This window comes from Hamadaea sp. NPDC050747 (genome assembly GCF_040654195.1).
Lineage (GTDB): Bacteria > Actinomycetota > Actinomycetes > Mycobacteriales > Micromonosporaceae > Hamadaea.
Genome location: NZ_JBFAHM010000007.1, coordinates 57672 through 171469, shown reverse-complemented (window position 1 = coordinate 171469; position 113798 = coordinate 57672). Strand labels below are relative to the sequence as shown.

General features: G+C 70.3%; 104 protein-coding genes (2 of these 104 cut by a window edge). 57 read left to right on the top strand and 47 right to left on the bottom strand.

The window, feature by feature from the left end; genetic code table 11:
• A protein-coding gene (locus AB0H43_RS18145; RefSeq protein WP_360000517.1) for an ROK family protein crosses the window boundary here: on the bottom strand, positions 1 to 1137 show its 5' portion. The gene continues 24 nt to the left of window position 1, outside the view; only the first 1137 of its 1161 coding nucleotides appear in the window; it begins with the start codon at positions 1135 to 1137; its stop codon lies off the left edge, out of view.
• Between the two features lie 254 nt (positions 1138 to 1391).
• On the opposite strand from AB0H43_RS18145, the gene AB0H43_RS18140 reads away from it, so the two are divergent.
• The 4 genes from AB0H43_RS18140 (at position 1392) to dxs (ending at position 6462) form a co-directional block, all read left to right on the top strand.
• Complete coding sequence (locus AB0H43_RS18140; protein ID WP_360000516.1) at positions 1392 to 2666, top strand: ABC transporter substrate-binding protein; 1275 nt, start codon at positions 1392 to 1394, stop codon at positions 2664 to 2666.
• Between the two features lie 61 nt (positions 2667 to 2727).
• Positions 2728 to 3630, top strand: a complete 903-nt coding sequence (locus AB0H43_RS18135) for a sugar ABC transporter permease (RefSeq protein WP_360000515.1) — start codon at positions 2728 to 2730, stop codon at positions 3628 to 3630.
• A complete protein-coding gene (locus AB0H43_RS18130; RefSeq protein WP_360000514.1) occupies positions 3627 to 4508 on the top strand; it encodes a carbohydrate ABC transporter permease in 882 nt (293 codons plus the stop codon). Before AB0H43_RS18135 ends, AB0H43_RS18130 begins: the two co-directional genes overlap by 4 nt.
• 70 nt (positions 4509 to 4578) lie before the next feature.
• On the top strand, positions 4579 to 6462 hold the full coding sequence (gene dxs / locus AB0H43_RS18125; protein WP_360000513.1) for a 1-deoxy-D-xylulose-5-phosphate synthase: 1884 nt from the start codon (positions 4579 to 4581) through the stop codon (positions 6460 to 6462).
• Between the two features lie 6 nt (positions 6463 to 6468).
• Here dxs and AB0H43_RS18120 read toward each other — a convergent pair whose 3' ends face one another.
• Positions 6469 to 6927 carry a DUF559 domain-containing protein gene (locus tag AB0H43_RS18120; protein WP_360000512.1) on the bottom strand — a complete coding sequence of 153 codons (459 nt, stop codon included), beginning with the start codon at positions 6925 to 6927 and terminating at the stop codon, positions 6469 to 6471.
• Between the two features lie 75 nt (positions 6928 to 7002).
• Positions 7003 to 7356, bottom strand: coding sequence for a hypothetical protein (locus AB0H43_RS18115; protein WP_360000511.1), 354 nt, complete (start codon positions 7354 to 7356; stop codon positions 7003 to 7005).
• Between the two features lie 205 nt (positions 7357 to 7561).
• On the opposite strand from AB0H43_RS18115, the gene AB0H43_RS18110 reads away from it, so the two are divergent.
• Positions 7562 to 8917, top strand: a complete 1356-nt coding sequence (locus AB0H43_RS18110; protein WP_360000510.1) for a PQQ-binding-like beta-propeller repeat protein — start codon at positions 7562 to 7564, stop codon at positions 8915 to 8917.
• On the top strand, positions 8914 to 10017 hold the full coding sequence (locus AB0H43_RS18105) for a hypothetical protein (protein WP_360000509.1): 1104 nt from the start codon (positions 8914 to 8916) through the stop codon (positions 10015 to 10017). The genes AB0H43_RS18110 and AB0H43_RS18105 overlap by 4 nt, the downstream gene beginning before the upstream one ends.
• A gap of 71 nt (positions 10018 to 10088) precedes the next feature.
• Here the strand turns inward: AB0H43_RS18105 and AB0H43_RS18100 are convergent, their stop codons facing one another.
• Complete coding sequence (locus tag AB0H43_RS18100) at positions 10089 to 11318, bottom strand: C39 family peptidase (protein ID WP_360000508.1); 1230 nt, start codon at positions 11316 to 11318, stop codon at positions 10089 to 10091.
• 237 nt (positions 11319 to 11555) lie between these two features.
• Between AB0H43_RS18100 and AB0H43_RS18095 the strand changes: the two genes are divergently transcribed.
• The 10 genes from AB0H43_RS18095 (at position 11556) to AB0H43_RS18050 (ending at position 20237) form a co-directional block, all read left to right on the top strand.
• Positions 11556 to 12233: a response regulator transcription factor gene (locus tag AB0H43_RS18095; RefSeq protein ID WP_360000507.1), complete on the top strand. Its 678-nt coding sequence runs from the start codon at positions 11556 to 11558 to the stop codon at positions 12231 to 12233.
• Positions 12230 to 13399 (top strand): HAMP domain-containing sensor histidine kinase, encoded by a 1170-nt coding sequence (locus tag AB0H43_RS18090; protein WP_360000506.1) that lies wholly within the window; start codon positions 12230 to 12232, stop codon positions 13397 to 13399. Before AB0H43_RS18095 ends, AB0H43_RS18090 begins: the two co-directional genes overlap by 4 nt.
• Positions 13396 to 13776 (top strand): VOC family protein, encoded by a 381-nt coding sequence (locus AB0H43_RS18085; RefSeq protein ID WP_360000505.1) that lies wholly within the window; start codon positions 13396 to 13398, stop codon positions 13774 to 13776. Before AB0H43_RS18090 ends, AB0H43_RS18085 begins: the two co-directional genes overlap by 4 nt.
• A 225-nt stretch (positions 13777 to 14001) precedes the next feature.
• Complete coding sequence (locus AB0H43_RS18080) at positions 14002 to 14535, top strand: YlcI/YnfO family protein (RefSeq protein ID WP_360000504.1); 534 nt, start codon at positions 14002 to 14004, stop codon at positions 14533 to 14535.
• Between the two features lie 81 nt (positions 14536 to 14616).
• Positions 14617 to 15462, top strand: a complete 846-nt coding sequence (locus AB0H43_RS18075) for a DUF4097 family beta strand repeat-containing protein (RefSeq protein ID WP_360000503.1) — start codon at positions 14617 to 14619, stop codon at positions 15460 to 15462.
• A gap of 27 nt (positions 15463 to 15489) precedes the next feature.
• Positions 15490 to 16251: an ATP-binding cassette domain-containing protein gene (locus tag AB0H43_RS18070; RefSeq protein WP_360000502.1), complete on the top strand. Its 762-nt coding sequence runs from the start codon at positions 15490 to 15492 to the stop codon at positions 16249 to 16251.
• Positions 16251 to 17003, top strand: coding sequence for an ABC transporter permease (locus AB0H43_RS18065; RefSeq protein ID WP_360000501.1), 753 nt, complete (start codon positions 16251 to 16253; stop codon positions 17001 to 17003). Before AB0H43_RS18070 ends, AB0H43_RS18065 begins: the two co-directional genes overlap by 1 nt.
• Before the next feature lie 166 nt (positions 17004 to 17169).
• Entirely contained in the window at positions 17170 to 17700 is a 531-nt protein-coding gene (locus AB0H43_RS18060; RefSeq protein WP_360000500.1) for a PadR family transcriptional regulator, read from the top strand.
• Complete coding sequence (locus AB0H43_RS18055) at positions 17697 to 18458, top strand: ABC transporter ATP-binding protein (RefSeq protein ID WP_360000499.1); 762 nt, start codon at positions 17697 to 17699, stop codon at positions 18456 to 18458. Before AB0H43_RS18060 ends, AB0H43_RS18055 begins: the two co-directional genes overlap by 4 nt.
• 6 nt (positions 18459 to 18464) lie before the next feature.
• On the top strand, positions 18465 to 20237 hold the full coding sequence (locus tag AB0H43_RS18050; protein ID WP_360000498.1) for an FtsX-like permease family protein: 1773 nt from the start codon (positions 18465 to 18467) through the stop codon (positions 20235 to 20237).
• Between the two features lie 83 nt (positions 20238 to 20320).
• Here AB0H43_RS18050 and AB0H43_RS18045 read toward each other — a convergent pair whose 3' ends face one another.
• Both AB0H43_RS18045 and AB0H43_RS18040 read right to left on the bottom strand, forming a co-directional pair.
• Positions 20321 to 21283: a formylglycine-generating enzyme family protein gene (locus tag AB0H43_RS18045; protein ID WP_360000497.1), complete on the bottom strand. Its 963-nt coding sequence runs from the start codon at positions 21281 to 21283 to the stop codon at positions 20321 to 20323.
• A complete protein-coding gene (locus AB0H43_RS18040; RefSeq protein WP_360000496.1) occupies positions 21283 to 21582 on the bottom strand; it encodes a hypothetical protein in 300 nt (99 codons plus the stop codon). Before AB0H43_RS18040 ends, AB0H43_RS18045 begins: the two co-directional genes overlap by 1 nt.
• A gap of 200 nt (positions 21583 to 21782) precedes the next feature.
• Here AB0H43_RS18040 and AB0H43_RS18035 point away from each other — a divergent pair, with 200 nt between their 5' ends.
• From AB0H43_RS18035 to AB0H43_RS18020, 4 genes are all read left to right on the top strand, one after another.
• On the top strand, positions 21783 to 23627 hold the full coding sequence (locus AB0H43_RS18035; RefSeq protein WP_360000495.1) for a glycosyltransferase: 1845 nt from the start codon (positions 21783 to 21785) through the stop codon (positions 23625 to 23627).
• 151 nt (positions 23628 to 23778) lie between these two features.
• Complete coding sequence (locus AB0H43_RS18030; protein WP_360000494.1) at positions 23779 to 24135, top strand: hypothetical protein; 357 nt, start codon at positions 23779 to 23781, stop codon at positions 24133 to 24135.
• A 2-nt stretch (positions 24136 to 24137) separates the two neighbouring features.
• The gene (locus AB0H43_RS18025) at positions 24138 to 24626 is read left to right on the top strand and encodes a DUF1772 domain-containing protein (RefSeq protein ID WP_360000493.1); all 489 of its coding nucleotides are present in this window, start codon (positions 24138 to 24140) and stop codon (positions 24624 to 24626) included.
• Positions 24623 to 25060 carry a MarR family transcriptional regulator gene (locus AB0H43_RS18020; RefSeq protein ID WP_360000492.1) on the top strand — a complete coding sequence of 146 codons (438 nt, stop codon included), beginning with the start codon at positions 24623 to 24625 and terminating at the stop codon, positions 25058 to 25060. Before AB0H43_RS18025 ends, AB0H43_RS18020 begins: the two co-directional genes overlap by 4 nt.
• Here the strand turns inward: AB0H43_RS18020 and AB0H43_RS18015 are convergent.
• From AB0H43_RS18015 to AB0H43_RS18000, 4 genes are all read right to left on the bottom strand, one after another.
• Positions 25053 to 25838 carry a PhzF family phenazine biosynthesis protein gene (locus tag AB0H43_RS18015; RefSeq protein WP_360000491.1) on the bottom strand — a complete coding sequence of 262 codons (786 nt, stop codon included), beginning with the start codon at positions 25836 to 25838 and terminating at the stop codon, positions 25053 to 25055. The genes AB0H43_RS18020 and AB0H43_RS18015 overlap by 8 nt on opposite strands.
• Positions 25839 to 25923: 85 nt before the next feature.
• On the bottom strand, positions 25924 to 28005 hold the full coding sequence (locus AB0H43_RS18010) for a 3-hydroxyacyl-CoA dehydrogenase NAD-binding domain-containing protein (RefSeq protein WP_360000490.1): 2082 nt from the start codon (positions 28003 to 28005) through the stop codon (positions 25924 to 25926).
• Complete coding sequence (locus AB0H43_RS18005) at positions 27984 to 29180, bottom strand: thiolase family protein (RefSeq protein ID WP_360000489.1); 1197 nt, start codon at positions 29178 to 29180, stop codon at positions 27984 to 27986. The genes AB0H43_RS18010 and AB0H43_RS18005 overlap by 22 nt, the downstream gene beginning before the upstream one ends.
• A gap of 68 nt (positions 29181 to 29248) precedes the next feature.
• On the bottom strand, positions 29249 to 30463 hold the full coding sequence (locus tag AB0H43_RS18000; RefSeq protein ID WP_360000873.1) for an HRDC domain-containing protein: 1215 nt from the start codon (positions 30461 to 30463) through the stop codon (positions 29249 to 29251).
• A gap of 496 nt (positions 30464 to 30959) precedes the next feature.
• Between AB0H43_RS18000 and AB0H43_RS17995 the strand changes: the two genes are divergently transcribed.
• Both AB0H43_RS17995 and AB0H43_RS17990 read left to right on the top strand, forming a co-directional pair.
• Positions 30960 to 31973, top strand: a complete 1014-nt coding sequence (locus AB0H43_RS17995) for a trypsin-like peptidase domain-containing protein (protein WP_360000488.1) — start codon at positions 30960 to 30962, stop codon at positions 31971 to 31973.
• A 73-nt stretch (positions 31974 to 32046) separates the two neighbouring features.
• Complete coding sequence (locus tag AB0H43_RS17990; RefSeq protein ID WP_360000487.1) at positions 32047 to 32886, top strand: hypothetical protein; 840 nt, start codon at positions 32047 to 32049, stop codon at positions 32884 to 32886.
• Between the two features lie 56 nt (positions 32887 to 32942).
• Here AB0H43_RS17990 and AB0H43_RS17985 read toward each other — a convergent pair whose 3' ends face one another.
• Positions 32943 to 33554, bottom strand: coding sequence for a DUF3000 domain-containing protein (locus tag AB0H43_RS17985; RefSeq protein WP_360000486.1), 612 nt, complete (start codon positions 33552 to 33554; stop codon positions 32943 to 32945).
• A 137-nt stretch (positions 33555 to 33691) separates the two neighbouring features.
• On the opposite strand from AB0H43_RS17985, the gene hemE reads away from it, so the two are divergent.
• The 3 genes from hemE to hemQ all read left to right on the top strand — a co-directional run bounded on the left by hemE (position 33692) and on the right by hemQ (position 36824).
• Entirely contained in the window at positions 33692 to 34783 is a 1092-nt protein-coding gene (gene hemE / locus AB0H43_RS17980; RefSeq protein WP_360000485.1) for a uroporphyrinogen decarboxylase, read from the top strand.
• On the top strand, positions 34780 to 36087 hold the full coding sequence (gene hemG, locus AB0H43_RS17975; protein WP_360000484.1) for a protoporphyrinogen oxidase: 1308 nt from the start codon (positions 34780 to 34782) through the stop codon (positions 36085 to 36087). The genes hemE and hemG overlap by 4 nt, the downstream gene beginning before the upstream one ends.
• A gap of 95 nt (positions 36088 to 36182) precedes the next feature.
• Positions 36183 to 36824 carry a hydrogen peroxide-dependent heme synthase gene (hemQ, locus tag AB0H43_RS17970; protein ID WP_360000871.1) on the top strand — a complete coding sequence of 214 codons (642 nt, stop codon included), beginning with the start codon at positions 36183 to 36185 and terminating at the stop codon, positions 36822 to 36824.
• On the opposite strand, the gene AB0H43_RS17965 is transcribed toward hemQ, so the two are convergent.
• From AB0H43_RS17965 to AB0H43_RS17950, 4 genes are all read right to left on the bottom strand, one after another.
• Positions 36808 to 39639: an EAL domain-containing protein gene (locus AB0H43_RS17965; protein WP_360000483.1), complete on the bottom strand. Its 2832-nt coding sequence runs from the start codon at positions 39637 to 39639 to the stop codon at positions 36808 to 36810. The two genes, hemQ and AB0H43_RS17965, sit on opposite strands and share 17 nt — an antisense overlap.
• A 63-nt stretch (positions 39640 to 39702) precedes the next feature.
• Positions 39703 to 40143 carry a GNAT family N-acetyltransferase gene (locus AB0H43_RS17960; RefSeq protein ID WP_360000482.1) on the bottom strand — a complete coding sequence of 147 codons (441 nt, stop codon included), beginning with the start codon at positions 40141 to 40143 and terminating at the stop codon, positions 39703 to 39705.
• 28 nt (positions 40144 to 40171) lie between these two features.
• Positions 40172 to 40807: a nucleotidyl transferase AbiEii/AbiGii toxin family protein gene (locus tag AB0H43_RS17955; RefSeq protein WP_360000481.1), complete on the bottom strand. Its 636-nt coding sequence runs from the start codon at positions 40805 to 40807 to the stop codon at positions 40172 to 40174.
• Positions 40808 to 41000: 193 nt separating this feature from the next.
• Positions 41001 to 42716, bottom strand: coding sequence for a VWA domain-containing protein (locus AB0H43_RS17950; protein WP_360000480.1), 1716 nt, complete (start codon positions 42714 to 42716; stop codon positions 41001 to 41003).
• 189 nt (positions 42717 to 42905) lie between these two features.
• On the opposite strand from AB0H43_RS17950, the gene AB0H43_RS17945 reads away from it, so the two are divergent.
• From AB0H43_RS17945 to AB0H43_RS17920, 6 genes are all read left to right on the top strand, one after another.
• The gene (locus AB0H43_RS17945; protein ID WP_360000479.1) at positions 42906 to 43658 is read left to right on the top strand and encodes an ATP-binding cassette domain-containing protein; all 753 of its coding nucleotides are present in this window, start codon (positions 42906 to 42908) and stop codon (positions 43656 to 43658) included.
• Positions 43655 to 45802: a YhgE/Pip domain-containing protein gene (locus AB0H43_RS17940; RefSeq protein WP_360000478.1), complete on the top strand. Its 2148-nt coding sequence runs from the start codon at positions 43655 to 43657 to the stop codon at positions 45800 to 45802. The genes AB0H43_RS17945 and AB0H43_RS17940 overlap by 4 nt, the downstream gene beginning before the upstream one ends.
• 134 nt (positions 45803 to 45936) lie before the next feature.
• Positions 45937 to 46554 carry a TetR/AcrR family transcriptional regulator gene (locus AB0H43_RS17935; RefSeq protein WP_360000477.1) on the top strand — a complete coding sequence of 206 codons (618 nt, stop codon included), beginning with the start codon at positions 45937 to 45939 and terminating at the stop codon, positions 46552 to 46554.
• Positions 46555 to 46637: 83 nt separating this feature from the next.
• Positions 46638 to 47093 (top strand): SRPBCC family protein, encoded by a 456-nt coding sequence (locus AB0H43_RS17930; RefSeq protein ID WP_360000476.1) that lies wholly within the window; start codon positions 46638 to 46640, stop codon positions 47091 to 47093.
• A 199-nt stretch (positions 47094 to 47292) separates the two neighbouring features.
• A complete protein-coding gene (locus tag AB0H43_RS17925) occupies positions 47293 to 48747 on the top strand; it encodes a 3' terminal RNA ribose 2'-O-methyltransferase Hen1 (RefSeq protein WP_360000475.1) in 1455 nt (484 codons plus the stop codon).
• Positions 48744 to 51251 carry a polynucleotide kinase-phosphatase gene (locus tag AB0H43_RS17920; protein WP_360000474.1) on the top strand — a complete coding sequence of 836 codons (2508 nt, stop codon included), beginning with the start codon at positions 48744 to 48746 and terminating at the stop codon, positions 51249 to 51251. The genes AB0H43_RS17925 and AB0H43_RS17920 overlap by 4 nt, the downstream gene beginning before the upstream one ends.
• 95 nt (positions 51252 to 51346) lie before the next feature.
• On the opposite strand, the gene AB0H43_RS17915 is transcribed toward AB0H43_RS17920, so the two are convergent.
• Together AB0H43_RS17915 and AB0H43_RS17910 are read right to left on the bottom strand one after the other, a co-directional pair.
• Positions 51347 to 52276, bottom strand: a complete 930-nt coding sequence (locus AB0H43_RS17915; protein WP_360000473.1) for a zinc-binding dehydrogenase — start codon at positions 52274 to 52276, stop codon at positions 51347 to 51349.
• A gap of 35 nt (positions 52277 to 52311) precedes the next feature.
• Complete coding sequence (locus AB0H43_RS17910) at positions 52312 to 52647, bottom strand: MerR family transcriptional regulator (RefSeq protein WP_360000472.1); 336 nt, start codon at positions 52645 to 52647, stop codon at positions 52312 to 52314.
• A gap of 158 nt (positions 52648 to 52805) precedes the next feature.
• On the opposite strand from AB0H43_RS17910, the gene AB0H43_RS17905 reads away from it, so the two are divergent.
• Positions 52806 to 54860 (top strand): alpha/beta hydrolase-fold protein, encoded by a 2055-nt coding sequence (locus tag AB0H43_RS17905; RefSeq protein ID WP_360000471.1) that lies wholly within the window; start codon positions 52806 to 52808, stop codon positions 54858 to 54860.
• Here the strand turns inward: AB0H43_RS17905 and AB0H43_RS17900 are convergent, their stop codons facing one another.
• Positions 54861 to 55322, bottom strand: coding sequence for a GNAT family N-acetyltransferase (locus tag AB0H43_RS17900; protein ID WP_360000470.1), 462 nt, complete (start codon positions 55320 to 55322; stop codon positions 54861 to 54863).
• A 52-nt stretch (positions 55323 to 55374) separates the two neighbouring features.
• Between AB0H43_RS17900 and AB0H43_RS17895 the strand changes: the two genes are divergently transcribed.
• On the top strand, positions 55375 to 55587 hold the full coding sequence (locus AB0H43_RS17895; protein WP_360000469.1) for a hypothetical protein: 213 nt from the start codon (positions 55375 to 55377) through the stop codon (positions 55585 to 55587).
• Between the two features lie 115 nt (positions 55588 to 55702).
• Here AB0H43_RS17895 and AB0H43_RS17890 read toward each other — a convergent pair whose 3' ends face one another.
• Positions 55703 to 57328: an FAD-dependent oxidoreductase gene (locus tag AB0H43_RS17890; protein WP_360000468.1), complete on the bottom strand. Its 1626-nt coding sequence runs from the start codon at positions 57326 to 57328 to the stop codon at positions 55703 to 55705.
• Positions 57325 to 58764, bottom strand: coding sequence for an MFS transporter (locus tag AB0H43_RS17885; protein WP_360000467.1), 1440 nt, complete (start codon positions 58762 to 58764; stop codon positions 57325 to 57327). Before AB0H43_RS17885 ends, AB0H43_RS17890 begins: the two co-directional genes overlap by 4 nt.
• Positions 58765 to 58854: 90 nt before the next feature.
• On the opposite strand from AB0H43_RS17885, the gene AB0H43_RS17880 reads away from it, so the two are divergent.
• On the top strand, positions 58855 to 59313 hold the full coding sequence (locus AB0H43_RS17880; protein ID WP_360000466.1) for a MarR family transcriptional regulator: 459 nt from the start codon (positions 58855 to 58857) through the stop codon (positions 59311 to 59313).
• Positions 59314 to 59353: 40 nt separating this feature from the next.
• Here AB0H43_RS17880 and AB0H43_RS17875 read toward each other — a convergent pair whose 3' ends face one another.
• From AB0H43_RS17875 to AB0H43_RS17860, 4 genes are all read right to left on the bottom strand, one after another.
• On the bottom strand, positions 59354 to 60343 hold the full coding sequence (locus AB0H43_RS17875; protein WP_360000465.1) for an NAD(P)-dependent alcohol dehydrogenase: 990 nt from the start codon (positions 60341 to 60343) through the stop codon (positions 59354 to 59356).
• 86 nt (positions 60344 to 60429) lie between these two features.
• A complete protein-coding gene (locus AB0H43_RS17870) occupies positions 60430 to 61095 on the bottom strand; it encodes a TetR/AcrR family transcriptional regulator (RefSeq protein ID WP_360000464.1) in 666 nt (221 codons plus the stop codon).
• A 163-nt stretch (positions 61096 to 61258) separates the two neighbouring features.
• Positions 61259 to 61687 carry an OsmC family protein gene (locus tag AB0H43_RS17865; RefSeq protein ID WP_253756477.1) on the bottom strand — a complete coding sequence of 143 codons (429 nt, stop codon included), beginning with the start codon at positions 61685 to 61687 and terminating at the stop codon, positions 61259 to 61261.
• 45 nt (positions 61688 to 61732) lie between these two features.
• Complete coding sequence (locus tag AB0H43_RS17860; RefSeq protein WP_360000463.1) at positions 61733 to 62941, bottom strand: hypothetical protein; 1209 nt, start codon at positions 62939 to 62941, stop codon at positions 61733 to 61735.
• A gap of 77 nt (positions 62942 to 63018) precedes the next feature.
• On the opposite strand from AB0H43_RS17860, the gene AB0H43_RS17855 reads away from it, so the two are divergent.
• Both AB0H43_RS17855 and AB0H43_RS17850 read left to right on the top strand, forming a co-directional pair.
• Positions 63019 to 64134, top strand: coding sequence for an RNA polymerase sigma factor (locus tag AB0H43_RS17855; RefSeq protein ID WP_360000462.1), 1116 nt, complete (start codon positions 63019 to 63021; stop codon positions 64132 to 64134).
• 129 nt (positions 64135 to 64263) lie between these two features.
• Positions 64264 to 66036 (top strand): glycoside hydrolase family 3 protein, encoded by a 1773-nt coding sequence (locus AB0H43_RS17850; protein WP_360000461.1) that lies wholly within the window; start codon positions 64264 to 64266, stop codon positions 66034 to 66036.
• A gap of 79 nt (positions 66037 to 66115) precedes the next feature.
• Here AB0H43_RS17850 and AB0H43_RS17845 read toward each other — a convergent pair whose 3' ends face one another.
• The 3 genes from AB0H43_RS17845 to AB0H43_RS17835 form a co-directional block, all read right to left on the bottom strand.
• Positions 66116 to 67132: a terpene synthase family protein gene (locus AB0H43_RS17845; protein ID WP_360000460.1), complete on the bottom strand. Its 1017-nt coding sequence runs from the start codon at positions 67130 to 67132 to the stop codon at positions 66116 to 66118.
• A complete protein-coding gene (locus AB0H43_RS17840; protein ID WP_360000459.1) occupies positions 67129 to 67674 on the bottom strand; it encodes an EF-hand domain-containing protein in 546 nt (181 codons plus the stop codon). The genes AB0H43_RS17845 and AB0H43_RS17840 overlap by 4 nt, the downstream gene beginning before the upstream one ends.
• A 213-nt stretch (positions 67675 to 67887) precedes the next feature.
• Positions 67888 to 69360 (bottom strand): PQQ-binding-like beta-propeller repeat protein, encoded by a 1473-nt coding sequence (locus AB0H43_RS17835; protein ID WP_360000458.1) that lies wholly within the window; start codon positions 69358 to 69360, stop codon positions 67888 to 67890.
• A gap of 172 nt (positions 69361 to 69532) precedes the next feature.
• On the opposite strand from AB0H43_RS17835, the gene AB0H43_RS17830 reads away from it, so the two are divergent.
• Complete coding sequence (locus tag AB0H43_RS17830) at positions 69533 to 69721, top strand: hypothetical protein (protein WP_253756464.1); 189 nt, start codon at positions 69533 to 69535, stop codon at positions 69719 to 69721.
• A 3-nt stretch (positions 69722 to 69724) separates the two neighbouring features.
• Here AB0H43_RS17830 and AB0H43_RS17825 read toward each other — a convergent pair whose 3' ends face one another.
• Positions 69725 to 70783 carry a 3-deoxy-7-phosphoheptulonate synthase gene (locus AB0H43_RS17825; protein ID WP_360000457.1) on the bottom strand — a complete coding sequence of 353 codons (1059 nt, stop codon included), beginning with the start codon at positions 70781 to 70783 and terminating at the stop codon, positions 69725 to 69727.
• 227 nt (positions 70784 to 71010) lie between these two features.
• Between AB0H43_RS17825 and AB0H43_RS17820 the strand changes: the two genes are divergently transcribed.
• On the top strand, positions 71011 to 71838 hold the full coding sequence (locus tag AB0H43_RS17820) for an endonuclease/exonuclease/phosphatase family protein (RefSeq protein WP_360000456.1): 828 nt from the start codon (positions 71011 to 71013) through the stop codon (positions 71836 to 71838).
• Here AB0H43_RS17820 and mscL read toward each other — a convergent pair.
• Together mscL and AB0H43_RS17810 are read right to left on the bottom strand one after the other, a co-directional pair.
• Positions 71818 to 72291: a large conductance mechanosensitive channel protein MscL gene (mscL, locus tag AB0H43_RS17815; RefSeq protein WP_360000455.1), complete on the bottom strand. Its 474-nt coding sequence runs from the start codon at positions 72289 to 72291 to the stop codon at positions 71818 to 71820. The genes AB0H43_RS17820 and mscL overlap by 21 nt on opposite strands.
• A 9-nt stretch (positions 72292 to 72300) precedes the next feature.
• A complete protein-coding gene (locus AB0H43_RS17810) occupies positions 72301 to 72747 on the bottom strand; it encodes a hypothetical protein (RefSeq protein ID WP_360000454.1) in 447 nt (148 codons plus the stop codon).
• A 52-nt stretch (positions 72748 to 72799) separates the two neighbouring features.
• Here AB0H43_RS17810 and AB0H43_RS17805 point away from each other — a divergent pair, with 52 nt between their 5' ends.
• Together AB0H43_RS17805 and AB0H43_RS17800 are read left to right on the top strand one after the other, a co-directional pair.
• Positions 72800 to 73900 (top strand): winged helix DNA-binding domain-containing protein, encoded by a 1101-nt coding sequence (locus AB0H43_RS17805; RefSeq protein ID WP_360000453.1) that lies wholly within the window; start codon positions 72800 to 72802, stop codon positions 73898 to 73900.
• A 54-nt stretch (positions 73901 to 73954) separates the two neighbouring features.
• On the top strand, positions 73955 to 74413 hold the full coding sequence (locus AB0H43_RS17800) for a DUF4442 domain-containing protein (RefSeq protein WP_360000452.1): 459 nt from the start codon (positions 73955 to 73957) through the stop codon (positions 74411 to 74413).
• A gap of 138 nt (positions 74414 to 74551) precedes the next feature.
• Here the strand turns inward: AB0H43_RS17800 and AB0H43_RS17795 are convergent, their stop codons facing one another.
• Positions 74552 to 75241, bottom strand: a complete 690-nt coding sequence (locus AB0H43_RS17795) for a TetR/AcrR family transcriptional regulator C-terminal domain-containing protein (RefSeq protein WP_360000451.1) — start codon at positions 75239 to 75241, stop codon at positions 74552 to 74554.
• Positions 75242 to 75331: 90 nt separating this feature from the next.
• On the opposite strand from AB0H43_RS17795, the gene AB0H43_RS17790 reads away from it, so the two are divergent.
• The gene (locus AB0H43_RS17790; RefSeq protein WP_360000450.1) at positions 75332 to 76516 is read left to right on the top strand and encodes an FAD-dependent monooxygenase; all 1185 of its coding nucleotides are present in this window, start codon (positions 75332 to 75334) and stop codon (positions 76514 to 76516) included.
• A 53-nt stretch (positions 76517 to 76569) separates the two neighbouring features.
• A complete protein-coding gene (locus tag AB0H43_RS17785; protein ID WP_360000449.1) occupies positions 76570 to 77028 on the top strand; it encodes an Hsp20/alpha crystallin family protein in 459 nt (152 codons plus the stop codon).
• A gap of 6 nt (positions 77029 to 77034) precedes the next feature.
• On the opposite strand, the gene AB0H43_RS17780 is transcribed toward AB0H43_RS17785, so the two are convergent.
• Positions 77035 to 78540: a SigE family RNA polymerase sigma factor gene (locus AB0H43_RS17780; protein ID WP_360000448.1), complete on the bottom strand. Its 1506-nt coding sequence runs from the start codon at positions 78538 to 78540 to the stop codon at positions 77035 to 77037.
• Between the two features lie 84 nt (positions 78541 to 78624).
• On the opposite strand from AB0H43_RS17780, the gene AB0H43_RS17775 reads away from it, so the two are divergent.
• Together AB0H43_RS17775 and AB0H43_RS17770 are read left to right on the top strand one after the other, a co-directional pair.
• Complete coding sequence (locus AB0H43_RS17775) at positions 78625 to 79539, top strand: aminoglycoside phosphotransferase family protein (protein WP_360000447.1); 915 nt, start codon at positions 78625 to 78627, stop codon at positions 79537 to 79539.
• Positions 79540 to 79546: 7 nt separating this feature from the next.
• On the top strand, positions 79547 to 80521 hold the full coding sequence (locus tag AB0H43_RS17770; RefSeq protein ID WP_360000446.1) for a hypothetical protein: 975 nt from the start codon (positions 79547 to 79549) through the stop codon (positions 80519 to 80521).
• 109 nt (positions 80522 to 80630) lie between these two features.
• On the opposite strand, the gene msrB is transcribed toward AB0H43_RS17770, so the two are convergent.
• Positions 80631 to 81032 (bottom strand): peptide-methionine (R)-S-oxide reductase MsrB, encoded by a 402-nt coding sequence (gene msrB / locus AB0H43_RS17765; protein WP_360000445.1) that lies wholly within the window; start codon positions 81030 to 81032, stop codon positions 80631 to 80633.
• Between the two features lie 29 nt (positions 81033 to 81061).
• Here msrB and ligD point away from each other — a divergent pair, with 29 nt between their 5' ends.
• Both ligD and AB0H43_RS17755 read left to right on the top strand, forming a co-directional pair.
• Positions 81062 to 82069 carry a non-homologous end-joining DNA ligase gene (ligD, locus tag AB0H43_RS17760; RefSeq protein ID WP_360000444.1) on the top strand — a complete coding sequence of 336 codons (1008 nt, stop codon included), beginning with the start codon at positions 81062 to 81064 and terminating at the stop codon, positions 82067 to 82069.
• 113 nt (positions 82070 to 82182) lie between these two features.
• Positions 82183 to 83115: a sulfotransferase gene (locus AB0H43_RS17755; RefSeq protein ID WP_360000443.1), complete on the top strand. Its 933-nt coding sequence runs from the start codon at positions 82183 to 82185 to the stop codon at positions 83113 to 83115.
• A gap of 93 nt (positions 83116 to 83208) precedes the next feature.
• Here the strand turns inward: AB0H43_RS17755 and AB0H43_RS17750 are convergent, their stop codons facing one another.
• Entirely contained in the window at positions 83209 to 84711 is a 1503-nt protein-coding gene (locus AB0H43_RS17750; protein ID WP_360000442.1) for an alpha/beta hydrolase, read from the bottom strand.
• A 39-nt stretch (positions 84712 to 84750) separates the two neighbouring features.
• Positions 84751 to 85818 (bottom strand): ATP-dependent DNA ligase, encoded by a 1068-nt coding sequence (locus AB0H43_RS17745; RefSeq protein ID WP_360000441.1) that lies wholly within the window; start codon positions 85816 to 85818, stop codon positions 84751 to 84753.
• An 83-nt stretch (positions 85819 to 85901) separates the two neighbouring features.
• Here AB0H43_RS17745 and AB0H43_RS17740 point away from each other — a divergent pair, with 83 nt between their 5' ends.
• Positions 85902 to 86432 (top strand): hypothetical protein, encoded by a 531-nt coding sequence (locus AB0H43_RS17740; protein WP_360000440.1) that lies wholly within the window; start codon positions 85902 to 85904, stop codon positions 86430 to 86432.
• 6 nt (positions 86433 to 86438) lie between these two features.
• On the opposite strand, the gene AB0H43_RS17735 is transcribed toward AB0H43_RS17740, so the two are convergent.
• Positions 86439 to 86876 (bottom strand): hypothetical protein, encoded by a 438-nt coding sequence (locus AB0H43_RS17735; RefSeq protein WP_360000439.1) that lies wholly within the window; start codon positions 86874 to 86876, stop codon positions 86439 to 86441.
• A 136-nt stretch (positions 86877 to 87012) separates the two neighbouring features.
• On the opposite strand from AB0H43_RS17735, the gene AB0H43_RS17730 reads away from it, so the two are divergent.
• Positions 87013 to 88269, top strand: coding sequence for an ATP-grasp domain-containing protein (locus AB0H43_RS17730; RefSeq protein ID WP_360000438.1), 1257 nt, complete (start codon positions 87013 to 87015; stop codon positions 88267 to 88269).
• Entirely contained in the window at positions 88269 to 89492 is a 1224-nt protein-coding gene (locus AB0H43_RS17725) for an MFS transporter (protein WP_360000437.1), read from the top strand. Before AB0H43_RS17730 ends, AB0H43_RS17725 begins: the two co-directional genes overlap by 1 nt.
• A 93-nt stretch (positions 89493 to 89585) precedes the next feature.
• On the opposite strand, the gene AB0H43_RS17720 is transcribed toward AB0H43_RS17725, so the two are convergent.
• The 9 genes from AB0H43_RS17720 to AB0H43_RS17680 all read right to left on the bottom strand — a co-directional run bounded on the left by AB0H43_RS17720 (position 89586) and on the right by AB0H43_RS17680 (position 101304).
• Positions 89586 to 90455: a DNA-3-methyladenine glycosylase 2 family protein gene (locus tag AB0H43_RS17720; protein ID WP_360000869.1), complete on the bottom strand. Its 870-nt coding sequence runs from the start codon at positions 90453 to 90455 to the stop codon at positions 89586 to 89588.
• A 112-nt stretch (positions 90456 to 90567) separates the two neighbouring features.
• Positions 90568 to 91512: a hypothetical protein gene (locus AB0H43_RS17715; protein WP_360000436.1), complete on the bottom strand. Its 945-nt coding sequence runs from the start codon at positions 91510 to 91512 to the stop codon at positions 90568 to 90570.
• 10 nt (positions 91513 to 91522) lie between these two features.
• A complete protein-coding gene (locus AB0H43_RS17710; protein WP_360000435.1) occupies positions 91523 to 94039 on the bottom strand; it encodes an SMC family ATPase in 2517 nt (838 codons plus the stop codon).
• A complete protein-coding gene (locus tag AB0H43_RS17705; protein ID WP_360000434.1) occupies positions 94040 to 95179 on the bottom strand; it encodes an exonuclease SbcCD subunit D in 1140 nt (379 codons plus the stop codon).
• Between the two features lie 19 nt (positions 95180 to 95198).
• On the bottom strand, positions 95199 to 96968 hold the full coding sequence (locus AB0H43_RS17700) for an ATP-binding protein (protein WP_360000433.1): 1770 nt from the start codon (positions 96966 to 96968) through the stop codon (positions 95199 to 95201).
• A gap of 95 nt (positions 96969 to 97063) precedes the next feature.
• Complete coding sequence (locus AB0H43_RS17695) at positions 97064 to 98062, bottom strand: hypothetical protein (RefSeq protein WP_360000432.1); 999 nt, start codon at positions 98060 to 98062, stop codon at positions 97064 to 97066.
• Positions 98055 to 98729: a dihydrofolate reductase family protein gene (locus AB0H43_RS17690; RefSeq protein WP_360000431.1), complete on the bottom strand. Its 675-nt coding sequence runs from the start codon at positions 98727 to 98729 to the stop codon at positions 98055 to 98057. The genes AB0H43_RS17695 and AB0H43_RS17690 overlap by 8 nt, the downstream gene beginning before the upstream one ends.
• 16 nt (positions 98730 to 98745) lie before the next feature.
• Positions 98746 to 99765, bottom strand: a complete 1020-nt coding sequence (locus AB0H43_RS17685; protein WP_360000430.1) for an NAD-binding protein — start codon at positions 99763 to 99765, stop codon at positions 98746 to 98748.
• 36 nt (positions 99766 to 99801) lie between these two features.
• Positions 99802 to 101304, bottom strand: coding sequence for a SigE family RNA polymerase sigma factor (locus AB0H43_RS17680; RefSeq protein WP_360000429.1), 1503 nt, complete (start codon positions 101302 to 101304; stop codon positions 99802 to 99804).
• A gap of 318 nt (positions 101305 to 101622) precedes the next feature.
• On the opposite strand from AB0H43_RS17680, the gene AB0H43_RS17675 reads away from it, so the two are divergent.
• The 7 genes from AB0H43_RS17675 (at position 101623) to AB0H43_RS17645 (ending at position 109626) form a co-directional block, all read left to right on the top strand.
• Entirely contained in the window at positions 101623 to 102927 is a 1305-nt protein-coding gene (locus AB0H43_RS17675; RefSeq protein WP_360000428.1) for an extracellular solute-binding protein, read from the top strand.
• 69 nt (positions 102928 to 102996) lie between these two features.
• The gene (locus AB0H43_RS17670) at positions 102997 to 104010 is read left to right on the top strand and encodes a sugar ABC transporter permease (protein WP_360000427.1); all 1014 of its coding nucleotides are present in this window, start codon (positions 102997 to 102999) and stop codon (positions 104008 to 104010) included.
• The gene (locus AB0H43_RS17665; RefSeq protein ID WP_360000426.1) at positions 104007 to 104900 is read left to right on the top strand and encodes a carbohydrate ABC transporter permease; all 894 of its coding nucleotides are present in this window, start codon (positions 104007 to 104009) and stop codon (positions 104898 to 104900) included. Before AB0H43_RS17670 ends, AB0H43_RS17665 begins: the two co-directional genes overlap by 4 nt.
• Complete coding sequence (locus AB0H43_RS17660; protein ID WP_360000425.1) at positions 104897 to 106294, top strand: GH1 family beta-glucosidase; 1398 nt, start codon at positions 104897 to 104899, stop codon at positions 106292 to 106294. The genes AB0H43_RS17665 and AB0H43_RS17660 overlap by 4 nt, the downstream gene beginning before the upstream one ends.
• Before the next feature lie 11 nt (positions 106295 to 106305).
• Positions 106306 to 107334, top strand: a complete 1029-nt coding sequence (locus AB0H43_RS17655; RefSeq protein WP_360000424.1) for a LacI family DNA-binding transcriptional regulator — start codon at positions 106306 to 106308, stop codon at positions 107332 to 107334.
• Between the two features lie 200 nt (positions 107335 to 107534).
• Positions 107535 to 108347, top strand: a complete 813-nt coding sequence (locus AB0H43_RS17650; RefSeq protein ID WP_360000423.1) for an amino acid-binding protein — start codon at positions 107535 to 107537, stop codon at positions 108345 to 108347.
• A 241-nt stretch (positions 108348 to 108588) separates the two neighbouring features.
• Entirely contained in the window at positions 108589 to 109626 is a 1038-nt protein-coding gene (locus AB0H43_RS17645; protein WP_360000422.1) for a GNAT family N-acetyltransferase, read from the top strand.
• 93 nt (positions 109627 to 109719) lie between these two features.
• Here AB0H43_RS17645 and AB0H43_RS17640 read toward each other — a convergent pair whose 3' ends face one another.
• Entirely contained in the window at positions 109720 to 111705 is a 1986-nt protein-coding gene (locus tag AB0H43_RS17640; protein WP_360000421.1) for an SPFH domain-containing protein, read from the bottom strand.
• A gap of 121 nt (positions 111706 to 111826) precedes the next feature.
• On the opposite strand from AB0H43_RS17640, the gene AB0H43_RS17635 reads away from it, so the two are divergent.
• The gene (locus AB0H43_RS17635) at positions 111827 to 113071 is read left to right on the top strand and encodes a glycosyltransferase (RefSeq protein WP_360000420.1); all 1245 of its coding nucleotides are present in this window, start codon (positions 111827 to 111829) and stop codon (positions 113069 to 113071) included.
• An 82-nt stretch (positions 113072 to 113153) separates the two neighbouring features.
• Here AB0H43_RS17635 and AB0H43_RS17630 read toward each other — a convergent pair whose 3' ends face one another.
• On the bottom strand, positions 113154 to 113798 hold the 3' portion of the coding sequence (locus tag AB0H43_RS17630; protein WP_360000419.1) for a hypothetical protein. It continues 300 nt past the right edge of the window; only the last 645 of its 945 coding nucleotides appear in the window; the start codon falls outside the window, past its right edge — the gene reads right to left on this strand; it ends in the stop codon at positions 113154 to 113156.

The following is a 113798-nucleotide window of genomic DNA, read 5'->3' as shown; positions in this document are numbered from 1 at the left end:
GCCGAGCGCCAGCGCGACCCCGCCGAGGGCGGAGGCCTGCGCACCGAGCTGGGTGGGCACGACCTCTGCCGCCGCGGCCGCCGCGGCCATGGCGGTCTCGGCGAGCCCGCCGCGCAGGGGATCGAGCAGCAGCTCGGTGGCGGCGCCGAGTTCCCCGCCGAGGACGATGCGCTCGGGGTTGATCAGGTTGAGCAGGCCGCCGAGGGCGAAGCCGAGCTGGCGACCGGCGTCGGCGAGCAGACGGCGGCAACCCGGGTCGCCCAGCGTCGCCAGGTCGACGAGTTCGACCAGGCTGTCCAGGTGGGGATGGGTGATGCGGGCGTGCCGGAGCAGTGCACGCCCACCCGCCGAGAGTTCGACGCAGCCGCGGTTGCCGCAGCGGCAGACCGGGCCACGCGCGTCGAGGGTGATGTGACCCAGTTCCCCGGCGGTCCCGGCGGAGCCCCGATAGAGCCGTCCGTCGAGGACGATCCCCGCGCCGATGCCGGTCGCGACCTTCACATAGACCAGGTCGGCGCTCTGCTGGCCCGCACCCCAGACGTACTCGCCGAGCGCGCCCAGGTTGGCGTCGTTGTCGACGCGTACGGGCAGGTGCAGGCGTCCGGCCAGCTCCTCCTCGGGCAGCAGGTCGGCCCAGGCCGGCAGCAGGGCGGGCGACCCGATCCGTCCCGTACGCGTCAACGGCGCGGGAATGCCGAGGCCGACGCCGACCACTTCGGACCGGTCGGCGCCCACCGCGTCGAGCGCGGCGTCGACCTGTCGCGTCGCCGCGTCCAGCGCAGCCTCCGGATAGTCGTCGGCGTCGAGATCCAGGACAGCGGGGTAGTCGACCAGGACGCGGTGCCCCAGATCGGCGACCGCGACCCGGACGTGTCTTCGTCCGATGTCGACGCCGACGGCTAAGCCGGCTCCCCGGGCCAGGCGGAACACCGTTGCCGGTCGTCCCCCGGCCGGCCCCGTCTGAGCGGCCTCCTCGGTCAGCAGACCGGCGGTGGTCAGGTCGGCCAGCGCCGCCGAGACCGTCGGGCGGGAGAGCCCGGTCAGCGCGATCAGCTCCGCCCGCGTACGCGGTCCGCGTGACCGCAGCACGGTGGCGACACGGCGGGCGGTCGAGCCGAGGTGGGCCGGCAGGGTCACGAGAAGCAGGGTGCCCCGGGCGCAGCAGTTCTGTCAAATATTCGCATAACTTCGTTGCCGGACCTGGCAATACTCCCGGGTGGAGCCCGGTTTGAGCGCTCTCCGAGACGATTGTTGCGATCAGATCACAGAGGTAATGCGAGTGATTGACGGAACTATCTCAATGGAGTCATCGTTGCGTCGCAACACCTTCGCCGGCGTACCCCGCCGGCCGACGCAACGACTCACATGGACGTGATCCGATGGAGGGTGTCATGCAAGTCAACCGTAGGCAGCTTCTCGGCGCCGGTATCGGCGCATCCGCACTGCTCGCCCTCCCCGCCTGCTCCAGCAGTGGAGACTCCGGCTCGGGCGGCGGTGAGAAGAAGGTCGAGGTCTTCTCCTGGTGGTCCGGACCGGGCGAGGGCGAGGGCCTGGCCGCGCTGATCGAGGACTTCAAGAAGAACAACGCGGGCGTCGAGTTCGTCAACGCCGCCGTCGCCGGTGGCTCGGGCACCCAGGCCCGTCAGGTGCTCACCTCGCGGCTGCTGGCCAACCAGCCGCCGGACAGCTACCAGTTGCACGCCGGGCAGGAGGCGGCCAGCGACATCAAGGCCGGCAAGCTCGAGGCGATCGACTACCTCTACGACGCCAACGGCTGGCGGGACAAGTTCCCCAAGGGGCTGACCGAGAAGCTGACCATCGACGGCAAGATCTACGCCGTCCCCGTCAACATCCACCGGTCCAACCTGCTCTTCTTCAACCCGAAGAAGCTGGCCGAGTGGGGCCTCAGCGCGCCCGGCAAGACCTGGTCCGAGCTGCTCGCCCAGGGAAACACGCTCAAGGGCAAGAACGTCAAGCTGCTCAGCGTCGGCACCACCTGGACGCAGATGCACCTGCTGGAGAACGTGCTGCTCGGCGAGCTGGGCACCGACAAGTACAACGGGCTGTGGACCGGCCAGACGGACTGGAACGGCGCCGACGTCGTCGCCGCGCTCGACACGTTCAAGCAGCTGCTCGCGTTGTCCGTCGTCGGCACCGACGACTGGCAGCCGACCATCGACAAGGTGGTCGCCGGGACGGCCGCCTTCAACGTGATGGGCGACTGGGCCGCCGGATACCTCCAGGGAGCCAAGGCACTGAAGTACAAGACCGACTACGACGTGGTCGCCTCGCCCGGCTCCGCCGGGGTCTACAACTTCCTCGCCGACTCGTTCACCCTGCCCAAGGGCGCACCGCACAAGGCGTACGCCGAGGCGTGGCTGAAGGAGTGCGCGTCCAAGGAAGGCCAGGACCTCTTCAACCCGAAGAAGGGCTCGGTGCCCGCGCGCCTGGACTCCGACAAGTCGAAGTACACCGACTACCTCGGCTGGGCGCTCGGCGAATGGCAGAACTCGTCCACCGTGGTCGTCGGCTCGCTGGTGCACGGCGTCGTCGCCAACAACGCGTGGAAGGCCGAGATCGAGAAGGCCTACGGCGTCTTCTTCCAGGACAAGGACTCGAAGAAGTTCGCCGGCGCGGTCGCGGCCGCGTACGCCGCCAACAAGTAAGCGCTGTCAGCGAGGGCCCGGTCGGCCGACCGGGCCCTCGGTCGGCGAGGGGAGGAGTGACGTGCGCGGACGCACACGGCGCAGCATCGGCAAGTGGCTGCCGGGCCTGATCCTGGTCTCGCCGTCACTGATCGCGCTGGGCATCTTCGTCTACGGGTTCATCGGCTGGAACGCCCGCTACTCGTTCACCGACTGGAAGGGGCTGACCCCCAGCGACACCTTCGTCGGCTTCGACAACTACCGCGAGCTGTTCGCCGACGAGACGTTCCGCAACGATTCCCGGAACCTGATCATCTTCACCCTGGTCTTCATGCTCGGCTCGTTGCTGCTCGGCCTGTTCATGGCGCTGCTGCTGGACAAGGGCGTGTGGGGTGAGGGCTTCCTGCGTGCGGTGTTCCTCTTCCCGATGGCGATCTCCTTCATCGCGACCGGGATCATCTGGCGCTGGCTGCTCAACAGCGACTCCGGCGAGGGCACCACCGGGATCAACAAACTCTTCGACGTGGTGGGCCTGGACTTCCTCCACAGCGAGTGGCACAAGAGCGACTCGATCTTCGCCGTCGCCTCGATCGCCCTGCCGGCCGGCTGGGCCTTGTCCGGCTACGTCATGGCGTTGTTCCTCGCCGGGCTGCGCGGCATCCCGGAGGAACTGCGGGAGGCGGCCCGCGTCGACGGCGCGAGCGAACTTCGCGTCTACTGGCACGTCGTACGCCCGCTGCTGCTGCCGGTGCTGATGAGCGCGGTCGTCATCCTCGCCCACATCTCGCTGAAGACCTTCGACCTGATCTACGCGATCGACCCGGGCGGCCCGCGTACCGAGACACCCGCCCTCTACATGTGGCTCACCTCGTTCCGTGGTGGCTTCTTCGCCCGCGGCGCCTCGATCGCGACCATGTTGTTCGCCGCGATCGCGCTGGTGGTCGTCCCGTACATCTGGTACTCGATGCGGCAGGAGCGCCGATGACCGCCCAAGCCCCGACCGTCCCGCAGACGCAGACGCCTGAGACGCTCCCGGCGCGGTCCGCCAAGGCCTTCCGCTGGGGCCGGTTCCTGCGCCAGCTGATCCTCTTCGCGCTGGCCTGCGTGTTTCTGATGCCGGTGTACGCCCTCCTGGTGACGGCGCTCAAAGACCCGGCGCACGTGGACGTCGTGAAGATGTGGAGCCTGCCGGACAGCCTGTCGTTCGACTCCTTCAAGACGGTCTGGCCGCAACTGCTGCCGGGCTTCCGCAACAGCCTGATCCTGACCGTCCCGGCCAGCCTGATCTCCTCGCTGCTCGGCGCGATGAACGGGTTCGTCCTGGCCAAGTGGCGGTTCCCGGGGGCCGACATCGTCTTCCCGATCATTCTGTTCGGCATGTTCATCCCGTACCAGGCGATCATCATCCCGATGTTCCAGGTGCTCAAGGACGTCGGCCTGTGGGGCGGCCTCGACGGGCTGATCCTCGTCCACATCATCTATGGACTGCCGATCACGACGCTGATCTTCCGGAGCTACTTCTCCGGCCTGCCCGATGAGCTGATCGACGCGGCCCAGGTGGACGGGGCCGGCATGCTGCGTACCTTCTTCTTCATCGCGCTGCCGATCGCGCCGCCCGCGTTCGCGGTCTCGATGATCTGGCAGTTCACCTCGGCCTGGAACGACTTCCTGTTCGGCCTGATCCTCACCCGGACGGAGTACTGGCCGATCACGGTCGCCCTGAACAACATCGCCGGCGGCCAGACCGTGCCGTTCAACCAGGCCATGGCCAGCGCGTTCCTCGCGAGCATTCCGACACTTCTGGTGTACGCCCTTCTGGGTAGGTTCTTCATGCGAGGTTTGATGGCCGGAGCGCTGAAGTAGTGATCTTGTGCCGAACCGCAACCCTGTCTAACGTCCTGCTCTCTGGGATGCTCCGATAGACTTCAGCACCATGAGCAGTGACATCCTCGCCACCATCGCGTCGCCGGCGGACCTCAAAGGGATGAGCTACGAGGAGCTGTCGCTGCTCAGTGGGGAGATCCGGGAGTTCCTGATCACCAAGGTCGCCAAGACCGGCGGTCACCTGGGCCCCAACCTGGGCGTGGTCGAGCTGACGCTGGCCCTGCACCGGGTCTTCGACTCCCCCCAGGACAAGTTCGTCTTCGACACCGGCCACCAGTCATACGTGCACAAGATCGTCACCGGGCGGCAGGACGGCTTCGACCGGCTCAAGCAGCGGGGCGGGCTGACCGGCTATCCGAGCCAGGGCGAGAGCGAACACGACCTGGTGGAGAACTGTCACGCCTCCACCGCGCTGAGCTACGCCGACGGCCTCGCGAAGGCGTTCGCCCTCCAGGGTGAGGACCGTCACGTTGTGGCGATCGTCGGTGACGGGGCTCTCACCGGCGGCATGTGCTGGGAAGCCTTGAACAACATCGCCCACGCCAAGAACCGCGTGGTCATCGTCGTCAACGACAACGGCCGCTCCTACGCGCCGACCATCGGCGGGCTCGCCGACCACCTCGCGACCCTGCGGCTCAACCCGGGCTACGAGAAGGTGCTCGACCTGGTCAAGGATTCCCTGGAGCGGACGCCGCTGGTCGGCCGCCCGCTCTACGAGGCGCTCCACGCGATCAAGAAGGGCATCAAGGACGCGGTCGCCCCGCAGGCGATGTTCGAGGATCTCGGCATCAAGTACATCGGGCCGGTCGACGGCCACGACCAGGCTGCCGTCGAGAGCGCCCTGGAGCGGGCGAAGAAGTTCAACGGACCGATCATCGTCCACGCGGTCACCCGCAAGGGCAACGGCTACCAGCCCGCCCTCGACGACGAGGCCGACAACTTCCACGCGCCGGGCGCGTTCGACCCGCTGACCGGCAAGTCGCTGGCCGCACCGAGCTTGAAGTGGACGCACGTGTTCGGCGAGGAACTCGTCGAGATCGCGGCCGAGCGCTCCGACATCGTCGGCATCACCGCCGCCATGCCCGAGTCGACCGGCATCGACCGGCTCGCCGCGAAGTACCCCGAGCGGGCGTACGACGTCGGCATCGCCGAGCAGCACGCCACCACGTCGGCGGCGGGCCTCGCCCTGGCCGGCCTCCACCCCGTCGTCGCGGTGTACGCCACCTTCCTCAACCGGGCGTTCGACCAGGTCCTGCTCGACGTCGCGTTGCACAAGCTGCCGGTGACCTTCGTCCTCGACCGCGCCGGGATCACCGGACCGGACGGGCCGAGCCACTACGGCATCTGGGACATGTCCGTCTTCGGCGTCGTACCGGGCCTGCGCATCGCCGCCCCCCGCGACGCCGCGACGCTGCGGGAAGAGCTGCGCGAGGCGGTCGCGGTCGACGACGGCCCGACGATCGTGCGCTTCCCGACCGGCTCGGTCCCGGCGGCGCTGCCCGCCCTGCGCCGGGTCGGCCCGGTCGACGTGCTCTCCGAAGCCGACCGCAAGGACGTCCTGCTCATCGGCGTCGGGTCGTTCGCGCATACCGGGGTGGCGATCGCCTCGCTGCTCGCCGAGCAGGGCATCGGGGTTACCGTCGTCGACCCGCGCTGGGTCCGCCCGGCCCCGGCCGAACTCGTCGACATCGCCCGCCGGCACCGCCTCGTCGTGACCGTCGAGGACGGCGTACGCGACGGTGGCGTCGGCGACGCGGTCAGCAAGCTGCTGCGCGACCACGAGGTCGACGTCCCGCTGCGCGACCTGGGCGTCGAAGCGCGCTGGATTCCGCACGGCACCCGCAACGAGATCCTCGCCGAGTTGGGCCTCACCGCGCCGGAGATCGCGACCAAGGTCGCCACCTGGTACGCGGCCGTCACCACCACCGCCTGATCTCGGTCAGCGGCGAAGCCGCAAGATGCGGCTGAGCTCGAGCCGGACGGTGTCCGGTTCGCCGACGAGCCGCCGATACGAATAGCGCACGACCATGATCCCTTCCGTGGCGAGCGCGGCGTCGCGGCGGAGATCACGTTCTCGTTGCCGGGGTGAGCCGTGCCAGGCGGCCCCATCCAGCTCGACGTCGACACGTTCTCGCTCGGCGAAGAGATCCAGCAGGTAGGTGCGGCCGCCGGCGGTGATCGGCGCCTGCCGGGCGAACTCCGGAAGGCCTTCGCCCGAAAAGACGTGTTCCACTCCGAAGACCTCAAGGTAGCTGCGACATCCGGCGACCATCAGGTCGATCAGCCGGACGAGGCGGCTTCGGCCGGGCAGGCGGGGGACTCGACTCACCGCCGCGGCCAGGCGCAATGGGATGGTCAGCCGGTCGCCGATGGCGTCGGCGACAACACCGGTACGCATCGGGTCCGGCAGGAGCGGCCAGGCTGCGACCAGCGACTGCTCCAGCGTGGTGATCGGCAGGTCGGCACGCCGAACCTATGGCGGTGTCTCGGCACAGGTGTGGACGGTCAGACCGGGAGCGGACCGGAGTCGCCGGCCTCTCGGCACTGTGACGTGCACCGTCCCGTCCGGCTCATCGGCGAGGAGGCCCCAGACGACCAGGGCCGAGGTATGGCTGAGCAGGGCGCCCTCGCCGCAATGCAGCAGAGCGGCCCGCCGATGGTCGAAGACGTCGAGATCGGCCCGCCGGTAGACGCCCGGCCAGACCCTGATCAATTCGCCATTGCGTACGCCGTTGCCGATGGCCCACCGCGGAACCCGGTCGGGCAGGTCGGTCCTGAGCACCAGCCCGCCGTTGCGGTCGAGTTCGGCCCGGAGCTCTGGATGCATCGGCCCATCGTGGTCGTCTGCGGCTGGGCCGTCATGCGAGTCCTCGCGGCGGCTGTGGACCGCTAAGGAGTGTGGACAAGTGCCCTGGGTTTGCGCCGAAAGGTCGCCTGACAAGATCATGTGCCGAGCATTTGCGGTAACCGGCCGTTTCGCGCATACCCAAGGCGCATGATCTCTGAATCGGGCGGAGAATCGCATACCGGGGGTGCCCTGGGCGACGACAACGGCGGAAGCGGGCAGCAACCGGGTGGCGGGGCGGACGCGTTCCTATGGCGTGACGCTGATAGACCTCGGTGAGCCGAGCCGCTACGACCCTGGCAAGCCGCCTCCGCTGCGGCGGCTGCTCGAGCGGTGGGAGCCGGCGTACGCCCGCCGGGTGGCGTCGGCGCTGCTGACGATGGTGCTGGCCGGGGCGTTGGCGGGGACCGCGCCGGGCGCCGAGCCGTTGCCGGAGCTGCATCGGGTGGGCCGGTTCGTCGCCTCCCCGTCGGTGTTCGCCACCGCCGACGTGGTGCTGAACGCGACGCCCAACGGGCAGACCATGATCGCGTCGGGGTTGGACGGGTCGGGGGAGAAGTGGCGGCGGAGCATCGGCAATGTCGGGCCGATCCGGGTCGTCGCCAGTGCGGGGAGCGTCGTCGTGCTGGCGGGTGGGCTCATGGCGGTCGACGAGGAGGCCAGCTTCTACTGGGAGTCCGTCGTCGCGGTCGATGTGCGTACGGGGGAGGACGTCTGGCAGCGGGAGGAGGCGCCGGTCTTCGGCGGGACCGATCTGGTGGTCGTACGCGCTCGGTCGGGGGCGCTGGCCGGCGTGGCCATCGAGTCCGGGCGCGAAGTGTGGCGTACTGACCTGCCGGACGGCGCTCAGGTCGTCGCGGTCGAGGGGGCGGCCGACGACGAACTGGTCGCCCTCCGTCCGGGTGGGACGATCGAGGTGATCACGACGGCTACCGGCGCGGTCACGAAGACGTGGCGGGTGGCTCGGCCGGCCAAGGGGCTGACGCTGGCCTGGCGGGACCTCGTTGTGCTCCAGGGCAGTGCCGAGAGCAGCCCGGCGGGCACCTCCGAGAGCGGCGCCGGGAGTGGTACCGGCACGTTCACGACCGCCAGGGGCAGCCGCATCGAGGTGTTCCGCCGCGGCCAGGCCGGACCCCTGTGGCATCTGGACTTCCCGACGACCGATTTCTTCGTCTACCCGTGCGCCGATCGCTGGTTCTGCGTACCGGCCGGTCGGATCGATCCTTACACCGACGCGGTGGCCGCACCACTCGTGGTGGAGGAACCCGACCTGAGGCAAACCCGATGGGAGCCGCTCGGGGAGTACGCCGGTCACCGACTGGTCTGGCTCGACCCGGTGTGGGCGGCGGATTCGCAGATGTGGCTGGGCGTCGTGCGGCCGGGCGAGCAGGTCCATCCGCTGATGCCCCTCGGCGGGCGCGCCAACAGTTGTATCTTGATCGGCAACTGGCTGTACTGCGACGGTTCGGCCGTGGTCGACGCCGTCTCGGTGCGGTTGTCCGATCTGGACGGATTGCTGGCGGAGGTGGGAGGTCCGGCGTGACGCTGATCGATCTGGGCGAGACCCGCGACGAGCCCGAGTGGGAACCGCCCGTCCCGGGCTGGCGGCAGTGGCGCCGGGAGATCCTGGCGGTGCTGATCGGGATCGCCGCGTTGCTGCTGCCCCAGGCGTCGGTGCCGGCGACCGCGGCCGCGCCGCCGATCATCCTCGAACCGCTGGCCGGGGTGGTCGACGACGTGCACATCGTCGGGGACGTGGCGCTCGGCGTACTGTCCGAGACGGCCGAGATCGCGGCTGTCTCCCTCGACACCGGCGAGCTGCTGTGGCGCCGCCCCGGGGTGGAGGTCTACGCGACCGATCCGGCCACCGGCCGCGTCGCGCTGGTCGGTCCCGTCGGTGAGCGTATCCCTGAGATCGAGGTTGTGACGGCGCGGACCGGGCAGCTGGTCGAGGCCTGGCCCGACGCGCCGCCCGTTTACTCCCACGGCCGCCGGGTGATCGCCCGGTCCGCGATGCCCACGGCCGTGGAGGAGCGTGCGGTGAGCGTGATCGACGGGCTCCTGCAGACGGTACGCGGAAAGCCGGGAGACTACAGCGTCACGTTCTGGCGGCCGGACGGCGACGGTGTGGTTCCCGTGTGGACGGAGCAGATGACCGCGAGCCCCATGCGTGCCTTCTTCCCCTGCGGCGGCCTGGTGTGCACGTCCGATCGGGGCGGCCTGAGCGGCCACGACCCGAAGACGGGCAGGCTGGTGTGGGCGGCCGGGCGGTTCACCCTCACCGACGAGACCGACGACCTGCTGATCGGGCGGCTCTCCGACGCGCTGGGCCGGGAACAGAACGTGGCTCTGGATCCCCGTACGGGTGTCGTGGTGGCCCGGCTCGGCCGCTGGCACATCGCGGGGACCGTCCTCGGCCGCACCGCCGCCTACCTGCCTGGATCGGCCGGGCGGGCGTGGCTGGGGACGATCGACCTGACCGCCGCTCAGCCCGCCGTACGCGCCCGCGCCAACTTGAGCGCGCCGGTCGACCGTTGCGTCGCCGCCGGTACGCGGCTCGTCTGCTTCAGCGGAGTGGCGGGCCAGCCCCCGTTCGCCCTGGCCCTGTTCCCGCCTTCTTCCGATTTCTCCGCGCGATCATGAACCAACGGCCATGATCGCGCGGCGTGTCGCGTTCGTAGCGCCCTGATCGACTCCCCGAACCGGTGATCAACTCACCAGTTCGCTTGCGCGGGCGGCGTCGGCAGCGATCGTCCGGGCGGCGTGATCACGTAGACCACTCCGCGGGACGTGGTCTGCCAGGCGGCCTCCCACTCGGCCCGGCCCACCGTCTTCACCACGACGGCGTCGCTCGCCGACGCGGGGTCGTTGACGATGGGGTCGCCGTTCGCGGCGAAGCCCGACAGCACCATGAGGTGGCCGTTCGTGCCGTAGGTCAGGCCGGGGATCTCGCCCTTCTTGAACGACAGCGACGTCACCAGCGGCAGGCCCGCCGCGATGAACAATTCGGCCTCGTTGAGCGAGCGCAGCCGGGTGATGAACCCGGTGAGCCCGTAGCGGCCGGCGTACGCGGGGTTGAAGGGCCAGTTGCCGCAGCCCGAGTACGCGTAGTCGTAGGTGCCCCGGGCGGCGTGGTCCACCCAAGGGTCCTGGTAGGACGGATCCACCCAGGCGTAGTCGGCCGCCGGGGGCAGGCTGTTCCAGAAGCCCATGATCATGGAGACCGAGGTCGGGCTGCACCAGGCCTGGCCGCCGTTGTCGTACTCGGGGTACTGCCCGGAGTGGATGCTCTGGGAGTAGCCGGGAACCGTCAGCAGCACACCTTGCGCGGCCTTCGGCGTCGAAACGGTCCACTTCTTCGGCACGGCGGGCAGGTGCGAGGCCATCGCGCCGAAGCTCGTCAGCACCGGGTTGTCGGTGCTGCCGGGCACGCGCAGCAGGGTCACCCGCAGCTGCCAGCTCGACAGCTCGTGGCCGGCGGCGGCCGAGAAGGTGTCCGTGTAGACGGTGCCGTCGGTGTCGCCCTGGCCGGTCACGGAGGTCCGGTGGAAGTCGACGTTGTCGGCGGCCCACCGGCCCAGCACGTACCACTTGGTGGTGTTGCCCAGCGCGGTCACGCCGCGTACCTCGATCTGGACCCAGCTACCGCCGGGGGTGGTCGCGGTCCACGAGGCGATCAGCTCCTGGGCGGTGAAACCCGGGGCCACGAAGGCCGAGGTCCACGTCGCGAAGTCATAGGTCCGCGCCGTCCCACTCACGACATCCGTGTACGCCGTCTGCCCGGCCGCCGAGGCGAAGGTGAGGTGTCCTCCGCTCGCCGCCGTCCCGGCGAAGGTGCCAGTGGCGTAGTCGGCGTCGGAGGCCCACCGACGGAAGACGATGTCCTGATTGGGGTAGAGCTGGTCTTTCACCTTGTCTCCGGCCTGCGCGGGGGCCGCCAGCATAGCCGGGACACTCGCGGCGGCCGTTACGGCAGCCGCACGAAGTACACTGCGTCTCTTCATCGAGGAGCTCCTTCGAGCAGGGGGTATGCGAAGGACTGTCGCCCGACAGCGTGGCGGACGGCCGGTCTGGCCGCAATACCTCGGCGGTTAAGAATTTTCTCAACCGGGTGGACCTCGGTGAAGACGTATCAGTCGGTGTCACGGCTGGAGTGGCACGAACCGGGGAGGATTCGGGCTATGCGCGTACTCGTGATTGAGGACGAGCAGCACCTGGCCGACGCCATCGCGCGAGGCCTGCGCCGCCACGGCATGGCGGTGGACGTGGCCTACGACGGCGACGCGGGCCACGAGGCGGCCTTCGTCACGCGGTACGACGTGGTCGTGCTGGACCGCGACCTGCCTGGGGTCCACGGCGACCAGATCTGCGCGGACCTGGTGGCGTCGGGGACGCTGACCCGGGTGCTGATGCTGACGGCGAGCGGCGCGGTGGCCGACCGGGTCGAGGGGCTCAGCCTCGGCGCGGACGACTACCTCCCCAAGCCCTTCGACTTCAGTGAACTTGTGGCGCGGGTGCAGGCGCTCGGCCGGCGGGCCACGCCGGTCACGCCGCCGATCTTGCATGTGGCCGATGTCACGCTCGACCCGGCCAAGCGCATCGCGACCCGGGCCGGTCAGCAGCTGGACCTCACGAACAAGGAGTTCGGCCTGCTGGAGGCGCTGATGCGGGCCGACGGCGCCGTCGTCAGCACAGAGGAACTCCTCGAACGCGTCTGGGACGCCAACGCCGACCCGTTCACCACCATCGTGCGGGTCACCATGCGTACGCTGCGCCGCAAGCTCGGCGACCCGGCCTTGATCGAGACGTTGGTCGGCGCGGGTTACCGGATCACGGCCGAGCCCACGGACCAGTCGTGAAGCGACGCCTGCCGCGGCCGACCCTGCGCCTGCGGCTCACCCTGCTCAACGGACTCCTCCTGGTCGGCGCGGGTGCGCTGCTCATCGCGCTGGCCTTCCTGCTCGCCAGCGAGGCGCTCCAGCCGGCCGAGCACCTCGACCCGTCCTCCCGGGTCGTCCTGGCCGACGGCCGCCAGCTGCCCGTGGAGGAATGGGAACGGCAGCTGCGCCGCGACGTCGGCGCGGAACTGCTGGAGAAAGGCCTGCTGGCCTTGGTCGCGATCAGCGTCGTCGGGGTCGTCGGCGGGTACGCCGTCGTCGGCCGCGCCCTGCGTCCACTCCAGCAGGTCACCGCGACCGCACGCCGCCTCGGCGGGCAGAACCTCGACCAGCGCATCCGATACGAAGGCGCCGACGACGAGGTGGCCGAACTCGCCGGGACGTTCGACGCCATGCTCGACCGGCTCAAGGTGGCCTTCGACTCGCAGCGCCGCTTCGTCGCCAATGCCTCCCACGAGCTGCGTACGCCGCTCGCGGTGATGAAGACCGAGATCGACGTGACGCTGTCCGACCCGAAGGCCGACCTGGCCGAGCTGCGCCGGATGGGCACCGTCGTCAAGGACGCCTCCGAACGGGCGAACGCCCTCGTGGACGCGCTGCTGGTGCTGGCCCGGTCGGAGGCGCAGACCGCCTTGGCGCGCAAACAGGCGGCGGATCTGGCCGACGGCGTACCGGGGGCGCTGGACGCGATGTCCCGCGAGATCCGGCGGCTGCACCTCGACGTCGCCCTCGATCTGGCGCCCGCGCCCGTCGTCGGCGACCCGAGCCTGCTCGAACGCCTGGCGGGCAACCTCATCGAGAACGCCTGCCGGTACAACCACCGCGACGGGCGGATCTGGGTGCGTACCGGGAGTGGCGGGGGGACCAGCCAGCTCATCGTCGGCAACACCGGCTTCGAGGTCGATCAGGCTGACGTCGAAGGGCTCTTCGAGCCGTTCCGCCGGGGCGGCCGGGAGCGTACCGGGGCGCGGGGTTCCGGCCTCGGCTTGTCGATCGTCCGTGCGGTATGCCACGCCCACGGCGGCAGTGTGCACGCTGTCGCGCTGCCGGGTGGCGGGCTGGAGGTCACCGTCGCGGTTCCCAGCGCTGTTCTCGGTGCCGCTGAGGGATTACCATCTGGCCCGTGACTGCCTTGATTCGGCATATCACCGTGGACTGCGCGGACCCCTATACGCTGGCCGGGTTCTGGAGCGAGGTCACCGGCTACCCACGGCACCCCTCCGACGAGCCGGGTGCCGACCAGGCGTTGCTCGTGGCGCCGGACGGGGAAGGTCCCGGGGTGCTGTTCTCCCGCGTCCCGGAGGGCAAGAGCGGCAAGAACCGCGTGCACCTCGATCTGCAGCCGACCGACTGCAAGCGGGACGAGCAGGTCGACCACCTGCTGACGCTCGGCGCCACCATGGTCAGCGACCAGCGCAACGCCGACGGGACGGGCTGGGTCGTGCTCGCCGATCCAGAGGGCAACGAGTTCTGCGTCGAGCGGTCGCTCTCCGAGCGCGCCTAGCCGAGCTCCTTCCCTCCGTCCGCGAGGTCGGCGGCCTCCCGCGCCAAAGGCGCTGGATCAGGGTTCCGGGTCGAATCTTGACTCAAAATTCGACCGCGAACCCTGATCCAACGGTCTTGCACCACGACAGCCGCGATGCCACGGTGATGCCATGCTGAGCCACTTTGGCATCAACTTGAGCCAAGATGGCTTGCGGTGGTGCCATGCGTGTGCCATAGTGGTGCCATGGACTTGACCACGTATGTGAACAACCTCGGCCGCGAGTTCGCGACTCTCGCCGAAAGCGGCGGCGACGAGGCGCGTGCGCTGGTCGAACGGCTCACCGGCTCGATCGAGTCGGCGATCCGGATGACGCTCCTGGAGACCCTGTCGGCCGCCGCCGACGACATCACCCGGGACCTGGCTCCGGGCTCGGTCGAGCTGCGCCTGCGAGGACGCGACCCGGAGTTCGTCGTGACCCTGCCGCCGGCCGAGATGTCTGCCGTGCCGTCCGAGGCCGCCACGTCGGCGACCGACCGCGCGGCCGACGGCGATCCGCTGTTCGCCGAGGACGGCCCGTCGGCCCGCATCAACGTACGCCTGCCGGAGCAGCTCAAGGCGGCGATCGAGGAGGCCGCCGCGAAGGAGGGCCGCTCCGTCAACGCCTGGCTGGTGCGGTCGGCCGCGGCCGCTCTGCAGCGACCGGAGCGCGAGCAGCGCCCGGATCCGCTCGGCGCGGGCGGGCGGTCCAAGCAGAGCTTCACCGGCTGGGTGCGCTAGCCGCACCGTCCACCGACGACTTTCGCCACCACGTCCCCGGCCTGCGGGGACAGTTCACCGACCCGTGATGAGGGGACCACCATGCCAACTTTCGAGACGCCCGAATCGATCACCGTCACCGTCGACCTCGGCTTCGGCCACGTGCGGATCACCGCCAGCGACCGCACCGACACCGTCGTCGAGGTACGCCCCAGCGACGAGACCGACGAGTCCGACGTGAAGGCCGCCCAGCAGATCCGGGTGGACTACAGCAACGGTCAGCTCCGCGTGACGGGCCCGAAGCGGAAGCTCGACTTCTCCCGCAAGACCCGGTCCGTCGACGTGGCCATCGACGTGCCCACGGGCTCGCACCTCGTCGCCGACCTGCAGGCGGGCGACGTCCGCGGCATCGGCCGGATCGGGGAGTGCCGGGTCAAGACCGGGGCGGGCGACACCTGGCTGGAGCTGACCGGTCCGCTCCACCTGAGCACCGGCGCCGGTCAGGTCACCGTCGACGGAGTCACCGGGGCCGCGGAGATCTCCACCGGCAGCGGCAAGGTCCAGGTCGGCCTGATCGACGGCGGCGCGGCGATCAAGAACTCCAACGGCGACACCACCATCGACGCGGTGACCGGTGAGCTGCGCGTACGTGCGGCCAACGGCAGCATCTCCGTGGAGAAGGCCGGCGCCGGGGTCGACGCCAAGACGTCCAACGGCAACATTCGCCTCGGCGAGGTCGTCCGCGGCTCGGTGGTCCTCGGGACCGCCATGGGCAGCCTGGACATCGGCATCGCCGACGGCACCGCCGCCTGGCTGGAGGTGAACACCTCGTTCGGGCACGTACGCAACCTGATGAGCGACACCGCCACCAAGCCCGAGGACGCCGCCCAGACCGTCGAGGTACGCGGCCGCACCTCCTACGGCGACATCACCGTCCACCGTTCCTGAACCCCGGATCCGAGAAGGGACCACCCCATGAGTGACAAGGCGATTCAGGTGGAGGGCTTGCAGAAGTCCTTCACGGGAGTCGAGGTGTTGAAGGGCGTCGACTTCGACGTGCGGCGGGGCGAGATCTTCGCCCTGCTCGGCTCCAACGGCGCCGGCAAGACCACCACCATCAAGGCGTGCGCGACGCTGCTCAAGGCCGACGCCGGCACCATCCGCGTGGCCGGGTTCGACGTGGCCCGGCAGCCGGACAAGGTTCGGGAGGCCATCAGCCTGACGGGCCAGTTCGCGGCGGTCGACGCGATGCTCACCGGGCGCGAGAACCTGGTGCTGATCGCCAAGCTCCGGGCGGTCGCCAACCCGAAGAAGGTCGCGGCCGAGCTGCTCGACCGGTTCGGGCTGGTGGACGCGGCCGACCGCCGGGCCGGCACCTACTCCGGTGGCATGACGCGCCGGCTCGATATCGCGATGAGCCTGGTCGGAGCCCCGGCCGTGATCTTCCTGGACGAGCCGACCACCGGCCTCGACCCGGAGGGCCGGATCGAGGTGTGGAAGACCGTGAAGGAGCTGGCCAAGAGCGGTACGACGATCCTGCTGACCACTCAGTACCTGGAGGAGGCCGAGCAGCTCGCCGATCGGATCGCGATCCTGCACGGTGGGCGGATCATCGCCAACGGGACGCTGGAGCAGCTCAAGCAGCTCTTCCCGCCCGCGACAGTCGAGTACGTCGAGAAGCAGCCATCCCTCGAGGAGATCTTCCTCGCCATCGTCGGTGAGAGGACGGGTCGGTAATGAAGGCACTACGGGACACCGGCGTACTGTTCGGGCGGTCCATGCGCCACATCGGTCGCAGCCCGGACACCATCATCACGGTGCTGATCACGCCGGTCATGCTCATGCTGTTGTTCGTCTACGTCTTCGGCGGCGCGATCCAGACCGGCACCGACAATTACGTCAACTACCTGCTGCCCGGCATCCTGCTGATCGCCATCGCCAGCGGCATCTCGTACACCGCGTTCCGGTTGTTCTCCGACGTGCAGACGGGTCTGTTCACGCGGTTCACCTCGATGCCGATCGGCCGTTCGTCCCTGCTGTGGGGGCATGTGCTGACCTCGATGGTGTCCAACGCCATCTCGATCGTCGTCATCATCGGGATCGGCCTGCTCATGGGCTTCCGCTCCAGCGCCGGAGTGCTGGCCTGGCTCGCGGTGGCGGGCATCCTCGCCCTGTTCACCCTGGCGCTGACCTGGCTGGCCGTCATCCCCGGGCTGACGGCGAAGTCCATCGACGGCGCGAGCGCGTTCGCGTACCCGCTGATCTTCCTACCCTTCATCAGCTCCGCGTTCGTCCCGACCGACACCATGCCCACCCCGGTACGCGTCTTCGCGGAGAACCAGCCCGTCACGTCGATCGTCGAGACGCTGCAGTCGCTGCTGCACGACCAGCCGGTCGGCAACGACATCTGGGTCGCGCTGGCCTGGTGCGTCGGCATCGCCGCCGTCGCCTACTTCTTCGCCATGCGGGCGTACCGGCGAGTCCGCTGACCGGACCGGTCCCAGCCCCCAGCACAGTGGCCGTTCGCCGGAAGGCGGGCGGCCATTGTGCGTCGGGAGGGGGTTGCCGACTCTTTAGATAACCGCTATACATTGGCGGTCCGGAAACGCGCTCCTGGAGCGTCGGAAACGCGGGCGGGCGGAGAGGAGGCGGGCAGTGCAGGACGTCGTGCTGGCGCTGCTGGTCAAGGAACCCTCGCACGGCTACGACCTGCGCCGGCGGCTGGCGTCCGCGCTGGGGCCGCTGGGCGAGACGCTCAACGCCGGGCAGATCTACGTGACACTCACGCGGCTGGAACGGGCCGGGCTCGTGCGGCAGGAACGCGAGGACGTGCCGACGCGGGGACCACGGCGCAAGGTGTACGCGTTGACGCCGTCCGGGCGTGACCGGGTCGGCGAGTGGCTGGCTGAACCGGCCGGCGCCAAACCGGACGTCGCGGAGTTCCACCTGAAGCTGGTGGCCGCGGCGGTGTCCGGGCTGGCCGACCCCCGCGTGCTCGTGGCGGCGCAGCGGCGGGACCTGATGCGCGGCCTCGGGCAGGCGCAGCGGGCCGCGCTCGACCACGACGCGGATTCCGAGCCCTGGCTGCTGCTGGAGGGCGTCGCGCTGCGGATGCAGGCCGATCTGCGCTGGCTGGACGAATGCGAACGGGTGTGGTCGGCCCGGGTCGGAAAGGCGGAAGGATGACGGAGTACGGGGCGACGCCGATGCTGCGCGCGGTCGGTCTGTCGAAGGTGTACGGGGAAGACGAGAGCCTGGTCCGTGCGGTCGACGAGGTCGACCTGGAGGTCCCGGCCGGGCAGACGCTGGCCGTGATCGGGGCGAGTGGGTGCGGCAAGTCCACGCTGCTGCAGCTGCTCGGCGGGCTGGACCGGCCGAGCGACGGCGAGGTGTGGCTCGGCGGCCGGCGGATCGACCACTTCGGCGAGCGGGCGCTGGCCCGGCTGCGCCGCACGGCGATCGGGTTCGTCTTCCAGGCATACCACTTGATGGACGAGCTGACGGCGGCGGAGAACGTCCAACTCCCGGCCTTGCTGGCCGGGGTCTCCCCGCGGACGGCCCGGCGACGGGCGGCCGCCCTGCTCGATCGGGTCGGACTCGCCGACCGGGCACGCCGGCTGCCGTCCGAGTTGTCCGGCGGACAGCGGCAGCGGGTGGCGATCGCCCGTGCCCTGGTGAACGAGCCGATGGTGGTCTTCGCCGACGAGCCGACCGGAAACCTCGACAGCGCCGCGACGCACGAGATCCTCCGGCTCTTCGCCGGGCTCCGGGCCCAGGGGCAGACCCTCGTCCTGGTCACCCACGACGAACGGGTGGCGGCGACCGCCGACCGAGTCGTCTCCATGCGCGACGGCATGGTCACCAGCGACACCGGACACCCGGCCGGCTCCGGGAGGCCGTCCGGCGGCGTACGCCTCGGCACGCTGCTGAGCTGGGAGGGCTGACCTCCGATGGGACATCTGCTGGTGATCTGGCGGCTCGCCGTACGCGATCTGCGCCGTCATCCGATCGAGGCGCTGATCCCGTTGATCGCCGTCACCGTCGCGATCGCCACGCTCGCGGTGGGGCTGGCGCTGACCTCTTCGACGGAGACGGCGTACGTCGCCACGAAGGAGGCCACCGCCGGACCCGACGTCACCGCCACGCTGGTGCAGGACCCGGGACTCACCGAGAAGCTCGCGCACGCTCCTGGCGTGGTCGCATACGCCGGTCCCTTCTTCGCCTTCTCGACGACGATCCGCGTACGCGGCTATCAGGTGCGTTCCGCCGTGGAGGGACGTGAGACGACGACGGCGGCGGTCGATCAGCCGCTCGTCACCGACGGTTCCTGGGTGCGCGACGGTGGTGCGGTGATCGAGCGCGGCTTCGCCCGGGCGCTGGGCGTACGCGTCGGCGACGTGCTGACGGTCAACGGGCGCGATCTGACCGTGGTCGGCGTCGCCGTCAGCACGGCGAGCGGCGTCTACCCGGGGACGGACAACGCCCAGGGGCGGGGGCCGACGGACCGGGGCGGCAAAGTATGGCTGACCGCGGCCGACGCCCGGGCGACGGCGGACGGTGCGGTCGGCGTCCGTCTCCTGTACCTCCGGCTGGCCGATCCGGCTGCGACGGAGAAGTTCGTGAAATCCGTCTCCAGGACCGACTTCCGGGGCGACACCTGGACTCATTACGCCACGTGGCAGCAGGTCGTCGAGGAGGACGAGCGGATGGTGCGGTTCCTCGTGCCGACGCTCGTGGTGGGCGGCTGGCTGATCGCCGTCGCCGCTGCCGTCGGGCTCGCCGCGTTCGTCGCACTGCGGGCCTCCCGTTACAACCGCCGTGCGGGGCTGCTCAAGGCGGTCGGAGCGACTCCGGGCACGATCGCGGCCGTGCTGCTCGCGCAGTACCTGGCGCTGACGGCGGTCGCGACCGTCCTCGGGTTGGCCGTCGGCGCCGTCGTCGCGCCGGGACTGACCGATCCCAGTTCCGGCCTGCTGACCGGGGTCAGCCCGCCCACGTCCGGCACGATCATCGCCGCGGCCGTGCTCGCGATCCTCGTCGCGGTGGCCGGGACGGTCGGTCCGGTCGTCCGGGCCACGCGGCGAAGCACCGTCGACGCCCTGGTCGACGCCGCCGCGCCACCCTCCCAGACCTTCGGCCTCACCGGCGTGCTGGCCTATCTGCCCACGTCGCTGCTTCTCGGCGCGCAACTGCTCGCCCGTCGTCCCGGCCGGGCGGTGTCGGCCTGCTTCGGGGCGGCGGCGACGGCCGCGATGGTCACCGCGCTGGTGATCTTCCGATCCGAGCCGATCAGGCCGCTGAGCTTCGGCGTGTCGACGCTCGACGACGTGCGGGCCATCGAGCTCAGTCAGGTGCTGCTCGGCGTGACGCTGGCCCTGGGGGCGCTGTCCGTCCTGAACACCCTGGTGCTCGGGTGGAGCACGGCGAATCAGGCGCGACGCACCCTCACCATCGCCCGCACGCTGGGCGCCACGCCCGGTCAGGTCGTCACGGCGCTCTGCTTCGTCCAGGTGCTCGCCGCGCTGCCCGGCCTCGCGCTCGGCATCCCGACCGGACTCTTCCTCTACTGGATGGTCAGCGTCGACATGCCCGCGCCGCCGGCGACGTCGCTGGTCCTCGCCGCGCTGGCCATGCTCGTGGGGATCGCGGCGACCGCCGCGCTGCCCGCCTGGGTGCATACCCGCCGGTCCGCGGGCAGCCTGCTCAAGGCCGAGGCCGCGTAGCCGCGGCCACCGTCGGCGCGACCCGGCCGTCGAGCACGGTGACGGTGAAGGTGCGCTGCCGGGGCATGTCGAGCGTCGATGTGTCATTCGAGGTCGGCGGCGCAGCGGAAGCCGAGATGGCAGGTGCTGGTGTCGACGGTCTGGGGCAGCCGCGCGGCCGGGCGGTAGCGGCGGCAGTAGGACGGCGCGCAGAGGTAGGAGCCGCCCTTCATCACCTTGCGCGGGCGGCGTTCACCAAGAGGCGTGGCCGGGTCGACGCTCAGCGCTTCCTTTCCGCCGGTCGGGTTGTGGCGGGGTGCGGGCGTGCCGCAACAGGACGGCGTGGCGGCCGGTTTGTGTGCCGACCACCAGTCGGACGTCCATTCCCACACGTTGCCGATCATGTCCGCGAGCCCGTAGTCGTTCGCGGCGAACGAACCCACCGGCGAGGTCCAGTACCAGCCGTCGGCCTCGTCGTTGACGTGCGGGAACGCGCCCTGCCACACGTTCGCGAGATGGCGGCCGCCCGGAGTCAGCTCGTCACCCCAGGCGTATTCGCGGCCGTCGTGACCGCCGCGAGCGGCGAACTCCCACTCCGCCTCGGTCGGCAGGCGCTTGCCCGCCCAGCTTGCGTACGCCACCGCGTCGGCGTAGGCGAGGTGGACCACCGGATGATCGTCCAGACCGGACAGATCCGACTCCAGGCCCCGGGGATGCCGCCAGTCCGCGCCCGGCACGTGCGACCACCACTGGTACGCGTCGCGCAGGTCGACCGGGTGCGACGGCGGGGTGAAGACCGCCGACGCGGGGACGAGCAGAGCCGGGTCCGTCCCCGGATAGTCGGCCGGATCGGGTGCGCGCTCCGCCAGCGTCACGTGCCCGGTCGCGGCGACGAACTCGGCGTACTGGCTGTTGGTGACCGGATGCGGATCGAGAAGGAACGGGCTCACCTCGACCGGATGCGCCGGGGCCTCCTCCGGATAGTGCCGGTCGGAGCCCATGGTGAACCGGCCGCCCGGGATCAGCGCCTGCCCCGGCGACCGGCGTACATCGTCCAGCTGGGTCATCAGTCTCGGGCCATCGCCGCCGCGGAATGCTTCTCGACGTCCACGTACTCCTTCTTCGACGCCCCCATCGTCCACGCGTCGACCGGCACGTTGTGGTTCTTGCCCCCGGCGAGGCGTTGCATGGTCGGCATCTGGATCCGGCCGCCATAGGGCGACCACGCCGCACACCCGGTGTCGTCGTACAGGACCACCAGCACGTTCGGCGCGCCCTGGGGAGGCTTGTCCGGGAGGAAGGCGTCCCAGTCCGGGATCGAGTCGCGGATGTCGAGTGCGATCCGGCCGTTGAACCCTTTCGCCATGGGCGTCCCCCGAGTGTCAAAACCACACTTTCTTCGCAATGTAGTGAAAGAGCTGGTGAGGATGGCCTCATATCGCCAGATCCCTGGACGTCGATGCGTTGATCCGCAGCCTGGGGCGGCCTTCGGCAGTTGAGGGAGTAGACCAGGTCGGCCACGCGGCGTGGGCCGGCGGGGAACGACCCAGGAGTAGCGGCGCGCCAATGATCGTCACGTTGGTCATCGACACGTTCAACATCAACAACAACGGGACGACCATGTCGGCGACCCGATTCGCCGCCGCGCTCCTCGAGCGCGGCCACACGGTACGCGTGGTGACCTGCGGCGATCCCGACGATCCGGCCGAAGCGGGTGATCCGGCGCTCGCCGGCCTGGAGATCTTCGCCGTCCCCGAACTCGTGGTGCCGATCGCGAGCCGCCTGGCCCATCAGCAGAACACCCTGTTCGCCAAGCCGGATCGCGAGGTGCTCACCACGGCGATCAAAGGCGCGGACGTCGTCCACATCTACCAGCCGTGGCCGCTGGGCCGGGCCGCCGAGCGGATCGCCCGGGAGCTGGGCGTACCGGCCATCGCCGGGTTCCACATCCAGCCGGAGAACGTCACTTACAACATCGGGCTGGGCTGGTTCCGGCCGGCCGCGCATCTCGTGTATCTCCTGCTGCGCCTCACCTTCTACGGGCGCTTCGCCGACATCCACTGCCCGTCGACCTTCATCGCCGCCCAGTTACGCCGCCACGGGTACCGGGCACGGCTCCACGTGATCTCCAACGGCGTGGATGCGGCGTTCCGGCCAGGGTCTTCTGTTGAGGGCGGCGTCGAGCCGGGGGACGGCTTCTCGGAGCCGTTCCGGATCCTGATGGTGGGCCGGTTCTCCCCGGAGAAGCGGCAGGACGTGCTGATCCGGGCGATCAGGCGAGCCCGGCACGCCGACCGTGTCCAGGTGTGCTTCGCCGGGCACGGGCCGACCGAGAAGCGGCTGCGCCGCCTGGCCGCCAAACTCCCGATCCCGGCCCGGTTCGGCTACTACGCCCAGGACGAGCTGATCGGCCTCATCCGAACCTGCGACCTCTACGTCCACGCCTCCGACGTCGAGATCGAGGGACTGTCCTGCATGGAGGCGTTCTCCTGCGGGCTCGTCCCGGTCATCTCCGACAGCCCTCGCAGTGCGACCGGCCAGTTCGCGCTCAGTCCGGAGAACCTCTTCCGCTCCGGCGACCCGGCCTCGCTCGCCGACCGGATCGACTACTGGATCGAGCATTCGGCCGCTCGCGCCGCGGCGTCGACGGCGTACGCCCAGCTCGGCGACCTCTACGAGGTAGACCGCAGCGTCAAGGCGATCGAGCGGGTGTACGTGAAAGCCGGCGACGCCCCGGAAACCCCGGCTGGGTACGCCCACTGGCCGTACCGGCTGGCATCGTTCGCGTTCTACTACGCGATCGCCATCCCCGCCCTGTTCGTGTGGACGCGCCTGCTCCTCGGCGTACGCACCGAACGCAAGAGCCGCCGGGCGCCGTCCGGCGGGGCGGTGACGGTCTGCAACCACGTGCACTTCCTCGACAGCGCCCTGGTCGCGATCGCCCTGTTTCCCCGTCGACCCGTGGTCACCTCGGCCCCCGTCAACCTCCAGAATCGCTGGTACGGCGGCCTCGTCCGGCTGCTCGGCGGCATCGCCGTGCCCACCGAGCTGTCGAGACTACCGCTCTTCTTCGCTGAGCTGGAACTCCTCGTCGCCCGAGGCCGCGTCGTGCACTTCTTCCCGGAAGGGGAGCTCGAGCCCTACGACACGACCCTGCGCGCCTTCAAACGAGGCGCGTTCCACCTCGCCGCCCAGGCGCGCGTACCAGTCGTGCCGTTGTCGATCCGCTTCACCGAGCCGACCGGACTGGGGCGCGTGTTCCGTCGCAAGCCCACGATGGTGGTGGTGCGGGGCGAGCCCATCGCCCCCATGGAGACCGATCCGCACAATGACGAGGCGATCCGCCTCGACTTGGCCCGTCGCCAGATGACCGATCTCATCACCCACCCCGTGCGTGCGCGCACTCCATGAGGACTCGCCGGAAAGCGCGAAGCCGAGGTCCTGAAGCGAATCGGCCGCCGGCCCCGGTGCGCTCGTGGCCTTGCCGAGCGGGGTTGACGGCGCGCCCAAAATCATTCATGCTCTAAATCATTCAGCAACAGAATGATTCTGGAGATGTGTGATGACTGGGATTCTGATCCTGAACGCCCTTCTGGTCCTGGGCTCCGGGCTGTCGGGCGTGCTCGGGGTGGTCCGTCCGAGCCTCGCGATCGGTCCAGCTGAGGCGGTGACGCCCGGGGTGATGTTCTTCGCCCAGGCGTACGCCGTCCGCGCGGTTCCGCTGAGTGCGGTGGCGCTGGTCCTCTTCGCGATGCGACCAGAGGGCGTGGCGTTGACCGCGCTGTTGGTGTTGCTGGGGCTCGTGCAGGCGGGCGACGGCGTCATCGGATTCCGGCGGCGCATCCGGGGCATGACCGTCGCGTCATCGGTCGGCGCGCTGGTGCACTTGGCTTCCGCGGTCTACCTGGCGGTGGCGTGATCATGCGGACGCGTACCTGGGTTCTCGGGCTCACCACGATCCTGTCCGGCCTGTACGCCGGGTTCTGCGTCGCGTACGCACTGACGGTGATGCCTGGGCTGGCCGAGACCGACGACGAGACCTTCGTCGTGACGATGCGTGCGGTAAACGCGGCCACGCCGAGTGTCCCGTTCGCGCTGATCTTCGGCGGGCCGGTGGTGCTCGGCGTCGTCGCCCTGGTCCTGCATCGCCGGCAGCGGCGTACCGCGATCCTGCTGGCTGCCGCGCTCGCTTGCGCGCTGGGGACTGCGGCGGTGACCTTGCTGGGCAACGTCCCTCTGAACGGTCAGCTGGCCAGGGCAGGCGATCCGGCCGTGCTGCGGCAGACGTTCGAGAGCTCGTGGGTGACCTTCCACCTGCTCCGGACCGTGCTGGCGATCGGCGCGTCGGGGCTGGTCGCGGTGGCGTCCGCCGGAGCACGCGAGCGTTCGGCCCTAGCATTACCGGCGTGAGCGACATCGGAATGCCGGCGACCGTGACCTTCCGGCTCGGCACGCTGGGCGCGCTGGTCACGGAACGGTTCACGGCGAGGCTCGCCGACCTGGACCTCAAGCCCAAGCACGTCGGCGTGCTGACCGCGCTCGCCGCCGGTCCGCCCGCCAGTCAGCAGGAGCTGGCGGGCCTGATGGGCGTCGCGCCGAGCCTGCTGGTCGCGCTCGCCGATCACCTGGAGGCGATCGGGGCGATCGCGCGGACGAGGGATGCCGGGGACCGGCGCCGGATGGTGCTCACGCTGACCGCTCGGGGGCGCAAGCTGCTCGCGAAGTGCGGCGCTCTCGCGCAGGACTTCGACGCCGAGCTGACCGGTTCGCTCACGGCCGACCAGCGCGGCCAGCTGGCCGATCTGCTCGGCGTCCTGGCCGCGGAGAACGGCCTGCCTACCTGACGGCCGCCGCGCCGCCCACTCGCACCCGCGGTCCGGTCTCGCTCCGCTGCGCGACAGCTTTGATGGCGGCTGGTACGCCGAGAGCATCGCCCATGTCCACGGTGAGCGAGACGTCGCCGTCCTGGGCCAGGTACGCCGCCAGGCAACTGGTGCTGTTGGCGTTGGCGATGTCCTCCGGTACGCCGATGGACGGGGCGAACATCCGAGCCGCGGCCCGTCCGCCCGCCGGAACGCTGTATACGTAGCAGCCGAGCAGTCCTAAGCGGTCACACTCGGTCCGCAGCCGATCGAGGTCGGGGGTCAGCCCGGCGAGGGTGGCCGGGTCGGCGACCGGGACGAGCAGCCGCGCCCGTCCGACGGACGCCACGCACAGTCCGGCCACCGGAGCAGCGCCCAGCGCTTCGAGTACGCCGTCGCACTCGCCCGAGGCCGGTTCCCGCACCTCGACCGGGCCGGCGTCGAACCAGTACGCGTCGTCCGTGGCGTACCCGGTGAAGGCGCGTTCGCGCGTACGCAGCCGGAAGTCCCGCCGGCCGAACCGGTCGGCCAGGTACGCCATCGCCGCGACCGTCCCGTGCCCGCACGACGGCAATTCGCCCGTGCTGGTGAAGAACCGCAGGGACACCTCGGTCTCGCCGACGTCGACGAAGACGGCGTGCGACGTTCCGCTGTGGACGGGGAGAGTGCGGCGCTCCTCGTCGGACAGGCCCGTCTCGGCCAGCACGACGGTGGGTGAGCCGCCCCGGCCGTCCCGAAGGCACGCGTCCACGGTCGTCATGAGATCGACTCTACGGCGGTCGTTCCCGGCGCAGGAAAGTGCCGCGCGGCTCACGGGGAGCCGCGCGGCGGAAGGGGGATGGGGCTTATGCGGGAAGGGTCGCCACTCCGGCCGGAGCGAACCGGCGGCCGGTGACCTTCTCGGAGACGCCGGTCCGGTCCAGGTACGGCGTGATGCCGCCGAGCCAGAACGGCCAGCCGCCACCGAGGATCAGGCAGAGGTCGATGTCGGCCGAGTCGGCCACGACGCCCTCGTCCAGCATGATCCGGATCTCCTCGGCGAGGGCGGCGAGCGCGCGCTCGCGTACCTCTTCGGCGGTGAGCGGAGTCTGGCCGCCCGCCAGCAGCTCGACCACGGCCGGATTGATCTCGTCGTCGACGAGCAGCGGCTGCCCGGCGGCCACGATCTTCTCCATGCTGGGGGAGACCTTGAACCGGTCCGGGTAGGCCCCGTGCATCGTCTTGCCGACGTGCGCGGCGACGGCCGGGCCGACCAGCTGCAGCAGCTCCAGCGGTCGCATCGGCAGGCCGAGCGGGTCGAGCGCGGTGTTCGCCACGTCGAGCGGCGTACCCAGGTCGATGGCGTTGTAGATCTCGCCGAAGAACCGGGTCAGGATGCGGTTGAAGACGAACGCGGGCGCGTCCTTCACCAGGACGCACGACTTCTTGAGCTGCTTGCCGAGCGCGAACGCGGTCGCCAGGGTGACGTCGTTCGTGTGCTCGGCCCGGACGATCTCCAGCAGCGGCATCACCGCGACCGGGTTGAAGAAGTGGAAGCCGACCAGCCGCTCCGGGTGCTTCAGGTCGGCGCCCATCGCGCTGACCGACAGCGAGGAGGTGTTGGTCGCGAGGATCGTCTCCGGCGAGACGATCTCCTCGATCTCGGCCCAGACCTTCTTCTTGACGCCGAGCTCCTCGAAGACGGCCTCGATGACGAAGTCGGCGTCGGAGAACCCGGCCGCCTTGTCCACGGTGCCCGTGACCAGCGTCCGCAGCTTGGCCGCCTTCAGCTCGGTGAGCCGCCCCTTGGCCACCGACTTGGCGATCTCGGCCTGGACGTAGGCCAGACCCTTGTCCACCCGCTCCTGGTCGAGGTCGGTGATCACCACCGGCACCTCGAGCCGGCGGGCGAACAGCAGCGCCAGCTGCGACGCCATCAGGCCCGCGCCGACCACGCCGACCTTGGTGACGTCCCGGGCGAGCGAGCGATCCGGAGCGCCGGCGGGGCGCTTGGCCCGCCGCTGCACCAGGTCGAACGAGTAGATGCCGGCCCGCAGCTCGTCGGACATGATCAGGTCGGTGGCCGCCTCGCGCTCCGCGGCCAGGCCCGCCTCGGTCACGCCGTCCTTGGCCAGCGCCAGCAGGTCCAGCGCCTTGGTCGCCGCCGGCGACGCGCCGTGGATCTTCTTGTCCAATTCGGTACGCGCGAAGTAGACGACCGCGTCCCACATGTCCCGGTCGATCTCCGGACGCTCGACCGTCGTCTGTCCAGTGACGACGGACGCCGCCCACAGCAGCGACCGCTCCAGGAAGTCGGCCGGTTCGAAGAGGGCGTCGGCGATGCCCAGCTCGACCGCCTGCTTCGGGCGGAGCTGCTTGTTCATCATGAGCGGGTTCTGCACGATCACCTGAGCCGCGCCGACGACGCCGATCAGGTTCGGCAGCAGCTGGGAGCCGCCCCAGCCGGGGATCAGGCCCAGGCTGACCTCGGGCAGCGACAGCGCCGCCGCGCCGGCCGACAGGGTCCGGTACTGGCAGTGCAGGGCCAGCTCCAGACCACCGCCCATCGCGGCTCCGTTGACGAACGCGAAGGTCGGCACCGGCGCGGTACGCAGTTTCGCGTACACCTGGTGGCCGAGGGCCTCGATCTCGGCGGCCTGGGACCGTTCGGTGACGAACGGGATGCCGGTGATGTCGGCGCCGACGCAGAAGATGTACGGCTTGCCGGTGACCGCGAGGAACGCGGGATCGGCGGCGAGCGCCTCGTCGATGGCGGTGCTCAGGCTCGCCAGCCCACCGGGTCCCATGGTGTTGGGCTTGGTGTGGTCGAAGCCGTTGTCGAGCGTGATGATCGCGGCCGGCTTGGCCAGCCCCGGTACGGCGGTGAGCCGAAGCTTCGCGTGGGTGACGACCTCGTTGGGAAAGGTCACTTCGACTCTCCGTTCCACTGCGGGTTTTCCCAGATGACCGTGCCGCCCATGCCGATGCCGATGCACATGGCGGTGATGCCGTAGCGGACCTCGGGGTGCTCGGCGAACTGGCGGGCCAGCTGCGTCATGAGGCGTACGCCGCTGGACGCGAGCGGGTGCCCGACCGCGATGGAGCCACCCCACGGATTGACCCGAGGATCGTCGTCTTTGATCCCGAAGTGATCGAGGAAGGCCAGGACCTGCACGGCGAACGCCTCGTTCAGCTCGAACAGGCCGATGTCGTCGATGGTGAGCCCGGCGACCTTGAGCGCCTTCTCGGTGGACGGGATCGGGCCGTAGCCCATGACCTCCGGCTCCACGCCGACGAAGCCATAACTGACCAGCTTCATCGCGACCGGCAGGCCGAGTTCCTCGGCCGCTTCGGCGGAGGCGAGCAGGCAGGCGGTCGCGCCGTCGTTCAGGCCGGCGGCGTTGCCCGCGGTGACCCGGCCGTGCGGGCGGAACGGGGTCTTCAGGGTTGCGAGCTTCTCCAGGCTGGTCTGCCGGGGCGCTTCGTCCACAGTCGACAGGCCCCAGGCGCCGTTCTCGTCGCGGACGGCGATCGGCACCAGGTCGGGCTGCAGCTTGCCCGCGGCGTACGCGGCGGCCGTCTTCTCCTGCGAGCGCAGGCCGAACCGGTCTGCGCGCTCCTTGGTGACCTCGGGGAGACGGTCGTGCAGGTTCTCCGCCGTCGATCCCATGACGAGGGCGGACTGGTCGACGACCTTCTCGGCCAGGAAGCGCGGGTTGGGGTCGACGCCTTCGCCCATCGGGTGGCGGCCCATGTGCTCCACGCCGCCCGCGATCGCGACGTCGATGGCGCCCATCGCGATACTGCCCGCGACGGTGGTCACCGCGGTCATCGCGCCCGCGCACATCCGGTCGATCGAGTAGCCGGGCGTGGTCTTGGGCAGGCCGGCCAGCAGGGAGGCGGTCCGGCCGAGGGTCAGGCCCTGGTCGCCGATCTGGGTGGTCGCGGCGACGGCCACCTCCTCGACGCGCTCGGGCGGCAGCTGCGGATTGCGGGCGAGCAGTTCACGGATGCATCGGATGACGAGGTCGTCGGCGCGAGTCTGCGCGTAGACACCCCCGGCCTTGCCGAACGGAGTGCGTACGCCGTCGACGAAGACGACATCGCGGACGTTGCGGGGCACAGCGCCTCCTAGGAGTGGTTGGACACTCCCGATGTTACCCGCGAGTAGTTACCGCCCGGTAGGTCGGGTCACTGTGAGGTTTCCGCGTCGCCCGCACCCTCATCGGCCGGGGCGAGCGCCTTGGCCAGCTCGTCCGCCAGCAACTCGCGCTGCCAGGGCCGGGCGCCGAACTTCGCCAGCAGCTCGGCCACCGTGCTCAGATCCGCGGGCGGCTCCCAGGCGAGGCGGCGCACGTACTCCGGAGTGATCAGGTTCTCCGGCGGCATCGACAGCTCACCGGCGATGTGGGCCACAACCTCGCGGGCGCGGACCAGCCGGGCGGCCGCCGCCGGATCCCGCTCGGCCCACCGGTGCGGTGGCGGCGGGCCCTCGTACGGTGGCGTCGTCGGCAACGCCGAGTCGGGCAGCCCCCGCGCCTCGGACAGCGCGTCCAGCCAGGTCCCGGCCAGCCGCCGGGTCGACCGCCCGCCGAAACCGGGCAGCAGCAACAGCTCCCGCTCGGACTTCGGGTCCATCTCGGCCGCCGCGACGATCGACGAGTCGGGCAGAACCCGGCCCGGCGCGGTGTCCCGGCGCTGGGCGATCTGGTCGCGGGCGTACCAGAGGGCCCGGACCCGGGCCTGGGCCCGGGCGCCCCGCACGCGATGCATCCCGGAGGTACGCCGCCAGGGGTCGGTTCGCGGCTTCGGCGGCTGCGCCCCGCTCACCACGAGGGCGGCGAACTCCTGGTCGGCGTACTCGGTCTTGCCCTGATCGGCCAGGACGGTGACGAGCGCGTCGCGCAACTCGACCAGCAGCTCGACGTCGAGCGCGGCATAGGTCAGCCACGACTCGGGCAGCGGCCGGCTGGACCAGTCCGCGGCCGAGTGATGCTTCTCCAGGGTGAAACCGAGCAGATTCTCGGTCAGTGCGGCCAGGCCGACCCGCTCGAATCCGGCCAGCCGGGCGGCCAGTTCGGTGTCGAACAGCTTGCGCGGCCGTAAGCCCAGCTCGGCCAGGCAGGGGAGATCCTGGCTGGCGGCGTGCAACACCCACTCGGCGTCGGCGAGCGCGGCGTCCAAAGCGGACAGATCGCCCAACGGGACGGGGTCGATCAGCGTGGTGCCCGCACCCTGCCGGCGTAGCTGCACCAGGTAGGCGCGCTGGCTGTAGCGGTAGCCGGAGGCCCGCTCGGCGTCGATCGCCACCGGTCCGGTCCCGGCCGCGAACCTCGCGATCACCTGCTCCAGCTCGGCGGGGCTGGTCACGGGCTGCGGAGTCCCCTCGGCGGGCTCGGTCAGCAGCTTGGGTGGAACCCCTTCCGGGGCCGCTGCGTCGTTGGAGTTGCCGCCGCCGTCGCGCGCGCGGACTCGACGCCGCAGCACGGTTTCGTCGTCGGTCACATGAACAACCTACGGGTACGCCCTGCGGTGGTGGGTCAGCCCCTGCGGCGCGTCGAGCCGACGAGTTGCGAACCTCACTCGGAACGCGGCCGATGCCGGGCTTGAAAGGGGAAGACAGAATGGCCGGTAACCGGTACCTTCTGCGGGTCGGTGATCACGAATGGGGAGGCTCTCGACAATGACGACGGGCTCGGATCCGACGCAACCACAGGCTCCTTATGCGCCGCCTGGCCCTTATCCACCGAAGGTGGAGCCAGTATTGCAGCCACCGAAGGTGGAGCCAGTATTGCAGCCACCGAAGGTGGAACCGGCATCGCAGTCGCCTCAGGTCGGTCAGCCTCCTCAGGCAGGCCAGTCGCCCGTTCCGAACCAGCGTCCGGCGTACGCGCCGCCGCCGGTGACCGGTACCGGTTACCAAGCCCCGGCTCCGCAGCCGATGGCGCCGGCCCAGCCGGTGCAGCCGACCCAGCCGATCGCCCAGCCGCCGGTCGGCCAGCCGGCCGTGCTGCAGCCCAACGTGACGCAGCCCACGGTGACCCAGCGTCCGGCGTATGCGCCGCCCGTTCCGCCGTCGTCCGTTCCGGCCACCGCCCCGATGTCCGGTTTCCCGGCCGGGCCGATTCCGCCGGTGGGCGCGCCCCCGACCCCGGTACGCCGCGTCAGCTGGCCCGGCCTGGTCGCGCTGATCCTCGTCGTGCTGCTCCTCGGCGTCACCGCGTTCCAGGCGTTGCAGCTGAACAGCCTCGGTGACGAGCTGGACCGTACGCGTGCCCAGGCCGCCGCCGACGTGTCGGCCGCCGACAAGCGGGTCGACGCGGTGGAAAGCCAGCTGGCGACGCAGTTCAACGCCGAGAAGATCGCCGCGAAGACGCTGCCCAGCGTGTTCCGCGTGCGTACGCCGGAAAGCATCGGCTCGGCGTTCGCGGTCGGCTCCGCCGCCTCCGACGGCGGCACCAACCTGCTGACCAACTTCCACGTGATCGAGGACGTCTGGAACGACGGCACCAAGAAGGTCAAGATCGAGCACGCCGACCAGTTGTACGACGCGACCGTCGTGGCCGGGGACAAGAAGGCCGACATCGCGCAGTTGCACACGACGGCGAAGATCGACGGTCTGAAGGTCGCCGCGACCGAGTCCAAGTCGGGTCAGGAGATCCTGGTCGTCGGCTCGCCGCTGGGCCTGAAGGACACCGTCACCAGCGGTGTCGTCAGCGCCTTCCGGGAGGAGACCACCCAGCACGGGCCGTACATCCAGTTCGACGCGCCGATCAACCCCGGCAACTCGGGCGGCCCGGTCATCAACGCGAGCTACGAGGTCATCGGGATCGCCTCGGCGAAGTTCACCGATGCCGAGGGGCTCGGGCTGGCGATCCCGATCAAGATCGCCTGCGACAAGTTCAAGATCTGCTAGCCCGCCGACGAGGCGGCGACGCAAGCTACGGCGACGGCCATCAGCCGACGCCACCCCACACGGAGGAACCCCCATGACCCATCCCGAGCCGGAGTCTTCGCAGTCTCCGTTCGCTCAGCCGCCGGCCTCGCCGGACCCGACCCAGCCGGTGTCGCCGGCCCAGCCGGTCGTCCCGGCGCAGCCGGCCGCTGAGGCCACCGCCCCGCTGACCCCGTGGACCCCGCCGAGCCAGCCCGCTCAGCCCGCGTACCCCGCTCCGGCTCCGGCGCAGCAGCCGACCGTGGCGTACCCGCCGGTGCAGCAGCCTTCGGCGCCGCCCGCGTACCAGCAGGGTGCCGTGCAGCCGCCCGCGCAGCCCGCGTACCAGCAGGGTGCCGCGGCCGTGCCGCCCACGCAGCCGGTGACGCCGCCCCCCGGCTACCCGACCAGCGCGGTCCCGGCGCAGCCGGTGTCCGCGGGCCCTGCCTACCCGACGTCGGCGTACCCCGCGGCCGGTGCGCCGTACTCGGCGGTGCCCGCCGGCCCGGCCGCGCCGAAGAAGGGCCCGGCGGTCCTCGTTCTGTCCATCCTGGTCGGCGTGCTGGTGCTGGCGCTCGGCACGGTGACGACGCTCTACCTCGTCAAGGCGAGCGACGCCTCGAAGCAGGAGAAGGCCGCCGCCGCGCAGGCCGCGACGGACGCGAAGAACCTCGAGGACGTCAAGGCTCAGCTGACCACGACCAAGGCTGAGGCCGAGAAGCTGAAGCAGGATCTCGAGGGCGCGAAGAACGCCAACGCCGAGAAGCTGAAGCTGCTCTCCGCCTGCGTCGACGCGGTGGACAAGATGATGTCCTCGACCACTCAGGCCGCGTTCAACAAGGCCTTCCCCGCGATGCGGGCGGCCTGCGAGGCCGCGCAGATCGCCACGAGCTGACTTTCCTTGCACGAACGGCGGCCGGGGTTCCCACGGGGATCCCGGCCGCTGCCGTTTCAGCTTTCCTTGCGGCGGGTGGGCAGTGCGGTCACACCCTCGGGCGGCAGCCCGGCGGTCGAGGCCAGCAGCGTGCACCAGGCCAGCATGTGATCGGCCAGATTCGCGCCCAGCGGCGTCCACGACGCGCGGATCTCCAGGTCGGCGGCGGTCGGCGAGCCGGGCGGCTCCTCGCTCTCGGCTACCCGGGCGAGGTCGCCGAACCGCGTCGACAGCGTCTGCGTGACCGTCCCGGCGATCGCGGTGTAGCCCTCCTCCCGGCCCGGCCCGGTGTGCGCGTCCAGCGCGTCCACCAGCCACGACCAGCCGACCTGCGGCAACAGCGGGTCGGCGGCGTACTCGGGTTCGAGTTCGGCGGTCACATAGGTGACCAGCCGCATCGTCCCGTGCCAGGCCTCGTGACCGGCCGGATCGTGCAGCAGGATCAACCGCCCCGTCGCGACCTCCTCGCCGTCGCGGAGCACGGTGGCACCCAGAGCGTGGGCGTACGGCGCGAGCCGGGTCGGCGCACCGACCTCTTCCAGGGAGATCTCCCGGCGGATCGGGGCGGATCGCAGTGCTTCGACCGCCCGGGTGAAGACGTCCGGTGGCGTGCGAAGCGTGGTCGGCATAGCGCAACCCTAGGGCGCATCGGCTTCCGCCGCGTGGTGCGGCACGCCGTGCGCTGTCACACGCTCAGAGTGGCGTACTCCTCAGCGGCGCGCCCCCACCGCTCGACGGCGGGGAGAAACGTGGCACGATCTGTGGAATGACCAGCATTGCAGCTGACCCGGCCGACTCCGTCTTCGTCCGCGCCTGCCTCGGCGAGCCGGTCGAGCACACCCCGGTCTGGTTCATGCGGCAGGCGGGGCGTTCGCTGCCCGAGTATCGCGAATTGCGGGCCGAGGCGGGCCTGTCGATGTTGGAGGCGTGCCGCCGACCGGATCTGGTCACCGAGATCACCCTCCAGCCGGTACGCCGCCACGGAGTCGACGCGGCGGTGTTCTACAGCGACATCGTGGTGCCCGTCGCGGCAGCCGGGGTCGGCGTGGAGATCGTCGCCGGGACCGGTCCCGTGGTCGCCGATCCCATCCGGTCCACCGCCGACCTCGCTCGGATCGGGCGGGCCGAGCCGGCCGATCTCTCCTTTGTGGAGGAAGCCGTCCGGATGCTGATCCCGCGGCTGGAAGGCACCCCGCTGATCGGCTTCGCCGGGGCGCCGTTCACGCTGGCCAGCTACCTGATCGAGGGCGGGCCCTCGAAGACGCACGCCAAGACCAAGGCGCTGATGCACGGCGACCCGCACCTGTGGCACGGTCTGGCCGAGCGGCTCGCCCAGATCACCTCGACGTTCCTGCGGGTGCAGATCGACGCGGGAGCCAGTGCGGTCCAGCTCTTCGACTCGTGGGCGGGCGCTCTCAGCGAGGCCGACTACCGGCGTTTCGTGCTGCCGCACTCGGCGGCGGTCCTCCAGGACATCGGCCCGGTCGTGCCCCGGATTCACTTCGGCGTCGGCACGGCTCACCTGCTCACGGCGATGGCCGAGGCGGGCGCGGACGTCGTCGGGGTCGACTGGCGTACGCCGCTCGACCAGGCCGCCGCCCTCGTGAACGTCGCGGATCTGCGACTGGACGGCGGTGAGCCGGGTCCGGCCCGAACCCGGGCGGTGCAGGGCAACCTCGACCCGGCGTTGCTGGGCGCGCCGTGGGAGGTCGTCGACCACGAGGTACGCCGAGTGCTCGCCGAAGGTGAGGCGGCCACCGGGCACGTCTTCAATCTCGGGCACGGCGTACCGCCGGAGGCCGATCCGGGGGTGCTGACCCGGATCGTCGAACTCGTCCACAAGATCAGCGTGCGATGAGCAGCCGCCACGTCGTTGTCGTCGGCGGCGGGATCGCCGGGCTGACCGCCGCGCTGCGGCTCGCCGAGTCCGGCGTACGCGTGACGGTGGTCGAGGCGACCGCCCGGCTGGGCGGCAAGATCCAGACGGCCGGCGACGGGATCGAGACCGGCGCCGAGCAGTTCTTGATGCGTACGCCGGACGGCGGTCCCAGTGGGGCCGCCCGGTTGGTCGCCGACTTGGGCCTGAGCGACCGGTTGGTGCATCCGGCGCTGGGCGCGGCGGGCCTGTGGGTCGGCGGCCGGTTGCAGTCCATGCCGCCGGGGACGCTGATGGGCGTACCGGGGTTCTCGGCCGCGCTGGACGGTGTCGCGACGCTGGCCGACGACGACCGTGATCTCGGCGTACCGGTGCTGGCCGGGCAGGACGTGGCCGTCGGCGAGCTGGTGCGGTCCCGGCTCGGCGGCGAGGTGGTGGAGCACCTGGTCGACCCGCTGCTCGGCGGGGTGTACGCCGGTCGCGCCGACCTGCTGTCGCTGCGGGCCACCATCCCGAACCTGTACGCGGCGCTGCAGACCGCGCACACCTTGCGTGACGGCGTCGCGGCCTCGCTGGTGAAGCGGTCGGCGGGCGGCCCGGTGTTCGGCACCCTCCGAGGTGGACTGTCGTTGCTGGTGGAGGCGCTGTCGCAGCGGCTGCTCGACCTCGGCGTCGTCGTCCACTATGGAAGCCCGTTGCGGTCGCTCGACGAGCTGGACGCCGACGCGTACGTGCTGGCCTGCCCGGCCAAGCCGGCTGCGGCGTTGCTGCCGGCGGAGGTGGCCGAGCGGGTGAGCGCACTCGACTACGCGAGCGTCGGGCTCGTCACCCTGCGGCTGCCCGGCGCGGAGCTGCCCGAACTCACCGGATTCCTCGTCCCGGCCGACCAGGGACTGTCGATCAAGGCCGCCACCTTCTTCTCCCGCAAGTGGGAGCACCTGTCGGGCGAGCCGGAGGCGGCGGTCCGGGTCTCCGTCGGCCGCTACGGCGACATCGGCGCGCTCGCGCTGACCGACGAGGCCCTCGGTGACGCGGTCCAGGCAGACCTGGCCAAGGTGCTCGGCCCATTGCCGGCTGCCTCGGCGGTACGCGTGACGCGCTGGGGCGGTGCGTTGCCCCAGTACGCCCCCGGCCACGTCGACCGGGTCGCCGAAGCCCGCTCGTTGCTCGCCGCCGGGCCGAAGCCCGTCGTCCTGGCCGGAGCCGCCTTCGACGGCGTCGGCATCCCCATCTGCATAGCCTCCGGCGAGAAAGCCGCCGCCGATCTGGGAGAATTCGTATCGTGACCGAGCAGACCACCCAAGAGGTCGTTGTTACCGAAGAGCCGGCGCAGTCCAATGCCGCCCGTCTGCGCGAGCTGAACGCCACCATCCGTTACACGATGTGGTCGGTCTTCCGGGCCACCAGCCCGCTGCCGACCCTGCGTGACGATCTGATCTCCGAGGTCACCGGCCTGTTCGACCGGCTCGCCGAGAAGGACGTCACGATTCGGGGCACCTACGACGTCTCCGGCCTGCGGGCCGACGCGGATCTGATGATCTGGTGGCACTCGTCGTCGGCCGACGCCCTGCAGGAGGCGTACTCGCTGTTCCGCCGGACGGCGGTCGGGCGGAACCTGACCGGGGTCTGGTCCCAGGCGGCGCTGCACCGCCCGGCCGAGTTCAACCGCAGTCACGTCCCGGCCTTCCTGGCGGGCGAGGAGCCGCGGAACTACATCTGCGTCTACCCGTTCGTGCGGTCGTACGAGTGGTACCTGCTGCCGGACGAGGAACGGCGCGAGATGCTGGCCGAGCACGGCCGGATGGCGCGCGGTTACCCGGATGTGCGGGCCAACACGGTCGCCTCGTTCGCGCTGGGCGACTACGAGTGGATGCTCGCCTTCGAGGGCGACGAGCTCTACCGCATCGTCGACCTGATGCGTGACCTGCGCGCGTCGCGGGCACGGCGGCACGTCCGCGAGGAGGTCCCGTTCTACACGGGCCGGCGTCGCGAGATCGCCGACATCATCACGAACCTGCCCTGACGGCGGGCGACCGCAGCCACCGGACGACCTCCTCGGCCGGCATCGGTTCGGCGAACAGGAAGCCCTGCCCATAGGGGCAGCCGGCGTCCAGCAGGACCGCCCGCGCGTGTTCGGTCTCGACGCCTTCGGCGATCTGGTCCACCCCGATGTAGCGGAGCGTCGACGACACGCCCTCGATGAGGCGGGTGGCTCGGGGCGTCAGGTCGCTCAGCATGCTGCGGTCGATCTTCACGATGTCGACGCTGTCCTGGCGTAGGTAGCCGAGTGAGGCGTATCCGGTGCCGTAGTCGTCGATCGCGATGCGTACGCCCAGCGCGTGCAACTCGTCCAGGTAGGCCCACGGCCGCTCGTCGTCGTTCTCGATGAGGATGTTCTCGGTGACCTCGAGGACGAGCAGGCCGGGGTCGACCCGGCTGCTCTTCAGCGCCCGGCGCACGATCGTCGGAAAATCGGTCCGCCGCAGCTGACGGGCGGACACGTTGACGCTGACATAGCAGGGATCCCGGTCCGGCAGCTGGAACAGCGGCAGGTCGGCCAGCGCCCGGTCGAGGATCCACTCGCCCAGCTGACCGATGAGCCCGATGGTCTCGGCCGCCGCGACGATCTGCGGCGGCGGCATGTGGTGGCCGTCGTCCTGGAGGCGGAGCAGCGCTTCCACCCCGACGGTCTCACCCGCGGCGAGATCCACGATCGGCTGGTAGACGAGGGTCAGCTCGCCGGAGGCCATGGCGGTGCGCAACCGCCGCCCGACCTCGGCGTGGTTACGAGCCGGGATGCTCATCTCCCCGTCGTACTGACGCCAGCGGCCCTTGCCGCCCGACTTGGCAGCGTACAGCGCCATGTCGGCCTGGCGCATCAGCAGACTGTCGTCCCCGCTCTCGCCGGCGTACGCCAGCCCGACGCTCGCCCGGCACTCCAGCGCCATGTCGTCGACCTCGACCGGCTCGGCCAGCAGGTCGGACAGGCGCTGGGCGACGTCCCGGGCGACGCCGACGTCGGAGCAGTCGCCGAGCACCACACCGAACTCGTCACCCCCGATACGCGCGGCCAGGTCGGCCGGGCCGATGACGGAATCGATCCGCCGGGCGCAGGTCACGAGGAGGTAGTCGCCGACGGGGTGGCCGTACATGTCGTTGACCAGCTTGAAGTCGTCGATGTCCAGGAGAATGACGGCGGCGCCGGGCCTGCGTACCGCCTCGGCGAGGGCGTGCCGGAACAGCCGGGGATTGGCCAGTCCGGTGATCACGTCGTGGCTGGCCTGATGCGCGAGGTCGCGCCGCAGATCGCGTTCGGCGGTGACGTCGCGCAACGTGGTGACGACGCCGCACACAGTGGGATCCTCGGCGAGATCGCGCCGGTCCACCAGGACCGCCAGACTGCGGTCGGACCGGCGTACCTCGCCCTCTTCCGCCTCCACCGTGTCGGGCCAACTGCCGCCGTCGGAACGCACGACGAGATCGTCGAGGCCGCGGCCAACCACTTCGAAACCGAACAGGGCCTGGGCCGACGGAGTGGCGTACTCGATGATGCCGTCCCGGCTGATCAGCGTGACGTCGGTGCTGGTCTGCACGAGCGTGCGGAAGTATTGCTCGCGCTGCTCGGCGGCCAGCTTCTCCATGGTGCGGATGCGGCTGAACGCGGACGCGGCCTGATCCGTGAGCGCCTGAAGGGTGAGCGACAGCTCGTCCAGCCGCGCGGACGGGCCGTCGAAGACCATCAGACCCAGAGCGCAGGGCGGTTCGCCGCCCTGCAGGGTCAGCGTCACGCTGTCGGGGAACGGCGCGCCGGGCTCGCGGATCCGCGCGGTCGCGGTCGGGACCAACTGCCGGAGCGCGGCGTTCACCCCCGCCTCGATCTGCGGGCGGTCGGTGGCGAGCATCAGCGCCCGCGACGCCATCCGCAGGCTGCGCTCGCGCAGGGCCTTGTGCTGGTACGCCCGGGCGGACAGGAAGATCCGCGTGATCATGACAAGGCCGATCGCCGCGGCCGTGATCGCGATGGCGAACCCGGTCGTGACCGGGCCGGAGGTGGCCGCCACGAGCAGCATCGTCGGCGCCACGAGGAGTCCGATCGCCACCATCACCAGCCGCGCGCCGAGCTGATGACGGGCGTGCGTACGCGAGGCGACCTGGGCCATCGACGGCATCAACGCCGCCCCGCCGCTGACGGCGAAGAAGATCGGGAAGCCGAGATCGGCCAGCCCACCGGGCGTGAAGGTGCCTGAGATGATCTCAGTGCCGTAGACGTAGTCGGCGATCAGGAAGGAGATCAGCCCCACGCCGAGGACCCGGAGCGCCGGATTGGCTCGCCAGGCCACCGCCACGAGGGCGGCGCTGGCGAGGACGGCAGCATATCCAACGTTTCCGGCAATCACGATTAACTTGGCATACCCAGTCAGGTGCAGGCTCAACACGGCCGGGCGTACCAAGGTGATCCACACGACCAGCGTCGCGGCGAGCCCGACCGCGATCGTGTCGAGGATGAGCATCAGATCAGTCGAGAGCGTACGCGGACGGCCCATCAGGATCAGGCCCAGCGCGAGCGGCACATAAGCGGACACGAACAACAGCTCGGGCAGTCCAGGGAAGCTGCGCGCGGATCCCATGATGGCGTAGACCGCCTCGCCGAACGTGATCAGCAGAATGCCGGCGGCGAGCAGGACCCAGGCGAGCCAGCGATCGGTCCGATGACGGCAGACGCCGACGAAGATCGCCCCCGCGCCGCCGAGGCCGATGGCGACGAGTGCGGTGCCCCGAAACGGAGGTATGAGATAGTACGCGACGATCAGCCCGATCATCACGGTCGGATAGAGCACCTTCGTCCAGCGTTCGATCTTCAGACGCTAACCTGACGCCCGAGAGCGCGGCGGAGAATCGGTCTAACGTGCTGAGCGTCGCATCGGCGTATGCGGAATGCCGTCCTCGACGAACTCCGGGCCGGCGGCGGCGTACCCGAAGCGTTCGTAGAACCGGGTGAGGTGGGACTGCGCGTCCAAGACGCTCGGCCGGTCGCCGACGATCGCCAACGCCCGCTCCATGAGCCGCCCGCCCAAGCCGCCGCCGCGCGCCTTCGGCGACGTGACGACCCGGCCGATCCGCAGCTCGTCGCCATCATCGAGGATCCGCAGGTAGCCGAGGATCTCGCCGGCCTCGTCGGCGGCCCACACATGGACCGTCCCCGGTTCGGGATCGCGCCCGTCCACCTCGGGATAGGGACACTCCTGCTCGACCACGAAGACGTCGACCCGCAGCTTCAGCAGGCGATAGAGGGTGGCCGTATCCAGCTCGGCGAACCGGGCGGACCGGAAGATCGTCTCCACGTCGCCATGGTAATCGCGACGCCAGTCGTCAATCGCGAGGCCAGTCGGCGAAGGCTGCGCGTACGGCGAGCGGGTCGGCTCCGTAGCGACGGATCCGCTCGTCCGGACAGCAGTCGAGTTGGCGTACGCACGCCGCGTAGTCGTCGGCGGTGAGCGCCGGATCGACCGCGGTCACCAGCGCCAGCAGCTGATCTCGGTCGAACCGTCGCAGGAACGCCGCGACGTCGATGAAGTCCCGGACCTCGGCCCGGTTGACCATGGCGGCCACCTTGATGGCGGCGAGATCCTCCAACGGGGTCACCGGCCCCGCGCCCAAGTCGACCGGCGGCAACGACCGCGGCTGTACGCCCAGCGACACCGGCATGGAGGCGCCGTCGTGACCGCTGACGGTCAGCTCGATGAGGATGTCGGCCAGGTCATCGAACAGGTCGGTCTCGTCACCGACCTCCCACACGGAGAACCCGGCCTCGGCCAGCGCGTCCATCACCGCCTCGGCCGCCGGGCGCACCGACGAGTCGTCCACGGTGAACAGGTCCACGCCTTCGCTCGGCCGCTCGGTGACTCCGTACGCCAGCAGCGCCCGACCGCCGCCGAGCGCGAACCCCCAGGGTGCGGCGGTGGTGAGGGCGATCCGCTCGATCGCCGCCTGCTCGGCGGGGGTCATGCACGTCTTCCGAACACGTGTTCCATTATGTGCTCGGGCAGACGCCGCCTCAACCCCCAGCAGATCAGGGTTCTCGGTCGAATCTTGGCCCAAGATTCGACCGAGAACCCTGATCCAGCCCTAAAAGGCGGAGCGCCAGAATGCGGAGCGCCGAAAGGCGGGGCGCCGAAAGGCGGAGCGCCGAAGGGGCGGGTCAGTGGAGGCCGGCGGCTCGCAGCGAGATGGCCTGCAGGAAGATCTCGCCGATCTTCGCGGGGTCCTTGGCGGTGAACACGCCACCGCCGGTCACGTCGGTGACCTGCTTCAGCGGCGCGGCGTTCACCGACGGCCCGATGCCGATGATGATCACCTGGATGGGCCGCTTCGGGTCGGCCAGCTGCTTGAGCTTGGCCAGCAGGTCGGCGTGGGAGATGCCGTTGGCGTCGTCGTTGTCGCCGTCGGTCATCATCACGATCGAGTTCACCCGGCCGGGGTCCCAGTCGTGCTGCACCGTCTGGTACGCCGCGAGCAGGGTGTCGTAAAGGCCGGTGTCGCCGGTCTGCTTGGGCTGGATCGCCTCCAGCTTGGCCAGGAGCGACGTACGCTGCGTCGACAGCGGCCCGATCGGGATGAGCTGCCGGTAGTCCTTGGTGCCTTCCAGCTCGGTGGAGAAGGTCCAGAGCCCGACCGCCCACGAGTCGTCGAAGAGCCCGAGGCCCCGCCGGGCGGCTTCCAGGGTGACCTGTTCCCGGGTGGCGTTGCCCGCCGTCGGTACGCGCTCCAGCATCGAGCCGGAGACGTCGATGACGGCCAGCATCCGGGCCGGCAGGGTGACGGCGATCCAGGTGGACAGCGCCTTGTCGACCCCGGCCGCGACGGCGGCTCGCTGGGTCGCACTCGGCGGCGGCGTGACCTGCGGCGTCGGTGCGCCCTGCGGCAGGGTCAGCCCGGCGCTCGGCGTACCGTCCGGCAGGCGCAGCCCGGCACCGGCGAGCTTCGCCCGGAAGGTGTCCGACTGGAGGGCGTCGCGGATCTGCCCGGCGACCTGCTTGCGACCCGCGTCGGCGCCGGGCAGGACGGTGAGCGGATAGTCCAGCGCCAACGGCGCGGGGTCGAGGTAGAGCGCGGCGAGCTTCACCGGCGGCTTGGCCGCGTTGTACGCCAGCACGGCCTGCTCGGACATCGGAGCGGCGGACAGTCCGGAGGCGAGGGCGGCCGGCTCGGCCGACCGGGGGAACCGGGCGAGCACGTCCGACCGCAACGCCGACCGGCCGGCCGACAGCGCCCGGAGGGCTGCCGTCGTGGCGGTCTGCCCGCCCGCCGAGGTCGACGCCGCTTGACCGAGCGCCAGCAGACCGGACAGGGCGGCCGCGTCGCGGGCCGGTTCGGAGGTGCCGACGTGCAGCTTCGTGTCGGTCGTCATCTTCTGGAGCAGGGCCTGCCAGGTCAGCTTGGCGGTCGGCCAGCCCAGCGTCTTGGCGGTCGGCTCCGGCATGGCGATCACGACGGGGCTACGCGCGATCGACACCGTGTCGGTCGCGGCGAGCGTGGGCGACGCGTTGGAGAGCCGGGCCAGCCAGGTCGAGGAGTCCGGGATCCAGATGTCGGGCGCCTTGGCGTCGCCGTCGGGCTGCCCCACGCCGGCCAGCGTGACGTTGCGCTGGCCCGCGATGATCGCCGAGACCTCGGCCGGGTCGGTCGACGTCACCTCGGCCGACAGGCACAGGCCGCCGACCGTCTGGCGGACGATGTCGGCGATCTCCGGCGCTGCGGCGATCCGGATCGGCGTACCGGCGGGGTTGCAGTCGCTCGGGTCGTCACCGGTGAGCCGGACGGCGCCGTACGCACCGACGGCGACCACGGCGAGGACCGCCGTCACGAGGGCGACGGCGCGGACGGGGCGTCGAGGTGGACGGTGTCGGCCTGGCACCGAACCAGTGTTGATGGCGAAAAGGCCTGCTGCCATAGCCGTTCGGTCGAAAGTTACCGGTCGGAAACATCGGTCTGCGGCCATGTTTACCAGCAGCAACGGCCTGATTACCCGGTCAGGCTGGCGAATCGGGCGACCGTGCTGTAAGTTTCTGTACCGACCAGTCAGTTTAGTTTTTCTGGAGCGGCAGTGCCTTCTGCGGAGGTCCTCGACGACGCGGCGCCGAGCGATGAGGGACGCATCGACGCCGACCACGAGATGCCGCTCGGCGAGGAAGACGAGACTGAAGAGCCCGCGGTGCCCGCCCCGGTCCTGGCGGCCCGCGGGCTCGGTCATCAGACCCGTGGACTCGGTCGGCAGCAGTCCGGGCTCGGTCGCCAGACCCGTCGGGAGACTGTGTTCCAGCCGTTCGACCTGGAGGTCTTTCCGGGCGAGCTGATCGTGCTCACCGGGGCGCCCGGCAGCGGCCGGACGGCCGCCCTGCTTTCCCTGACGGGGAACTTCCGGCACAACCAGGGCGTCGTGGAGCGAGCGCAGACCGCGCTCGGTCTCGTCCGGGGCGTACACGAGCCGGAGCCGATGCTGACCGCCCGGGAACACCTCGACGAACGCCTCCGGCTGCTGCGCCCGGTCGGAATGCCGACCCGGGTCCGCCGCGAGCGGCACCGGGCCGCGCTGGCGGAGGCCGAACGTCGCCTGCCGTTCGACGCGACCGCCAAGGCCCGGGACCTGAGCCCGCTCGACCGTCACCGGCTCATGATCGAGCTGGCCCGGCTCGCCGATCCGGCCGTGCTCGCCGTCGACGACGCCGACGTCCAGCTCACCCTCGACGAACAGCGCGACCTCGCCGACGCCCTGCGGGCCACCAGGCTGGCCGCCGTCCTCACGGCGCGCGAAGCGACCGCGTACGCCCCTGATCGGATCGTGGAGATCACTCGATGAGTCCCGCTCGCTCCGAGCTGCGCCGCTTCGGCCGGCACCGGCTGACCCGCGCCGCGCTCGCGGTCCTGACCGTCGTCCCGCTGCTGTACGGCGCGCTCTACCTCGCCGCGTTCTGGGACCCCTACGGCAACCTCAAGCACATCCCGGTCGCGCTCGTCCAGGCCGACCGGCCCGCCACGACCAGCGACGGCGAGGTCGTCCACGCCGGGCGGGACCTCGCCGACGAACTGATCGACCGGCAGGTCTTCGGCTGGGTCCCGACCGGCCGGGCCGACGCCGAGCGCGGTCTGGCCAGCGGCGAGTACCACCTGATCCTGGAGATCCCGGCCGACTTCTCCCAGGAGCTCGCCGACGCGCCCGACCCGGGGCGTACCGCACGGGCGGGCCGCCTGCAGGTCACCAGTGACGACAGCACGAACTACCTTTCCGGGCTGCTGGCCCGCAGCGCGTTCAGCGAGATCCGGGCGGCCGCGGCGAGCAGCGCGGCCGCGAAGTACTTCGACCGGATGCTGCTGGGCTTCACCGACCTCAAGGCGCGGACCGCCGAGGCCGCCGACGGCGCGGCCCAGCTCGCCGACGGTGCGGACGACGCCAGCACCGGTGCCGACAAGATCGCGACCGGTGCCGGGCAGGCCGAGGACGGCGCGGGACGACTGGCCGACGGCACGGCCACCGCCGCCGCCGGGTCGGCTCAGCTGGCGTCCGGTTTGGACACTCTGGCGGCCGGCTCCGACCAGCTCGCCGACGGGACGGCGCGCGCGGCGGCGGGCGGTCGCCAGCTCGCCGCGTTCGTGGACAAGGCGGCCAACGCCGCCGAACCGGTGCTCCGCGAGCACGCCGACGACATCGCAGCCGCGGCGACGGCCATCGCGACCGGGGCCGACGTCATCGCCGATCACCTCGACGAGATACCGGCGATCGCCGACCGCGCCGTTGGGCGTACCGCCGAGGTCGAACAGAAACTCGACGCGCTGGCCGCGGCGAACCCCGAGCTGGCCGACGACGCGGCTTTCCGGGTCGCCCGCCAAGCCGCCGCCGAGGCCGCACAGACCGCCCGTGACCTGCGCGATCAGCTCGCGACCGCGGACCTCGACCAGCTCGCGGACCAGTTGCGCGCCGTCGCCACGCAGGCGCGCGCGGTGGCGCAGGCCGCGCCCACGCTCGCCGATCGCGTCGCCGCCGCCCGGACCCAGGTGGACCAGCTCGCCGCCGGCCTCACCACGCTCGCGGAGGGCGCTTCTCACCTGCAGACGGGTACGCACACCGCGGCGACCAGCGCTCACCAGTTGTCGGGCGGGCTTTACCGGCTCTCGTCGGGCGCCCGGCAACTGGACGGCGGCCTGGCCGACCTCTCGACGGGTACGCGCAGCCTGGCCACCGGGCTGGCAACGCTGGACGCGGGGGCCGGGCGACTGGCGACCGGGCTCGCCGACGGCGCGACCCGGATCCCCGGCTACGACGCCGACGACCGGGCCGCCCGAGCGGGCGTGCTCGGCGATCCGGTGGCGCTGCAGCGGGAGACCCAGCACGCGGCCGCCACCTATGGCGTCGGGTTCGCGCCGTACTTCCTGGCCCTGGCGCTGTGGGTCGGCGCGATGCTCACCTACATGCTGCTGCGGCCGGTGACCCGGCGGCACGTGGTCTCCGGCGCTCCCGCCTGGCGCGTGGCGCTGGCCGGATACGTCCCGGCGGCGATCGTCGGTACCGCCCAGGCGGTTGTGCTCTACCTGGTCCTCCGGTACGCCCTCGGCCTCGTCCCAGTCCACCCCGCCGGCACGGTGGGCCTGCTCGTCGCGACCTCGCTGACCTTCACCGCGATCCTGCAGATGCTGGGCGCGGTCCTAGGCACGCCCGGCCGTCTCGTCGCACTCGCCCTGCTCATGCTGCAACTGACCTCATCCGGCGGCACCTATCCGGTGCAGACCTCACCGGGGTTCTTCCAGGCGCTGCACCCGTGGCTGCCCATGACCTACGTCATCAGTGCGCTCCGACGGCTGACCGTCGGCGGCTCGCTCACCGCCGTCTGGGTCGCGCTTGGTGTGCTGGCCTCGTTCGGGCTGGTGTGCTTCGCGCTGACCGCGTACGCCGCCCGCCGTTCGCGCCGCCTCACCCTCAACACCCTCCACCCCGTCCTCACCCTCTAACCCCACCCCGTTGTTTCCGCGCGATCATGAACTAACGGTCGTGATCAACCGGCGTGTCGTGTCCGTAGCACCCTGATCGACTCCGTGAGCGGGTGATCAACTTCAACGGGATGCGGGCGTGTGAGACTGGGGACGTGGAACGGCGTACCCTCAGCAACTCCGTCGACGGGCGGACCCGGCGACGCGACGCGACCCGGCTGAAGATCTTCGAGGCCGCCGTCGGGCTCATCGCCGAACAAGGCTTCACGGCGACGACGGTCGACGAGATCGCCGAGCGGGCCGGGGTCGCCAAGGGCACGGTGTTCTACAACTTCACGTCGAAGACGGCGCTCTATGAGGAGCTGCTGCGGTACGGCGTAGGACTGCTCGCGGAGGAGTCGCGTACCGCGATCGAAGGGCTGCCGCCGCGCGAGGCGATCACCGCACTCATCGGCGCGCAGCTGTCCTACATCCAGCGCTATCGAGCGTTCGCGCAACTGCTGCTGGCCGAGATGTGGCGGACCAACCGCGAATGGCAGCAGACCATCCTCCTCGTACGCGAACAAGCCATCAGCGTCATCGCCGAGGTGCTCGAAGCCGGGGTGGCGTCAGGGGACTTCCCGCCCGAACTGGATCCCCGGATCTCGGCGTCCGCCCTGTTCGGGGCCGGGCTCGTCGTCGCGCTCGATTGGCTGATCTTCTCGCCGGAGCGTCCGGTCGAGGAGGTTCAGGCCGGTCTCGTCGCGGTTCTGCGCAGCCGCCCGTCCCTCTAGCCGGGCGCGCCGCACCGTTCGGCCGATCCTGGTGGTCGGGAACCCGCGCATCCTAAGGAGACCGTGACTACGGGGGAGGCTGGATGCCCGAGTTCCCCTTCGGCTCGCTCGTGCCGTTTCCGCGCGACGAGGTCTTCGAATATCTGGCCGATCCCCGGAACTGGCCGCTGTTGCAGCCGGAGATCGAGGCGGTCGACGACCTCGACGGCTGGGACAAGCCGGGTGGGCGATGCGTACTGCGGCTGCGGGGCGGCCGGACGCAGCGCCATGAGCTGCTCGACTTCGACCAGCCTCGGCTGCTGCGGGAGGTCGCCCGGTCCGACGGGCTGCCCGAGATCGAGCACGAGCGGGTCTTCGCCGACCTCGCCGACGGCACCTGGCTGCAGAACTATGCCCGGTACGATCCGCGCCCCGGGATCGCCGGATTGTTCGACCGGACGGTGCTTGCCTGGGTGCTGCGCCGGCGCTATCAGCGACTGTGGGCGGCCGCCGCGCAGCGCCTGACGGATTCGCTGGCCGCCCGCCAGCGCCGGGGATGATCGCTGCCGACCCGGATACCCGCGCTGGATCAGGGTTTCCGGTCGAATCATGACCCAAGATTCGACCGGAAACCCTGATCCAGCGCGGAGGGGCGAGCGCGGAGGGGGCGAGTGCGGAGGGGGCGAGTGCGGAGGGGCGAGCGCCCGGGGCCAGATGAAACCGCTTGAGCTCGGACGGAAATAGCCGCACCATGGCCCGGTGCTGCTGACGATCACGATGACGGGAACCCCGGCGACTCCGGGGACCGATCTCGGCTACCTCCTGGTCAAGCACCCGGATCGGGTGCATCGGTTCGATCTGCCGTGGGGCGAGGCGACGGTCTTGTTTCCGGAGGCCATGCCGCAGCGTTGCACGGCGGCCCTGCTCCTGGAGGTAGACCCGCAGGCGCTGGCGGAGACCCGGAAGGACGCGGCGGGGCAGCTCAACCGATACGTCAACGACCGGGCGTACGCGGCGTCCAGCCTGCTCGTCGCGGCGATGAATCGGGCTTTCCGGTCGGCCATGCGGGGCAGCACGAAGGACCGCCCGGAGCTGGCGGCGACCCCGGTCGACCTGGAGATCCGGGTGCCGGTGCTGCGCTGCAAGGGCGGTCCGGACGTCGCCGAGCGCCTGTTCGCGCCGCTGGGTTGGACCGTCGAAGCCACCTCCATCCCGCTGGACGAGCAGCTGCCCGAGTGGGGCGCGAGCCGCTACGCCGATCTACGCCTGACCGGCCGCGTACGCCTCGCGGACGCGCTCAACCACCTCTACGTGCTGCTGCCCGTGCTGGACGACGCCAAGCATTACTGGGTCGCGCCGGACGAGATCGAGAAGCTGTTGCGCGCCGGGGACGGTTGGCTGGCCGGGCACCCCGAACGCGGCCTGATCACTCGGCGCTACCTCGCGCACAGCCGCGCGTTGAGCGAACGCGCGCTCCATCAGCTCGCGATCGACGAACCCGATTCGGTCGAGCCGGAGAAGGCGGAGGTGGAGGAGAAGCGCAAGCCGCTCAACGCCCAGCGGCGGGCCGCGGTGCTGGCCGCGCTCGCGGAGACGGGCGCGACGAAGGTGCTCGACCTGGGCTGCGGTCCCGGCGCGCTCATCGGCGATCTGTTGCGGGACCGGCGGTACACGCAGATCGTCGGGGCCGATGTGTCTCCGGCGGTCCTCGACATCGCCGCCCGCCGCATTCGGCTCGATCGGCTGCCGGACCGGCAGAAGGCCCGGATCAAGCTGATCCAGTCGGCGCTGACCTACCGCGACGACCGGCTGCGCGGCTACGACGCGGCCGTGCTCATGGAGGTCATCGAGCACGTGGACGAGGCCCGGCTGCCCGCGCTGGAGGATGCGGTGTTCGCGCACGCCGAGCCTGGCGCGGTCGTCGTGACCACGCCCAACGTCGAGTACAACGTGCGCTACGAGTCGCTGCCCGAGGGCCGGCACCGGCACGGCGACCACCGCTTCGAGTGGACCCGAAAGCAGTTCGTGGCCTGGGCCAGTGGTGTTTCGGAGCGCCACGGCTACCGCGTGGAGTTCCGCGGCGTCGGCGACGACGACCTCGAAGTCGGCACCCCCACCCAACTCGCCCTGTTCACGAAGGAGACGACGTCGGCTAACGCTCGATCGGGCGCCAGCCCGGAGGACGAACGCTCAGCGGGAAAGGCTCAGCTGTGACTACATTGGACATTCCCGAGCTGGCGCTCGTGGTCCTGGTCGGCGTGACCGGCTCCGGCAAGTCCACCTTCGCCCGCCGTCACTTCCGGCCCACGCAGGTGCTCTCCAGTGACGCGTTCCGCGGCCTGCTCGCCGACGACGAGAACGACCAGACCGTCACCAAGGACGCCTTCGAGGCGCTGCACTACATCGCGGGCAAGCGGCTGCGCGGCGGCCGGCTGACCGTCGTCGACGCGACGAACGTGCAGAACCACGCCCGCGCCGAGCTGGTCAAGCTCGCCCGCGAGCACGACGTGCTCCCGGTCGCGATCGTCCTCGACACTCCCGAACCCACCTGCTGGGAGCGCACGCAGGACCGGCCCGACCGCACCTTCGGCCGCGAGGTGGTCCGCCGCCAGCATCGCGACCTGCGGCGCTCGCTGGGCACTCTCGGCCGGGAAGGGTTCCGCAAGATCCATGTCGTACGCCCAGAGCAGGCCGAAAGCATCGAACTGCGCTACGACAAGCTGTTCAACGATCGCCGGGAGCTGACCGGACCCTTCGACGTCATCGGCGACGTGCACGGCTGCTTCGCGGAGCTGCTGGCGTTGCTGACCGAACTGGGCTACACCGTCGAACGGGACGAGCACGGGCGGGCGGTGAACGCCGTCCACCCCGCTGGGCGTATCACCCTGTTCGTGGGCGACCTGGTGGACCGCGGCCCGGACTCGCCCGCGGTCCTGCGCCTGGTGATGGGCATGGTCGCGGCCGGGACCGCTCTGTGCGTCGCGGGCAACCACGAGGCCAAGCTGCTGAAGAAGCTGCAGGGCCGCAACGTCCAGGTACGCCACGGCCTCGCGGAGACGCTGGAGCAGCTGGAGCGGGATCCCGTCGACGGCCTGGAGCCTTTCCTGAGCGGCCTGATCAGCCACTACGTCCTCGATGAGGGGCGGCTCGTGATCGCGCACGCCGGGCTGAAGGAGGAGTACCACGGCCGGGCCTCGGGCCGGGTCCGGAGCTTCGCCATGTTCGGCGACACGACGGGCGAGACCGACGAGTACGGCCTGCCCGTGCGGTACCCCTGGGCGCAGGAGTACCGCGGCAAGGCCATGGTCGTGTATGGACACACGCCGACGGTCGAGCCGGAGTGGGTCAACAACACCATCTGCCTCGACACGGGCTGCGTGTTCGGCGGCAAGCTGACTGCGCTGCGCTACCCGGAGCGGCAACTCGTGACCGTGCCCGCGGTACGCGAGCACTACGCGCCGGCCCGGCCGCTCGCTCCGGCCGCGCCGGTCGTCAGCCGTGCCCTGGACCTGAAGTCCGTCACGGGCCGGCGCCACATCGAGACCGGGCACGGGACGGTGACCGTACGCGCGGAGCACTCGGCCGCAGCGTTGGAGGTGATGAGCCGGTTCGCCGTCGACCCGGGCTGGCTGGTGTGGCTGCCGCCGACGATGGCGCCCGCCTCGACGTCCACAATCGACGGATACCTGGAGCACCCGGCCGCCGCGCTGGCGGACTACGCCGCTGCCGGGGTGGGCCAGGTCGTGTGCGAGGAGAAGCACATGGGCTCCCGCGCGGTCGTCCTCGTGGGCAGGTCGGCCACCGCCCCGTCGCGCTTTCCCGATGACGGTGCTTCCGGCGCGATCTACACGCGTACCGGGCGGTCGTTCTTCGGCCCCGAGCTGACCGAGCGCCTGCTGGCCTCCGTACGAAGTGCGATCGAGTCGGCCGGGCTCTGGGACGAGCTGGGCACCGACTGGTTGCTGCTCGACTGCGAACTGCTGCCCTGGTCGGCCAAGGCGGACACGCTGATCCAGCAGTACGCCGCCGTCGGCGCGGCCGGTCGCGCCGTGCTGCCCGCCGCGCTGTCCGTCCTGTCGTCGGCGGCGTCCCGAGGCCTCGACGTCTTCGCACAGCAGACGCGCCTGGCAGCCGGCCTGTCTCATGTGGAGGCGTTCACCTCGGCCTACCGGGCCTACGTACGCCCGACGTCGGGCCTCGATGGAGTCACGCTGGCTCCGTTCGCGGTCCTGGGGCCGGGGTTCTACGACCGCGACCACGGCTGGCACCTGTCCATCGCCGATCGCCTCGTGGCGGCCGACCCGGTGACGTTCACCCCGACCCGCCGCATCGTCGCCGACCCGTCGTCGCCGACGGACGTGGCCGCCGTGACCGACTGGTGGCTCTCACTGACCGAATCGGGTGGCGAAGGCATGGTCGTCAAGCCGTACGCCGGTCTCACCGTTGCCGGTGAACGGGGTCTGCTGCAGCCCGGCCTCAAGTGCCGAGGCCGGGAGTACCTGCGAATCATCTACGGACCCGGATACACCGCGCCGGCGCAGCTGGACCGGCTCCGCCAGCGCGCGCTCGGCCGCAAGCGCGGCCTCGCCCTGCGCGAGCACGCCCTCGGGCTCGCCGCGCTCGCCGCCGTCGCCTCGGACGGGCCGCTGTGGCGGGTGCACGAACTCGTCTTCGCCATCCTGGCCAGCGAATCCGAACCCGTCGACCCCCGCCTCTAACCGCCCTACGGTGGGCGCTGGATCAGGGTTCTCGGTCGAATCTTGCCCCAAGATTCGACCGAGAACCCTGATCTGCTTGGGCGTCTCCGGTTTCGTCAGGGGCGGAGGGCGAGTTTGCCCACTGTGGACCTAGATGCCAGGGCGGCCAGTGCGGCCGGGCCGTCGGCTAGGGCGTACATGGTCGGGGTGCCGGGCGGGATGACACCGGCGGCGATGAGTGCGGTCAGCTCGTCGAGCAGCTCGGCGAACAGGTCGGGTGCCTCGGCCATGAGTACGCCGAGGTGCAGCCCGATGAGCTGTACCGGTCGAAAGTTCAGCGCCCGGTTGGTGACCGTGGCGTCGCCGCCCGCCACGCCGTAGACGATCACGCGACCGGTGATCGGGCGGGCGGCGGCGAGGCTGCGGGCGAAGTCCGGTCCGCCGACGGATTCGAGGATCACGTCGATTCGCCGGTCCGGTACCGTCGCGAAGACCTCGTGCGCGCCCGCTGTGCGTACCAGCTGATGTTTGGCCGGTGAGGCGGTCGCGAGCACGGTGGCGCCGAAGTGGCGGGCGAGCCGGACGGCGGCCTGGCCGACCCCGCCCGCCGCGGCCTGGACCAGAACGGTCTCGCCGGTGGCGACGCGGCCGAGCCGGAGCGCGGCGAGGGCGGTGGCCCAGTTGAGCATCAACCCGAGTGACTGCTCTCCGGACCAGCCGCGGGGGAGCGGCATGGCCGCCGCCGCGGGGAGGACGAGGTACTCCGCGAACGCGCCGGGACCGAGGCCGAGGACCTGCTCGCCGACGGCGAAGGCGGTCACGCCGGGGCCGAGCGCGACGACCTCACCGGCGGCCTCGAAACCCGCGACGTAAGGCGCCGTCGGACCGTCCACATAGGTGCCGTAGGTCTGCATGACGTCGGCGAAGTTGATCCCGGCGGCGGAGACCCGGACGAGGATCTCGCCCGGGCCGGGAGTCGGCCGCGCGATGTCGACGAGACGCAGGTCGGCCGGGCCGTGCAGGGAGGTCTGCTGAAGTGCTCGCATGCCCCGACGGTAAAACCCTGACACTTACCGCAAGGTCAAGCGACCGTGGCCAAGTACGCCGCCAGCGCGTCCCGATTGCGGGACAACACATCGATGCGGTGGTCGAGCTGGGCCTTCTGCCGGGCGAGCCGATCGAGCACCTGCGCCGGGAGAGCGGAGGCGCCGAGATGGGGCAGGACGTCGCGGATGATGCGCGTCGGCAGGCCCGCCTCGATCAGCCCATGGACCTGGCGTACGCGGTCGACCGTGGGCGTGCAGTAGTCGCGATAGCCGTTCCCGCAGCGGCCGGGTTCGATCAGGCCCTCGGCCTCGTAGTGCCGCAGGGAACGAACGCTGACTCCGGTCTGCCGGGCCACCTCGCCGATCTTCACCGGCCCACGGTAGCTCGCTGCGGCTCACCGACCCTTGGGCCGGTGGGCGGAAGCGGGCGACCTTGACAGCGATGATCACGAGGACGACACTCCCCGGAAACGATTACGCACCCCATCTCCCTGCGTTGTAAACGTTTCCGAACCCCTGAGGAGCCAGAGTGAAGCGTTTCCTCATCCCCGTCCTGTCCGTCCTCGTGCTGCTGATCGGGGGCGTGGGCACCGCCGAGGCGGGGCGTACGCGTCCCGGCACGCTCGTGACCGGCAGCGCCCCGAGCGCAGCGTTGGGCGAGGACATCCACTACACGGCCTATCTCCCGGACGGGTACGCGTCCGGGACGGACCGTTATCCGGTGCTCTACCTGCTGCACGGCCGGGGCGACACGATGGCGGCGTGGACCACCGTCAAGTCCACGTTGGACGACCTGATCCAGGCCGAGAAGATCCCGCCGCTGATCGCGATCCTGCCCGACGCGCCGTGGAGTGACCGGGGCAGCTGGTACGTCGATTCCCAGTACCAGAGCGGCAAGGCCGTCGAGACCGCCCTGACCGACGATCTCGTGCAGAACGTCGACGCGACCTACCGGACCGCCCCGATCAGGCAGGCGAGACTGGTCGGGGGGTACTCGATGGGCGGTGCGGGTGCGCTGCGCATCGCGCTCGCGCACCCCGACCTGTTCAGCGCCGCGATCGTGCTGAGCCCGGCGGTCTACACCCCGTTGCCGCCCGCCGACTCGTCGGCTCGCGACTATGGGGCGTACGGGGTCGGGGATCAGCTCTTCGACGACCAGCGCTACCAGGAGTTGAACTACCCGGCGCTGCTCGCCCGGACCAGCCCCGATCTGCCCGTACAGCTGTTCATCGCGGTCGGCGACGACGAGTGGGCCAACCCGGACCCGGCCGACGCGCGGCACGACCTCGACTTCGAGTCCGAGGCGCTCTACAACGCCGCCCGGCGCGCGCCCGGCGTCAGCGCGCAGATGCGCATTCTCGACGGCGGTCACGACTGGAGCGTGTGGGCGCCCGCGTTCGCCCAGGCCATCCAGTACCTCGGCCCCACGCTGAGCACCGTCCCGCCGCAGCCGCTGCCCACGCCGCTGCTGGGCACGGCCGGCACCGACTGGGCGGGCGGCATCGCGAGCGCCGGTGGTGACGCGTACACGGTCGGCTTCGCGGCGAGCGCCAGTGTGGACGGTCAGGCGTACCACGGGAAGCTCGACGCGGTCGTGACCCGGCCGGGAACCTGGACCACCGAGTTCGGCACCGCGGCGGACGAGCGGCTCTACGGCGTGGTGGCGCAGCCGGACGGCGGCGTGCTGGTTGCCGGGTACACCAAGGGCGATCTGGACGGACAGCACGCCGGGAACGCTGCCGACGACGCGTTCGTGGCCAGTCTCGACGCTTCGGGAACGGTCCGCTGGATCACCCAATTCGGGGCCGCGGGGGTCGCCGACCGCGCTTACGGCCTGGCCGCGAGCCCAGACGGTGGCGCGTACGTCACGGGTTACACCAAGGGCGCGCTCGACGGCGCCAACGCGGGCGACAAGGACACGTTCCTGGCCGGCGTGAGTCCCTCTGGTCAGCTTCAATGGGTACGCCAACTGGGCGGGACCGCTGAGGACAAGGCGTTCGCAGTGACCGCTGGTACCTCAGACGTCTACGTCACGGGAACCGCCGGTTCGCCGCTCCCCGGCGCCACCGGGCTGGGCGGCTACGACGGCTTCGTCGCGCGGTACACCGACTCGGGCACGCTGAGCTGGGTGAAGGCGGTCGGCGGCAGCGGCGACGACCGGCTCGACGGCGTCACGGTCAGCGGCGGGTACGCCGTCGCGACCGGAACGGCGAACGGCGACCTGATCGCAGTGTCGTTCAGCAGCAACGGTTCCGAACGTTGGACGACCACTGTAGACAGCGGAGCCGCCGACGGTGGCGTGGCCGTCGTCGCGCGCTCGGACGGCGGCGTGGACCTCGTCGGATACACCCGGGGCCGGGTGACCGTCGCGGCGGGCGGCGCCGACGTGCTGCGCGTACGCCTCTCGGCGAAGGGGGCGGTGCTGGCCAAGAGCCAGTTCGGCTCGCCTCGGGACGAGGTCGTCGACGCCTTCGCGGAGCCCAACCTCTTCGCGGCGGCAGCGCCGGACGGTCGCGTCCTGGTCGCCGGACTCACGTTCGCCTCGTCCAGCTCCGGCGACGTCTTCGCCACCTTCGCCCCATGATCAACGCTGGGGGAGGGCGAGCTTGTAGCCGACGTGGCTCTGCGTGAACCCGAGCTGGTCGTAGAAGCGGTGCGCGTCGGTCCGCGACTTGTCGCTGGTCAACTGCACCATCGCGCAGTTCTCCGTTCGGGCGGTCTCGATCGCCCAGCGGATGAGCTGCTTGCCGAGCCCGCCGCCGCGCCGGTCGGAGCGGACGCGTACCGCTTCGATCAGCGCGCGGCGGGCTCCCTTGCGCCCGATGCCGGGGATGATCGTGAGCTGCATCGTCGCGATCACCTCACCGTCCAGTTCCCCGACGACGAGCCGCTGATGGGGATCGGCGTCGATCTCGGCGAAGGCGGTGGCGTACGCCGGGTCGTCGGGCGCGCCCTCCCGGGTCGCTCCCAAGTGGTCGTCGGCCAGCATGGCCACGATGGCGGGCAGGTCGGCGAGGGTGGCACGGCGTACCGCAAGATCAGTCACAGGTTGGACGATATCGGTACGCCATCTTGATCGTGTTTTCTACGCTGGCGTCATGAACCGCATCACCCGCCTGTGGGCCGCGCTGGTCGCCGGCCTGTTCACCGTGCTGGCCCTGCCCGGGGTCGCCTTCGCCGCCGAGGACGAGTACCTGCGTCGCCGTCCGGGTGGCTTCGGCTTCTGGGGCTGCAGCGCCGTCTGCTGCATCGTCGTGGTCGGCGGCATCGTCGCCGCGATCTACCTGATCACCCGCAACCGTCGTAAGTAGCGCACGGCGAAGAAGGTGGCGCGGCGGCAGGCGGGCCGACGCGCCACCGCGTTTGCCGAGTCACTTGCCGTCGCCGTCGCGGGGCGGCCGGCGTGCGTCGGCATTCGCGCTCGGCTCAGTGGGCCGCCGCGTGCTGGGCCGCCCGGTAACCGAACACCATGGCGGGCGCGATGGTGGACCCCGGTCCCGGGTAGGTGCGCCCCATGACGGACGCGGTGGTGTTGCCGGCGGCGTACAAGCCGGAGATGACCGAGCCGTCCGCGCGCAGCACCCGGGCGTCGGCGTCGGTGAGCAGACCGCCCTTGGTCCCGAGATCGCCGGGGTAGATGCGGACCGCGCGGAAGGGGCCCTTCTCCAGCGGGCCGAGGTTCGGATTGGGCTTGACCCGGGGGTCGCCGTAGTAGTTGTCGTAGGCCGTCCGCCCGCGACCGAAGTCCCCGTCCACCCCGGTACGCGCGAACCCGTTGAACCGGGCGATCGCCTGGGCCAGCCGCGTCGGGTCCATGCCGAGCCGGACGGCCAGCTCGGCCGGGGTGTCCGCCTCGAAGAGGAGACCGGCCGCCTGCCACTCCTTCTTCTTGCCCAGGTACGCCGAGTTCAGGTATCGCCGGGCGTGCCGCGCGTCGCTGATCATCCACATCGGGCCGGCGACCGGATGGGCCAGCATGTCGTGACCGAAGTCGATGTAGGAGGCGGACTCGTTCGTGAAGCGCTCGCCGTTGGCGTCGACCACGATGCTGAACGGCAGTGACCGCTCCGCGACGAGGAAGGCGGCCTTGCCGTCCGGGCCGACGAAGGAGCCGCCCCACCAGGCGTCGTCCATCAGCTCCAGTACGCCACCGGCGCGAGCACCGATCTCGATCGCCGTGCCCTGGTCGCCTTCGGGAGCCGAGGAGTGTCCCTCGACCCGGTGATACTTCCGCCGCCACTCCTGATTGTTCGCGAACCCGCCCGCGGCCAGCACGACGCCCTTCTGCGCCCGGATGCGTACTCGCTCGCCGTCTTTCTCGACGATCGCGCCCGTGACGGCGCCGTCCTCGACGACGAGGTCCACCAGCGGCGTCGACGTCCAGACCTGCGTTCCCTGCGTACGCACGATGTGCATGAGGGAGCCCGCGAGGGCGCCGCCGATGCCCACCGGGCGCTTGCCCGTGGCGTACTGGCCGAGAGTGCGGAACACGAACCGGGCGCCCCGGACGAATCCGCTGACCGTCGACCACGCCCGAGACAGCAGCCACACGTCGTCGGTCGCGAGCGGGGCGGGCACCCCGTCCTTGACCCGGGAATCCGCGTACGCCGCCCCGAGCAGCTTGGAGTTGAACGCCTTGACCTCGATCGACCGGCCGATCTTGCCGCCGGGCCGGTCGGGGTAGTAGTCCGGGTAGTCCTTGGCCCGCTTCCACCGCACGCCCAGCCGGGCGAGGAAGGCCACCATCTCCGGTCCGGTCTCGACGAACGCGCGACGGCGTTCGGGCGACGATGCCGGCCCGGCGTACTCGATGACGTCGGTGAGATAGGTGAGCGCCTCCGTGGGCGAGTCGCGGACCCCGGCCCGGAGCATGAGCGGGTTGGCCGGCACCCAGAGCCCACCTCCGGAGACGGCGGTCGTGCCGCCCCACTTGGCGGTGCTCTCCACGATCAGCACGTCGAGCCCTCGGTTGGCAGCGGCGATCGCGGCGGTCATCCCGGCCGCGCCCGACCCGGCGACCAGCAGGTCCACGGTGTCGTCCCAAGTGGTCATCTCAGGCCTCCGGCCGGCTCCAACGCGAGCTCGCTCTCGTCCGGCTCGACGATCAGGCTCTTCGACCGGGTGGGGATGACGGCGGCGACAGCGGCGGCCGCCAGCGCGACACCCGCGCCGATCAGCAGGCCGGTCCGGAAGCCGGATTCGGACGGCAGCACGTAGGGGCCGAACGCCGTCGTCATGTGGGCCAGCACGACCCCGGTGACCGCGGCGGAGACCGACGAGCCGATCGAGCGCATCAGCGTGTTGAAGCTCGTCGCCGCGGCGGTCTCGGTGTGCGGGACGGCACCCATGATCAGCGCCGGCATCGCCCCGTACGCCAGCCCGACTCCGGTGCTGCAGACGATCGTCACGACGAGCAGGCCCCAGGTCGAGCCGAGCAGGATCATCGAGGAGGCGTACCCGATCGCGATGATCAGACTGCCCACGGAGAGGGTGACCTTCGGACCGCGCGCGGCGGTCAACTTGGCGCCCAAGGGGGACAGCGCCATCATCATCAACCCGGCCGGAGCGGTCCACAGACCCATCGCCAGCATCGACTGGCCGAGGCCGTATCCAGTCTCGGACGGCAACTGGAGCAGCTGCGGGATGATCAGCGACTGCGCGTACATGGCGAAGCCGACCAGGATCGACGCGGCGTTGGTGACGAGGACCTGCGGACGGGCGGTGACCCGGAGGTCGACCAGCGGCTCGCGCGTCCGCAGCTCCCACCAGCCCCAGGCGAGCAGGACGACGACCGCGGCGGCGAACAGGCCGAGGGTGGTGGCGCTGGTCCAGCCCCAGTCGGAGCCCTTGGAGACCGCGAGCAACAGGCTGATCAGCCCGACGCCCAGACCGATCGCGCCCGGCAGGTCGAACGGCGCGGGGTCCCGCTCGCGGGCGCCGGCCGGCACGAACAACGCGATGAGTACGCCGACGAGCAGGCTCAGCCCGGCGGCGGTCCAGAAGAGTACGCGCCAGGTGCTGTTCTCCGCGATCGCCGCAGACAGGGGCAACCCGAGGGCGCCGCCGACGCCCATCGAGGCGCTCATCAACGCGATCGAGCCGCCGAGCTTCTCGGGGGCGACGACGTCCCGCAGCAGGCTGATGCCGAGCGGCACGATCCCCATGCCGAGTCCCTGCAGGCCACGGCCGACGATCATCGGGGCCACCGAGGAGGACAGGGCGGCGACGACCGATCCGAGGACCAGGGGAAGCGCCGAGATGAGCAGCATGCGTCGCTTGCCGTACATGTCGCCGAGCTTGCCGGCGACCGGCGTGGCGACCGCGGCCGAGAGCAGGGTGGCGGTGATGACCCACGACGCGTTGGACGAGGAGGTGTGCAGCAGCGTCGGCAGCTCGCCGATCAGTGGCACCACCAGCGTCTGCATCAGGGCGGCGACGATGCCGGCCACCGCGAGGACGGCGACCACAGGTCCGGAACGGGATTTCATTGTGTGTACGCTACACACGATGTGTACTATGCATAAGGAGTGTATGAGGCACATCACTTAAGCTGGTGCGGGCCAAAGGAGTGGGGGCGTATGCGCAAGCCGACAGACCTCGTCGAGATGGAGACCATGCTGCTGGCCCGGCACGTCCACCTACGCCGCCGCAGCAGCGGAACCCAGCTGGACCGGAGCGCGTACGTCCTGCTCAGCCGCCTCCATATCGAGGGGCCGATGTCGATCGGTCAGCTGAGCGAGGCGTTCAGCCTCGACGCCTCCACCCTCAATCGGCAGACCGCGGCGATGATGCGCGAAGGACTGATCGAACGCATCCCCGACCCGGACGGCGGCATCGCCCGGAAATTCCAGATCACGCCGGAGGGCGTACGCAAGATGCAGGCCGACCGCGCGTTCGGCGTGGCCGGCCTGGATCGGGTGCTGGAGGACTGGACGGCGGAGGAGGTCGCCGACTTCGTCGCGATGCTCAAGCGGTTCAACACCGACATCGAGCGGCTCGACGGCCGGCCGTGGCCGCGTCCGGCCACGGAAGCCTGACGGCTCACGGGATGCTGACTGCTCACGGAAGCCTGACGGCTCACGGGATGGTGACGACGACCTTGCCCGAGGCATGCCCGGCTTCGACGTAGCGCATCGCGGTGGGTAGCTCGGCGAAGTCGTACTGCCGGTCGATCACCGGCTTGAGATCGCCGTCGTCGGCAAGACGGCCCAGATTCGCCAGGTTTTGCGCGCTTGCCGCGCCGATCGTCGTGTCGGTGCCCACGATGCGCTGCGAACCGAACCGGCCGACCAGCTCGCCGGCGATCCGGTGGTCCATTGGCCGGAACCAGCGACCGGCCTTCCCGCCGATGATCACATAGGACCCCTGCGGCTGGAGGATGCGCTTCGCCGCGCCGATGCGGGGGCTGCCCGCGATGTCGATGAGTACGTCGAAGTCCCTCGCCACCTTGGTGAAGTCCTCGGCCGTGTAGTCGATGACGGCCTCCGCGCCGAGGCCCTTGACCAGGTCGGCGTTGCGGCTACCGCACACGCCGGTCACCTCCGCGCCCAGCGTCCGGGCCAGTTGCACGGCGAACGTGCCCACGCCGCTGGAGGCTCCGTTCACCAGCACCCGCTGGCCGCTGCTCACCTTCGCGTCGTCGCGTACGGCTTGGAGGGCGGTCGCGCCGGCCATCGGGACCGCGGCGGCCTCCTCGAAGGACAGACTGCTCGGCTTCAGCGCCAGCAACTCCTCCGGTACGCACGCGTACTCCGCGTACGCCCCGTGCTTGACCAGTGCGTACACCTCGTCGCCGGGGTGGAACGCGGTGACGCCGGAGCCGACGCCCTCGACGACGCCGGCCAGGTCGCAGCCGAGGATCGAGTGGTTCGGGCGGCGCTTGCCGAACCCGCCGGGGACGAAGCGGGCCGCGATCGGCTCGCCCCGCATGTGGTGCCAGTCGTAGGGGTTGATGGATGTCGCGCGGACGCGGACGAGAACCTCGCCGGGACCCGGTTCAGCCTTGAGAACCTCGCTGAGCAGCAGATTCTCCGGCGGTCCGTACGCGTGAAGCAGGTACGCCTTCATCGAGAACTCCTGACCTTACGTTGTAAGTCTTACGTTGTAAGGTAGCCTTACGCCGTAAGGGCGGTCAAGGGGTCAGGAAGCGAAAATCAGCGAAGCCGGTCGAGACCGTCGAGGACGATGTCGAGCCCGAACTCGAATTCCGCCTGGTCGTCGCACCAGCCGAGGGTGGAGTCGGGGTCGTCGTGTGCGATCTCGGACAGCATGCCCACCAGATTGGGCAGTCGGGCCGCCATGGCGGCCATGATCGGATCGGGCTCGCCCGTCGCCGGCCCGTTCCCGGGCGTGAACAACTCCTGGGTGAACCCCACCGCCCGGCTGCCGAGGGCGTGCAGCGCGTGATGCGTCTGGTCGTTGGTGAACCCGCCGTCGCGCATGATCCCGACGAGCGCATCCATGTGCAGCAGGATCTCCGGGCTGGCGTTCGTCCGGGACTCGATCACCGCCGGCGCCCACGGGTGGCGCAACAACACCTCACGTGCGGCGAGAATGCGTACGCGGGCCGCCTTCTTCCAGTCGTCGCCCTGACTCGGCAGCTTGACGCGGGCGGCGGCCTCGTTGATCTCCGCCCCGATCACGTCGACGATCCCGTCGAGGACCTGCTCCTTGTTGGCGACGTGGTGGTAGAGCGACATCGCCTCGGCGCCCAGCTCCTCGGCCAGGCGGCGCATCGTCACGGCGGAGATTCCGCCGGAGTCGGCGAGGTCGACCGCGGCTCGCAGGACCCGGTCCCGGCTCAGGGCAGGTCTCGACACGCGGCCATCTTACAAGGTAAGGCGGATCGATCATGCTCTTAGGGAGGTGATCAGGGAGCTACGGACGCGACACGCCGGTCGATCACGACCGCGAGTTCATGATCGCGCGGAAAGGCAGGGGCGAGGGGACGGCCGGGAAGGGCCGCCCCCGAGCGAGAAGGAGCTAGCTGAGCTTGGCGTTCAGGGAGATCGCCGCGCCCGGCGACAGCAGCCGCGAGATCGGGCAGTTCTCCTTGGCACCGATGGCCAGCGACTGGAACTGAGCATCGTCGATGCCGGGGACGACACCGACCGTGTCGAGGTCGATCCGGGTCACGGTCATCCCCGCGTCGGTCTTGTCGAGGTGCACGTTGGCCGTGGTCTCGACCGAGCTGGGCGGGAAGCCCGCGTCCGACAGCGCCTTGCTGAACGCCATCGAGAAGCAGCCGGCGTGCGCGGCGGCGATGAGTTCTTCGGGGTTGGTCCCCTCGCCCTCCTCGAAGCGCGACTTGAACGAGTAGTTCCCCTCGAAGCCGCCCTTGCCGGTGCGGATCGTGCCGGAACCTTCGGTGAGCGTGCCCTGCCAGCGGGCCGATGATGAGCGGATAGGCATAGTGACGACCCTACTGCGGGACGCTGGAGAACAATGCGGTAACCGTCACGCCACACGGACCAGCCCGGTGACACCGGCGAGTGCGGCGTCGCCCGATGTCGTTCCGCGCCAGGTCACACCGCCTTCGCGGGCGGCGTACACCCGCTGGAGGTCGCGTGAGACGGCGAGGCCCCGCACTGGTGCCGTCGCCCAGTGCTCGATCGCCTTTCCCGCAAGGTCGAGCACCTGAACTCCGTGGTCACCGCCCAGATACAGGTGTTCGTCCGAGGCGGCGGCATACGCCGGTCCGGTGTCGGAGCCGACCTTGACGACGTTGAGCACTTTCAGAGTTTCGGTGGAGATCCGGGCGAGGGCACCGGCCGCGAGGTCCACGACGAACAGCAGCGAACCGTCGGCGCTCAACGCGATCGAATAGGCGCCGCTCGGCGAGTGCCCGAACGGATCGGGCAGGTCGACGCAGTAGGCCCAGTTCTGTTCGGTCTCGAGGGTGTGGACGAACGCGTGCACGTTGCCGGGCCGCCCCGACACCAGGTCCCGGGTGTGCTGATGCCCCGGTTGGTGGGTGTAGAGGGTGTAGAGGACCCGTCCGGTCGGCGACGCGACGGCGGTTCGTCCTTCGCCGCGCATCTCCTCTTCGGCGCCCGCCGGGACCGGCACCTTGTCGCGCGTCCACAACCGTTCGAGGCTCTGCGTGCCCAGGTCGAGGCGGCGTACTCGGTAGTGGTCCGGCGCGGTGGCGGGCAGCCACTCCAGGACGAACAGGCCCAGCCGGTCGGCGGTGAACGCGTCCGGCTCGATCACGCCCGGCACGGTGATCTCGTGGAGGATCCGCTTCGAGTCCGCGATCACGATCGTGGTCTTCTCGCGCGCCTGCGGCCGCAGCGGGTCGGCCTCGGGCGCGGCCAACGCGACCATCGACCCGTCCGCGTGCACCACTCGTGGCGTCCAGCGGCCGTCCACCGGATAACCGCCGAGGCGCGTACCGGCCAAGGTGGTCGTGAAGTCCAGCTGCGTCGTCTTGTCCGCCGCGGTGGCCAGGCACAGCGTCGAACCGGTCGCCGACAGGGCGCCGGCCCGGCCCGGGGTCAGGCCGCCGTCGCGGGCCACGGCCAGGCCGTCGCGAGTCCTCACGACAAGCACATCTGGTACGCGTACCGCAGCCGGACTTGCTTCGTCGGTCGCTTCGCAGGCAGCCGTCGCGGCAGCGGCCGCCGCCGCCCCCGCGAGCATGAGCAGATTCCGTCGTGTCGTCATGTCCTGCCGACACCGGTGGAACCATCCGGGTTCCCGCGGTGTCTTGTCATGTGTCGAAAGGCGTCATCCTGGAGTCCATGGAATCCGAAGCCGTCACTGAGGCCGCGCTCGTGGAGCGGGCCGCGGCCGGCGACCAGCAGGCGTACGCGGAGCTGGTCGCCCGGACGAGCGCGCTCGCCCGGCGGACGGCCACCCTGCTCGGGGCGGGTGACGACGCCGAGGACGTGGTGCAGGAGGCCTACGTCAAGGCGTACCGGCGCCTGGGGACCTTCCGCGGCGACTCGTCGTTCCGGTCGTGGCTGCTGACGATCGTCGCGAACGAGACCCGGAATCTGCACCGCACCCGCCAGCGCCGGGCCGGTCTGCTGGAACGGGCGGCGGCCGCCGAAGGACTGCCGATCGAACGCGACGACGCCGTCGACGGCGCGCTGTCGGCCGAACGGCGTGAGGAGCTGGTCTCGGCGCTCAAACAGCTCAGCCCCGCCGACCGGGACGTGCTGGTCTACCGCTACCTGCTGGACATGTCCGAGGCGGAGACGGCCGACCTGCTCGACCGGCCGAAGGGCACGGTGAAGTCCCGGGCCAGCCGGGCGCTGGCCAAGCTGCGTACGCAGTTGATCGTCGCCGTCCTCGTGATCGCCACGGTGCTGACGGTCGTTTTCGTCCCGCCCGTACGCACGGCCGTCGCCGACGTGGTGACCACGATCCTGCGGCTCGGCGGCGTCGAGGTACGCCACGGCGAACCGGCGCCGAGCATTGCCCCGACTCCGAGTCCCTTGCCGAACCTGACCAGCGGCGATCTGGCGCAGGCCCGCGCGCGGGCGGCCTTCCCGATCGGCGTACCGGCGGCACTCGGCGACCCGCAGCGGGTGGAGCTGGCCGATCCCGGCCCGGACGGGCATCCCCGCGTGGTGACGTTGATCTACCCCGGCGTACGCCTCGACGAAGTCGACGGCACCCTGGAACTGGCGTTCACGAAGACCGCCGACGGCGTCGAATGGGTCGGCGGCGACCTCATCTGGCTGGCCGAGCCGCATCCACTGGTCTACGTGGACCGCTGGGGCAGGCAGCAGACGGAGACCACCCGGCTGTCCGGGCCGTGTCTCGTCTGGCAGCGTGGCTCGGTCACCTACCGGCTCGAAGGCGTGACCGCGAAGGAGGAGGCCGTGCGGATCGCCCGATCCGTGTCATGACGTGCCTCATCCAGCGCAGGAGATCGCCCGATTGACACTGATCGAAGTCGCGCGTACACGTAGGTCATGCCCACTGTCTTCCGTTCCCGCGCGTCCCTGCTCTTTGTTCCGGTCTTAGTTTTAGCCGGGATGACCCTGCCTGGCAGCGTCCAAGCTGCCGGGCTGCCGTACCAGGACCCGTCGTTGCCCGTCGCGACGCGCGTCGCCGATCTGCTGTCGCGGATGACGCTCGACGAGAAGATCGGCCAGATGACCCAGGCCGAGCGCGGCAGCGCGACCGCCACCGACGTCACCACCTACCGCCTCGGGTCGATCCTGTCCGGCGGCGGCTCGGCCCCGACCCCGAACACCGCCACGAGCTGGGCCGACATGTACGACTCGTTCCAGGCCGGGGCCTTGGCGACGCCGTTGCAGATCCCGATGATCTATGGCGTCGACGCCGTGCACGGCCACAACAACGTGGTCGGTGCGACGATCTTCCCGCACAACATCGGGCTCGGCGCGACCCGCGATCCCGCACTGGTCCAGCAGATCGGGCAGGCCGTCGCCGAGGAGGTCAGCGGCACCGGCATCGACTGGGACTTCGCGCCCTGCCTGTGCGTCGCCCGCAACGACCGCTGGGGGCGTACCTACGAGTCGTTCGGCGAGGTGCCCTCGATCGCCTCCTCGCTGTCGACGATCATCACGGGCCTGCAGGGCACGTCGCTCAACGGCCCGTCGTCGGTCCTCGCCACCGCCAAGCACTATGTGGGCGACGGAGGCACTGAGGGCGGCGACGACCAGGGCAACACCGTGCTCTCCGAGGCCGACCTCCGGGCGATTCACCTCCCGCCGTTCCAGGCGGCGGTGCAGCGCGGCGTCGGCTCGGTGATGATCTCCTACAGCAGCTGGAACGGGGTCAAGCTGCACGGCAACAAATACCTGATCACCGACGTGCTCAAGGGCGAGCTCGGGTTCTCCGGCTTCGTCGTCTCCGACTGGAACGGCATCGACCAGATCGACGGCGCGAGCGGTTTCACCGCCGCCGAGGTGACCGCCGCGATCAACGCCGGAATCGACATGGTCATGGTTCCGACCGCCTGGAAGAACTTCATCACGACGCTGCGCGCCGAGGTCGCCAACGGGCACGTGCCGATGAGCCGGATCGACGACGCGAACCGACGCATCCTCACGAAGAAATTCGAGCTGGGGCTGTTCGAGAAGCCCTACACCGACCGGTCGTTCACGCCGACCGTCGGCAGCGCCGCGCACCGTGCCCTGGCCCGGCAAGCCGTACGCCAGTCGCAGGTGCTGCTCAAGAACGCCGGCAACGTCCTGCCGCTCGCCAAGGACAACAACAAGATCTTCGTGGCCGGCAAGAGCGCCGACAACATCGGCAACCAATGCGGTGGCTGGACGATCTCGTGGCAGGGATCGTCGGGGAACATCACGCCCGGAACCTCCATCCTGCAAGGCATCCGGGCCGCGGCCGGGCCGGGGACCACGGTCACGTACAGCCAGCGCGGCACGGGGATCGACAGCAGCTACAAGGTCGCCGTCGCCGTCGTCGGCGAGACCCCGTACGCCGAGGGCCAGGGCGACCGCACCGGCAGCATGAGCCTCGACCGGGACGACCTGCGCGTCATCAACACGTTGCGGGGCAAGGGCGTACCGGTCGTGGTCGTCCTCGTCTCCGGCCGTCCGCTCGACGTCGCGGCCGAGCTGCCGAACTGGAACGCGCTGCTGGCGGCGTGGCTGCCGGGCACCGAGGGAGCGGGGGTGGCCGACGTCCTCTTCGGCGATTACAAGCCCACCGGGAAACTGCCCTCGACCTGGATGGCGAGCGTCTCCCAGCAGCCGATCAACGACGGCGACGGCAAGACCCCGCTGTTCCCGCTCGGCTACGGCCTCACCTACCCGTAGCGGAGCCGTTCACCGCTGGATCAGGGTTCGCGGTCGAATCTTGAGGCAAGATTCGACCCGGAACCCTGATCCAGCGCGATCAAGGGCGCGCGTAGCGGGCGGATTCGAGGAGCCATTCGAGATGGCCGCGCGGCGCACCCAGCAGCACCATCGCGACTTTGCTGGCATCCCGCGCGGCCGCCTTGCTCAGCTCCAGCCGGGTGAACTCGGCCGGGAGCGCCCGGGCGGCGGCGGTCAGATCGTCGATCCGTCCGGCGATCCGATCCAGCACCTCGTCCGCGGCCGCCGCCAACGAGACTCCGCGATCGTGCGCCAGGACGAGCACGTAGTTGTGCACGTCGCCGTGCGCGCTTTCCTTGGCCGCCGAGGCGATGTCATTGCACCACGCCGTGATGTCGTTGCACGCCGACAACAGTTCGCGCCACGCCGCCGACGTACGCAGATCGCCCGGCAGTTCCGCGCCCAGCACGGGTTCCGGGAGGTCGAAGAGGAACGAACCGTTGGCCTGGCGGCGCAGGTGTGCGTACTCGCTGGGTGAGGGCAGACGTCGTGCGGACCGGAAGCGCGCCTCGTAGCGGCACGCCGCACGGTGCTCGGCGAGATGGACCCGGAACATGGCCCGCCAGCTCGCACCCGAACGTGGCGCGGTGCGTGCCCACAGGTCGCGGAAGGCGCGCACGACCGGGTGGGCGTCGAGCGGCGGCATGGTGTCGCACGAGCTGAGGACGGCGTCGTAGAGCCGGTCGACGGCCCCCTCGTCCCACCCGAGCGGACCGTCGTCGCGCAGGTCGTCGAAGACGAACAGCCAGACCAGCCACTGTCCGAAGAGGATCACCTCGGGCGTCTTGGTCTCGGGGAAGGCGCGGGACGCCATCTCCCCGAACCGCGCGGCCCGGAGCCGAGCCGGATAGAGCTCGGGAAAGCTGCGCAGCGCCCACTCCTGCACGGCCAGCTCGATGACGGCCTCGTCGCGGTGATGCCGGCACGGCGCGGCCAGGGCCGGCACCCGCTCGATCAGCGGCAGCAGATCGGCGGCGCCGGGCATCCCGGCCGCGCGCGAGGGCGCGGCCGGGACGCTCGTGACGCCGGCGGTCACAGCGGACCGAACAGGTGGTTGCCCGCCAGCTTGGGGTCGCCGCCGGTGTAGTACTCGTACGCCGCCTGGACCAGCTCGTCGACGGAGAGGCTGCCGTTGGCGTCGGAGTCGAGCCGCTCGAACGCCGCGATCGCGTCCCCGTCGCCGGTGCCGAACGCGGACTGGAGCACCTGGAACTCCGCCAGAGTGATGGCGCCGTCGGAGTTGGTGTCGCAGAGCGCCGCGATCGCCACGGCGGCCGGGCGGAACGTCTTGTCGAACTTCTGCCCGTCGATGTACGCCGTGATCATCGCCGTGCGGAACTCGGCGGGGGAGATCGACCCCGACTCGTCGGAGTCGGCGTGCTCGACGATCTCGGACCACAGCTCGTCGAACCGGTCGATGAGCTGCTTGCCCTTGGTCGACGTCGGCGACTCGCCGAAGCCGAGCAGCACCCGGGAACCGAGGCCGAGCAGGTCGTCCCGTTCGATCTCGCCGGAGTGGTTGGCGTCGATGTGGTCGAAAGCCCGGTCGAGCTTTTCGATCTGCAGGTCGTTGGCCATGAAGCTGCTGCTCCCTCCGCGCCCCGGAATGGGCCGCCGAGATCCTTCCTACCTGACCAAACCCGACCTTCCCTCACATATCGACCCTTTTCCACCCCGTCCTTTCCGCGCGATCATGAACCTTCGTTCGTGATCTTGGTGGAATCGTGTGGGTGGGCGGGTGGTGGTGTCGCGTCCCCAGCGGACTGATCGACTCCGGGAGTGGGTGATCGACTACTTCGTGCCGAGGGCCACGATGCCGCCGGCTCGCGTACCGAAGTAGAGGCGGCCGTTCCAGGCGGCGGGGGTGGACTCGATGCAGCCGCCGATCTTCATCGACCAGAGCGGTTTCGGCTGCGCGTTCGTGTCCGCCACGTCGTACGCACGCATGACGCCCGTGCAGTCGCCGATGTAGAGCACGTCGTCGACCACTACCGGTGACTGCCAGGTCTCCCCGCCCGGTACGCGGAACTTCCAGCGGATCGCCCCGGTCGCCCGGTCGATGCCGAGCACGTCGCCGGGGTGGGTGTCGAAGATGACGATGTCCTTGTAGAGCGCGGGCGAACCCCAGATCCCGGACTTCGGCGGGCGCTGGTCCTTCTGGCTCCAGACCAGCGGATTGTCCTTCTTCCGCGGATCGAGCTTCATCATCTGGCCGACCTGACGGGCGCGGGCGTTGTTCCGCTCGAACTCCGAGCCGACGTAGAGGAAGCCGTCGGCGTCCACGGTGATCGACGCGTCGGTGTCGTCGCCGGTCCAGAACCGGAAGACCCGGGTGGGCTTCTTGCCGGTCTTCAGTCCGCTGATGTCCCAGCCCTGGACCAGGCCGCCGGAGTTGGCGAAGTACACCGTGTCCTGGTAGATCGCGACGGAGTTCTCGATCGACACCATGCCGTCGCCGATCGCCCTGAGCAGGTCGGAGTCCCAGCCGGGGGCGTTGAAGACCAGCTTCGGGTTGACCGTCACCTTGCCGTTCTTGTCGTAGCCCCGGTTGAGCTTCACGATGTGGAACTGGCTGTTCTCGCCGCCCTCGAACAGGTAGTCGTCGATGATCAGCCCGGCGCCGTCCCAGTCGTCGTTCCACTTGGTCGGCGACACCGCGTGGGCCGAGAGCTTCCACAGCTCGACCGGCTTTCCGCGGTCGATCGCGATGATGTGGTAGTAGTTGTCGCGCGACCCCGAGTAGACCAGCGGGTATCCGTCTGGGTCGATGGTCACCGAGCCCTTGATGATGTCCCCGGTGGGGAAGTCGGGAATGATCCGCTCACCGGTGTCGGCGTCGAGGAAGTGGACCTTCGCGTCGTACGCCCCGAAGACGACCCAGGTGCGGCCGTCGCGCTCGAAGACGGCGGGCTGGCCGGTCCAGCCGGAACCGCACCAGATCCGGGTGCCCTTCTCGTCCGTGGACGGGTGGCACAGGCTGCCCGACTTCGGGAAGCGCCACAACTGCGACGGCTTGGTCCGCAGCGCCGGTCCGGTGCCGAAGTAGGACCGGGTGGGGTTGCCGCGGAAGGTCAGCAGCCCGTTCACCTTTGTGCCGTAGGGCTTGCCCACGCCGGCCGGATCGGAGAAACCGGCGTACTTCGCGGGAGCGGGCGAGCCGCTCGCCTCGGGGGACGCGCTCGCCCCCGGCAGTACGCGTACCTCGTCCGGTTTGCCGCAGGCCGCCGCGGAGATCAGGCACAGCGCGGCCACCAGCGCGGTCATGGTTCTTGAGAGCCCCCCAGTCACGGGCACAGTGTGCTGAGCTTGTCACCCTCCGGACATCCTCCGACCGGCCGACCGTGCATAACATGTCGGATACGTCAGGTGCGGCCCTGATCGGGATCGGTCCGTGTGCCGGATGGCCGAGGTCGCTCGCAGGGGTGACGATGGAGCCATGGAGCCCGAGTCGATCACCCCCATGACGGACGACGAGGCCGAGCTGTTCCGGTTCATCCGCTACGGGCAGCTGCCCGATCGCGTCCCGCCCAGCCGGATGGTGGAGTCCGTGGAGACCTCCGCGCCGCAGGAGGACCCGGTCCCGTACACCGATCCCGGATCCCCCTACTACCACGGCAATGCCTGACGTTCAGGCGGCTGCCCGTCGCGCCACCACGGCGCGGGCCAGCGTGGCCAGCGCCTCCTCGGTCGCGGCCCAGCTCATGCAGGCGTCGGTGACGCTCTGGCCGTAGGTCAGCGGCCGCCCGGATTCGAGGTCCTGACGGCCGCCGACCAGGAAGCTCTCCAGCATCACGCCGCCGATGCCGCTCTGCCCGGCCGCGATCTGGTCGGCGATCTCGACCGCCACGCCCGACTGGCGTACGTGGTCCTTGTTGCTGTTGCCGTGGCTGGCGTCGATCACGAGACGGTGCTTCAGGCCGGCCTTCTCCAGCGCGATCAGTGTCGCCGCCACCGGGCCGGGCAGGTGGTTCGGCCCGGTCTTGCCGCCGCGCAGGATCACGTGGCAGTCCTCGTTGCCGGTGGTGGTCACGACGCTGGCCCGGCCGTCGGCGTCCACGCCGAAGAAAACGTGGCTGCTGCGGCCCACGTGGCAGGCGTCGATCGAGACGCCGACACTGCCGTCGGTCGCGTTCTTGAAGCCGACCGGCATCGACAGGCCCGACGCGAGCTGCCGGTGCACCTGGCTCTCGGTGGTACGCGCGCCGATGGCGCCCCAGGTGACCGCGTCGGCGATGTACTGCGGGCTGATCGGGTCGAGGAATTCGCAGCCGACGGGGACGCCGAGATCGAGGATGTCCAGCAGCAGTTCCCGGGCCATGCGCAGACCCCGGCGTACGTCGTAGGTGCCGTCCAGGCCGGGGTCGTTGATGAGACCCTTCCACCCGAGCGTGGTCCGCGGCTTCTCGAAGTACACCCGCATCACGATGCGCAGGTCGCGAGCGTGCTGCTCGGCCGCGGCAGCCAGGCGGCGGGCGTAGTCCAGGGCAGCCTTCGGGTCGTGCACCGAACATGGGCCGACCACGACGACCAGGCGATCGTCCTTGCCGGTCAGGACGTCCCGGACTTCTTGTCTTGTGCGTTCGACGAGATCCGCGCGTACGCCCCCGAGCGGGAACTCGGCGAGCAGCGCCGACGGCGGCTCCAGCGGCTCGAACGCGGCGACGTGCAGGTCGTTGGTGATGGTCATCTCGATACTCCCGCCTGATGGGGGACGGGGCCCGGTCCAACCAGTGCCAGAGCCCGTCCTGGAATGACGAAAGGCGAAGACCGGGAGGTCTCCGCCTTACTGGCTCTGGGTGGTGGTCGGTCAGCGCATAAGACCGCCGGCTCCACCCAGAGCCAGCGTAAAGCGCCAATACCGACGTGCCACGTCCGGAAGCATACCCGACCCTCTCCGGGGGTACACCAGTCCTCGTGGACGTGTTCCGCGTCGCGACCCTCAATCTGTTCGGCCGCCACGCCGGCTGGCCGCGCCGGCGCGACGTCCTGCGGGCGGAGTTCCTCCGCCTGAGCCCGGACCTGGTCGCCTTGCAGGAGACGGTGGAGATCGACGGCTACGACCAGGCGGCGGACGTCCTCGGTGAGGGATATCACCACGTACGCCAGCCCGGCGCGACCGCCGACGGCTGCGGAGCGGGGCTGGCGAGCCGCTGGCCGATCGACGCGACGTACCACGTCGACCTGCACGTCACCGATCGCGTGGATCCCGCCGTCGGCTGGATCGGCGCGGTCACGGTGATCGAGGTGGCTGCGCCGGAGCCGATCGGCCCGCTGTTCTTCGTCCACCACAAGCCGAGCTGGGAGTTCGGCCTCGAACGGGAACGGGAGCTGCAGGCCGTGACGGCCGCGCGGGCGATCGAGGACCTGGCGGCGGAACGGGCTGAGGCGCCCCGGCACGTCATCCTCGTCGGCGACTTCGACGCGACGCCGGACTCGGCAAGCGTACGCTTCTGGACCGGCCGCCAGTCCCTCGACGGGACGAGCGTGTGCTATCGGGACGCCTGGGAGTCGCTGCACCCGGTCGACCCGGGATACACCTTCACCCCGCGCAATCGGCTGGTCCTCGCCGGGGACATGGCTCAGCCACTACCCCGGCGGATCGACTACATCATGGTCCGATGTGGACGTCATGGCCCCACGCTGACCGTCGCGGCGTGCTCGCTGTTCGCCCTCGGCGACTCCGGCGGGCCCGGCAGCGACCACTACGGCGTGGTCGCCGAGTTAGCGGTCCGTGAAGGCTGAGGAATCCGTGCTCGGCTCGGGCTTGCGCGGCGACGGCGTACGGTTCGCGGCGACCAGGGCGTCCCGGATCTCGCGCAGCAGCTGGATCTCCTCGCTCGGCAGAGCCGGCGCCGCCTCCTTGCCGTTCTTCTTGAAGCGCTCCGCGAACTTGTTCATCGGCAGGACGACGAGGAAGTAGACGACCGCGGCGGTCAGCAGGAACGCGATGATCGCGCTGACGAACTGGCCGTAGGGGATGCCGTTGTCCAGGCCGGTCTTGGGGTTCGTGCCCGGCAGCGGGATCATGCCGCTCAGCTTGGAGTCGTCACCCGCGCCGACCATGTTGATCAATGGGGTGAGGAACGTGTCGGTGAACGAGGTGACGAGCGTGGCGAACGCCGCCCCGATGACGACGCCGACCGCGAGGTCGACGACGTTGCCGCGCATGATGAAGTCTCGGAAGCCCTTGAGCATTTCGCCACCCTAACGGTCGGACTCCGCGTCTCCCGTGTTCGCCGCGAGCCTTCTGTGCAGAAGCTCACGCAGGGAGATCGATTCGCCGTCCTTGGCGCCCCGGCCGATGACCAGCATCGGATCGCTCGGCGCGGGCCGCGCGCCGATTAGCCGTGAGCGCAGCGACGCCGGCACGCCGAGGACGTAGAACTCGCCGTCGACCCCGACCGCGAGAGAGTGATTCGGATGGATGTACCAGCCGTGCAGCCCGGTCCGGTAGTGGGACCGCCCGTTGAACGCGAAGGCCATGAGCCGTTCGGGCGGCAGCATCCGCCGTCGCGCCTCCTCGACGAAGTCGGCGACGAGCTTGCGGGCCTGGTTCGTCTCGATCTCACGGGCACGCGCCACCGCGGCGGCGTGCTTGGCCACGGCGTCGTCGCGCCGGCGCCGCCACTCGTCGTCCTCCCGCGCCGTCATGGCTCGCAACGATAGCTCGCCGAATGTCGGGGGCGGCTGGTAGATCTGGTTCGTGCCCGCTGTGCTCTCTCTGCGCGATCTCAACCGCGCGACCCTTGACCGCCAGCTCCTGCTCCGTCGCTCACGCCGGCCGGTGGTCGAGGCCGTCGAGCACTTGTGCGGCTTGCAGGCCCAGACCACGCACAGCTGGTACGCCGGACTGTGGGGCCGGTTGGCGGAGTTCGATCCGCAGCAGGTCGTCACCCTGATGGAGGACCGGGTGCTGGTCCGGATCGCCGCGATGCGGTCGACGATCCATCTCGTCACCGCCGACGACGCCCTGACGGTGCGGCCGCTGGTGCAGACGGTCGGCGAGCGCAGTTTCGCGTCCAACTGGGGCAAGCAGCTGCCGGGAGTCGATCTGGCGGAGGTCGTCGCGGCGGGGGTGAGCCTGCTCGAGGAGAAGCCGATGACCTTCAACGATCTCGGCAAGCGCCTGGCGGAGAAGTGGCCCGATCGCGACGGTCAGTCGATGGCACAAGCCGTCCGCACCTACGCCGCGCTCGTCCAGCCGCCGCCGCGCGGGCTCTGGGGGCGCAGTGGCTTGGCCGTGCACGTCCCCGCCGTGCAATACCTGGGCCGTCCGCTGGCGACCGACCCGTCGATCGACGAGCTGATCGTGCGTTATCTGACCGCGTTCGGCCCCGCCTCCGTGCAGGACGCCCAGACGTGGTCCGGGCTCACCCGGCTCGGCGAGGTGTTCGAGCGGTTGCGGCCGAGGCTTGTCGCATACGCGGATGAGCAGGGCCGGGAGCTGTTCGACGTCCCGGAGGCGCCTCGGCCGGAGGCCGATGCCGAGGCGCCCGTCCGGTTCCTCTACGACTTCGACAACATCCTCTTGTCGTACGCCGACCGCACCCGCGTCCTGGATCCGGCGTACCGGAAGTTGTTGTGGCCGCTGAGCAATATGGCCCTGGGCAGCGTTCTGGTCGACGGGTTCGTGCGGGCGAGCTGGCGGCCCGAGAAGAGCAAGGGCAAGGCGCATGTGACCGTCACGTCGTTCCAGCCGTTCCCGGTTCGGCAGCGGTCGGCGATCGAGGCGGAAGGCCGGCGGTTGCTCGAGTTCCTGGTGCCGGGGGCCGACCATGACGTCCGATTCACGACGGCCGACTGAATGGGGACGCCGACCGGGTAGCGCGCATCGGTTACCCGCGAGTAACTTGGCGGCATGACCCTTGACGTGGCCGCCCTCGCCGACGGCATGACGCAGTCGGTGCCGCTCGTGAAGACCCTTGGCATCACGTTCGCCTCCGTCTCGCCGGACGGCACCGAAGTGGTCGCCGACCTACCGGACCGCCCGGACCTGCACAACCATGTCGGCGGCCCGCACGCCGGAGCGATGTTCTCCATCGGCGAGACCGCTTCGGGCGGTGTCGTGCTGGCCGCGTTCGGCGCACAGCTCAGCGACGCCGTTCCGTTGGCGGTCACCGCCCAGATCGCCTATCGCAAGCTCGCCGTCGGCGACGTACGCGCAACCGCTCGTCTGACGCGTCCGGTCGCCGACGTCGTCGCCGAACTGGCCGCCGGCACTCGCCCGGAGTTCGACGTGGCGATCGCGATCACCCGTGGCGACGGCGCGGTGGCCGCCGAGATGACGGTGACCTGGACGCTGCGGCCCAACAGCTGACTGCGTGATCATTGCGTCAGCCATGCTGTTTACTCGGGCATTTCGCGGCGCGAAACCGCATGGCTGACGCAATGATCACGCGCGGAAGGGTGCGCGGGGAGGTGTGCGGAAGGCGTGCGCGGGGAGGGTGTGCGGCGGTTAGGGGCGGGAGTCGATCAGGACGCCGATGCCATCCAGGATGCGGGCGAGCCCGAAGTCCAGCGCATGGTCCTGACCCCCGTCGGTCACCGTTGACGTCAACGCCGCGTTGACGGCCGGGAATCGGTCGCCGTGCTCGCGCATGATCTCGAGGAGCACCGCGCCGAGCTGGCGTTCGGGATCGCCGGTCGGCGTGGCGGACAGCTGGGTGGCGATCATGCGTACGTGGCCGGAGATCACCACGACGGCGTCCATGCGCTCCCAGCCCCGGAGGCCCGTTCCGTCCAATGCGGATAGAGCCGCCTCCATCCAGGCGACCTCGTTCGGACCGAGGATCCGAGGGCCAGTCGTCGCCTCGATGGCCCAGGGGTGCCGGGCGAAGCCGGGCAGTAAAGCCCGTGCCCAGGACTCCAGCCGTTCGCGCCAGCCGTTGCCGGCCAACGACGGTGGCCCGCCGATCGCCAGGTCCGCCATGAGGGCGACGAGTTCGGCCTTGCCGGGCACGTACCGGTAGAGCGACATCTTCGTGTAGCCGAGGTCGGCCGCCACCCGTTGCATCGACACGGCGGCCAGCCCTTCGGCGTCGGCGATCTCGATCCCCGTACGCGCGATCTGCTCGGTCGTCAGCGCCGGCCGGGGACCCCGCTTCGGCTGTGGGCGCGCATTCCAGAGCAGTTCCAGACCATCCACCGCCGGACCTCTTCGAAATCAGGGTTGCGAAAACAGTGTCCAGCGTACACACTAATAACTGTTTCCAGCAGACACTGTTTTGGGGGAGTCATGAAGATCCTGATCTCCGGCGCGAGCATCGCCGGTCCTGCCCTGGCGCTGTGGCTGGCGCGCTACGGGTTCGAGCCGACCGTCGTCGAGATCGCCCCGAGCCTGCGCGGCGGCGGTCAGGCGGTCGACTTCCGCGGCGAGGCCCACTTCACCGTCTTGGAGCGGATGGGCGTGCTCGACGATCTCCGCGCCCGGCGTACGCACGGCAGCCCGATGACCTTCGTCGACGAGCGCGGCCGGGCCCGGCTGCACCTGCCGAGCGACTTCGCCGCGGGGGAGTTGGAGGTGCTCCGAGAGGACATCGCCCGGGTCTACTACGACCACGGCGTGCGAGCCGGCGCCCGATACGTCTTCGGCGATTCGATCACCGACCTGCACCAGCGGAACGACGCGGTGGACGTCACCTTCGCCTCTGGCCGGCAAGAGCAGTACGACCTGGTCATCGGGGCCGACGGCGTGCACTCCAACGTGCGGCGGCTGGCGTTCCCGGCCGGCGAGTACGAGTCGTACCTCGGCTACTACGTGGCCACCTGGGAGCTGCCGAACTATCTCGGGCTGCCCCCGGGATCGCTCAACTACAACGTGCCGGGGCGGCTCGTCTCGGTCGGGCGGGCGTACCGGGACGCGGCTCGGGCGGGCGCGTTCCTCATGTTCAAGTCGGATCCGATCGCGTACGACCGGCACGACGTCGAGCAGCAGAAGGAGATCCTCCGCCGGGCGTTCGGCGACCTCGCCTGGGAGACGCCACGGCTGCTGGCCTCCCTGGCCGACGCCAAGGAGCTGTACTTCGACTCGATCAGCCGAGTCGACATCGAGCCCTGGTCGACCGGACGCGTCGGGTTGGTCGGCGACGCCGCCTGCGGCGCCACCATCGGCGGGATGGGCACCGGCACGGGCACGGTGGCGGCGTACGTGCTGGCAGGGGAGTTGGCCCAAGCCGGGGGCGACCATCGGACCGCCTTCGAGCGTTATGAGCGCCTCGTCCGCCCGTACGCCCAAGGCACCCAGGTGGGCGGCGACCGCACCGGCAAGTTCCTCGCCCCGGCGACCACCTTCGGGCGGATGGCCCGGGACGGCCTGCTCAGCCGGAAGTTCCTGCTCAACGCGATGCTGAAGGTGGGTCAGGAGGTCAGCAGCAAGATCGAGCTGCCCTCTTACGTGACCCCAGTCACAGCCAGGAATTGAGTCGAGGCGACTCAAGTTGTGCGGGATAGCCACCCAGACTTGAGGAGACACCGATGAGCACGCTTTCGCTGTGGACCCGCCGGGACCCGTTCGCCGAGTTCGACCAGATCGTTCGCCGCACCTTCGGCCCGACCGTGCGGACCAGCGGTTTCACCCCGGCCGCTGAGATCGACCGCGACGGTGACGACGCGGTCGTCCGCCTGGAGCTGCCCGGTCTCGACGTCGCCAAGGACGTCGTCGTCGAGATCGAGCGCGGCCACCTCGTGGTACGCGGCGAGCGCCGGGACGAACGGGCCGAGGCGAAGGACGGCCGGACCCTGCGAGAGGTCCGCTACGGCAGCTTCCGCCGCTCGTTCGCGCTTCCCGCGCACGTTACGTCGGAGGCGATCACCGCCGAGTACGACGCCGGCATCCTGACCATCACGGTCGCGGGCGCGTACGCAGGGGCCGCCGCGAAGCGCATCGAGGTCACGTCGACCGCCGACACTCCGGCGATCGAGTCCGCCAACTAGGGCCCCCTAGTAGCAGAGGGCCTCGGAGGGCCCGTCCGCGTCAGCGGATGGGCCCTCCGGGCTGTAGGGATAGAACTGCCAGTCGCCCGTGAAGAACTGCGGCTCCACCGTCACCGTGATCGGCTGACCGTCGGTGAGGGTGAGTCCCGCCCTGCGAAGATCCGCCGGGGTGAAATTCCGGCTGTTCTGGGTCAGCACATAACTCCACCAAGACAGTGAGCCGATCGGAACGCCGTCGACGAAGATGGTGAGAACTCCCGGAGTCTGCGATCGGCCTCGTACGCAGAGTTGCCCGTTCCAGTTCAGGCGGACGGCATACCGATGGGCCGCCGAAAGGGGGACGTCGGTGGGACCGAGCGGAGGCATGGGCTGGGTCGGCATGGGCGTGAGCTGTCGCGGCCGAGGCGGGAGCGGGTAGCGCTGGAACGGCACAGCTTCGCTCACGGCGACTGCCACCATGCCCGACGCTGGTGGTTGGATGTCCGGTCCCCATGGGGCGTCACCCTTGTCGTCCGTGACCGCGACCTTCGCGGAGAGGGACAGGGTGGCGATCACCTCGTCACCGAGGGCCAACCCGCGTTCGGCCCAGAAGTCGGCTTCCAGATGAAAGCGGCCACCGGGGGGCTTCAGCGACCTTGCTCGGTCGCAGCTGATGCGGCCGGTATCGCGCCCGCCGATCGTCACCGTCGCGAAGACCACGGTCCCCGCGGTCTGATGGACGCAGTCGAGCTGAAGCCCGTAGCTCAGCGACTCCAGCCGCCAGCGCAGGGTCACCTGCGAGGCTTCCGAGAACGGCACGACCCGGCTGGCCACCGTGTGGTAGCCGGACTGGTATTCGGGAAAGAAGCTGACCTTCCGCACGGTCGGGGGGATCGACCGGTGGAACGCCGCCGGGGCGAGGGCGTACCCGAGGATCAGGGCGACCACGACGAGGCAGGCGGCACCGATCGTGACCAACCGGGCACGGCGGCGCTGCGCGATCCGCTCCCGGACGGCAACGACCCGTTCGGTTCCGATCGGCATCACCTCGGGCAGCTCGCTCAGCGTCGGGTCCAAGCGCAGCCGGGCCAGCGCTCGCGAGGAGTGCGTCTTGACCGCGCCCGGTGTGATGCCGAGGACTTCGGCGGTCTGCGCTTCGCTCAAGTCTTCGAGGAAGCGCAGCGCGACGACGGCCCGCTGCTGGCGCGGTAGGCGCAGCAACGCCTGGTGTACTTGGTCGCGATCCTCCACCGACGACTGCGCGCCGGCCGCGACCTGTTCGGGCAGCGTCTCGGTCGGCAACTCGCCGCGCCATCGCCGGCTCCACCAGCTGTTGAAGGTGTTGACGAGCACCCGCCGGACGTAGGGCTCCGGATCTCCCTGCACGCGCCGCCACGCCGACCACGATCGGGCCAGTGCCGTCTGGAGGAGATCTTCGGCGTGGGCGTGGTCGCCGGTCAGGGCGTAAGCCAGCCGCAGCAAGTGGTGGGAGCGTGTGCGTACGAACTCCTCGAACTCCACACCGTCCGCCATGGAACCCTCCCCGCGTGATCGTCACGAGAAGGTACCGGCTGGCCGTGCCCTTCGGTTGACAGAGTTTTCCATTAGCCTCGCGGTGTGCCGATCATCGTTCCCGAGCAGCTCGTCGCGAATTTGCCGAAGTACTACGGTGACCGCGGCCGCGCCTGGGTCGCCGACGCGCCACAGGTCGTCGCCGATCATCTCGCCAACTGGGGGCTCACCGTGGACGGCCCGGTCATGAACGGGGTGGTCGCCCTGGTCGTGCCGGTGCGGACCGCCGACGGGCCGGCCGTGCTCAAGCTTCAGATCGACGACCCCGACCATCCAGGCGAGGCGGCGGCGCTGCGGACCTGGGACGGCGACGGCGCGGTGCGCCTGCTCCGCGAGGATCCGGCCGCGGGCACGTTGCTGTTGGAGCGCCTCGACTCCCGGCATGATCTGGTCGGCGTCCGCGACGACGTCCAGGCCGTGCAGATCACCGCCCAGCTACTTGTACGCCTTAATGCGTACAAGTCCCCGGAAGGTGTCCGGAGCCTGCGTGAGATAGCCGCGGGCATGTTGGAGTTCGCGCCCGAGGCCGCCCGCCGGCTGGTCAATCCCGACGACCGCCGGTTGCTCCTGGAGTGGGCCGGGGCCGTGCGCGAGGTGGCGGGTGAGTGCGGCGATCAGCTGTTGCACTGGGATCTGCATTTCGAGAACGTGCTCGCCGCGGACCGCGAGGATTGGCTCGCGATCGACCCGAAGCCGTTGTCCGGCGATCCGGCGTTCGAATTGCTTCCGGCATTGCACAATCGGTGGCCCGAGGTGCTCGCGGCCAACGATCCGCACCGGGCGGTACGCCGCCGGTTCGACGCGATGGTGGAGGTCATGGGGCTGGACCGGCAGCGGGCGGTGCACTGGACCCTGGGCCGGACCCTGCAGAATTCACTGTGGACGATCGAGGACGGCGAGCACGCCCTGGAGGCGTCGCAGATTCTGGTGGCCGAGGCGATCTCGCATCGACCTCTATAGTGGACGCATGACGGTCCTCGCCCCTCCGGTCGCCCCCGAGGCCCCACGTCCCCGCCGTGGTGCGGGACTGCTCGCGCACCTCGGCTGGGAGGCGATTCTGCTCCTGCTCGCGATCGTGGGCGTCGCCTACCTCGTCGTGCAGGAGGGCGTCGACGTCATCGGCCGCAACGTCTGGCTGAACTTCGCCGCGACCGGCCTGCTGGCCGCCGCGCTGGCCGTCTCCGTACGCCTGCGCTCGGTGAACCTGGCCGTCGCGGCCCAGGCGATGCTGGCCGGGATCGTCTACGCCAAGCTCGTCCAGGAGGACTGGCCGGACCTCGCCGCCGGAGCCGTGGCCGTCGTCGCCGTGCTGATTCTGGGCCTGATCCTCGGTGGGATCACCGGTCTCACCGGCGCACCCGGCTGGGCCGTCTCGCTCGGCGGGCTCGGGATCGCCGAGGCGGTGTCGTTCGCGCTGTCCGACGCACAGGGCCTCATCGTCCCGGGGGCCGGGCGCCCCGAGGTGTGGATGATCGCGATCTGGGCCGCAGTATTCGTCCTCGGCTCGGTCATGGGTGCGGTCGTCTTCCTCGCCACCGGGCTGCCTCGGGCCGCCGCCTCGTTCGGCCCCCGCGTCCTGCAGGCGATCGGCAGCTTCGGCCTGTCCAGCCTGATCGCGGGCATCGGCGGCGTGATGTTCATCAGCTACCTGGGCTTCGCCTCACCCGCCGGTGACGGCGGCCGGCTGCTCGTCGCGGCGGCGGTCGTCCTCCTCGGCGGGATCAGCGCGTCGACCGGCCGCGGCGGCATCCTCGGCGTCGTCCTCGCGACCCTGGTGCTCGTGCTGGGCAACACGATCCTGATCCTGGCCGGGGCCAAGTCGTGGATGGCCTACTACCTGCCCGCTTCGGTGGCGATCCTGATCGGCGTGGTCGTCGGCGCCCTGCTGGACAAGGTCGCCGCTCCGCGTCCTTCCGCGCCCGCCCCCACGCGCCTCGCGTGATCGCGCGCTTCGCCGCCTCGTGCGCGTCGCCGCTTCGCGTGATCATTGCGTCAGCCAAGTGGTTTCGCGCGGTGAAATGCCCGAGTTAACAGCATGGCTGACGCAATGATCACGAGGTGGCGTCGGCCGGCTCCAGGGTCAGGCTGATCGAGTTGATGCAGTAGCGCTGGTCGGTCGGCGTCGGGTAGCCCTCGCCCTCGAAGACGTGCCCGAGGTGAGAGTCGCAGTTCGCGCAGCGCACCTCGACGCGGACCATGCCGAACGAGCGGTCTTCCTTCAGGGTGACCGCGGCGTCCTTCGGGTCGTAGAAGGACGGCCAGCCGCAGTGGCTGTCGAACTTCGTGTCGCTGCTGAACAGCTCGGCTCCGCAGGCGCGGCAGCGGTAGACGCCCTTGGTCTTGGTGTCGACGTATTCGCCGGTGAAGGCGGGCTCGGTGCCGGCCTCGCGGAGCACGCGATACTCCGCCGGGCTCAGCCGGACACGCCACTCGTCCTCCGAGATCTTCTCCATGCCTTCACGGTACGGGGTAGCGTCGCCGTATGCCCAAGGCCGAGGCGCAGACGTATGAGGTCGGTAAGCGATCCGTAAGACTCAGCAGCCCTGACAAGATCGTTTTTCCGCGAGCGGGCTACACCAAGCGGGACGTCTTCGAGTACTACCTGGCCGTGGGGGAGGCGATGCTGCGTGCGGTCGGCGACCGGCCGACGACGCTGCAACGGTTCCCCGACGGGATCGACGGCGAGGCGTTCTATCAGAAGCGCGTACCGGAACGGGGTGCGCCCGACTGGCTGACGACCGCCCAGATCACCTTCCCGAGCGGCCGCAAGGCGATCGAGCTGTGCCCGACCGAGGTCGCGCACCTCGTGTGGGCGGCCCAGATGGGCACGATCGTCTTCCACCCCTGGCCGGTCCGCTCCGAGCGCCCGGATCACCCGGACGAGCTGCGGATCGACCTCGATCCCCAGCCGGGGACGGACTTCTCCGACGCTGTCGAGGTCGCCTTCCTGGCCCGGGAGTTGTTCGCCGAGGCCGGGCTGACGGCGTACCCGAAGACTTCCGGCGGGCGCGGCATCCACTTGTTCGTCCGCGTACGCCCGGAGTGGGACTTCATCGAGGCGCGGCATGCCGCCATCGCCTTCGGCCGGGAGTTGGAGCGGCGGCATCCCGAGCGCGTGACGATGGCGTGGTGGAAGGAGGAGCGCGGCGAGCGCATCTTCATCGACTTCAACCAGATGTGCCGCGACCGGACCATCGCCGCGGCGTACTCGTTGCGGGCGAACGAACGAGCCACCGCGAGCGCCCCGGTGACCTGGGACGAGCTGCGCGACGTCGATCCCAACGACTTCGATCTGCGGACGGTGCCGAAGCGGCTGGCCGAGTCGGGCGATCCGTGGGCCGAGCGTGACGGCGAGGTCTTCGGGCTGGAAAAGCTCATGGAATGGTGGGCCGCCGATCCCGTGGAACAGCCGTATCCGCCGGATTACCCGAAGATGCCGGGGGAGCCGATGCGCGTGCAACCCAGTCGGGCGCGTACGCCCGCCGAGTGAGTTTTGAACTTTTTGTGAACGGTGATCGGGCGCGCTTCCAGTGAGCGGCGAGGCTTGTCGCCGACAATTCGGAGGCAATGACCGATAATGGTACGGAACGTCCGATCTTTGTGATGGGGTGCCCCCGCTCGGGCACCACCATGCTGCAGCTCATGCTGCACCGGCATCCCCGGATCGCGATTCCGCCGGAGAACCGCTTCGTGCTGCCCGGGTACCTGGCCCGGCGTACCTTCGGCGACCTGCGTCGCACGGCGAATCGGGCCCGGCTCGCGAGCTGGATCGTCGACCGGCCGCAGTCCAAGTTCGGTGATCTGCGGCTCGACACCGAAGACATCCGGGCTCGGCTCATCGACGGGCCGGGCGACCTCGGCGCGCTCTTCGCGATCGTGCTTCAGGCGTACGCGGAACGGTTCGGCAAGCCGCGCTGGGGGGACAAGCGGCCGGCGTACTTGAACAACGTGGACATGATCCGGCGACTGTTCCCGACGGCTCAACTGGTCACGATCGTCCGCGACGGCCGGGACTGTTGTGCCTCCCTCAAGGAGATGCCCTGGCAGAGGCGCAAGGACATCGCGTCGCTGGCCGCCCAGTGGGCGTACGCGGTCGACTGCGCCCGGCGAGCGGCCCGTGCCCTGCCGGCGGACTCCTACTACGAACTGCGCTACGAAGACCTCGTCGCAGATCCGGACGGGACGCTCCGGGATCTGTGCGGTTTCCTCGGCGAGCAGTTCGACCCCGCGATGACGCAGCCGTCGGAGATCGCCGCCGACGCCGTGCCCGCCGGGAAACGGTGGCATTCGCGTACGCGCCAGCCGGTGGGCCGGGCCCGCGCCGGGTCCTGGCGGACCCGGCTCACGGCCGACGAGATCGCGCTCTGCGAGACGGTGCTCCGAAGCCGGTTGACCGCGTTGGGCTACGAGCCGTCCGACTGCCCGTCTCCGCGCCTGGGCCAGCGTCTGCGGTACGCCGTCGCCGACTCCGAACGACGGGCGCGGCTGGTCCGGCAGCGCGTCCGCACCTTGACGAGCCGGCTCACGCCTCGATGATTTGACTTGGGGAGTTGATCACGGGCCTAGGGACGCCGACACGCCGTCGAGCACGACCGTAAGTTCATGATCAACCAGAAAGACAAGGGTGGGTTAGGCGGGGCAGGTTTTGCCTTCGGCGGGGACGGTCAGGTCGATGAGGTAAGCGTTGACCGCCGACGAGATGCACGACGTCTCCGGGTACGCCGTGTGCCCCTCGCCTTCCCAGGTCAGCACGTGCCCGACGCCGAGCATCTCCGCCAGGGCGGGAGTCTGCTCGTAGGGGGTCGCCGGGTCGCCCTTGGTGCCCACCACGACGATGGGCGGCGCCCCGTTCGCCTTGCCGGTCGGGACCGGGTCCCGCCCGCCGGACCACACCGAGCAGGTCAGCGAGCCGATCGCCAGCGGCGCCCCGAACAGCGGGTACTTCTCGCGCCACTCCGACTGGAGGGTGCGGATCTGGCTGACGCTCGGCGGCGCGTCGTCGTCGGTGCAGTTCACGGCGGCGTTGGCGTCGAACAGGTTGCTGTAGCTGCCGCCGGGGGTGCGTTCGGCGTACGCGTCGGCCAGCTCGAAGACCGCCTCGGCGTCCCCGTCGTGCAGCGAGTCGATGGCGTCGGCCAGGTCGGTCCAGCGGTCCTGGGTGTAGAGGGCCGAGATCACGGCGTAGAACACCCAGCCGGAGGTCGCCTTGCGTCCCTCGTAGGTCACCGGGTTGGCCCGGGCCTCGTCCAGCGCCTTGGTGATGGCGCCCCGGGCGTCCGGTGCGATCGGGCAGCGGGAGGTGTGGTCTTTGCACCACGAGTCGAAGTTCGTGAAGGCGCGCTCGAAGCCCTTGGCCTGGGATTCGCTCGCCTCCACCGAACTCATCGTCGGGTCGACCGCGCCGTCGAGCACCATCGCGCGGATGTTCTTCGGGAAGAGCTGGGCGTACGTCGCGCCGAGCAGGGTGCCGTAGGAGTAGCCCAGGTAGGTGAGCTTCTCGTCGCCGACCGCCTGCCGGATGGCGTCGATGTCCTTGGCCGCCTGCACGGTGCCGTAGAGCTTCAGGTCGTCGCCGTACTTCGCCTGGCAGCCGGCGTCCATCCGCTTGGTCAGCGCGACGATCTGGTCGAACTGCGACTGCTGCACCGGGTCGGGCTCGGACCCGAACGACTCGTCGAGGTCCTCGTCGGTCATGCACTTGACCGGAGCGGAGCGGCCGACTCCGCGCGGGTCGAAGCCGACCAGGTCGAAGCGGCGCAGCACCTGCACCGGCAGCGCGTTGGTCAGGTAGACGGCAGTGTCCACACCGGACCCACCGGGGCCACCCGGGTTGACCAGCAGCGAGCCGATGCGGTCGGACTGGCTGCCGATGCGGGCGCGGATCAGCGAGATCTGGATCTTCGGGCCGTCCGGCTTCGCCCAGTCCTTCGGGACGTCGACCTTGGCGCAGTGGTACTGGAAGCTCCGCGAGGCCTGCGGGTAGATCTTGCGCGCCTCGTCGGTGCACGGCGTCCAGATGCCGTCCTTCGTCGGGGAAGGCGCGGCGCCCTCGTCGGAGCCGCCCAGCCCACCCGGCAGGAAGCAGGCGGCCGAGAACAGCGCGGCCACCACCAACAGCACGATCCGGCGCACGTGAGGTCCTTCCGGGCGATCGACGTCGACCCCGTGAGCCTACTTGCCGCTCGCGAGCACCTCTTCGACGTCCAGGCTGATCGGCCGCTCGAGCTGCTCATAGGTGCACGAGCGCGGGTCACGCTCGGGCCGCCAGCGCACGAACTGCCCGGTGTGCCGCAGCCGGTCGCCCTCCATCGCGTCGAAGCCGACCTCGACCACCCAGTTCGGGGCGAGCGGCTCCCAGGAGGTGTCCTTGGTCGAGTTCCACCGGTTGGGCGCGGACGGCAGGCGCTGGCCCTCCTTCGGATCGAGCCACGGGTGCTCGGCCGGATCACGCAGCTCGGCGATCTCGTCGAGCAGCTCCTTGCGGCGCGCGGCCGAGAACGCCGAGGTCACGCCGATCGAGTGCAGCAGGCCGTCGTCGTCGTAGAGACCGAGCAGCAGCGATCCCACGATCGGGCCGGACTTGTGCCAGCGGAACCCGGCGACGACGGCGTCCAGCGTCCGGGCGTGCTTGATCTTGCGCATGAGCCGCTTGTTCGGCACGTAGAGCAGATCGGCCGGCTTGGCGATCAGCCCGTCGAGTCCCGCTCCCTCGAACTCCACGAACCAGCGGCGAGCCGTCTCGGGGTCGGTCGTCAACGGTGTGACGTGCACCGGGGGGCGTACGCCCGACAGCTCGGCCTCGAGCCGAGCCCGGCGCTCGGGGAAGGGCGTCTGGGTGAGGTCCTCGTCGCCGATCGCGAGGAGGTCGAAGGCCACCATCTCGGCCGGAGTCTCCTCGGCGAGCTTGCGGACGCGGCTGGCGGCGGGGTGGATCCGCTGGGCGAGCAGCTCGAAGTCGAGGCGCGGCAGTTTGCCCTCCTCGCGCCGGATGACGACCAGCTCGCAGTCGATCACGCAACGCTCGGGCAGCTGCGCCTTGACCTGCTCGATGACCTCCGGGAAGTAGCGCGTGAAGTCCTTGCCGCCCCGGCTGGCCAAGGCGACCTCGTCGCCGTCGCGGAAGACGACGCATCGGAAGCCGTCCCACTTCGGTTCGTAGCTCATCCCCTCGGCTACGGGGATGTCCGGGACGGCGGTGGCGAGCATGGGCTCCAGCGGCGGCGTGAGCGGCAGTCTCATGGGTCTCAGTCAACCATCCGGGTCCGACACCGCGCCGTAACGAATGGAGAAACGCCCCCGCGCATGTCTATACGATGGGGCGCATGGCAGACGGGGAGCGTGCCAAGGGCTACCGCAAGGTCCAGCTGAAGCCGGGCGATCCGACCTCGCTCGATCCTCGGTACATCGTCGCCGTGCCGGACGACGTGGCGCTGCCCGGCGAGACCGGAGCGCTGGCGTACGAGCCTGGCCGGGGTCCGGTCACCGACGAGGAGGCGCTCGGCGTCCTGCGCCGTCGCAAGGGCGCACAGCTGGCCCGCATGTACGCCGAATCAGCGCCGCAGGCGCTGGAGCACCGCGGCCTGCCGCCCACTTTGGACGAGGCGTTGGCCCGGCATCTGCCGGCCGAGCTGCCCGCGCGGGACAAGGCGAAGGAGGTCACCTCGATCAGCCTGCCGCCCCGGCTCATGGCGCGATTGGTGGCCCGGGCCGAGATCGAGGGGCGCAACCTCAACGCCCTCATCGAGATGATGCTCTGGCGGCTCGACCACGAGGCCCCGCTCGACCCCGAGGATGTACGCCGGGAGTACGCCGAGATGATGGACGACCTCAAGAACCGGCAGGCGACCGACTGACGCCCGTCAGCAGATCGGCACCTCGGCGGCGAGCGCGTGCCCGAGGTCGAGCAGCACCGCGAACTGCGCCCCGATCGTCCAGCGGTCACTGGTGAGGCCGCCTGGCAGCAGCCCGACCGTGCAGGACGGCTCGGCCAGCCAGCCGCGGTCGGCCGTCACCGCCCGGCCCACCCGCGTGTGTCCGATCTGGAGGTACGCCTGCCGCAGCCCGGAGCGTACGTGTGCGTCGGGATGGCGGGGGATCTCCACGTGGTCGTCGAGTTGCCGGGCGAACCAGGGCCGCAGCCGGGCCAGGACGGGGTCCTCGACCTCGGCGACGAGGAGCGGCCGGTCGGTCTCGGGCCACCAGGTCGCCGTGAGCCTCCCCGGGTAGCGCAGGGCCAGCCGCCGCATCGCTCCCTTCGGCACGACATGTGTCCGGACGGCGCTCGTCACATAGAGCAAGGCGTATCCCCCCAAGTCCCGATGCGGAAGCGTTCAGCTTACCCGAACATGTGTACGAACGGAGGAGGGATTCACGCTCAAAAACATATTACGTTTTAGCGGTTGCCCTGAACGTGCCAACTGCGAGGGAGAACCGATGAGGGTGCTCGTCCTGTCCAACCACACCGCGGTGATGGAACAGGCCCTGATGGCCGCCGGTCACGAGGTGATCGTCTGCCTGTCCAAGCCGAACGCCGCCCTGCGCGCCGCGCAGAACCCGCCCTATCCGATCCGGTCGGTGACCCACTGGACCGACTTCACCGAGCTGGCCGGGCTGGCCGCGGAGCTGCGCGGCCGGGTCGACGCCGTCGCCACCCTGTGGGAGGGTGCGATGGTCGCCGCCGGATTCCTGCGCGACCTGCTCAGCCTGCCCGGCCAGGCAACCGCCGAGGCTGTCCGGTTCACCGACAAGGCGGTCATGAAGTCGGTGCTGCACGCGGCGGGCGTGCCCGTCGCAGCCCACCGGGTCGTCCACGAGGCCGCGGAGATCCCGGCCGCCGCGGCGGAACTCGGCGGTTTCCCGGTCGTCGTCAAGCCGCTCACCGGCTTCGGCTCGACGAACACCCACGTCATCCGGGACCGCACGGATCTGGAGCGCATGCGCGCGGAGATCTTTACGCGCCGGCTGGACGCCTCGGCGTTCTTCCGAGCCGAGCCGGCATTCCGCCCGCTCGACGACCAGGGTGGTTTCGTCGTCGAACAGTTCGTGCGGATCCGGAACGAGTATCACTGCGACGCCTTCTGGACCGGCGGCGACTCGGTCTATCAGATCCCGGGTCGCTACAACGTCCCGCCGCTGCGCGGGATGGGTGGCACGCTCGGCTCGGTGCTGCTCGATCCGGCCTCGCCCGAGGGCATGGCCGTCGCGGAACTCGCCGAACAGGCCGCCCGCGCCCTCGGCATCCGCGAGGGCTTCACCCACGCCGAGATCTACCTCGACACCGAAGGCCGCTGGCTGCTGGGCGAGATCGCCGCGCGGCCGGGTGGCGGTGGCATTCAACACGCGCTGCTCCACGCGTATCACGTGAATGTGCCGGAGATGCTCGGTCAGTTCGGGGCCGGTGAGCCGGTGCGCGTCGAGCCTCGCCCGGAGCCCGGAGCCTGGGGCTGGGCCGGGCCTTACGTGCCGCCGGGCCGGGTCGTGCACATCGCGAGCCGGGACGAGGTGCTCGCGCAACCGGGCGTCGTCGACGCGAGCGTCGTGACGCAGGTGGGCGGCGAGGGCGGGCTGACCGGCTCGGGTCAGTGGGGCGGCCTGGCCGGATACGCCTGGCTGCACGGCGACACGCCGCAGGAAGTGCTGGCGCTCATGGACCTCGTCACCGACCGGTACGAGATCGAGGTCGAGGCCTGATGGGCTGGTGGCGACGCCGGTTCGGCGGCCTTCCGCGCACGTTCTGGGGCTTGATGAGCGGCGTCGGCCTGGCCCGGCTCGGCTTCTTCGCGGTGCCGTTCCTGACCTTCTGGCTGGTGGCCGACCGGCACTTCAGCGCGGCCCAGGCGGCCACCGTGATGACCGCGTTCGGGTTGGGCTGGACGCTGTCGATGCCCCTCGGCGGCTGGCTCGCCGACCGGCTCGGCCGCCGCCTCGTGATCGTGGCCAGCGCTTTCGGGGCGGCGGCGGCCTACGTGGCGATCGGCGGCGTGCACGGTCTGCTATGGACATGTGGGCTGGCGTTCGCGACCGGCCTCACGTTCGACCTCTATCGCCCGGCGGTGCAGGCGTTCCTCACCGACGTCGTGCCCGGCGAGCACCGGAAGCGGGCGCTCGGGCTGCTGTACCTGGTCATGAACGTCAGCCGGCTGGTCGCCTGCGTCCTGGGCGGGGTGCTCGCCGAACGGGCGTTCGTCGCCCTGTTCGTGGTGAACGCGGTGGTCAACGTCCTCTTCGGACTGTTGGCGCTCCGCCTCCCCGGTTCCTCCGCTTCAGCGCGGAACTCGGCGCGGACCGTCGGGTTCGGCGCGGCGCTCCAGGATCCGGCGCTCGTCGGGTTCACCGCGATCACGGCCGTGTTCTACTCGGTTCACATGCAGAGCATGGTCAGCCTGCCGGTGGTCTTCAGCTCGGCCGGCGTGACCCCGCTTCAGTACGGCCTGCTGCTGGCGCTGGACCCGCTCGTGGTGGTGGTCGTGCAGCTGCTGTTCCAGCAATGGCTGCTGCGTACGCCCGCGCTGGTGGTGTGCGCGCTCGGCGCGGGCATGGTCGGCGTCGGGCTCGCCCTGACCGGCATGTCCGGCTCGCTCAGCGAAGCGGCGCTCACGATCCCGCTGTGGGTGGCCGGGGAGGTCGCCTTCCTCACCGCCGCGCCCGGAGTGGTCGCGACGATCGCGCCGGAACACCTCCGTGGTGTCTACTTCGGAGTGTGGGGTGGTACGCAGGGACTGGCCGCGGTCGCGGCCCCGCTCGTCGCCTCGCTCCTCGCCGGGTCGCTGCTCATCTGGCTCGGCGGGGCCGCCTTCGGGGTGTTCGCGGGCGCCGCCTGCCTGGCTCTGCGGCGATGGCTGCTTCGGCGCCGCTCCGACCTAGCCCTGCCCGCTGCCGCGGCCGTCCGCGCCTCCCTTCCCTCCGGGGGCTGATCATTGCGCCAGCCATGCTGCTTCGGGCGGCGAAATGTCCGTTCAAACAGCATGGCTGGCGCAATGATCACGAATGCCTCGGTGCGGAGCGGCTCAGTAGCTGCGGAAGGAGCGGATCGGCGCCCGGGGGCCCCACCTCGGCGCGCCGATCCCGGCCCGGGTCAGCAACTGGCATACCCGCCCGCGATGGCCGCGGAAGGGCTCCAGCAGCTCCAGCATCCGGTCGTCGGTCGCCCGGGGCTCCCCGGCCAGCGCCCACGCCACCTGGTTCTTGATGTGGTAGTCGCCGACGCTGACGGCGTCCGGGTCGCCGTGGGCGTTCCGCATGACCTCGGCCACCGTCCACGGACCGATCCCGACCAGGGCCAGCATCCGGCGGGCGGTCGCCTCCGGTTCGCGATCCGGCCAGGGCGTACGCGCGGCGCGCAGGAGCGTGTCCGCCCGCCTTTGCTCCAGCCCGAGCGGGTGGAGGTCGTAGTACCGCAGCGAGGCGACCTGCTCCGCGGACGGGGGCAGCAGCAGCCCCGGGTGTGGACCCGGAGCGGGCTCCCGGAAGCGCCGCACGATCGCCGAGTACGCCTGGTACGCCTCCTTGCCGGTGACCTTCTGCTCGCATACCGCCCGGAGGAGGTGGGGGAAGACCTGCCCGGTGGCCGGGAGCCGCAGTCCCCGATGCCGGTGCGCCAACTCGGCGACGACCGGATGCGCTCGGGCCAGCTCGCGGAAATCGCCCAGATCGTCCCGGAGGCCGAAGACGGCGTCGGCCCGCTCGAGCAGCCACTCCGCACCCGGCCCGTACGCCTCAACCCGGCCGTCCCGGTGCAGCCCCAGCGACCCCGGGCCGTCCGGCGTACGCGCGGCGTGCCAGAACACGCCGTCGATGAACCGCCGGCACGGGTCGTGCGTCCCCAGCGAGAGCTGGCCGAGCGTGCCGGTGAAGTCGTACCCCGTCGGCAAGTCCAGCTTCACGCTTGTATTGTGCCTGGTCCTACGCGCGGACCGAAGCGGCGGCTCTGCTGCTTTGCCGGCCTCTACTGCCGTACCGAGGCGGCGGCTCTGCTGCTTGGCCGGGCCTCTACTGACGGACCGAGGCGGCGGCCAGTGCCCGCTGGAGGAGCTTGGTGTCGCCCAGCATCCGGCGCAGCCGCTGTTCGAGCCCCCCGATCGGGACGAGTTGCTGAGGCGCCCGGGGATCTTTGACGGCGCTGGAGGCGTACCGGGGGAGCGTGACGCAGGACAATTCGGCCAGCTCGATTGCCTGGGCCGGAGCCAGCTCGGCCGAGCATTCGAGGCGGACGACCCCCGACCACGGAATCGGGATGCCGCCCGGCTGCCGCAGATACCAGGTGTATCGGCTCCAGCGGCCGCCGATGCGGAAGACCGGTGTCCGCTGTCCAGGGGACAGCGCTCCGACCACCGGCAACAGGTGATCCGGCAGGTACTGCTTCTGCTGCGTCTTCGCGTACCCGATGACGCGCGGCGGCGCGCCCGGGCCGCGGAGCGGACCGTCGACCACGACGAGTTCGTCGCCCCCGCTCAGCGTGGTGAGCACGTCGCTCGTCGTCCGCTGCTCCAACTGCATCAACGCCGTCTGCATCGCCGCCATCAGGTCGGCGTCCTGCGCGCCTTCGATGCGTACCGCCTTGTAGCGCACCGTGCTTCCGGCGTCTACATCAGACTGATCGGCGGCCGAGGTGAAGATCGACCGCTCGACGGTCGCGGCGGCGACGGAGGCGGTCCCGGCGCCGCACCGGACCACGCCAGCGGCGTAGGAGCAGGCCAGCCCAGGCGACGGTGGAGTGCCGCCGATCCCGGCGGTCCAGATCCGGGCATCGATTCGGCGTACGCCGTCGACCATCAAAACGGTCGCGGGCGGAGCCAGCCCGGCCGGGGCGTCGAGCGGTCGCCACTGCTCGGCGGGCAGCTCGACCTCGACGTCAAGCCCGTCGGACGGACCAGGGGCGGACGCGTCGAGGCTGGCGCCGTAGGACGGGTCCCATGCATCGACGTGGAAGCTCATAGCCAGATTTCTACCCTATCCTGTCCACTCGGGCGGTGCGGGCGTCTTTGCGTACCTCGAAACGGACCGGAATGCGCTCGGCGAGCGCGGCCACATGCGTCACCACACCCACCATCCGGTCGCCGCGAGCGGCGAGATTCTCCAGCGTCGCCGCGACGACGTCCAGTGTGGACGCGTCGAGCGTGCCGAACCCCTCGTCCAGCAGGATGGACTCCAGGCTGGCCGCGTGCGCCATCCCGGCCAGTTGATCGGCCAGGCTGAGCGCGAGGGCCAGCGAGGCCTGGAAGGTCTCCCCGCCGGACAGCGTACGCACCGGGCGGGTGAGCCCGGCGTCGTGATGATCGACCACATAGAACTCACGGTTGCGGTGCATCAGGTCGTACTGACCGGCCGACAGCTCCCGGAGGATCTCCGAAGCGCCCGCGACCAAGGCGTCCAGCGCCTCTTCCAGCAGCCACGCCTCGAAGTTGTTCGCCTTGAGGTGCTGGGCCAGCGTGGCGGCCACCGCCCGGTCGGCCTCGATCTGCTTGCGCTGCGCCCGGAGATCGTCGGCCCGCTTGCGCGCGTCGAGGATCTTGTCGCGGGCGGCGGCGGCGCGTTCGACGGCGACGGTGACCGCGCGGTCGAGCCCGGCGATCTCGCGAGGCATCGCGACCTCGGCCTCGTCGAACCAGTCCCGGATCCGGTCGAGCACCACTTCTTCGCTGGCGGTGGCCTGCCGGGCGGCTTGGTCGGCCTCGGTCCGCAGCGTCGTGAGCCGCTCGCCGGCCTGCTTGGCCCAGCCGGCCAACCCGGCCCAGGCCGCCTGCAGGTCGTCGCGATCGACGGGCGGCGGCGCGACGACCGGACTGCCGGACGCGACCGCGAGGCCCGGCACCACGGAGGCGACCGAGTCTCGGGCGGTGTCGAAGATCCGCCAGGCCGCCCGGAGCCGCTCCTCGACCCGCTGCACCTCGGCGAGCGCGGCGCGCTGCTGCTCCATCGCCCGGCGGCGGGCCACCCCGGCTCGGTCCAGTGCTTCCTTCGCCTGCGCGTGCGCGGTGAGCTGGGCCTGCAGCTCCGCCTCCTCGGGTGCGTCGGCGAGCACCTCGGCCAGCCGCGCCACCTCCTGCTCCAACTGCTCGACCCGGGCTCGGATGGAGGCCAGGCGGCGATCCGTCTCGCGGGCGGCGTCGTCGGCGGTCTGCCGCTCGCGTTCAGCCTGCTCCGCCTCCACGCGTACGCGTTTGAGGTGTTCCTGCGCGGCGACGGTCGCACCGACCTCTCGCCGGGCCGGCAGGGTGTCGACGGACTGCTCGCAGACCGGGCAGGCGTGGCCGACCTGGAGCAGCGGACGCAGGACCGCCACCCGGTCGGTGTTCCGGGCCTCCTCCAACGCGTGCTGGGCGTGCAGGACCTCGTCGGCCTTGGCCTTCGCCAGCTTGGCCGCCCGCTCCACCACCTTCACCGCTGACGCGTGTGCCTTGTCGGCCTGGCTGAGCGCGGCGGCCCCGTCGCCTTGCCGGGATCGGAGCGCGGCGAGCTGGGCCAGCCCGTCGAGGGTCCGCTGCACGTCGGCCGGATCGACCGTCGCGTCGAGCCGGGCGCGGGCCTTCTCCTCGTGCTCCTCGGCCGCGGTCAACTCGTCGGCGGTACTGGTCAGCCGCGCCTTGGCCTGCTGCCCCGCGGTGGCGAGCGCGCCGGCGTCGGCGGGTGCGGCGATGCGGGCCAACGCGGCGAGCCGGCTGTCCACGGCGGCCAAGGCTTCGACAGCGGCCCGTCGCTGTGCGTCGAGGGCGGCCAGCGCCGGGGCCTCGGCGACCACGCGGGCCGTGAGTGCCTCGACCGCGTCCACCCGCTCCTGCGCGGCGGCGAGCAGACCGTCGTCGGATTCGGCGGCCAGATCGGCCAGCAGCCGTTCGGTCGCCCCGAGCTGGTGGGTGGCGGCCTTGTCGCGCTCGGCGGCCTTCTCCCGGATCTGCTCGTAGACCTCCAGTCCGAGGAGCTTGACCAGGATCTCCTGCCGTTCGGCCGGTTTGGCGTGCAGGAACGCCGCGAACTCGCCCTGCGGCAGCAGGACGCACTTGATGAACTGGTCGTAGGGGAGCCCGACGACGTCGACCACGGCGGCGTCCAGCTCGACCGGCGTACCGGCGAGCGTCTCGCCCAACTCCTCGACGGGTTCGTCACCGTCGAGCACCGCCACGTTGAAGGTCGGCGGCAGCAGCTGCAGACCCGCCTGCTTCGTGGCGACCCGGCCCTTGCCGTCCCGGCGGACGACCCGGGTCACGGCGTATCGCCGGCCACCGGACTCGAAGATCATCCGGACCGCCGCCTCGATGCCCGACGGCGCCAGGGCGTTGACGACGGTCTTCCCGCTCCAGCGCGGCACCTGGCCGTAGAGGGAGAAGCAGATCGCGTCGAGGATGGTGGACTTCCCCGAACCGGTCGGGCCGACCAGCGCGAAGAAGTCGGCGTCGGTCAGGTCGATGACGGTGTGCTCGCGGAAGATCGCGAAACCGCGCAGGTCCAGCCGGAGCGGGCGCACTCAGCTCACCTCCTGGTAAAGCTCTTCGAAGAGCTTCTGGGTGGCCGGGTCGTCATGACCTCGGTCGGACAGGTAGTCGGCGAACAACGCGACCGGCGACCGTTCGGCCCGAGCCGGCCGGTCGGGTCGTCTGGCCTCCAGCATCGCCGGGTCGATCCGGATCTCGAGCGCCCGCGGCAGCATCTCCTGCACCTGCTCGCGCAGCCCGGCGCGGGGCTTCTCGCTCACGACCACGCGCAGCCAGTCGTCGCCACCGTCCATCTCGGACAGCTGCTCCAACGTGCCCCGCAGCGTACGCAGTCGCCGCCCGGCCGGCAGCGGAACCTCCCGGACGAGCGCCGTGGTGTCGGCGGTGGCCTCGACGATCGTCACCGACGGCGGGTTCTCCTCCTCGCCGAAGTCGACCGGCAACGGGCTGCCGCTGTACCGGACCGGGCAGTGCCCGGGCAGGGTCTGCGCCCGATGCAGGTGCCCCAACGCCACGTAGTGGGTGTTCGGCGGGAACACCGTCGAGGGGACGGCGTATCCGAGGATGGTGTGCGCCTCCCGCTCGCCGCCGCCCATCGCCGCGCCGACGACGGTCAGATGCGCGGTGACCAGGTTGACCGCGCTCGGGTCGGTGAAACTCTCGGCCGCGATCGCCTCCAGCAGCCGCGACAGGTGATCGGCGTATGTGCTGTGCGCCTCGGCCTGGGTCAGCTCGAACATGTCGAGCGCGCGGACGGCGTATCGCTGGGAGAGGAACGGCAGCGCGATGCAGCGCCAGGGCTCGCCCCCCGCGGTGACCCCGGTGATCAGATGATCGGCCGGTTTGTCGGAGATCCGGCCGCGCAGGTGCAGGTTCTCCGACTCGGCGAAGACCCGCAAGGCGTCCAGCGCCGGGCCGTTGTCGTGGTTCCCGGCGATGACCACGAGTTCGGCGAGCCGCCGGAGCGCGGCCAGCGCCCGGTAGACGATCTTCTGCGCCTCGGGTGTCGGCGCGGCGGTGTCGAACAGGTCGCCCGCGACGATGATCAGGTCGGGCCGCTCCTGGCGGGCGACCTCGATCACCGAGGCCAGCGCGGTGAGCTGCTCCTCGGCCCGCGGCTGTCCCTTCAGGACCTTCCCGACGTGCCAGTCGGAGGTGTGCAGGATCTTCACGGCCAATGCCTCCGGGCTGCTAGAACGGGATCTCGTCGTCGGAGATGCCACCGTCGCGGGTCGAGCCGACCACCGCGAACGGGTCGGTCGCGCTGACCATGCTGGCCAACGTCGCGCGCGGCGCCGCACCCGCCTCGGACGGCCGGGTGGCCCATGCCGGGAAGGGGAACTCGACCGCCAGCGGCACGGGAATCTCCGGCTGCGCCACGAACATCGTGCCCGGCTTGGCGAGCAGCGCCCGCTGCCGCTGGGTCGGCGGCAGGAAGCCGTATTCCGGCCGCGAGGCCTCGGCCGGGTCCAGCCGGCCCACCACCCGGATCGCGGAGTTGGAGACGATCCGGCGCTCGACCTCCGACGCCGTCTGCTGGGCGCCGATGAGGATCACGCCCAGCGACCGGCCCCGCTCGGCGATGTCGAGCAGCACCTCCTTGATCGGGCTGGTGCCGTCGCGAGGGGCGTATTTGTTCAGCTCGTCCAGGACCACGAACAGCAGCGGCTTGGCGGTGCCCGCCTTCTCCTTGCGCTCGAACTCCGTCTTCAGCGTCACGCCGACGACGAAGCGCTGCGCCCGGTCGGGCAGGTTGTGCAGGTCGACCACGGTCACCTGACCGGCGTCGGCGGTGCTGATCTGGTGGGCCCGGCCGCTGGGCAGGTCGCCGCGGATCAGCCGCGACAGGTCGCGCTTGCTGGAGATCAGGCGGCGGGCGAAGGCGTTGACCGTGCCGAGCCCGACCGAGCTGCCCGCCCAGGTCGACCGGGTCTCGTCGTCGTTGAGCTGCTCGACGATGTAGTCGACGAAATCGTCGTAGCTGCCGAGCCGGGTGCCGTCCAGGCTGATCCCGCCCCCGGCGGGCTGCGCCTCGCGGGCGAGGTGGGCGGCGACCGCGTGGACGACCATCGTGTACTGCTGACGCTCGTCGTCGGCGTCGGCGAAGACGTAGGGCAGCAGGCGCTGCTCGGTGAACTCGCTCAGGGTCCAGTAGAACGGGTCGACCCCGGTCAGTCGGCTCGCCACGTCGGGGCTGCCGGACGGATCACCGGCCCGCGCCGGCGCGAACACCGTGACCTGCTTGAACGCCCCCGCGTCCAGGCCCAGCTTGTGGTACGCCTCCCGGGTCGGCTCGTCGAGCCGGTTGTTCTCGTGGTCGAGGAAGAGCAGGTCCTCGCCCTTGACGTTGAAGATGAGCGCCTTGGTGTTGGCCGACTCCGCCTTCGACCCCAGGACTCCCGAGGTGAAGATCGAGTAGAGCAGGAAGGTGGCGAAGCTCGTCTTCGTCGCGACCCCGGAGATGCCGGAGATGCTGACGTGCGCGCCCCGGCTGCCGTCGAGGAAGTCGGCGTTGAGGAACAGCGGCGCGCCGTCGCGGCCGATGCCGATGGGCAGCCGTCGCTGCATCCGGTCGAAGCTCAGCGCGGCGTCGCGCGTCTCCCCGTGCGCCCGGTATGCCACCGCGCCCGGCGCGGGCGGCACGTAGATCTCGGGCTCGACCCGGGTGACGGTGATCTCGGCCGCCTCCTGCACCATCGCGGGCAGCATGCCGTCGGCGATGGCGAAGACGTCGGACTCGAACGCGGCGCCCTCGTGCCGGGCGCGGACGGCGGTGACGACGCCGGAGATCGTGACCGTGCCCCGGTCGGGCAGGTCGCGCTGGGTCACCACGACGTCGTCGAGCTGCAGGTAGGCGTCGGAGCCGACGGCCACCCAGAAGGTCAGCGGACTGGCGTCCTGCGTCCCGAGGACGCGGCCGACGGGACTGCCGGGAGTGCCGGCGTGTGCGGGGAAGCTCACGCCCTCAGACCCTAACGGCATCCTGCGACAAGAGCCGGGCGCACGGCCGGGCCGAGTCGTGTGCGCGACAGGCGGCCGACCCCGTGCGGGGGAGCTCAGGTGACTGCGATACGTACGCCCCAAGGGCCGGTGACGTGCGTCGGCGTGATGGTGAGGTGCACCGATTCGCGTAGTCGCGCGGTTATCTGGGACTGCCAGGGAAAGCCGTTCCGATCGCCGACCGTCCACCCGAGGCCGCAGCTGTCGCCCTCGAAAGTCCAGATCTCGCAGTCGTAGACGGTGATCCCGTCAATGGTCACGTGCAGTACGCCTGGCGTGGTCGCGGACAGCGACAACGAGTACGACCCCTTCCAAGCCAGATCCATCGTGATCGGCCGGAGCGGATCGGCGGGATCGCTTTGGAGCAGGTGCGAGCCTTGCTCACTGTTGACCGGCACGTCAAGCGAGGGCAGTACCGTTGGCCGGGGCGGCAGCGGATACCGCTCGAACGGCACCGGTACGCCGACCGCCAGCCCGATCGTGCCGATCCGAGGCTTCTTCTCGGGCACCTCTTGCTGCGTCGCCTGGTCCCATCGGACGGCGTCGCCGACCCGCATGGTGAGCCGGACCGTGTCGCCGAGTTCGATGCCGTGCGCCGTCCACATCTCGGCGTTCGTCCGGCCGCTGCCGGGCTGATCGCTCGGCCCGCAGCCGCTGCCCGACCATACATCGCCGTCGACCAGGAACTCCGTCTTCAGCGTGGTGCCGTCGGCCGCGAGGAACTCGCAGCGATCGAAGACGGTGACGCCGAAATCGGTGAGAGTCCAGCTCAACGTGACCTCGTCGGCCGTCACCGGGGCGCTGGCGGCGGCCACCACGCGGGCGCCGTGGGCGTACTCGGGGAAGCCTTCGATCCGCTTCATCGGCGCGGGCGGCGGTTGCGGCGTCGGCTCCTTCCGGAGCAGGCCGGGGAGGACGGCGTACAAGCTGATGGCGACGATGACCAGCGCGGAGCCGGCGGCGAACCACCGCTTGTGCCGCGCGAGCCAGGCGCGGACGACGGGCGGACGCGGCGCGGGCCTCTCCTCGTGGCCGATCTCCCCCAGGTCAATCATGTGCGCGACGGTACCGGAGCAGCAACGCCTGGTCAGCGGGGATGGCGTGGATCAGACTCATCGTCCTCGGTGGATGAGGGCGGCCGTCCGTCATGCGCGTCGCGCCCGGCCCCGCGAGCACCGGCGACAGCGTCAGGCACAGCTCGTCGACCAGATCCGCCCCGGCCAGCGCGCCGAGCAGGGTGGGGCCACCCTCGCAGAGCAGGTGCGTGAGGCCCTCGGCGTGGAGCCGGGCCACCGCCTCGGCCAGGTCCGCGACCAGCACGTCCGCGACCTCGGTCAGCGGGTGGTCGCCCGGCTCGGCGGGCGTCACGATCAGGGGCCGGACCGGGGCGTCGCGGAGGGCGCGATGCTCGGGGTCCAGCGCCAGCGCGTGGGTGAAGATCACCAGGCGGGGATACGCCGAAAGCCCGGACGCCAGACGCCAGGCGCGTCGTTCGGGGTCGAGCGTGAGCGGCCGGTAATCCTCGTCGCGCAGCGTGCCGGCCCCGACGAGCAGCGCGTCGCAGGTCATCCGCAACAGCCGGAAGACCTGCTTGTCGGCGGCGCTCGACAGCCCGGTCGAGAGCCCGTCCACGGCGGCCGCCCCGTCCAGGCTGGTCACGAAGTTGACCCGGAGCCCTTCCGTACGCGGATAGCGGCGCAGCAGCTCCTCGTCGATGGTCACCGCAGCATCATGCCAGCTAGGGCGACGTGACGAGGACCAGGCGATCGGCCGTCCGCAAGGTGGTGACCTGACCGTAGGGCAGCGCGTGCCCGTCGCGGAGGACGGCGATCACCGGTTCCGCGCAGTCCCGGAGCGTCCGGCCGATTTCCTCCGGCTTGACCGGGCGTTCGACCAGGTCCAGCCCGGCGCCGTGGATGAGCAGGTCGTTGAAGACCTCGCTGATGGCGGGGGAGCGGGCGGCCACCCCGAGGAGCCGGCCGGCCGCCTCCGACGTGGTGATGACGGCGTCCACCCCGGACTGCAGCAGCAGCGGCTCGTTCTCCGCCTGCCGGACCGAGGCCACAATCGTGCACCCCGGGTTGATCTGGCGTACGGTCAACGCGACCAGCACGGCGGTGTCGTCACGGTCGGTCGCGACGACCACGCGTTCGGCCGTCTCCACCGCCGCCTTGCGGAGGACGCTGCTCCGGGTGGCGTCGCCGACGACGACCGCGAAACCGTCCCGGTTCGCCTCGTCGGCCAAGCTGGGCGAGCGCTCGATGACGACGAATCCCGCCTTCGGCGACCCGTCGGCGAGCAGCGTCTGGATCGCGGTGTTCCCCTTCGTCCCGTACCCGACGACGATGGTGTGCTCGATCAAGGTGGACCTCCAGCGACTGCGCCGCAACTGTTCCCGCGTACGCCGGGTGAGCACCTCGAAGGTGGTGCCGACCAGGATCGCGAGGAAGGCCACGCGCAGTGGCGTGATCAGGAAGATGTTCACGAGACGGGCGCCGTCGCTGACCGGGACGATGTCGCCGTAGCCGGTCGTCGACAGGGTCACGGTGGCGTAGTAGAACGCGCCCAGCCAGGTCAGCTCCGGCCGGTTCGCGTCCTTGTAGCCGTCCCGGTCGAGCATCACGATGACGACGACGGCGGCCAGGATGACGACGGCGTACGCGATGCGCCGCCAGATCTGCCGCAGCGGATCACCCGGATGGCGCCCCGGCAGGCGTACGCCGCCCCGGTCGGTCTCGCCGTAGGCGCCCTCCTCCATGGCTCCACTTTAGGGAGTTCCGGGCGGTCCGCCGGGTCATTTCAGCGGCGCGAGCCACACCGCCCAGTCCGCCGCGGCGTGCTCCGGGACGACGGTGATCTCGACTTCCGTGCCGGGGGCGAGTTTCGGCAGCTTGAGCCGCAGGTCGCCGTCGTCCGGGTCAAGGGTGTAGCCGCAGCCGCCGAGGTCCCAGCTCCAGTTGCCGCACCGCATCACCTCGACCCCGGCCACGGAGAGGTGCAGAAGTCCCACGCCGTGCTGGCTGATGTTCATGGTGTACCGCGGTCCCCAGGGCACCTTGGTCGTGACGGGCTGCATAGGGTCGTCGGTCGGCGGCTGCAGCCGGAGCGCCCCAGGAAACTGGTCGACGCGGTTGGAGTCCAGCTCCGGCAAGACCGTCGGCTTCGTCGGGAAGGGATAGTCCGACCAGGCCACCCGTTCGGCGACAGCGAAGTCGACCGCCACCTCGGCGGGCGCCGGGCGCCGGACGATGCCGAGGCTGACCGACATCACCACGGACGCCCCGGCGGTTATCCCGGCGTTCATCACCTTCTCGACCGGCCAGGAGCCCGCCGTTCCGACCCCCGTACGCGGACCGTCCGGAGTGGCGCCGCAGATCATCTGGCCCAGCTCGCCCCCGGCCACCCCGAAGGTGATCCGGATGTCGGTCTCCTCGGAAGCCCGGCAGCGCACGTAGATGGAGATGTCGCTAGTGGACGCCGTCCAGGACACCTTGGTCGGCGTCGCCTCGTCGGTCGCGGTTCCGGTCGCCACGACGCGGTTGCCCAGGGCGTACTCGGGGAAGCCGTCGATCAGACGAGAGGTCGCGGATGCCACCGGGTCCGGCACGACATGGTGGATCGGGTTGACGGCGTACCCGAGGACGAGCGCCAGGAGCACCGCGCAGACCGAGGCGGCCGACACGATGCGGCGCTGCCGAGCCTGCTGGATGCGCCCCTGCACGGCGGCGAGGCGCGCGGCGCCGGCGGGCGGTTCGCTGTCGGGTTCGAGGCCGGTGAGCCCGGGGTCGACCCGGAGCTTCGCGATGGCCTTGGCCGCGTGGCTCTTGACGGTGCCGGGCGAGATGCCGAGCACGTCGGCGATCTGGGCCTCCGACAGGTCCTCGTAGTAGCGCAGGACGAGGACGGCGCGTTGTTGCCGGGGGAGCCGGCCGAGCGCGCGGGCGAGCACGTCGCGGTCGTCGTACCCGCGGTGCTCGTCCGGGCCGGCCTGTTCGGGCAGCTCGCCGATGGGGCGTTCGTGGTGCCAGCGCCGCCGCCACCAGCTTGTGTACGTGTTCACCAGGATCCGCCGGACGTAGGGCTCGGGATCGCCTTCGATACGCCGCCAAGCCGTCCAGGCTTTCGCCAGCGAGGACTGCAGGAGATCCTCGGCGAGCGCCCAGTCCCGGGTGAGCAGGTACGCGACGCGCAGCAGCCGGGCCGACCGCGCGGTCACGAACTCCGCGAAGTCGCCCGCCGGCGTGATGGGCCGCGGTTCGTACGCCCGCGGATCGGCCGGAGCCGTCGTCAGCTGCACCGCTAGTCCTCTCAGGTTGGCGGACATTAGCAGGTACGCGCCGAGGCCGCTGACCGGTGCACTCCCGGGCATGGGCCGTTCGGACCGATTGCCGTGGCCCGGTCGGTGGAGGTGACCGTCACGGTTGAGCGTGGAATCGCTGCTCCGCCGGGATAGACCCGGATAACAACTTGGGAACGCTCCCATCCCTCGCTTGACTTCCCCGTAACGTCACGGCAATCTCATGGGAGCGCTCCCGGAGGTGTGGTCCAGACCACATCCCGGGATGTCTGCACCATCCCCCACCTGCACTGAAAAACGACCTGAGAGGGGTCATCGATGGGCGTCACCTCGCGCCGCCGCGCCCTCGCGGCGGTCGCCGTCCTTGCGATAGGCGCGCTCGGCTTGGCCGCCTGTGGCGACGACAAGGACGGTACTGGCTCGAGCAACGAGCAGATCACCCTGAATGTCGACGTCTTCGGCAACTTCGGCTACGAAGAGCTCTACAAGCAGTACCAGGCCGCGCACCCGAACATCAAGATCGTGGAGCGTGGCACCGGCGGCCAGCTCGGTGACTACACCCAGCAGGTGACGCAGCGCCTCGCGGCCGGCAGCGGCCTCGGTGACGTGATCGCCATCGAAGAGGGCATGATCATCGACATGAAGTCGAAGGGCTCCGCCTTCGTCGACCTCAACGAGTACGGCGCCAAGGACCTGTCCGGCAACTTCCTGCCCTGGAAGTACGAGGCGGCCAAGACCGACGACGGCAAGCTCATCGGCCTCGGCACCGACGTCGGCGGCATGGCCATGTGCTACCGCACCGACCTGTTCCAGCAGGCCGGCCTGCCGACCAACCGCGACGAGGTCTCCAAGCTCTGGCCGACCTGGGACGACTACATCAACGTCGGCAAGCAGTTCAAGACCAAGGTGCCCAAGGCCGGCTTCATCGACGCGGTCACCAACACCTACAACAGCATCCTGATGCAGGAGGCCGGCAACACCACCGGTTACACGTACTTCGACACGAAGAACAACTACGTGACCGACAGCAACCCGGCCGTCCGCAAGGCGTGGGACATCTCGAACAAGATCCTCGAGGCGGGTCTGTCGGCCAAGCTCCAGGCCTGGACCGACCAGTGGAACGCGGGCTTCAAGAACGCGCAGTTCGCGACCATCGCCTGCCCCGCCTGGATGACCGGCTACATCACCTCGCAGAACGGTGACGCGGGCAAGGGCAAGTGGGACATCGCCACGGTCCCCGGCAGCGGCGGCAACTGGGGCGGCTCCTGGCTGTCCGTGCCGAAGCAGAGCAAGCACCAGAAGGAAGCCGCTGAGCTGGCCAAGTTCCTGACCAACCCGGCCGGCCAGATCGCCGCCTTCAAGTCGAAGGGCAACCTGCCCTCCTCGCCGCAGGCGCTGGACGACCCGGCCGTCAAGGCCGCGGTGAACGACTACTTCAGCAACGCGCCGACCGGCACCATCTACGGCGCCAGCGCGAAGGCTCTCAAGCCGGTCTACCTGGGCGCGAAGAACGTCCCGGTGCGTACCGCGGTGGAGAACGCGCTGCGCTCGGTCGAGCAGGGCCAGAAGAAGTCCGACGAGGCCTGGGCGACGGCGGTCGCCGACGGCAAGAAGGCCGCGTAAGCGGCTTAGCCAGCCAGCGCCGGTGCGCGGTCTCGGCCGCGCACCGGCGCCGAGCTTCCTGGAGTCACCATGAGTCTGCCGACCACTACTCCGGCACATTCGGCCGAAGTGCCGCCGCAGCCGGGCCGGGCACCCCGCTTGCCGTCGTCCTTCCTGGTACGCGCGTCGCGGTGGAGCCGTCTGGACACCAAGGCGTCGCCCTACATCTACATCGCGCCGTTCTTCGTCATCTTCGGGATCTTCGGGCTCTTCCCGCTGATCTACACCGGATACGTGGCGCTGAACGACTGGGAGGTGGGCGCTGACACGCACACCTTCGTTGGACTCGACAACTTCGTCAAGATCCTCAGCGACAACTACTTCTGGAACGCCGTCTTCAACACGATCGGCATCTTCGTGGTGTCGACCATCCCGCAGTTGCTGCTGGCACTGATGCTGGCCAACGCGCTGAACAAGCGGATGCGCGGGCGGATGTGGCTGCGGATGGGCGTACTGGTCCCGAACATCACCTCCGTCGCCGCGGTCGCCATCCTCTTCAGCCAGCTGTTCGCCCGCGACTTCGGTCTGATCAACTGGCTGCTGCACTTCGTCGGGGTCAGCCCGATCGACTGGCAGGCGCACAAGTGGACCGCCTGGCTCGCCATCTCGACCATGGTGGACTGGCGCTGGATGGGCTACAACGCGCTGATCTACCTGGCGGCGATGCAGTCGATCCCCAAGGACATCTACGAGTCCGCCGCCCTGGACGGAGCGTCGTCGCGTCGCCAATTCTGGTCGATCACGGTGCCGATGCTGCGGCCGACGATCATCTTCACGGTCATCATCTCGACCATCGGCGGCTTCCAGCTGTACGCGGAACCGCTGCTGTTCACCGGGGGAGCGAGCGCCTTCCTCGGCGGCACCCTGCGTCAGTCGCAGACCGTGACGATGTACCTGATGGAGCAGTTCTACAACAAGTTCGAGTACGGCGACATGGCCGCCGTCGCGTGGCTGCTCTTCTTCCTGATCCTCATCTTCAGCGGCGTGAACTACCTGATCACCGCACGGCTGGAGTCCTCCGGCAAGCGTGGAGGCAAGAAATGACCGCCGTCTCCGTCCAGCGTCCGCCGGCCCCGCCCGCGGCCAAGCCGCGACGCCGGAGCCGGGACGTCTTCCAGGCGACCCCGCTGACCTTCGTGATGCTGCTGGCGACGGTCGTCCTGTCGATCTTCCCGCTCTACTACATGATCGTCGTGGCGACCCGTGAGCAGGGCGCGACCAGCTCGGTGCCGCCGCCCCTGATCCCGGGCAGCAGCCTGGGCGACAACATCGGCCGGCTGCTGTCGAACGAGAACGCGGCGTTCATGACGGGCATGGTGAACTCGGCGATCATCTCGCTGACGCTCACCGTCTCGGTCGTGTTCCTGTCGACGCTCGCGGGGTTCGCCTTCGCCAAGCTGCGGTTCCGCGGCCGCAACGCGCTGATGCTGTCGATCCTGGTCACCATGATGGTGCCCGCGCAGCTCGGCGTGGTGCCGCTGTACATGATGATGGCCAAGCTCCAGTGGGCCAACCACCTGCCGTCGGTGATCGTTCCGTTCCTCGTCAACGGGTTCGGCGTGTTCATGATGCGGCAGTACGTCAGCCAGTCCGTGCCGGACGAGCTGATCGAGGCGGCCCGCGTGGACGGCTGCAACACCTTCCGGATCTACTGGAGCGTGGTGCTTCCGGCGCTCCGCCCGGCCATCGCCGTCCTGGCGTTGTTCACCTTCATGGCGCAGTGGAACGAGTTCTTCTGGGCCTCGCTCGCCATGGGCGACCCGTCCAACCCGACCGTGCAGATCTCGCTGCAGCACCTCTCGACGGGGTACTACAACGACTACGCGCAGGTCTTCGCGGGTACGCTGCTGTCAATCCTGCCGCTCCTGGCGGCGTTCATCCTGTTCGGCCGTCAGATCATCGGCGGCATCATGGAAGGTGCTCTGAAGGCGTGACCAGCAATTCCGACTTTCCGGCCGACTTCCTGTGGGGTGCGGCGACCGCGTCGTACCAGATCGAGGGGGCCGTCGCCGAAGGCGGTCGCACCCCCTCCATCTGGGACACGTTCAGCCACACCCCCGGCCGGACGGTCAACGGGGACACCGGCGACGTGGCGTGCGACCACTACCACCGGGTGGGCGAGGACGTCGCCCTCATGGCCAAACTCGGGCTGAAGGCGTACCGGTTCAGCACGTCGTGGTCCCGGATCCAGCCGCACGGCCGGGGTCCGGTCAACCCGGAGGGCATCGCCTTCTACTCGCGCCTCGTCGACGAGCTGCTCGATCACGGCATCCAGCCCTGGGTCACGCTCTACCACTGGGACCTGCCCCAGGAGCTGGAGGACGCGGGCGGCTGGCCCAACCGCGACACCGCCGAGCGGTTCGGCGAGTACGCCGCGCTGACCCAGGCCGCTCTCGGCGACCGGGTGAAGCACTGGATCACGCTCAACGAGCCGTGGTGCACGGCGTACCTGGGCTACGGCAACGGTCACCACGCCCCCGGGCGTACCGACCCGGTCGACGCCCTGGCCGCCGCCCATCACCTGAACCTGGGCCACGGCCTGGCCGTCCGGGCGCTGCGCACCGACCCCGCCGCGCGGATCGGCGTCACGCTCAACCTGCACTCGCTCCTGCCGAAGACCGACGCGCCGGCGGACCTCGACGCGGTACGCCGCATCGACGGCGTCGGCAACCGGGTGTTCCTCGACCCGGTGCTGCGGGGCACCTACCCGGAGGACGTCGCAGCCGACGTGGCGCACCTGACGGACCTCGAGTTCGTGCGGCCGGGCGACCTCGCGGTGACCAGCGCTCCGCTGGACTTCCTCGGGGTGAACTACTACAGCCGTCAGGTCGTGTCCGGCGCCTCGGGCTCGGGTGAGACCGACTCGCACAGCGGCGCCTGGCCGGGCAGCGAGCAGGTGGAGTTCCACCGGCGTGGTCTGCCGGTGACCCAGATGGGCTGGGAGATCGACCCGGAGGGGCTCACCGCGTTGCTGCGGCGTGTCCACCAGGAGTACGGGCCGATCCCGCTGTACATCACGGAGAACGGCGCGGCCTACGCGGATGAGGTCGCGGCGGACGGCACGGTGGCCGACCCCGAGCGGATCGACTACATCGGCCGGCACCTTGCCGAGGTCGCCGGCATGATCGGGGAGGGCATCCCGCTCGCGGGGTACTTCGCCTGGTCACTGCTGGACAACTTCGAGTGGGCCTGGGGCTACGAGAAGCGGTTCGGCCTGGTGCACGTCGACTACACCACCCAGGTACGCACGCCGAAGGCGAGCGCCTCGTGGTACGCCGACGTGATCCGGGCCAACTCGCTGATCACCGCCGACGGCGCCGGGAAGTAGAGTTCACAGTTATGGCACGTTCCCAGCGCGCCCGGTCCGCCGGGCGCCCCACGCTCGACCAGGTCGCCGCGCACGCCGGCGTCGGCCGTGGGACGGTGTCGCGCGTCGTCAACGGTTCTCCGCAGGTCAGCCCGGAAGCCCGGGCGGTGGTGGAGAAGGCGATCGCCGAGCTGGGATATGTGCCGAACCGGGCGGCCCGGGCGCTGGTCACCCAGCGGACGGACTCGGTCGCGCTGGTCGTCTCGGAGTCCGGTGAGCGGCTGTTCGCCGAACCGTTCTTCGCGGCGATCCTGCGCGGCATCAGCGCCGCCCTGTCCGAGACGCAGCTGCAGCTCTGGCTGGCGATGGCACAGTCGCCGGCCGAGCGGCAGCGCGTCGAGCACCACCTCACCGACCAGCACGTGGACGGCGTACTGCTCTTGTCGCTGCACTACGCCGATCCGCTGCCGGACCTTTTGACCGAACGCGGCCTGCCCGCCGTCATCGCGCCCCGCCCCGCCGACGGCGACGGCTACTACGTGGACGTCGACAACGTCGGCGGCGGCCGGATCGCTACCGAGCACCTCATCCAGTCGGGCCGGACCAAGATCGCGACCATCGCGGGCACCGCCGACATCTCACCCGGTGTCGACCGGCTCGCCGGCTACGAACAGGCGCTGAACCAGGCCGGGCTGCCCGTCCGCGAAGAACTCATCGCCCGCGGCGACTTCACCGAGGCCAGCGGATACGACGCGATGCGTGGGCTGCTGGGGCGCGTACCGGACTTGGACGCGGTCTTCGCCGCCTCCGACCTGATGGCGGCGGGCGCCCTCCGGGCGCTGCGCGAAGCCGGCCGGGTCGTCCCCCGCGACGTCGCCGTGGTCGGCTTCGAGGACTCCGTCATCGCCCGGCAGACCGAACCACAGCTGACCAGCGTCTTCCAGCCGGTCGAGGAGATGGGCCGGCAGATGGCCCGGATGCTCGTCGACCTCATCCGCGGCGAAGAACCCCCGCGCACCGTCCTCCTGGACACCCACCTGGTCCACCGCGCCTCCACCTGACCCGCCCCGCCGGTTTCCTGCGCGTTTTCTGCGCCATCATGAACTCTCGGTCGTGATCGACCGGCGTGTCGTGTCCGCAGCGGCCTGATCGATTCCCTAACGGCCTGATCAACGCGGGTCCGAGTCAACCCGGTGTGCCAACCGGCGGGGGACACAGTGTCGCAACTGTCCTGAAACGAGCGGGCAGGACAATATGCGCCATGTTGCTGCGGATCAGGGTGGCGTTGCCGGATCGCCCAGGCTCACTGGGCCAGGTCGCTCGTACGCTCGGCGTCGCGGGCGCCGACATCGTGCAGGTCGTCGTGCTGGAGCGCGCCGCCGGCCGGGCAGTCGACGACTTCACGGTCGTCTGGCCGAGCGGGGCGAGCGTTCGCCGCCTGCTGGCGGGCCTCGGTGCGATGCCCGGCGTACGCGTGGACGGGGTGTGGCAGGCGATCGGAGCGCCCGTGCACGGGGGCAACGACGCCGAGCTGCTGGCGCAGATCGCGGTGAACCCGATCGACGGCCTCAGTACGCTCGTCGACGCGGTGCCGACGTTGCTCGCCGCGGAGTGGGCCGCCGTCCTCGTCGTCCCGGCCGACTGGGCCGTACGCAACGGCAGCGCGGACGGCCTGACGGCGCTGAGCGCCTCGATCGGCCGCGCCGAACCGGCGGTCGCCCATGCCAGCTGGCGGGCGCCGCAAGCACCCCGGCTGCCGGAGGTGACCCCGTTGCGAGCACGGGCGCTGACCGGCCCCGACGGCACCCGGTACGCCGTCGCCCCGTTCGGCCGGGCCGGACTGGTGCTGGTGGTCGCGCGCGGTGGGGCGGAGTTGCCGCCGGAGCCAGAGCCCGCGTTCACCAACGTCGAGGCGCTGCCGGCGCCGACGGCGGCTGCCTTCCACGCCACCGAGGTCGACCGCATCGCCCAGCTCGTCCGGGCGGCGGCGCTGGTCCTCGGCGATCAGCTCGACCTTGTGACCGCTCCGCCGGTGGCGAAGGCCCGCGTCGAGGGGATCAGCTCGACCTCGTGACCGCCCCGCCGGTGGGGAAGGCCCCGTGGCGAGCAACGCGTGGCGAGGCCCGTGACGAGCACCCCGTGGCGAAGGGCCGGGTGGCGAACACCCCGTGGCGCGGACTGGGTGAGATCAACCACAGCAGCTTGGCGATTTCCCCTGGTAACCGAGGTGTAACAGCGGACCATGAGGGTTGAGGGAGAGGGGAGCGGCGCGGCTTCCGAGGGACAAGAGGTGACGAACCTGCGAGGGGGCGGCGATGACCTTGTGGCGGGTGCGAGCGACGATCGACGATCGGCCGGGATTTCTCGCGGTGTTGGCGGCCAGTCTGGCGCTGCGGTCGGTGAACATCCTGGCGGTGCAGGTGCACACGACTGAGGCGGGCGCGGTCGACGATTTTCTCATCGACGCCCCGGACCGGTTGACGGAGGCGGATCTGCGCGCGGCGGTGGAGAAGGGCCGGGGCAGGGACGCCTGGATCAGCCCAGCGGACGCCCATGGGCTGGTCGACCCGCCGACGCAGGCGCTCGGGCAGGCGGCCCGGTTGGTCGCGGCTCCGGAGAACTTGGGCGAGACGCTCAGTACGCTGCTCGACTGCGAGGTGGCCTGGCGGCCCTCCCGGGAGCCGCAGCGCTATTCGTCGCATGAGCTCGCGGTGGGAGATCCGCACGGGGGGACGCTGGTGCTGACCCGATCCACTCCGGTGTTCACGCCGGCCGAGTTCGCCCGGGCGCAGGCGCTCGCCGACGTCGCCGGGCAGGTCACGCGTACGCAGCTCGCGCAGGCCACGTTGCTGTTGCCGGACGGCACGGAACTGCTGCTGCGCCCGGCGACCCGGGCTGATCTGGCCGAGGTCGTCGCGCTGCACGAGCGGTGCTCGCCGGAGAGCCTGTTCCGGCGCTATCTCGCCGGTTCGCGGGGACCGTCGGCCTCGCACCTGGTGCGACTCCTTGAACCGCAGCGCGGCTGCGCTTTGGTGGCGGTCGACGCCGAAGGTCAGGTGGTGGCTCTGGCCAACCTGGTGGGCGAAGGTGAGATCGCCGAGGCGGCTCTGCTGGTGGCCGACGACTGGCAGCGGCGCGGCCTGGGAACGGCGCTGCTCCGGCGGTTGATCTCGGTGGCCCGTCCGGCCGAGTTCGCGGCTGTCCTCGTGCATACGCAGGCCGAGAACTCGGCGATGCTGCGTACGGTGCGCCGGATCGCCGACGCGCTCGCCGTCGATCCCGCGTACGACCGGGACGGAGCGATCGTCACGATCACGCTGGCGCTTGCCGGGAGGCGCGCGCTCACGCGATGACACCGGATCAGGGATCCGGGTCGAATCTTGGGCCAAGATTCGACCGAGATCCCTGATCCAGGCCGAAGCGATCTAGCGCGAAAAGGCAGCGGGTCAGTCGGCGGGGGAAGGCTGGGCGGGGAGGGTGACGCGGCCGTCGCCGAGCGCTCGGGTGAGGACCGCGGCGAGTCCGTCCAAGCTGGACCCTCCGGTGACCAGCACCTCCGGCACGATGTTGATCTTCCCTTCGGCGATGGCGGCGGCCACCGCGACGAGCGCGGTCGGGGTTTCGCCGATCGCCTCCCGCTGAGCGGAGAAGCCGGTCGCGCGGGCGACGCCCATCGCCTCGACCGCCTTCGCGTCGGCGAGGCCGATCGCCTGGATGCGGTCGGCCTCGGCCTGTCCGGTGACCCGGGTGTACGCCGCGTCGCCGCCGGCCTGCGCCTCGCGAGCCTTCGCCTTGCTGCCGTTGATGTCGACGGACACCTGGGCGGCCGCCAGTTCGGCCTGCATGTCGGCGGTGCCTCGGGCCTTCTCCATCTCGATGCGAGCGGTCTGGGCGAGTTGCTGCTCTTTGTAGGTCGCCCGTTCCTGGTTGGCGATCTCGCGGCGGGTCAGCACCTCGACCAGTTCCGGCGGGAAGGTGACGTCCTGGATGTAGACGCCTTTCGTCTCGATCTCATAGCCGGCGAGGTATTTCGTCACGACGACGTGCGCGCTCTGCTGCACCTGCTGCCGGGTCTCGATGAACTTCACCGCCTCCAGTTGCTGAAGCGTGTTGCGGAAGTGGTTGCCGACCGCCGACTGAAGGACCTCGTTGACGAGGTTCTTCATGGTGCCGACCATCGAGATGACCTTCGGCGCCCGCTGGTCCGGCACGTGGATCTGGACCTGGAGGTCGATCGTGAACACGAAGCCCTCGCGGCTCTTGCCGACGATCGGTTCCAGCCGGGCGTCGAGGTCGTGCGCCTGGGAGCTGGCGTTGGCCCAGTTGAGCGTCAGGATGAAGGTCGGGACCAGCTCGGCGGCGTAGATGCGGGGGTTGATGGCGTACTTGCCGGTGCGGAGGGGCTCCTGCCAGATGCCCCGATGGCCCGGCCGCACGATGCTGCCGAACTTGAACTCCTCGCCGGATGTGTCCAATGTGGGCAGGCCGACGAAGGACTTCACGACGGCCACCTCGCCCTGGTTCACGACCAGCATCGGCACCATCTCGACCCGGACGAGGAAGGGGTTGAGCAGGTAGGCACCGTAGAGCAGCGGATCGTGCTGCAGGCCGATCCGGCCGCCGTTGTCCAGGAACAACTGGAAGTCCTGGTAGTTGTTGTGGAGGTCGTTCTTCGAGCCGAGCAGGACGTCGATGATCTCGGCGTCCGACGTGTCGGCGGTGGCCTCCAGGGCGGTGACGTCGTCGAACCCGCCGAGCCGGCTGGACAGATCGCCGGACGGCAGCGGCTCGCCTTCGAGCGCGGTCACCAGGCCGATCATGTCGACGTTGCCGTGCGGCGCGATGACCGTCACCTCGAGGTGCTCGGGCCGCAGCTTGAAGGCGGCGGGCGTGAGCTTCATGTCGTGCGCCAGCGAGGCGAACTCCGGGGCCACCGGCAGCCCGAACACCCGGCGGGCGGTGATGACGAGGAAGCCGACCGGGTGGATCGGCATCAGGGTGCCGGGCGGGAGCACCGGCCGCTGCACGCCCTTCTCCCCGGCGTTGCCCATGAAGCCGCGGAGATCGGAGAAGTTGCCGAACGCCGGGTTGTACCGCGCGCTCTTCGCGCCGATCGGCAACGGCCGGCCGACCTGGGAGATCACCACGCCGATCTCGCCGGCCTGAATCTGCACCCAGGGATACTTGGTGACCGAGTAGACCGGCCACAGCTTGAACCGCGCGCCCGGCATCAGCAGGTCGGCCTGGTGCCCGGCCTCGCCGTGGAACGCGATGGGGTTGTCGTCGGGCAGCCTGCGCCCGAACCGCTTGGTCACCAGGCCGACTTGGGTCGGGCCGATCCGATGCCACGACTTGGCGACGATGAGCAGGAAGATCAGGAGCAGGCCTAGCGCGACGCCGACGATGACGGCGCCCGATGCGAGAGCCTCCATGAGTGGCCTCCAGCCACGAGAAGTGTCGATCTGACGCTAACTCCGCGCCGCAAGCGGATGTTTCGCCGCCGCACACTTGCCCGCTACCCGCACAACGCCGGAGACCCGTACCAAATGCGACATGACGCAGCAGCTCCTCGCGCCCGTGCCGGTGGCCGCCCGGGTCCAGCGGGTCGCCCACTTCACCGACACCTACCTTCCGCGCCGCGACGGGGTGGTGACGTCCCTGCGAACGCTCTGCGACGCGCTGACGGCGGACGGCTGCGACACGGTCACGGTCGCGCCCCGGCACCGATCCCAGGACCGCTGCCCTGAGCTGCTCACTCTCGGCTCGGTGCCGTGCGGCGTCGCGGACCTCCGGCTGGGCGGGTGGCCGCGCCGCACCCATCTCGAACGGTTCGCGGCGTGGCGCCCCGACCTCATCCATGTGCATACGCCCGGCCCCATGGGTCTCCTCGGCACGATCGCCGCGCGACGGCTCGGCCTGCCGCTCGTCCACAGCTATCACACCGACTTGTACGCGTACGCGGACGCGTACCGGATTCCGGCGCGCGCGATCGAACTGGGCCTGTCCTGGTACGCCAACCGCATCGGCGTCGAGCCGCCGAGCCCGGATCCGGCCCGTTCGCGGCGGCATGCGGCGATCGACGGGCTGAACCGGTTACTCCTGGGCGACGCCGCGGCGGTGATCGTTCCGACCCCGGCCGTGCTCGCGCGCGGTGGACTTCCCGTCCCCGATGAGCGGATCTTCCTCGTTCCGGCCGGGGTCGCCCCGCGTACGCCGTCGGCCGGGGACATCGCCGAGTTCCGTCGCCGACACTCCATCCACGATGGACCCGTTGTCCTCTTCGTCGGCCGGGTCAATCGCGAGAAGGGCGTGGACCTGCTGGTGAAGGCGTTCGCCTCGGTCGTGCGTACGGTGCCGGACGCTCAGCTCGTCCTCATCGGAGCGGTCTACGAGCGCCGGTGGCTGGCCGGGCTGCTCCACTCGACCGGGATCGCCGACCGGGTGGTGGCCACCGGCCAACTCCCGCCGGACGAGGTCGCCGCGGCGTACGCCTTGGCCGACGTCTTCGCCTTCCCGTCGCGTACCGACACCCAAGGCCTGGTGTTGCAGGAAGCCGCACTGGCCGGGGTGCCGAGCGTGCTCGCCGACGCGCAGTTGCACCGGACCGGGGCGCTGGGCGGCGCGACCAGGCTGGCCGAGCCCACCGCCGAGGCCTACGGGCGGGCGCTGGCCGACCTGCTCACCGATCCTGCCGCAGCCCGCCGCCTGGGCGCGGCCGCCCGCGAACGGGCGTTGGCGCACACTCCGGCCCGGTACGCCGCCGCGATGCGCGACGTCTACGACCGTGCCGCCCGGTAGCCGCACCCCGCCCAGCTCGCGGCCCCACCCGCGCCGCCCCGTCAGCGCTGGATCAGGGATCCGGATCGCACCGCCTGAGGCCTCAGGCGACGACGAGGTTGAGGTGCTGCTGGGCGAGGCCGATCGAGACGCGCTGCCCCCAGGTCAAGGTGAGGTGGTCGGTCTCGATGCCGTCGGCGAAGCAGACGAGCTGTTCGCCCTCACTGATCAGTTCCAGCTGCTGGCCGGGGCCGAGCGAGCCGGCGGTGAGGGCGACCCCCGTCGCGGGTGACGGCCAGGCCTCGCGGACGAACCAGGTCAGCTCCCGGTCCTGGGGGCCGGGCAGGGCCGGCGGGCGGGACCGCTCCCGGGCGATCGAGGCGCACCAGCCGGTCGCGCCGGTGCCCGTGCCGACCACGACTCCGGACGACGAGTGCCGTTCCCGCCCACCTTCTGGTGTGGACAGCGCGTAACGGGCCGACTGGTGGGAGCCGTGGCCGAAGTAGATCTCGTTCAGGCCGGTCAGCCGCTGGCCGTCGTCGAGGATCGCGACCGCCATCGTCCGGGACTCCACAGTGGCCGTTCCGGTGACCACCGTCGGGAGCAGGCGGGACGCGGCGTCGGCCGTGACCCGCACCAGTACGCCGGGATTCCGGCCGGGTTCGGGGTCGACGCCGACGACCGGCTGCCCGGACAGGTATTTGGCGACGTTGGCGACCAAGCCGTCCTGGCCGACGGCCACGACGAT

Bases quoted from the DNA above. Each gene is read 5' to 3' on its own strand.
- AB0H43_RS18140 (WP_360000516.1), top strand. From the start codon at position 1,392: ATGCAAGTCAACCGTAGGCAGCTTCTCGGCGCCGGTATCGGCGCATCC.
- AB0H43_RS18130 (WP_360000514.1), top strand. From the start codon at position 3,627: ATGACCGCCCAAGCCCCGACCGTCCCGCAGACGCAGACGCCTGAGACG.
- dxs (WP_360000513.1), top strand. From the start codon at position 4,579: ATGAGCAGTGACATCCTCGCCACCATCGCGTCGCCGGCGGACCTCAAA.
- AB0H43_RS18120 (WP_360000512.1), bottom strand. From the start codon at position 6,927: ATGCGTACCGGTGTTGTCGCCGACGCCATCGGCGACCGGCTGACCATC.
- AB0H43_RS18115 (WP_360000511.1), bottom strand. From the start codon at position 7,356: ATGCATCCAGAGCTCCGGGCCGAACTCGACCGCAACGGCGGGCTGGTG.
- AB0H43_RS18100 (WP_360000508.1), bottom strand. From the start codon at position 11,318: ATGCTGGCGGCCCCCGCGCAGGCCGGAGACAAGGTGAAAGACCAGCTC.
- AB0H43_RS18095 (WP_360000507.1), top strand. From the start codon at position 11,556: ATGCGCGTACTCGTGATTGAGGACGAGCAGCACCTGGCCGACGCCATC.
- AB0H43_RS18080 (WP_360000504.1), top strand. From the start codon at position 14,002: ATGGACTTGACCACGTATGTGAACAACCTCGGCCGCGAGTTCGCGACT.
- AB0H43_RS18075 (WP_360000503.1), top strand. From the start codon at position 14,617: ATGCCAACTTTCGAGACGCCCGAATCGATCACCGTCACCGTCGACCTC.
- AB0H43_RS18070 (WP_360000502.1), top strand. From the start codon at position 15,490: ATGAGTGACAAGGCGATTCAGGTGGAGGGCTTGCAGAAGTCCTTCACG.
- AB0H43_RS18065 (WP_360000501.1), top strand. From the start codon at position 16,251: ATGAAGGCACTACGGGACACCGGCGTACTGTTCGGGCGGTCCATGCGC.
- AB0H43_RS18055 (WP_360000499.1), top strand. From the start codon at position 17,697: ATGACGGAGTACGGGGCGACGCCGATGCTGCGCGCGGTCGGTCTGTCG.
- AB0H43_RS18050 (WP_360000498.1), top strand. From the start codon at position 18,465: ATGGGACATCTGCTGGTGATCTGGCGGCTCGCCGTACGCGATCTGCGC.
- AB0H43_RS18045 (WP_360000497.1), bottom strand. From the start codon at position 21,283: ATGACCCAGCTGGACGATGTACGCCGGTCGCCGGGGCAGGCGCTGATC.
- AB0H43_RS18040 (WP_360000496.1), bottom strand. From the start codon at position 21,582: ATGGCGAAAGGGTTCAACGGCCGGATCGCACTCGACATCCGCGACTCG.
- AB0H43_RS18035 (WP_360000495.1), top strand. From the start codon at position 21,783: ATGATCGTCACGTTGGTCATCGACACGTTCAACATCAACAACAACGGG.
- AB0H43_RS18030 (WP_360000494.1), top strand. From the start codon at position 23,779: ATGACTGGGATTCTGATCCTGAACGCCCTTCTGGTCCTGGGCTCCGGG.
- AB0H43_RS18025 (WP_360000493.1), top strand. From the start codon at position 24,138: ATGCGGACGCGTACCTGGGTTCTCGGGCTCACCACGATCCTGTCCGGC.
- AB0H43_RS18015 (WP_360000491.1), bottom strand. From the start codon at position 25,838: ATGACGACCGTGGACGCGTGCCTTCGGGACGGCCGGGGCGGCTCACCC.
- AB0H43_RS17990 (WP_360000487.1), top strand. From the start codon at position 32,047: ATGACCCATCCCGAGCCGGAGTCTTCGCAGTCTCCGTTCGCTCAGCCG.
- AB0H43_RS17985 (WP_360000486.1), bottom strand. From the start codon at position 33,554: ATGCCGACCACGCTTCGCACGCCACCGGACGTCTTCACCCGGGCGGTC.
- hemE (WP_360000485.1), top strand. From the start codon at position 33,692: ATGACCAGCATTGCAGCTGACCCGGCCGACTCCGTCTTCGTCCGCGCC.
- hemG (WP_360000484.1), top strand. From the start codon at position 34,780: ATGAGCAGCCGCCACGTCGTTGTCGTCGGCGGCGGGATCGCCGGGCTG.
- hemQ (WP_360000871.1), top strand. From the start codon at position 36,183: ATGTGGTCGGTCTTCCGGGCCACCAGCCCGCTGCCGACCCTGCGTGAC.
- AB0H43_RS17955 (WP_360000481.1), bottom strand. From the start codon at position 40,807: ATGACCCCCGCCGAGCAGGCGGCGATCGAGCGGATCGCCCTCACCACC.
- AB0H43_RS17940 (WP_360000478.1), top strand. From the start codon at position 43,655: ATGAGTCCCGCTCGCTCCGAGCTGCGCCGCTTCGGCCGGCACCGGCTG.
- AB0H43_RS17930 (WP_360000476.1), top strand. From the start codon at position 46,638: ATGCCCGAGTTCCCCTTCGGCTCGCTCGTGCCGTTTCCGCGCGACGAG.
- AB0H43_RS17915 (WP_360000473.1), bottom strand. From the start codon at position 52,276: ATGCGAGCACTTCAGCAGACCTCCCTGCACGGCCCGGCCGACCTGCGT.
- AB0H43_RS17895 (WP_360000469.1), top strand. From the start codon at position 55,375: ATGAACCGCATCACCCGCCTGTGGGCCGCGCTGGTCGCCGGCCTGTTC.
- AB0H43_RS17890 (WP_360000468.1), bottom strand. From the start codon at position 57,328: ATGACCACTTGGGACGACACCGTGGACCTGCTGGTCGCCGGGTCGGGC.
- AB0H43_RS17885 (WP_360000467.1), bottom strand. From the start codon at position 58,764: ATGAAATCCCGTTCCGGACCTGTGGTCGCCGTCCTCGCGGTGGCCGGC.
- AB0H43_RS17880 (WP_360000466.1), top strand. From the start codon at position 58,855: ATGCGCAAGCCGACAGACCTCGTCGAGATGGAGACCATGCTGCTGGCC.
- AB0H43_RS17875 (WP_360000465.1), bottom strand. From the start codon at position 60,343: ATGAAGGCGTACCTGCTTCACGCGTACGGACCGCCGGAGAATCTGCTG.
- AB0H43_RS17865 (WP_253756477.1), bottom strand. From the start codon at position 61,687: ATGCCTATCCGCTCATCATCGGCCCGCTGGCAGGGCACGCTCACCGAA.
- AB0H43_RS17860 (WP_360000463.1), bottom strand. From the start codon at position 62,941: ATGACGACACGACGGAATCTGCTCATGCTCGCGGGGGCGGCGGCGGCC.
- AB0H43_RS17855 (WP_360000462.1), top strand. From the start codon at position 63,019: ATGGAATCCGAAGCCGTCACTGAGGCCGCGCTCGTGGAGCGGGCCGCG.
- AB0H43_RS17850 (WP_360000461.1), top strand. From the start codon at position 64,264: ATGACCCTGCCTGGCAGCGTCCAAGCTGCCGGGCTGCCGTACCAGGAC.
- AB0H43_RS17840 (WP_360000459.1), bottom strand. From the start codon at position 67,674: ATGGCCAACGACCTGCAGATCGAAAAGCTCGACCGGGCTTTCGACCAC.
- AB0H43_RS17835 (WP_360000458.1), bottom strand. From the start codon at position 69,360: ATGACCGCGCTGGTGGCCGCGCTGTGCCTGATCTCCGCGGCGGCCTGC.
- AB0H43_RS17830 (WP_253756464.1), top strand. From the start codon at position 69,533: ATGGAGCCCGAGTCGATCACCCCCATGACGGACGACGAGGCCGAGCTG.
- AB0H43_RS17825 (WP_360000457.1), bottom strand. From the start codon at position 70,783: ATGACCATCACCAACGACCTGCACGTCGCCGCGTTCGAGCCGCTGGAG.
- mscL (WP_360000455.1), bottom strand. From the start codon at position 72,291: ATGCTCAAGGGCTTCCGAGACTTCATCATGCGCGGCAACGTCGTCGAC.
- AB0H43_RS17810 (WP_360000454.1), bottom strand. From the start codon at position 72,747: ATGACGGCGCGGGAGGACGACGAGTGGCGGCGCCGGCGCGACGACGCC.
- AB0H43_RS17800 (WP_360000452.1), top strand. From the start codon at position 73,955: ATGACCCTTGACGTGGCCGCCCTCGCCGACGGCATGACGCAGTCGGTG.
- AB0H43_RS17790 (WP_360000450.1), top strand. From the start codon at position 75,332: ATGAAGATCCTGATCTCCGGCGCGAGCATCGCCGGTCCTGCCCTGGCG.
- AB0H43_RS17785 (WP_360000449.1), top strand. From the start codon at position 76,570: ATGAGCACGCTTTCGCTGTGGACCCGCCGGGACCCGTTCGCCGAGTTC.
- AB0H43_RS17780 (WP_360000448.1), bottom strand. From the start codon at position 78,540: ATGGCGGACGGTGTGGAGTTCGAGGAGTTCGTACGCACACGCTCCCAC.
- AB0H43_RS17770 (WP_360000446.1), top strand. From the start codon at position 79,547: ATGACGGTCCTCGCCCCTCCGGTCGCCCCCGAGGCCCCACGTCCCCGC.
- msrB (WP_360000445.1), bottom strand. From the start codon at position 81,032: ATGGAGAAGATCTCGGAGGACGAGTGGCGTGTCCGGCTGAGCCCGGCG.
- ligD (WP_360000444.1), top strand. From the start codon at position 81,062: ATGCCCAAGGCCGAGGCGCAGACGTATGAGGTCGGTAAGCGATCCGTA.
- AB0H43_RS17755 (WP_360000443.1), top strand. From the start codon at position 82,183: ATGGGGTGCCCCCGCTCGGGCACCACCATGCTGCAGCTCATGCTGCAC.
- AB0H43_RS17745 (WP_360000441.1), bottom strand. From the start codon at position 85,818: ATGAGACTGCCGCTCACGCCGCCGCTGGAGCCCATGCTCGCCACCGCC.
- AB0H43_RS17740 (WP_360000440.1), top strand. From the start codon at position 85,902: ATGGCAGACGGGGAGCGTGCCAAGGGCTACCGCAAGGTCCAGCTGAAG.
- AB0H43_RS17730 (WP_360000438.1), top strand. From the start codon at position 87,013: ATGAGGGTGCTCGTCCTGTCCAACCACACCGCGGTGATGGAACAGGCC.
- AB0H43_RS17725 (WP_360000437.1), top strand. From the start codon at position 88,269: ATGGGCTGGTGGCGACGCCGGTTCGGCGGCCTTCCGCGCACGTTCTGG.
- AB0H43_RS17715 (WP_360000436.1), bottom strand. From the start codon at position 91,512: ATGAGCTTCCACGTCGATGCATGGGACCCGTCCTACGGCGCCAGCCTC.
- AB0H43_RS17695 (WP_360000432.1), bottom strand. From the start codon at position 98,062: ATGATTGACCTGGGGGAGATCGGCCACGAGGAGAGGCCCGCGCCGCGT.
- AB0H43_RS17685 (WP_360000430.1), bottom strand. From the start codon at position 99,765: ATGGAGGAGGGCGCCTACGGCGAGACCGACCGGGGCGGCGTACGCCTG.
- AB0H43_RS17675 (WP_360000428.1), top strand. From the start codon at position 101,623: ATGGGCGTCACCTCGCGCCGCCGCGCCCTCGCGGCGGTCGCCGTCCTT.
- AB0H43_RS17670 (WP_360000427.1), top strand. From the start codon at position 102,997: ATGAGTCTGCCGACCACTACTCCGGCACATTCGGCCGAAGTGCCGCCG.
- AB0H43_RS17665 (WP_360000426.1), top strand. From the start codon at position 104,007: ATGACCGCCGTCTCCGTCCAGCGTCCGCCGGCCCCGCCCGCGGCCAAG.
- AB0H43_RS17655 (WP_360000424.1), top strand. From the start codon at position 106,306: ATGGCACGTTCCCAGCGCGCCCGGTCCGCCGGGCGCCCCACGCTCGAC.
- AB0H43_RS17650 (WP_360000423.1), top strand. From the start codon at position 107,535: ATGTTGCTGCGGATCAGGGTGGCGTTGCCGGATCGCCCAGGCTCACTG.
- AB0H43_RS17645 (WP_360000422.1), top strand. From the start codon at position 108,589: ATGACCTTGTGGCGGGTGCGAGCGACGATCGACGATCGGCCGGGATTT.
- AB0H43_RS17640 (WP_360000421.1), bottom strand. From the start codon at position 111,705: ATGGAGGCTCTCGCATCGGGCGCCGTCATCGTCGGCGTCGCGCTAGGC.
- AB0H43_RS17635 (WP_360000420.1), top strand. From the start codon at position 111,827: ATGACGCAGCAGCTCCTCGCGCCCGTGCCGGTGGCCGCCCGGGTCCAG.